This is a genomic window from Streptomyces sp. NPDC045967 (genome assembly GCF_056430495.1).
The window spans coordinates 369,250-483,502 of sequence record NZ_JBWKLE010000001.1 but is presented as its reverse complement, the minus strand read 5'-3'; the positions used below and the strand labels follow the sequence as shown (position 1 = coordinate 483,502).

Sequence of the window (114,253 nt, the reverse complement as noted above, 5' to 3'; positions counted from 1 at the left end):
GAGGTCCCTGATGCGGCTGGTCCTGCTCTCGACCCGGTGGACCGTTCCTTTGGGGGGTTCCCGCCGGTCCTCGTCTTTCCGGGCTGGGACGGTCTGTCAAGGGTGGCCGAAGGCCATCGCGCAGCGACGCGACGAAGGAGCGCCCTTGACAGGGCGGCCCGGCCCGGAGAGACAGTGGGACGGGCGGGAAACCCCCAAACCCTCTCTGATGAGCATCGAGGGGATCAGGCTGCCACCGAAGCCGAGGCCCAGCCCCCACCCCCCGCATTCACTCCGTCCTCACGCCCCGCCCCCGTAGGGTGAGCGGAGCACCAAATCGGTGCATACCGCACCAAAGGACCCCGGAGTGTCTCAGCAGAAGCCGACCGAACGCACCCACCACGCCCCTCACGACAACGCCCCCACGCCCACCCGCAGCACCACCCCCACGCCCACGCCCACTCCCACCCCCTCCCCGCCCTCCCGACGGGGAGCCGACTGGATGTTCGGCGGGGTGTACGGAACAGTGCTCGCCAGTGGGCTGCTGGCCGCGCTGCACCAGACGGGCGAGAACTACACGCCGTTCTACGACGCGAGCTGGATCCTCGTCACCGCGGTCACGGCCGGGCTCGCGCACGGGTACGCGCACCACATGAGCGCCCACCAGCGGAGCTCGGTGGGACATCGCTGGCGGCTGCTGGTCACGGCGCTGTGGCACGAGTGGCCGATGATCGTCGCCACTCTGCCCACCGTGCTGCTCCTCGTGCTGGCCGGGTTCACCGGCTGGGAGCCGTACGGCGTGACCGCCGTCGGGCTCGGCCTGAACACCGCGACGCTGTTCGCCTGGGGGTCGTTCGTGGCGATCCGGGTCGGCTACCGGCTGCGCTCCGCGCTGCTCATGGGCCTGGCCGACGCCGCGATCGGACTGGCCATCATCGTGGCCAACGCCCTGATCAAGTAGGGTCCCCTGATCAAGTGGGGCCCCTCCCCCTGATCAAGCAGGGCCCCCCGTTCCCCCAGCTCCCACCGGTTCCCGTTCCGGCCGCGCGCGCCCCCGTCACTCCTCTCACTCCTCTCACTCCTCCGGAAGCTGTCCCTCCGCCTCCGCCAGGACCTCGGTCACGCGGGCGCCGAACTCCGCGTCGCACGGGTCCGCCACCCCGGTGCGGGCGGCCGTGAGCAGGGCGTCCAGGGCACGCCCGTAGGCGCCGGGTACGTCGTTCCAGCCGGGCATGGCGTGGACGCCCTCGGTCCCGCGCAGCTCCAGGCCCACCCCGGCGGCGGCCGTCGGTGCGCCGAGGCTGAGGACGGCGGTGCTGGCGGCGCCGGAGGCGTGCCGCATGGCCAGCTGGACCACGTCGGAGGGGCCCCGGGTGGCACTGACCGAGGTGACGTCGCCGAGGATCGGGGCCAGCACGGAGAGCGTGTGCGGGCCCACGTCCCACAGCCCGCCCTTGGCCTTCCGCCAGGGCGAGGCGGCGTACGCGCTGGGCGTGCCGTCGGGCGGGAAGACGGCGCCGAGCCAGTGGGCGGCGGCGGTGAACCAGCCGGGGCGCTCGGCCTGTTCGGCGACCCAGGCCGCGGTGGGCTCGGCGAAGCGGAGGGTGAAGAAGACGACGGAGGCGACCTCGTGCCGGGTGGCGGCGTCGGCGACTGCACGGGCGTCCTCGACCGTCGTGGCGACGGGCTTGTCGAGCAGCAGGTGGCAGCCGGCGGCGGCCGCGCGCACGGCGAGCGGGGCCTGGACGTCCGGCGGCAGGGCGAAGGCCACGGCGTCGCAGTCGGCGAACAGCTCGTCGGGGTCTTCGTACACCTTCACGCCGTGTTCCCGAGCCAGTTCGGCGGCGGCCTCGGGCCGGCGGCCCCACACTCCGACGAACTCGGAGCCGGGGTGCGCCGCGAGCGCCGGGGCGTGCGTACGGTGGGCCCAGGGGCCGGTACCCATGAGCCCGACCCGCAGGCGGGGCCCGGCGGCGGCCCCCGCTCCGGCGCTCTCGGCGGGAAGCCGGACAGGGTTCTCGGCGGGGTTTCCGGCGGAGGTCACGTCAGACGAAATGCTCACCCGCCCAGTCTGCCCCACCCGGACAGGTGTACCCCCACCCAACCCGCGACCGGCCGCACACCCCCGCCGGCCTGCGGCGCACACCTCGGTAACACGGGGTTCACACACGGGCAACGGAAGGGAAATCGCGGGCGGGCACGCTGCGGTCATCACCGCAGCGACGAAGCCGCGAGATGGCAGCAGCGACCAGCAGCACCGCAGAGTCTGAGGATGGGGCCCGTGAGCTACAAGGCTGAATACATCTGGATCGACGGCACCGAGCCGACGGCGAAGCTTCGCTCCAAGACGAAGATCCTCGCCGACGGTGACGCGCTGCCGATCTGGGGCTTCGACGGATCGAGCACCAACCAGGCCGAGGGCCACGCCTCCGACCGCGTCCTGCAGCCGGTCTTCTCCTGCCCGGACCCGATCCGCGGCGGGAACAACGTCCTCGTGCTGTGCGAGGTCATGAACATCGACATGACCCCGCACGAGTCGAACACGCGCGCGCTGCTCCGTCCGGTCGCCGAGAAGTTCGCCGGGCAGGAGCCGATCTTCGGCATCGAGCAGGAGTACACCTTCTTCGACGGCACGCGTCCGCTCGGTTTCCCGGTGAACGGCTTCCCGGCCGCGCAGGGCGGCTACTACTGCGGCGTCGGCTCGGACGAGATCTTCGGCCGCGAGATCGTCGAGAAGCACCTGGACCACTGCCTGGCGGCGGGCCTGAGCATCTCCGGCATCAACGCCGAGGTCATGCCCGGCCAGTGGGAGTTCCAGGTCGGTCCGGTGGGCCCGCTGGAGGTCTCCGACCAGCTGTGGATCGCGCGCTGGCTGCTCTACCGCACCGCCGAGGACTTCAACGTGTCGGCGACGCTGAACCCGAAGCCGGTGAAGGGCGACTGGAACGGCGCGGGCGCGCACACCAACTTCTCCACGAAGGCGATGCGCGAGGACTACCGCGCGATCATCTCCGCATGCGAGGCGCTGGGTGACGGCAGCAAGCCGATGGACCACGTGAAGAACTACGGCGCCGGCATCGACGAGCGGCTGACGGGTCTGCACGAGACCGCTCCCTGGAACGAGTTCAGCTACGGCGTCTCGGACCGCGGCGCCTCGGTCCGCATCCCGTGGCAGGTGGAGAAGGACGGCAAGGGCTACATCGAGGACCGCCGTCCCAACGCGAACGTGGACCCGTACGTGGTGACCCGTCTCATCACGGACACCTGCTGCACGGGTCTGGAGAAGGACGGCCTGGTCTGAGGACCGACACTTCGAGGACTGACACTTTGACGCCGGCACTTTGACGTCCGGCACTCCGCGCACCCGCGCTCCGCGCACCCGCGCTTCGCGGCATCGCCGCCGCGGACACACGTAGTCCACCGACGCCCGTCGGGCCGCCCCTGGCCCGGCGGGCGTCGTCGTGCACCCGGAATCACGGGGCATTATGTCCGGTATCGAGGGGAGTCGCTGGAGGGAATATGGGATTCCGCTCCACGACGTGAGACGGGGCCTGCCCGCGCCCCGTGCCGTCTGCTTGAATGGGGCCATGGCCAGCCACTCGTACACCTCGTCAGGTCGCAGCGACCTCGAGCCGTTCTGGCCGTCCCGTCAGGACCACGATTTCGACCGGGTGTGTTGCCGCGCGAAGAACGCGCCGGCCCTCTAAAACCTCCGGATCGCCCTCCTGATCTGCGCCGAGGCCTTCGGTCTGCGCGGTACGACATCGACGACGTCCGTCCGTACGCACGTCTCCTGCCGACCCTGCGCGTGAAAGAGCCGACCACTCATGACCCAGATGACCCACGCCCTTCCCCGCACGCCCTCCGTGGGGTCCGTGCCCTCCGTCACCGCCGCGACCGCCGCGACCGCCGTCAACACGGCGACGGCCACGCGTCTGAGCTTCCCGCCCAGCCCGCGCCACCGGCTGCGGGCCGTGGACCGGGACGAAGTGACCAAGGTGGCCCAAGTGACTCAGGCGACCCAAGTGGCCCAAGTGGCTCAGGGGGCCCAGATGGCGCAGGTGGCGGACCTGCTCCCGCCCGGTGCCACCTGGCTGCCCGCGCCCCAGCACACGCTCCCGGCGCTGCCCGGCCGGCCGCCGATGGTCGGCTACCTGGTCCTGGTCCCGGCGGACCAGCGGCAGCCGACCGCCGCCTTCGCGCCGCAGGCCGTGCCCGGACCCGGCTCGCAGGTGGCGCCGGCGCCGTCCGCCCCGGCGGGGGACGCCCTGGTCCGCATCGACCCGACGCAGCGCACCGCCGAGGTCGACGGCCGCCTACTCGACCTGACCTACCTGGAGTTCGAGCTGCTCGCGCACCTGGTGAGGCACCCGCACCGGGTGCACAGCCGGGACCAGCTGGTGGGCACGGTGTGGGGCTACGGGCACGTCGGCGACGGCCGGACCGTGGACGTCCACGTCGCCCGCCTGCGCCGCAAGCTGGGCGCGGAGCGCCGCGGCGTGATCCAGACGGTCCGGCGGGTGGGCTACAAGTACGCGCCGTGAGTCCGCGCGCGACGGGCCCGTAGCCCCTGCGGAGTACGGGCCCGCCTCCGTGTCACCGGGCGGCGTCGGCCTTGGCGCGGCGTGCGGCGGTGAAGCCGAGCAGCAGGTCGATCGCCAGGAACACCAGCAGGCTGATGCCGAGCATCGGGACGAACCAGCCGACGACGGCGGTCGCCGCGGCCAGCGGCAGGAGCGCGGTCACCGGCAGCTTCCGCCAGGCACCGCGCGGCTGGGCGCGGCCGACGGACAGCGTGCGGTCCTTCGTCGGCCGACGGAGCCACCACATGCGGTAACCCCAGAAGACCAGGGCCATCAGCCCGACGGCGAGGGCGGCCAGGGCGATCTGGTTGGCGATCCCGAAGGTCAGGCCCATGTGGAGGTCGATGCCGAAGCGGGTCATCCGGGCGAGCACCGGATGGTCGGCGAAACGCAGCTCGTCCATGATCCGGCCGGATGCGGGATCGACGGCGACGGCGTCCAGGTGCACGGGGACCTGCCGGTCCTTCTCCTTGACCACGTAGCCGTCGCCCTCGGCGGGCAGGGTGACCTGGAGGTACTCGGTGACCCCGGCGGCCCGGGCGGCGTCCACGGCCCGGTCGATGCCGAGGTCCGCGGTCGGCGCGGGCGGGGGTGTCCCGGCGCCGTCGGGCATGGTGTGGCCCGCGTGTTCGCCGGAGCCGCCGCCGTCCGCGCCCGGGTCGAGCCGGGCGGAGACGGCCGGGGTGGCGCCGCCGAGACTGTCCTGGAGCTGCCCGATGTTCTCGCCGGCGTACTTCGACCAGGTGAGGCCGGTGGCGGAGAGGACGACGAGTCCGGCGACCGACCAGAGGCCGACGGCCCCGTGCCAGGACAGGGTCCGGCGCCGGCCGGTGGCCGTGCGGTCCGGGAGGACGAGATCGGCCCTGCGCTTGCGGCGGCGGCCGATCCAGAGGGCGAGTCCGCCGAGCGCGACCACCCAGAGCCAGCTCGCGGCGAGTTCACTGTAGTTCCGGCCGAACTCCCCGAGGTGGAGGCTGGAGTGGAACTCGCTCAGCCAGGCCCGCACCGGCAGCGCGTCGCCGACGGTGGCGAGTTGTCCGCGCACCTCGGCCGTGTAGGGGTCGACGAACACGGTGAGGGTCTCGCCCTCCGGCAACCCCTCACTCGCCATGATCACGCGGGTGGTCGCCTCGGCCTCGGGCGCGGGCCATACGGAGACGACCCGGCCCTGGGGCGCGGCGTCCCGGGCCGCCTCGACCTGGGCGCTGAGCGGCAGGGCGCTCTCGCCGACGCGGGGGACGGTCAGCTCGTCGGAGTAGATGATGTTCTCGGCCTGCCACGACGCGGCGTAGAGCAGCCCGGTGGCGGCGGCGAGGAACAGCAGCGGGGCGATCAGCAGGCCCGCGTAGAAGTGCATGCGCAGGAGCAGCGGGCGCAGTGCGGCCCAGCCGCCGGCCCGGTGCTCGGCCGGGTCGGGTATGCCGGTCGGGCGGGCGGAGTCGGCGTCCCGGTCGGGGACGTCCTGAACCTCGTCAAGAGACATGGTGGTCCTAGGGGTTGGCGAAGACATGGGGAACCGGCCCCAGGTCCCGCCGACCCGCTCAGACGCGGGCGGGGCGGCCGGGGGCCGTGGCGTACGGTGACCGGCCGGCGGGCGGCCCGCGCCGCACCACGGCGTAGGCGTGCACGGCTCCGCGAAGACCGCGGGGCCGCTCGTACGGGGGGACGGAGGAGGGCGGCGCCGGCAGGGCGGCCACCCGGGCCCGCAGGAGGGCGAGCACGCGGGACAGCGGCCGGGCCGCGTGCAGGGCGGCGGCGCCGAGGGCCCGGCCCAGCCGGAACACGGCGGCCTCGCCCCAGGCCAGCCAGGCGGCGCAGGCGAGTCCGGCGAGCACGTGCGCGGCGATCATGCCGAGGCCGGCGTGCCCGGCCAGGTCGGAACCGGCGATGTCGAACCCGGCGATGTCGAACCCGGCCGGGTCGTGCCCGGCCGTGTCGTGCCCGGCCATGCCTGCCGACGGGGGCGTGTCCGCCATGGCGGCCGCGTCCGCCGACCGGGCCGGGCCCGTCGTGACGCCCGGGGTTCCGGCGGCCGTCGCGCCCGGGTCCGGGTTCGGGCCCGGCCTGTGGTGGTGCGGGTGGTGCGTCGCGCCGGGGGCCGGGCCCGCCGTCCGGCTGCCGGAGAAGACGAGGTGCAGGACCCCTTGAACGGTGAGCACCGCGGCGGTGATCCCCGCCGGTCCCCGTCGTCGGCCGGCGGCGGCCCAGGCCAGACCGGCGGTCACCAGGAAGGCGCCCGCGAGCCGCGCGAAGGGGATGTCGGTGCCGGACATGGCTGCATGCCCCACCGCGCCCAACGCGGTGCACACCGCCGCGAACATCGCGGCCCGCGTGGCGCGCATCGGCGCGGGGTGCTGGAGCATGGCCGCACCATGCTCGCACGGGGCCCGGTGGTGTCCGCCGGAGGGCCGTGTCCGATCATGGGCGGGTGAATCCAATGCCGTGGGGAGCCGTGTACGCGGGCGGGGTCCAGCTCGGGGCGTACGCCGTGGGGCGGATGGGGCTCGAGGAGCGGGAGCGACTGCTGCGCGCATGCTCGACGAATGTCGACAATCTCGCCGCCGGACGCTGGGAGACGCTGCTGACCAGCGCGCTCGTCGTCGAGGAGCCGATGCCGCTGGCGTACGCGCTGCTGCTCGTCGCCGTCCTCGGGTACGCCGAGTACGCGTACGGCGCCTGGTGGGCGGCCGCGGTGTTCCTCTTCGGGCACGTCACGGCGACCCTCCTCGTGTACGGCGCCCTGCGCAGGACGACCGATCCGGGCACCCGGTGTGCCCTGGACGTGGGGACCAGTTACGGGTTCAACGCCGTCCTCGGCGCCCTGACCTCGGTCCTGCCGCGCGGGGCGGTCCGCACGGGCGCCCGGCTCGGGCTGCTGGCGCTGGCCGCGGCGCCGGTCGTCAAGCGGGGTCGCACCTTCACGGACGCCGGGCACCTGGCGGCCCTCGGGGTGGGCATCGGGGTGTCGCTGGCCCTCGATTGCCTTTCCGGAGCGAAGCATCAGAAAATCGCATGAACCGGACCCCGTCGTCCGACCCGTAGGACCCGCACGAGCCGCCTGACCCGCCTGACCCGCCTGACCCGCACGCGAGCACCCCGCACCCCGCGCCCGCACACCGCTGGAGCCACCACGATGACCGCCACCCCCGCCACCACCGTCGCCAACCTCCGCGACCTCGGCGGCACCCCGCTCTCCGGCGGCCGCACCGTCCGCTCCGGCCTGGTGCTGCGGGCCGGCCAGCTCGACCGGCTCGACCTCGACGCCGACCCGGTGGTGGCCGCGCTCGGGCTGCGGACGGTCATCGACTTCCGCACCGACGCCGAACGCGCCGACTACCCCGACCGGGTGCCGGCCGGAGCCCGGCTGCTGGTCGCCGACGTGCTGGCCGACAAGACGCACGAGGGCCGGGGCCGGGTGCCGGCCGCCGCCCAGCTCAAGGACCTGCTGTCCGACCCGGTCGTGGCCGAGGAGCACCTGGGCGGCGGCAAGGCGCAGGCCCTGTTCGGCGACGTCTACCGCTCCTTCGTGCGGTCGGCGTCCGCGCAGGCCGCGTACCGGCTGCTGCTCACCGAGGCCGCCGATCCCGCCGCGGGTCCCCTGCTCTTCCACTGCACGGCCGGCAAGGACCGCACCGGATGGGGGGCCACGGTCATCCTGTCGCTGCTCGGCGCGGACGACGAGACCCTGATGGCGGAGTACCTGTCGGTGAACCCGGCGGTCAAGCGGGCCTTCGCCCCGATGATCGAGGGCTTCACCGCGTCGGGCGGGGACCCGGACATCGCGCTCGCGCTGATCGGCGTCTTCCCCTCCTACCTGGAGGCCGCGATGGCCGAGGTGGAGACGCGCTACGGCTCGATGGAGAAGTACGTGCGCGAGGGGCTCGGCGTCTCCGACGAGACGGTCGAGGCGCTGCGCACCCGACTGGTCTAGGGGCGGACCACTCCCGGCCTCCCGCCCTGGCGGACCGCTCCCGGCCCCGCGGACCGCTCCCGGACGGGGCGGGCCCCTTCCACCGGCCCGCGCGAAGGCGCACCCGCGGCCGGTGACCATCCGACGATTCGCTCGTTCTGCTGAACGTGACTGCGCCGGATACCGCCACCCCTCTTCCGTCTCCCGATGTCGAGCAGGCCGAGGCCGCCATCGTCGAGCACTATCCGCGGCTGGTGCGGCTCGCCTACCTGGTGCTGCCGCCCGCCCTCGGCCGCAACCGCCGGGTGCTCACCGCCCATGCGCTGGTGCAGCGGGCGCTGCCGCGCGGTCGGCGGGACGCGGCGGCGGCCGTGCGCGGCGGGGTGCCGGGGCAGCGCGGCGGTGAGGGCGAGGCGGGGTACGCGTACGTGCGGCTGCGGGTGCTGCGCGCGGCCCTGGAGGCGGGTGTTCCGCTGACCTTCCGCGCACTGCCCCGACGGGCGCAGCTGCCGCCCGCACTGCCCCAGGTGTGGGGGCTGCGGTTGTTCCCGCGGGCCGGCGGGGCCGAGGAGCTGGCCCTGGACCAGTGGCTGGCCACGCTCGACGGGGCCGGGCGGGCCGCCTGCGTCCTGCGGGCGCTGGAGCGGCTGCCCGAGGCCGAGGTGCTGCGGGTGCTGGACGAGGCTGGGGTCGCGGATCCGGCCTCGGCGGTCGCGGAGTCCGGGGATCCGGCGCACGACGCCCTGTTCGCCTCCCCCGAGTTCGACCCGTGCGTGCTGCAGGCCCGGCCCACCGACCTGCTGCGGCGGCGCCGGCTGGTGCGTGCCGCGCTGGCCGCCGGGGCCGCGCTCGCCGTGTGCGGGGCGCTGCTGGCGCTGCCGGGCGGGGGCTGGGGGGCGGACGGGGCGGCGGCCCCGCCCTACTCCCGCAACGCCGCGGCCGAGCAGGCGCTGGATCCGGACAAGCTGCTGCGGGCCGCGCCCGGGCTGTGGCGCACGTCCTCGCGTACGGACTTCTCCGCGTGGCCGGCCCGCGGTGACCGGGCCGAGGACGCGGGGCTGCTGCGCCGGGCGTTGGCCGTTTGGGCGCGGCCCGGTTCCTCGGTGGTCGTCTCGGCGACTCCGGGGACTCCGGCGGGGCCGCCGATGGGTCCGGCGCAGCTGCTGTTCGCGGGTGTGGTGGACCAGGCGGTGGTGGTGCTGCTGTACGACGGCCTGCGGGTGGTCCGGTACGCGGAGCCGCGCGACGGGGCCACCGGCGCCGCCCTCGACTTCGCGCGGACCGACGGCGCGTCGGCGGACACCGCGACGGCCCTGGTGGTCAGCCGGGTGGACGGCAACGTCCGCTATCTGGCGGCTCCGTGGGTCACGGCCGCGGCCGTGCGGGACCTGCTCAAGCCCGGCGAGGCGGCGGTGGCGCTGAAGCCGGCTCCGGACGGGGTGACCCCGCCGGTGCCGAGCCCCGCTCCGTCGGGTGACTGCACCAGCTGGAACGCGCTCGCCCTGACCGGCGACGGCGCAACCCGGCTCGTCACCGATCTCGGTGAGCTGACTCCGGCCCGGCTGACCTCGGGTGCGCCGGGTGCCGAGCGGGATGTGACGGAGGCCGCGGAGCTGGGCGACTGGTCGCGGATCGCCTGTCTGCTGCCGTCGGTGCGCTCGCACGGGGTCCGTACGGTCAACGCCTGGACGTACGCGAAGCAGCCGTTGCCCGAGGGCGACGGGACGGCGGCCTGGCTGTGTACGCGGGCCGAGACGTGGCAGGGTGCGGCGGACCGGGTGCAGGCGCAGTTCCTGGCGCCGGGGGCGCCGCTCGCCGCGCAGGCGGCCCGGTCGGAGGGGTCGCCTGCGTGCGGGTCCCGGGAACCGCGGGTGCTGGCGGGCGTGCTGTGGAAGTCGCGTGCGGGCCAGTGGTACGTACTGGCGGCCGGGAGTGCGCAGTTCGCCTCGCTCTCGGTGTCGGGGGGCGGGGTGAGCGGGTCGGCGCAGGGCAACCGGTTGGCGGTCAAGGCGCCGGCCGGGGCGCAGGTCGATCTGTCGGGCAAGCTGACGGACGGGACGAAGGCCGGGGCGCTGCGCTGAGAGAAGTCCGCGCAGAGGGGTTCTCCTCCCCCCTACCCCTCAGTACATTGACGCCATGTCTAATACGCCGCTCGTGCCCGCCCCCGTGGCGTCGGAACACGTGGACCTGAGGCCGCGGAAGGTGTCCTTCGGCTGGGAGGACACCCCGCTCCACTGGCTGCCGAACGATCCGTTCACCGGTCACATGATCAATGTGCTGCACCTGCTGCTCCCCGCCGGGGAGCGGTGGTTCGTGCACGTCTACAAGCAGGTGCTGCCGTACATCACGGACGAGCGGCTGCGCGCGGACGTCGTCGGCTTCATCGGCCAGGAGGCGATGCACGCCGCCGCGCACGACGACGTGCTGCCCCACCTCAAGCGGCTGGGGCTCGACCCCACCCCCTACACCGCGCAGGTCGACTGGCTCTTCGAGAAGCTGCTGGGCGACCGGACCCTGCCGCCGGGCAGGGCGCGCCGCTGGTGGCTGATGGAGCGGGTCGCGATGATCGCCGCGATCGAGCACTACACGGCGTTCCTGGGCGATTGGATCCTGAACGCCGAGGAGTTGGACCGGCGCGGAGCCGACCCGATGATGCTCGACCTGCTGCGCTGGCACGGGGCGGAGGAGGTGGAGCACCGCTCGGTGGCCTTCGACCTGTTCCTGCACGTCGACGGCGGCTACCGGCGGCGGGCGCGGACCTGGGCGACCGCGTTCTCGGCGCTGGTCTTCCTGTGGCAGCGCGGCGTGCGCTTCTTCATGGAGAACGATCCGCACCTGGTGGACGGCAAGGCATCCTTCGGGCAGTTCTTCCGGGCGGGGCAGCAGGGCGTCCTGCCGTCCACCGGCGCCATGCTGAGGTCCATACCGAAGTACCTCGGCCGCACCTACCACCCCTCTCAGGAGGGCTCGACCGCCCAGGCCGTCGCCTACCTGGCCGCCTCCCCCGGCGCGAACGGCGGGGTGCGGGCATGAGGCGCGCCCTCGCGGTCACCGCCGCCGCCGGCGCGGCCTGGATGGCCCGCCGCGCCCTGAGCCGCCGCATCGCGGCCTCCCCGCTCTGGCCGCTGCCGGCACTGGAGACGCCCGTCTCGGGGTACTCGCCGCGCCGCACGCTGCCCGCGGTGATCACCTCGCGGAGCGAACCGGCCGAGGGCGTGCTCCGGCTGACGCTGGAGTCGGCGGAGCTCCCGGCCTGGACCCCGGGCGCGCACGTGGACGTCGTCCTGCCCTCGGGTCTGGTCCGTCAGTACTCCCTGTGCGGTGACCCGGCGGACGCGGGCCGGTACACCCTCGCGATCCGCCTGGTCGAGGACGGCCGGGGCGGTTCCCGCGAGGCGCACGCCCGGCTGGTGGAGGGCGCCGAGCTGGAACTGCGGCCGCCCCGCAACCGGTTCGAGCTGCTTCCCGCGCCCTCCTACGTGTTCGTCGCGGGCGGCATCGGCATCACCCCGATCCTGCCGATGCTGGGCGCGGCCACGGCGGCGGGCGCCGACTGGACCCTGCTGTACGGGGGCCGTTCGCGTGCCTCGATGCCCTTCCTGGCCGAACTGGCGGTCCACGGCGAGCGGGTCACCGTCGTACCGCAGGACGAGGCGGGCCTGCCCGACCTGTCCGCCCTCGCCGCGGTCCCGCCGGGCACGCTGGTCTACACCTGCGGTCCGGAGCCGCTGATGCGGGCCGTCACGGCGGCCGCCGCGGACCCGGCCGCGGTCCACCTGGAGCGCTTCTGCCCCTCGGCGCCCGGGCCCGCACGACCCTTCAGCGTGGAACTGCGGCGCTCGGGGCGCACGGTGGAGGTGGGCGCGGCCGAGTCCGCGCTCGCCGCGGTGCGCCGCGAGCTGCCGGACACCCCGTACTCCTGCGAGCAGGGCTTCTGCGGGACGTGTCGGCAGAAGGTCCTGGCGGGCGAGGTGGAGCACCGGGACGAGCTGCTCACCGACGGCGAGCGCGGGGACTCGATGCTGCTGTGCGTCTCGCGCGCGAAGGACGGCCACCTCGCCCTGGACCTGTGACCTGTCCGTACTAGGGTGTCCGCATGACAACCGGGGTGCGGCGCAGGATGGGTGTCGAGGAGCGGCGGCAGCAGCTGATCGGGGTCGCCCTGGAGCTGTTCAGCCACCGCTCGCCCGACGATGTGTCGATCGACGAGATCGCGGCGGCCGCGGGGATATCGCGGCCGCTGGTCTACCACTACTTCCCCGGCAAACTGAGCCTGTACGAGGCCGCGTTGCGGCGGGCGGCCGATGAGCTGGCGCAGCGGTTCGTGGAGCCGCGGGAAGGACCGCTCGGGGCCCGGCTGCTGCGGGTGATGGGGCGGTTCTTCGCGTTCGTGGACGAACACGGGCCGGGATTCTCGGCGTTGATGCGCGGCGGCCCGGCGGTCGGCAGCAGTCGGACCAACGCCATGATCGACGAGGTGCGGCAGGCCGCCTACGAGCAGATCCTCACGCACTTGGGCCTCGGTCCGCAGGAGACGCCGGCGCGGCTGGAACTGGTGGTGCGGTCCTGGGTGTCGCTGGCCGAGTCCACCGCGCTGATCTGGCTGGACGGGCGCAGGATCCCCCGGGCCGAGCTGGAGTTGCAGCTGGTGCACGACTTCGCGGCACTGGCCGCGGTGAGCGCGGCGTACGACGCGGAGATGGCGGGGATCCTCGTGCGGATCCTGGCCGGCGAGCCGGCCGACGGGCCCTTCGGGGAGCTGGTGGGGCGGCTCGCCGCACTGGTTCCTTCCGGGGTGCCGCAACAGGGTGATCTTGCTCGATAATTCCCGCGTGATCATTGACGACGACGGGATCGTGTTCCGGCGGGCCGAGGAGAAGGACGCCGGCGTGCTGGTGCGGCTCTACGACCAGGCCGCCCGCTGGATGCGCAAGCACGGGATCGAGCAGTGGAAGCCCGGCGAGAAGGACGCCGCGCACTTCCGGTCGAAGATGCGCGACGGCGAGGTGTGGCTGGCGGCCTGCGCCGACGGCCAGGTCTGCGGGGCCTACGAGCTGTGGTGGTCCGACGAGGAGGCGTGGGGGGTCCAGCCGCCCGTCGCCGGCTACGTGCACCGGTTGATGGTCGCCCGCGAGGCCGCCCCCGCCGGGGCCGGGCGCCGCATGCTCGAGCATGCCGAGCGGCGGATCGCGCGGACCGGGCGGGAGCGGGCGCGGCTTGACTGCGTCTCCACCAACCCCCGGCTGCTCGCGTACTACCGGGGTGCGGGCTACCGGGTGGTCGGGGAGTTCCCCCACAAGGAGGGGACGGACGGCAGGATCTACGGGGTGATCCTGCTGGAGAAGCGGTTGGACCGGCTCAGCGCCGTGTGAAGACCGCGACGGTGCGGGCGGGGACGGTGAACTCTCCTGCCGCCGCGTCGTACGCGGACTGCTTGACGGTGGCGTCGGAGCCGGCGGCCTGCACCGGGTGCAGGGCGTAGGCGCTGCCCGCGAGGGCCGGGACGCGCTGGGGGCGGGTGGCGGGAGTGGCGTTGAAGACGACCACGAGGTCGCCGAGGGCCATGGTGATCACTCCAGGGGTCTCCTCCCGGCCGGAGAGCGGGAAGGACAGCCGGTCCTGGACCGCCTTCGGGGTGGTGAGGGCGAAGTCCTTCTCCGTGGTGCGGATCCGCAGCAGGTCGCGGTAGGCCGCGGAGGTTCCGGTGATCTCGGCGCAGCCGGGGGCCGGGGCGGTCAGCAGGGGTTTGGCGTAGGGCCACTTGGAGGCGTTGTCGGCGGCCGGGGGCAGGCCGCGGCCGAAGCCGTTGCCGTCGCGGCAGTCCCAGTGCAGGGCGTTGAACCAGTCGCCGCTGTCGTAGGAGTTGCGGTCCAGGGACTTCGAGCGGAGCAGGTCCGTGCCGGCCTGGGAGAGGGCCGGGCCCTGGGAGAGCGCGGCCGTGGCCATGGCCAGGACCTGCATGCGGGCCTTGTCGGCCGCGCCGGTGGCCGGCGGCAGCTTGTAGGTCAGGGCGTCGGCGAGGGTCTCGTTGTCGTGGGCGTCCGCGTAGGCGAGGGCGTCGCCGGGGGCGGCCGCGTAACCGGCCGGAGCGCCGTTGTAGTCGACCTCGGAGCCCTTGACGCGGCGGCCGGAGGAGTCGGTGAAGGTGTAGGAGGCGAGGTTGCCGGACAGGCCGACCTTGATCAGGTCCTGGGCGTGCAGGAGACGGGCCTTCTGCTCGGCCGGGGTCCCGTTGGCGGGCGATCCGTTGGGTTCGGTGAACAGGCCGGAGGCGAAGCCCTGGACGCGCGGGTCCTCGTCGAAGGGGCCGCCGCCGCGGACCGCGTCGCGGGCCCGGTCGGAGAAGGTGGCGATGCCGGTGCCGGCCATGTTCTTCTGCGTGGCCTGGACGAAGCGTGCGTCGTCGGCGATCTCGCCGAAGTTCCAGCCCTCCCCGTAGAGGACGATCCTCTTGCCGTCGACCCCGTCCTTGGCGACGGTCAGCTCGTCGAGGGCCTTGCGCACGGCGAGGATGTTGGCCTTGGGGTGGTGGCCCATCAGGTCGAAGCGGAATCCGTCGACCTTGTAGTCCTTCGCCCAGGTCACGACGGAGTCGACGACGAGCCGCCCCATCATCGCGTTCTCGGGGGCCGTGTTGGCGCAGCAGGTGGACGTGGCGACGGTGCCGTCGGCCAGGAGTCGCTGGTAGTAGCCGGGGACGATGCGGTCCAGGACGGACTTGTCCGACTGGCCGGCGGCGACGGTGTGGTTGTAGACCACGTCCATCACGGTGCGCAGGCCGGCCCCGTTGAGGGACTGGACCATCCTGCGGAACTCGACCGTGCGGGCGGTTCCGTGGGGGTCGCTCGCGTAGCTGCCCTCGGGGACGGTGTAGTGCAGCGGGTCGTATCCCCAGTTGTAGGCGTCCTTGGCGGCCGCGGCCGTCACGCAGGCCTGCTGCTCCTGCGAGTCAGGGGCGTAGACCTTGAGGTCGCAGGCGGGTTCGGTGCGGTCGGCGGCCTTCTCCGGGATGGTGCCGATGTCGAAGGCCGGCAGGAGGTGGACGTAGGAGGTTCCGGCGGCGGCGAGGTCGCGCAGGTGGGTCATGCCCGCCGAGCCGGTGTCGGTGAACGCCAGGTACTGGCCCGGGTGCTTGGAGGTGCGGTCCGCGACGGAGAAGTCACGGACGTGCAGTTCCTGGATCTGGGCGGAGGTGAAGGGGACGGCTGCGGGCTTGCGCAGGTCCTTCCAGCCGGGCGGGGCGAGCCGGGGGTCGGCGAGGTCCACGGCCAGGCTGTGGGTCGAGTCGGCGGTCAGGGCCGTGGAGTAGGGGTCGGTGACGAGGTTGCGGACGACCCGGCCGGTGCTCGGCGCCCATACGGTCACGGCGTAGCGGTAGGGCTTGCCGCCCCATGAGCGTTCGCCGCGCACCGACCAGACGCCGGCGTCGTCGCGGCGCATCGGGACGGTGCGGCCGTCGAGTTCGAGGGCGACCTCCTGGGCGGTCGGGGCCCAGACGGACAGGGTGGGCCGGCCGTCCTTGAAGACCGGGCCGAGCGGGGCGTTCGTGGCGTACAGGTCGTCCAGGACCCCGGCGAGCTGCACGCCGGTGGCGGCGAGGACGGCGCCGTTCGCGGCGCGGGCACTGGCGACGAGCTGGCCGCGCAGGGCGTCCGGGACCCGGTCGCGGTCGCGCGGGTCGACGGTGAGGGCGGAATAGGCGGCCAGGTGGGGGAACTTCTGCTTCTGGGCTGCGGTGAGCTCGGTGCGGTTCAGCCGCAGCCACCGGGCCCCGCCCTCGCGCAGGATGCCGTTCTCGGCCGTGACGGCGCCGTCGCGGGAGGCGAGGAGCTGGGCGGAGGCGGCGGCCGCGGGGGCGTTCCAGGCGAGGGTGTCGCGGTCGATCCAGACGGCCTGGGCCTTGGTCAGGTCCAGGGCGGCGGCGGAGCTGGCGGGCTGCGGCAGGAGGTACTTCTGGGTGCCGCCCAGCATCCAGACCTCGTGGCCGGTGGCCTTCAGGTCCAGGGACTGGTCGGAGGGCAGGTCCTTCTCGTCGCCCTTGTGGAGGATGTAGCTCAGGCTGGTGGCGCCGGGCGCGAGCGGGACCTCGTACACCGCGCCGTAGGCGTCGGTACGGGTGGGGAGCAGCGGCTTGGACCAGTCGGTGGGGGTGGCGGCGCCGGTCCACACGTGCAGGCCCCAGCCGTCGTAGGCGCCGTCGGGGCGCTGGTAGTGCAGGACGGCCTTGGAGGTGTCCTGCGGCGGGTAGGCGGGCCGGTCGGTGCGGGCGGGTTCCTTGCCCTGCTCCAGCCAGATCTCGCCGGTCTTCGTCACGTCGATAGTGCGGTCGGCGGCGACGTCCTTGGTGCCGTCCTTGTCGATGACCAGGTAGTTGACGGAGGAGGCACCGGGCTTGAGCTTGACGTAGGCGAAGGCGCCGTACGCGTCGCGGCCGGTGAAGCCGTGCCCGGCGGGCCACGGTGTCGCCTCGCCCTCGGCGATGTCGCCCCAGGCGTAGAGCCGCCAGTCGGTGTAGTCGCCGTCGGGACGGTGGTAGTGGACGACGGCGTAGTCGCGTTGGGTGGCGGTCGGGGTCTCCTCGGGCGGTGCCTGTCCGGCGGCGGACCGGGCGAGGGCGCTCGCGGTGCGGCCGGTGGCGTCGACGGCGACGGCCTTGTAGCGCAAGGGGGTTCCGGCGGGCGCGGTGATGTGCTGGGTGACCTTGTACGGGGCGTGGTCGGCGGTGCCGAGGACCTGCCAGGGACCGTTGCCGGCCTGCGCGGCGAAGACGACCCGGTTCAGGCCGCCGCCGGTGACGTCGGCGCTGAGCTCGACGGTGCCGGTGGCGCCGGGGGCCGGGGCCTTGAGGGTCAGCGCGGGCCCGGTGGCGGGCGCGGCGAGGGGGCCGGTGGCCTGGAGGACCACCGAGCCGAAGGCGGGGACGACGACGGTGAGCTTGCCGGCCGCGGAGGCCCGCAGCAGCGCGGTGCCGCCGTACAGGGTGCGGTACTGGGCGCCGGCGGGGGCGTCGATCTGCACGGACCTGGACTCGGCCGCGTTGTTCGCGGCGACGAGGTACTCGGTGCGGGTGCGGGTGTCCGTGCGGGCGAAGGCGTAGACGGAGCCGTCGGCGAGGCGTTCGCTCTGGACGCCGTCGCGCAGGGCGGGGTGCGCCTTGGTCAGCTTCGAGAGGGCACTGATCTGCCGGTAGAGCGGGTGCCCGGGATCGTAGGCGTCGCTCGCGTGGGTGCGCGCCGTCGCGAGCTGGTCGTCGTCCAGGTAGTCGGCGACCTTGGAGGCGAAGAGCGGCTGGCGGGAGTCCTTGTCGCCGCCCGCGCCCGTGAAGCCCTGCTCGTCGCCGGAGTAGACCACCGGGTTGCCCCGGGAGAGGAACATCAGCTCGTTGGCGAGGCGGTAGCGGTCCAGCAGCTCCTGCTCCCCCGCGCCCGGCCGGTCCTGCTTCAGGAACGAGCCGAAGCGTCCCATGTCGTGGTTGCCGAGGAAGGTCACCTGCTCGTAGGCGTTGGCCTTGTCGGTGGTGTACCGGTAGTCGTCGGCGAGCACGGCGGCCAGCCGGCCGGCTCCCGCGCCCTGGGCGGCGTACGCGCGGATGGCGTCCTGGAGCGGGAAGTCGAGGGTGGAGTCGAGGCGTCCGCGCGTCACGTAGGGGGAGGTGACGGCCGTGTCGGCGGAGTAGACCTCGCCGAACATGAAGAAGTCCTCGCGGCCGCGCTTGGCGGCGTACGCGTCGAGCGCGGTGGCCCACTGGCTCCAGAAGTCCAGGTTGACGTGCTTGACGGTGTCGATCCGGAAGCCATCGATGTCGAATTCCTCGACCCACTTGCGGTAGATCTCCTCCATCCCGCTGACGACCTCGGGGCGCTCGGTCCACAGGTCGTCCAGGCCGAAGAAGTCGCCCTGCTCGGAGGACTCGCCGGCGAAGGTGGAGTCACCCCGGTTGTGGTACATCCGGGGGTCGTTGAGCCAGGCCGGGACCTTGGCGTTCTTCTTGGCGTCGGGGACGAACGGGGTCCGCGGGAAGGACTCGCCGTCGGTCTTGGGGAACTTGCGCCCGCCGTCCGCGTAGTCGGAGTCGTCGAAGGGCACCCCGTCCTTGGTGAGGTAGGGGAAGGCACCCTTCGACAGGTACCCGTAGGACGCCTCCCGGTAGTCGACGACGTCGGCGGTGTGGTTGGTGATGACGTCGAAGAAGACCTTCATCCCCTTCCCGTGCGCCTTGTCGATCAGCCGCTCCAGGTCGGCGTTGGTGCCGAAGTGCGGGTCGACCTGGGTGAAGTCGGTGATCCAGTAACCGTGGTAGCCCGCGGAGACGTCGTCGCCCTTGCCCTGCACCGGCTGGTTCTTGAAGATCGGCGCCATCCAGATGGCGGTGGTGCCCAGGCCCTTGATGTAGTCGAGGCGGTCGGTGAGCCCCTTGAGGTCGCCGCCCTGGTAGAAGCCCTTGTCGGTCGGGTCGAGTCCGGTCTCCAGGCGGGAGCCGGTCAGGCCGCCCCGGTCGTTGCGCGGGTCGCCGTTCGCGAACCGGTCCGGGAGGACGAAGTAGAACTGCTCCCGGGTCAGGTCGTGCCGGGCCGGCTGCTTGGCCAGCTTCGCGTCCGAGGGCGGGGCGGGCGCCTTGGCGTCGGCCGCCGCGGCGGGGAGGGCGGGCAGGAGCGTCACGGCCAGGGCGGCGGCGAGGACTCCTGCGGCAGGGCGTATCAAGGCGGATCTCCTTGTGTACGTGTCGCGTGGAGGAGGGCTGCCCGGCGCGCAGGTGCGGGCGGGTTCCGGGCAGCCCTGGTCTGTGGGAGGGGTGGGTCAGTTGCGCCAGGTGTCGTTCAGCGTGACCTTGCCGCTCGCGGGCACGGTGGCCGTGCGGTTGGCGCCGCTCTCCCAGGTGACGTTGCCGGAGGAGTCCTTGCGGACGTACTTGTACGCGAAGGACGTACCGGCCGGGAGGGTGACGTCGAGCTTCCAGACGGGGTAGGCGGCGGGGTCGAGCCGGAGGGCGCCGGCGGTGTTCCAGGCGCCGAGCTCGGTGCGGTCGCCGACGACGTGGATGTTCTGGCCGGGGACGGTCGTGGCGTTGACGGCGAAGGAGGCACCGGAGGCGGCCGGGGCGGGCGCGGCGGAGCAGGTGCGGGCGCCGGCGTGTAGGGCGAGGGCGGTCCCCGGGGCGACGGTGGCGCTGAACTGGCCGGCGGAGTTCACGGTCACCGCGCGTCCGCTCTGCACGTCGCAGTAGTCGCCGCCGGGCAGGGAGGTCTGGAAGGTCCGGGTCAGGGCGCCGGCCTCGTGGTTGATGGCCACGAACGCCTTGGTGCCGCGCCCGAAGGCGATCTGGTCACCGCCGTTGTCCCACCAGTTCGTGACGCCCTGACCGCGCGCCGCGTTGCGCAGGCCGACCATGGAGGAGATCTCGCGCCAGGCGTGCTGGCACTTCCAGCCGTCGGTGTAACAGGAGTTCACCGCGCCGCCGTTGGGCGGGCCGGCGTCCTTGTCGCTCCACTCGTAGCCGGAGTGCACGTCCGGGGAGCCGTAGGGCCAGGCGAGCATGAAGACGTTGGCGAGGGTGTAGGACGAGCCGTTCTTGTAGCTGAGGGTGTCGCCACCCCGCTCGGTGTCGTGGTTGTCGACGAAGACGGCGGACTTGCCGTTCGCCATGTACCCCCACGGCTCGCCGAAGTTCTTCAGGTGGGCCAGGTTCTCGTTCTGGAAGACGCGCTTGAGGTCCCGGGCGTAGCGGAACTCCTGCACGTCCCCGCTGCCGAGGTACTCGCTGGGCGACACGGCCTCGCCCGCGCCGTGGATCGCCTCCAGCTTCCAGTAGGCGCCGGGGTTGCTCAGCCGGGACTTGATGGCGGCGAGGTCGGCGGCGGGCATGTGCTTGGCGGCGTCGATCCGGAACCCGTCGACGCCCAGCGACAGCAGGTCGTTCAGGTAGCCGGCGATCCGCCCCCGTACGTAGTCCTCGCCGGTGTCCAGGTCCGCCAGCTGCACGAGCTCGCAGTTCTGGACGTTGGCCCGGTCCTGGTAGGTGGAGATGACGGCCCGGCAGTCGTCCATGTCGGATCCGGAGTAGATGCCCGGGTACCCGTACTTCGTGTACGGGCTCCCCCCGGTGCCCGTTCCGTCGCCGGCGGCCATGTGGTTGATGACGGCGTCGGCGACGACCTTCACACCGGCGCCGTGGCAGGCGTCGACCATGGCCTTGAAGGCGGCCCGGTCGCCGAGCCGCCCTGCGATCTTGTAACTGACGGGCTGGTAGGACGTCCACCACTGGGGTCCTTGGATGTGCTCCTGCGGCGGCGAGACCTGGACGTACCCGTAACCGGCGGGTCCGAGCGTGTCGGCGCAGGCCCTGGCCACGGCATCGAACCGCCACTCGAACAGGACGGCGGTGACGTCCCGGTCGCCGGGGGGCGCGGCCTGCGCCTGCGGTGCCTGCGCGGTGAGTGTGGCGGCGGCGAGGGCGGCGACGGCGGCAGCGGCCGCCAAGGTGGTGCGGGTGGGCGACATGTGGGGCCTCCTGGCGGAGAGGTGGGGATTGCACGCGACCGTATGGGCCGGAACCCGCCCCTGCAAGAGCTTGCGCAAGAGATTGCAGAATTGTTTCTGCGACGTGTCCTCCCGGGAGCGCACCGGGGAAGCACTGGGTAGGGTCCCCCTCAGCCGACAGCAGGAGGACCCGTGCCGACCGACATCGTGATCGCGCAGACCACCGTCGACAGCGAACACCGCGCGGCCGAACTGGCCCGGGGCGCGGTCGAGTCGGGCCTGGCCGCGTGCGCCCACGTCGACGCCCCGCACACGGCGGTCTACCGCTGGGAGGGGACGGTGGAGACGGCCACGGAGTGGCGCGTCTCGTTCAAGACGACCCGGTCCCGCCTGCCCGCGCTGACCGCACGGGTCACCGGGGACCACCCCTACGACGTGCCGGAGTGGATCGTCCTGGCGGTGGACTCCGCGTCGGCCGCGTACGCCGCGTGGATCGCGCGGGAGACGGAGGCGGAGTAGGCGCGGCGATCGGCGGGGCCGGGGCCGGGGCGAGGGCCGCGCGCCCGTCGGGCCCGGCCCTCACGGCACGCCGGTGCCGGGCCCGGAGGTCGTCGGGCCCGGTCGGCCGGGCCGGGGCCCGGCCGGATCACTCCGCCCGCACCTGCGCCGTCGACCCCCTCACCACCAGCTCCGGCTGGAAGACGTACTCCGTGCGCTGCACCGGGGTGCCCGCCACCGCTTCCAGGAGGGCTCCGACCGCCGCCGTCGCCATCGCGCGGACCGGCTGGCGTACGGTCGTCAGCGGCGGGTCCGTGAAGGCGATCAGCGGGGAGTCGTCGAAGCCGACCACCGACACGTCCTCCGGCACCCGCAGCCCCCGCTCGCGGGCCGCCCGTATCACGCCGAGCGCCATCGGGTCGCTCCCGCACACCACCCCCGTGCAGCCCCGGTCCAGCAGTGCGCCGCCGGCCGCGTGGCCGCCCTCGACCGTGAAGAGGGTGCGCTGGATCAGCCCCTCGGATTCCGCGGACGGGCGGGCGGCCGTGAAGCCCTGCTCCTTGCGGGCCGACGGCACGTAGCGCGTGGGCCCGATCGCCAGGCCGATCCTGCGGTGCCCGAGGTCCTCCAGGTGCCGCACGGCCATGTCCGCCGCGGCCCGGTCGTCGGGGGAGATGAACGGCGCGTTCACCTGCTCGTTGAAGCCGTTGATCAGCACGAAGGGAGTGCCGCGGGCCGCGAGGCGCTGGTAGCGCGAGGGGTCGGCGTGGGCGTCGGCGTGCAGGCCCGACAGGAAGACGATGCCGGTGACCCCGCGTTCCTCCAGCTGCTCCACCAGCTCGTCCTCGGTGGCCCCGCCCGGCGTCTGCGTGCACAGCACCGGCGTGTACCCGTGCCCGGCCAGCGCCTGCTCGATGACCTGGGCGAACGCCGGGAAGATGGGGTTGGTCAGCTCCGGTATCAGCAGCCCCACCAGTCCGTTGCTGCGCCGCTTCAGCCGCACCGGCCGCTCGTAGCCCAGCAGGTCGAGCGCGGCCAGCACCCTGTGCCGGGTGCCGGCCGCCACCCCCGACTTGCCGTTGAGCACACGGCTGACGGTCGCCTCGCTGACCTCGGCCTGCGCGGCGATGTCCGTCAGCCGCAGCGCGGACGTCACCCCTGCCACCACACCGCGGTGTCGGCGGGCAGGACGTCGGGGTCGGCGAGCGGCCCGCTGGCGAGCAGCACCGATCCCGCCGCGGGGAAGCGGACGGGCCCGTCCGTCGTGTTGACCGTGCAGACGAAGGCTCCGCGCCGGAACGCCAGGACCCCTTCGGGCGCGGCCAGCCACTGCACGGCATCGCCGGCGCCGAGGTCCGGGTGCTCGCGCCGCACCCGCAGCGCCGCCCGGTACAGCTCCAGCGTCGATTGCGGGTCGCCGGTCTGCGCCTCGACGCTCAGGCCCGCCCACTCGGCCGGCTGCGGCAGCCAGCTGCCGCCGCTGCCGAATCCGTACGGGGCGCTCTCGCCGGACCACGGGATCGGGACGCGGCAGCCGTCGCGCAGCCCGTCCTGACCGTTCGCCTTGAAGAAGGACGGGTCCTGGCGGACCTCGTCCGGCAGGTCGACGACCTCCGGCAGGCCGAGCTCCTCACCCTGGTAGACGTACGCCGACCCGGGCAGGGCCAGCATCAGCAGGGCGGCGGCCCGTGCCCGCTCCAGGCTGCCGAAGCGGGTGCGGTGGCGTACGACGTCGTGGTTGGACAGCACCCACGTCGTCGGCGCCCCGACCGGCCGCATCGAGTCGAGCGAGTCGTCGATGGCGGCGCGCAGCGCCTGCGCGTCCCAGCCGGTGTTCAGGTAGTGGAAGTTGAACGCCTGGTGCAGCTCGTCGGGGCGCAGGTACAGCGCGGTGCGGTCGGCGCTCGGCGTCCACGCCTCGGCGACGCCGATGCGGTCGCCCGCGTACTCGTCGAGGACGGTGCGCCAGGAGCGGTATATCTCGTGGACGCCGTCCTGGTCGAAGAAGGGCAGCACCTGGTTGCCGAGCAGTTTCAGCTGCTCGTCGCGGCCGAGGTCGGGCAGGCCGGGGGCCTTGACCAGGCCGTGGGCGACGTCGATGCGGAAGCCGTCGGCTCCCAGGTCGAGCCAGAAGCGCAGGATGGAGCGGAACTCGTCCTGGACGGCGGGGTGGTCCCAGTTGAAGTCGGGCTGCTCGGGCGCGAACAGGTGCAGGTACCACTCGCCGTCGGCGACGCGGGTCCAGGCGGGGCCGCCGAAGATGGACTCCCAGTCGTTGGGCGGCTCGGCGCCGTCCGCTCCCCGTCCCGGGCGGAAGTGGAAGCGTTCGCGCAGCGGGGTGCCCGGGCCTTCGCGCAGCGCCTGCTTGAACCATTCGTGCTGGTCGGAGCAGTGGTTGGGGACGAGGTCGACGATGATGCGCAGGCCCAGTGCGTGGGCCTCGCGGATGACGGCGTCGGCGTCGTGCAGGGTGCCGAACATGGGGTCGATGGCCCGGTAGTCGGCGACGTCGTAGCCGGCGTCGGCCTGCGGGGAGGCGTAGAAGGGGCTCAGCCAGACGGCGTCGACCCCGAGGTCCCGGAGGTAGGGCAGGCGGCTGCGGATGCCTTCGAGGTCGCCCATGCCGTCCCCGTTGGAGTCGGCGAAGCTGCGCGGGTAGACCTGGTAGATCACCGCTTCTCTCCACCAGCCGGGCCGGGTGCCGGTGGAGGTGGGAAGTGCGTCGGCGAGGTGCTGGGTCATGTCGTCCTTGAAGAGATCGGGCCGGGGGTGAGAGGGGGCGGGCGCGGGTGGGAGGGGGTGTCTTCCGGGTCAGGCCGCCCGGCATGACCCGGAAGACACTCCCCTAGCCCTTGGTGGCGCCTGCCGTCATCCCGGCGACGAGGTGACGCTGGGCGAAGACGAAGAAGATCGCAGCCGGGATGGCGATGAGGACCGAGGCGGCGCTCATCGCACCCCAGTTGGAGGTGTACTGGGTGACGAAGGTCTGCAGGCCGCCGGCCAGGGTGAGGTTCTCCTCGCCGACCATGAAGGCGGAGGCGTAGGCGACTTCGCCCCAGGCGGTGATGAAGGCGTAGAACCCGGTGACGGCGAGGCCGGGCTTGGCGAGCGGCAGGATCAGCCGCCAGAAGGTGCCGAAGGGGTTGAGCCCGTCGACGCGGCCGGATTCGTCGATCTCCACCGGGATGGTGTCGAAGAAGCCCTTCATCATCCAGGCGCAGAACGGCACGGCGATGGTGAGGTAGGTGATGATCAGGCCGACCGGCTGGTTGAGCAGGCCGAGGTCGCCCATCAGGTTGTAGAGCGGGACGATGAGGATGGCCATCGGGAACATCTGGGTGATGAGCAGGGTCCACATCAGCGGCTTCATGCCGGGGAACTTGAAGCGGCTGACCGCGTATCCGGTGGTGGCGGCGATGAACACACCGAGGACGGTGGTGACGCCGGCGACCAGGACGGAGTTGAGGAACCAGTCGAGGAAGTGGCTCGACTCCAGCAGGTAGGTGTAGTTGGCGAGCGTCGGTTCCTTGACGAAGTCCGTGGTGATCGCGTGCTGCGCGGGCTTGAGCGAGGTCAGCAGGATCCACAGCACCGGGAAGACGGCGATGACGGAGGCGGCGACGAGCGTCGCGTGCAGGCCGACGGAGGCGAGCGGGGAGCGGCTGCCCCGGGTACGCGTGCTGGTCATGGTCACCACACCTCTCCCTGCTTGCGCAGCGAGCGCCGGTAGACCAGCGCGAAGATCATGAGCAGCAGGAGGATCAGCACGCCCCACGTCGCGGAGACCGCGAAGTCGCGGGGGCTGGTGATGAACGCCTCCCGGAACGCCTGGGTGACCAGGATCTCGGTGGAGTCGCCCGGTCCGCCCCGGGTGAGCAGGAAGATCACCGGGAACATGTTGAAGGTCCAGATGGTGGAGAGCAGGATCACCGTCATGCTCACGGCGCGCAGTCCCGGCAGGGTGATGTGGCGGAAGCGCTGCCAGGGGCTCGCGCCGTCCATCTCGGCGGCCTCGTACAACTCGCCCGGGATCGACTGCAGGCCGCCGAGGAGGGCGACCATCATGAAGGGGACGCCCAGCCAGACGTTGACGGCGATGACGGAGAACTTGGCCCAGGTGGGGTCGTCGAGCCACGGCACGGCGGCGATGCCGCCGCCGTCGAGCACCTTGTTGAGGATGCCGTTGTCGCGGTTGAAGAGGAACCGCCAGGCGAAGACGGAGACGAAGCCGGGCACGGCCCAGGGCAGGATGAGCGCCATCCGGTAGGCGGCGCGGCCCCGGAACTGCCGGTTGAGCATATGTGCGAGGGTCAGGCCGAGCACGAACGTGATGGACACGCACGCGACCGTCCAGGCCACCGTCCACACCAGCCGCTGCAGGAACACCGGGTCGCCGAGGACGGCCGCGTAGTTGTCGAGCCCGATGAACTCATACGTGGCGTCGATGTGGCGGGCGCCGATGTCACGGGCGACGTTGCGCTCGTTGGCGTCGGTCAGCGACAGGTAGACGCCGCGCACGAGCGGCCACCCGATGATCACGCCGAGGACGAGCACCACCGGGGCGATCATGGTCCAGGCGTACCAGTGGGTGGAGAGGGCGCGCCTCAGTCCACCCGTGTTCCCGCTGTCAGTCCTGCGGCTCCGGCCGCGGGCGGCGTCGTCGTTCCCGACTCCGTCACCCGCGGCCTTCACCACAGACTGGCTGGTGTGAGCAGCCATCTCGTCGTTACTTCCAACCCTTGAGGATCTTGCGGAACTCGACACCGGCCGCCTTGGCGGCGTCCTCGGGGCTCGACGCCCCGGTGATCGCCTTGGTGTACTCGACCTTCAGCGGCTCGAAGAGGGAGCCGTTCTCCGGAATCCAGGCGCGCTCGACGGCCTTGTCCACGGCCGGCTTGAAGAACTGCACCATCTCGCTGCTCTTCACGTCGGGCTGCTCGTAGGCGGCGGTGCGGGTGGGGAGCAGGCTGAGCTCCTTGGCCGACTGCACCTGGACCTCCTGCGAGGTCATGTACTCGACGAACGCGTGGGCCGCGTCGCGGTTCTTCGAACCGGCGTAGACGCCGAGGTCGTGGCCGCCCTGCGGGGCGCCCGCCTTGACCGAGCCGGCCGGGACGGCGGCGACGCCGAGGTTGGCCTTGTCCTTGAACTGGTCGCCGGCGTAGGTGTCGGCGACGGCCCACGGACCGTTGATCATCATGGCGGCCTCGCCGGACTTGAAGGCCGTCTGCATGTTGGTCCAGCCGTCGGTGGCGTTGGTGACCGCCGCGCCCGAGGTGACCAGGTCGCGGGCGGTCTTGAAGGCCTTGACGCCGGCCGCGTTGTCGACCGTGACCGTCTTGTTCTTCGCGTCGACCAGGTCGCCGCCCTCGCCGTAGATCAGCGGGAGGAACCAGTAGGAGTCGTCGCCGCGCAGGTAGAGGCCGGCCTTGCCGCTCTTGGCCTTGACGGCGGCGGCGGCCGTCTTCAGCTCCTCGAGCGTCTTGGGGGGCTGGACGCCGGCGTCGGCGAGCATCTTCTTGTTGTAGAAGAGGCCGAGGGTGTCGATGACCTGCGGCACGGCGTAGGTCTTGCCCTCGAACTTGCCGCTGGCCGCGGCCTGCGGGAGGAACTCCGCGTCGATCTTCTTCGCCGTCTCGGCCGGGACCTCGTCGAGGTAACCCAGCGAGGCGAAGTCGGCGACCCAGCCGACGTCGGCGCGGATCACGTCGGGGGCGTCGGAACCGCTGCTGAAGGCGTTCTTGACCTTGTTCTGCGCGTCGCCGTACGGGACGTTGACGTACTTGACGGTCACCTTCGGGTGCTTCGCGGTGAACGCCTCGGCGATCTTCTGGAAGCTGGCCTTCTCGGCGTCGTTCGACGTGTCCCACCAGGTGACGGTGCCGGACAGTTCGCCACCGGCCTTGGTCTCGCCGCTGTCGTCCTTGGTGTCACCACCGCAAGCCGTCGCCGCGAGCGCCAGGGCCGCGACCAGCGCGGTGGCCGCTATGCCACGCCGCATATGAACTCCTTCGATGATCCCGGACGCGCCCTCGCGGTCCCGAGTTGCCAGGAACGTAACAAGGCTGAAAGGAGACCGAAAGGGCTTGCGGCAATTTTCTGCAAGACGCGCTGATCGTTACATCCGTGTGTCCGTACGGTTGCCGCAGCTTGCTGTTCGTTCCCGCCGCCTTGGCCCTCGCAGGCCCGCAACCACGGGGCGTGTGCTTGCGTTGACCCCGATATGACCCAAGAGTCGACGGCCGTCCAGCTTGCAAACGCTTCCAGCAACACCGCCGCGGGCACCCGCTGGTGGCGTGATGCCGTCATCTACCAGGTGTACGTGCGCTCCTTCGCCGACAGCGACGGCGACGGCGTCGGGGACCTGAGGGGGGTGCGCGAGCGGCTGCCGCACCTGGCGCGGCTGGGGGTCGACGCCCTGTGGCTCACCCCCTTCTACGTCTCGCCGCAGGCCGACGGCGGCTACGACGTGGCCGACTACCGGGCCGTCGACCCCCTCTTCGGGGACCTCTCCGACGCCGGCGACCTCGTGCGGGCCGCCCACGCGCTCGGCCTGCGGGTGATCGTGGACGTGGTGCCGAACCACACCTCCGAGCGGCACGCCTGGTTCCGTGCCGCCCGCGCCGGCGATCCGGTGGCCCGGGCGCGCTACCACTTCCACCCCGGCCGCGGGCCCGGCGGCGCCGAGCCGCCGAACGACTGGGAGTCCGTCTTCGGCGGCCCCGCCTGGACCCGGGTCGAGGACGGCTCCTGGTACCTGCACCTCTTCGCCCCCGAGCAGCCCGACCTGGACTGGGGCCATCCCGAGGTCGCCGCCGAGTTCGCCTCGGTGCTGCGCTTCTGGCTGGACCTCGGCGTCGACGGCTTCCGCGTGGACGTGGCCCACGGCATGGTCAAGGCCTCCGGCCTGCCCGACATCGGCCGCGGCGCGCAGGCCACCCTCATCGGCACCGAGCCGCTGCCCTTCTTCGACCAGGACGGCGTCCACGAGATCCACCGCTCCTGGCGCCGGCTCCTCGATTCCTACCCGGGCGAGCGCATCGGGGTCGCCGAGGCATGGGCGCCGACCTCCGAGCGCCTGGCCCGCTACGTCCGCCCCGACGAGCTGCACCAGGCCTTCAACTTCCGCTTCCTGACCTGCCCGTGGAACGCGGCGGCGCTGCGGACAGTCGTCGACGAGTCCCTGGCCGCCACCGCCTCCGTCGGGGCGCCCACCACCTGGGTGCTGTCCAACCACGACGTCGTACGCCACCGCACCCGCTGCGGCAGCCTGGAGCGGGCGCGGGCCGCCGCCCTGCTCATGCTGGCCCTGCCCGGGTCCGCGTACCTCTACCAGGGCGAGGAGCTCGGCCTGCCGGAGGTCGCCGACCTCCCCGCCCAGGTCCGCCGGGACCCCGCCTTCCTGCGCACCGCGGGCCAGGACGGGTTGCGCGACGGCTGCCGGGTACCGCTGCCCTGGTCCGGCTCCCGGCCCCCGTACGGCTTCGGGCCGGCCGGCGCCTGGCTGCCTCAGCCCGCGAGCTGGGCCGGCCTGAGCGTCGCCGCCCAGACCGGCGACCCGCACTCCACCCTGGAGCTCTACCGCGCCGCCCTGGAACTGCGCCGGGCCCTGCCCGGTCTCGGCTCCCCGGACGCCGGCCCGCTGTCCTGGCAGCCCGCCCCCGAGGGCGTCCTCCTCTTCACCCGGCCCGGCTTCGCCTGCACCCTCAACACCCGGCCCGAAGCGGTGGAACTGCCCGCGCCCGGACGTCCCGTGCTGTCCAGCTCGCCCGTCGAGACGGACGGGCGCACGGTGGCCCTGCCGGCGGACTCGTGCACGTGGTGGGCAATCTGAACGTGCGACCGGTACAGTCCAATCCCGTGACCGCACGGCTAGCCGACATCGCAGCCCAGGCGGGGGTCAGCGAAGCCACAGTCAGCCGCGTGCTCAACGGCAAGCCCGGTGTGGCCGCGGGCACCCGTGAGTCCGTACTGGCCGCGCTCGACGTGCTCGGCTACGAGCGGCCCGTACGGCTGCGCCAGCGCAGCGCGGGCCTCGTCGGGCTGATAACCCCCGAGCTGGACAACCCCATCTTCCCGGCGCTCGCCCAGGTCATCGGCCAGGCGCTGACCCGCCAGGGGTACACGCCCGTCCTGGCCACCCAGACGCCCGGCGGGTCCACCGAGGACGAGCTGACCGAGATGCTCGTCGACCGCGGGGTCTCCGGCATCATCTTCGTCTCCGGCCTGCACGCCGACACCACCGCCGACATGGGCCGCTACGACCAACTGCGCGGCCAGGGCGTGCCGTACGTCCTCATCAACGGCTTCTCCGACAAGGTGCAGGCGCCCTTCGTCTCCCCCGACGACCGTGCGGCGATGCAGCTCGCGGTCACCCACCTCACGGCGCTCGGGCACACCCGGATCGGGCTCGCGGTCGGACCCAAGCGGTTCGTACCCGTGGTCCGCAAGATCGAGGGCTTCCGGCTCGGCATGCGGGAGCGGCTCGGGCTCGACGAGGCCGAGACCGAGGAGCTGATCCAGCATTCCCTGTACACGCTGGAGGGCGGCCAGGCGGCCGCGACCGCGCTGATCTCCCGGGGCTGCACAGCGGTGGTGTGCGCGAGCGACATGATGGCGCTCGGTGCGATCCGCGCCGCCCGGCAGCGCGGACTGCGGGTGCCGCAGGACGTGTCGGTCGTCGGCTTCGACGACTCCCCGCTCATAGCGTTCACCGATCCGCCGCTCACCACCATCCGGCAGCCGGTGCAGGCCATGGGCCAGGCGGCCGTCAGGACCCTGCTGGAGGAGATCGGCGGTACGCCGGCCCCGCACAGCGAGTTCGTCTTCCTGCCCGAGCTGGTGGTCCGGGGCTCCACGGCCTCCGGCCCCGGGCAGGCCCGGGCCCGGCGTCGTCCCTAGGGCGGAGAGCAGGCGCCGAAGACCGTCCCGAGGGATGATCGGAGGCGAGATCGCATCTGGCAGACTCTCTCCCCATGGGTGAAGCGAGCGTGAAGACACTGGAAACCAGGACGGACGTCTCGTCACCCCCCGTGACCGAGAGTGAGGTCCGGACGGGGCCCGAACGCTCCCTCCTGACCCGGTTGCGCAGCCCCCGCCGCCCGCGGATCTGGTTCGAGATCCTGCTGATCGCGGTCAGCTACTGGACGTACTCGCTGATCCGCAACGCGGTCCCGGAGCAGAAGGCCGCCGCGCTCGCCAACGCCGACTGGATCTGGAGCGCCGAGCGGAGCCTCGGCATCGCCGTGGAGCAGACGATCAACCACGGGGTGAACTCCGTGACGTGGCTTGTCGTGGGCATGAACTACTACTACGCCACGCTCCACTTCATCGTGACCATCGGCGTGCTGGTGTGGATCTACCGTTTCCATCCCGGGCGCTACGCCGCCACCCGGCTCGTCCTGTTCGCCACCACCGGCGTCGCGCTGGTCGGCTACTACCTGTACCCGCTCGCGCCGCCCCGGCTGATGAACGGGCAGGACTTCATCGACACCGTGCTGGTCCACCACACGTGGGGCTCCATGGCCTCCGGGAACCTCAAGCAGATGTCGAACCAGTACGCGGCGATGCCGTCCATGCACATAGGGTGGTCGCTCTGGTGCGGGCTGACGATCTTCGCGGTCGCCTCCGCCCCCTGGGCCCGCATCCTGGGCCTGCTCTACCCGGCGGCGACCCTCGTGGTGATCGTGGCCACCGCCAACCACTTCTGGCTCGACGCCGTGGGCGGCCTGCTCTGCCTGGCCTTCGGCTACACCGCCTCGCGGGCCTGGTTCGGCTCGCTCCCGCACCGGCTGCCGCGCCACCCCCAGTACGCGGGTCCGCACCCGGCGACGGCCGCGCTGAACCGCTTCCGGCGCTGACGCCCCTCCCGGCGGGCGGAGCCGCGCGGCGGGCGGGGCTACGCAATGGGTCCGGCCGGGGCTACGCGCCGTAGAACAGCTCGTCCACCACCGCGCGGGCGCGCCGCGTGATGCGGCGGTAGTCGTCCAGCATCTCGCCGACCGTGCCCTCCGCGTAGCCGAGGTAGCGCCCCACCGCCCCCAGTTCGCGGGCCTCGGAGGGGAAGGTGTCCCCGGCGCGGCCGCGCACCAGCATCACCGCGTTGCGGACCCGGGTCGCGAGCACCCATGCCTCGTCCAGGATCTGCGCCTCCTCGGTCGGGATCAGCCCGGCGGCGTGGGCCGCCGCCAGGGCTTCGCGGGTGCGGGTGGTGCGCAGGCCCGGCTCGGCCCAGGCGTGCCGCATCTGCATCAGCTGGACGGTCCACTCGACGTCGCTGAGCCCGCCGCGGCCGAGCTTGGTGTGCAGGGTCGGGTCGGCGCCGCGCGGCATCCGCTCCGACTCCATCCGCGCCTTCAGCCGGCGGATCTCCCGTGCGGCGTCCTCGCCGATGCCCTCTACCGGGTAGCGCAGCGGGTCGACCAGGTCGATGAAGCGCCGGCCGAGGTCGGGGTCGCCCGCGACCGGCTCGGCCCGCAGCAGGGCCTGGCTCTCCCAGGTCAGGGACCAGCGCCGGTAGTAGGCGGCGTACGAGGCCAGGGTCCGCACCAGCGGACCGGAGCGGCCCTCGGGGCGCAGGTCGGCGTCGATGAGCAGCGGCGGATCGGCGGTGGGCAGCTGCAGGAGGCGGCGCATCTCGGCGACCACGCTCTGCGCGGCCTTTGCGGCCTCCTGTTCGCCGACGCCCTCGCGGGGCTCGTGGACGAACAGGACGTCAGCGTCGGAGCCGTAGCCCAGTTCGTGGCCGCCGAAGCGGCCGACTCCGATGACGGCGAACCGGGTGGGAAGGGTGCTGCCCCACTGGGAGCCGACGGCCGCGCGCAGGGCCCCGGCGATGGTGGCGGCGGTGAGGTCGGAGACGGCCGCCCCGACCCGGTCCACGAGGGCTCCGTGGTCCTCCTCGGCCGGGCTGTCCTCCGTACCGTAGGAGCCGATGATGTCGGCCGCGGCGGTACGGAACAGCTCGCGACGGCGGACCCCGCGGGCGGCGGCGACGCCCGCCTCGGGGGTGTCGGCCCGGCCGACGGCGGCGAGGACCTCCTGCTCCAGGGCCTCCGGGCTGCGGGGCTGGAGGCCCTCGGGGTCGCCGAGCAGGGCGACGGCCTCGGGGGCGCGCAGCAGCAGGTCGGGGGCGAGGCGGCCGGCGGACAGGACGCGGGCGAGGTTCTCCGCGGCGGCTCCCTCGTCGCGGAGCAGCCGCAGGTACCAGGGCGTCTTGCCGAGGGCGTCGGAGACCTTGCGGAAGCCGAGCAGCCCGGCGTCCGGGTCGGCGGAGTCGGCGAACCAGCCGAGCATGACCGGCAGCAGGGTGCGCTGGATGGCGGCCTTGCGGGTGACTCCCGAGGCGAGGGCCTCCAGGTGGCGCAGGGCCGCGGCCGGGTCGGCGTAACCGAGGGCTTCGAGGCGCTGGCCGGCGGCGCGCGTGGAGAGCCGGGCCTCGCCGGGGGCGAGCTGGGCGACGGCGTCGAGGAGGGGGCGGTAGAAGAGCTTCTCGTGCAGGCGGCGCACCACGGAGGCGTGGCGCCGCCAGGTCTTGTGGAGTTCGGCGACGGGTTCGGTACGCAGGCCCATGGAGCGGCCCAGGCGCCGCAGGTCCTGCTCGTCCTCCGGGACAAGGTGGGTGCGGCGCAGCCGGTAGAGCTGGATGCGGTGCTCCATGGTGCGCAGGAAGCGGTACGCGTCGTTCAGCTGGGCGGCGTCGGTGCGGCCGACGTAGCCGCCGGCGGCGAGGGCGTGCAGGGCGTCGAGCGTGGTGCCGGAGTGCAGGGTGTGGTCGGTGCGGCCGTGCACGAGCTGGAGCAGCTGGACGGCGAACTCCACGTCGCGCAGGCCGCCGGGGCCGAGCTTGAGCTCGCGCTCGACCTGGGCGGCGGGGATGTTGTCCACGACGCGGCGGCGCATCTTCTGGACGTCGGCGACGAAGTTCTCGCGCTCGGCGGCCTGCCAGACCAGGGGGCTTATGGCCTCGATGTACTGCGCGCCGAGGTCGGGGTCGCCGGCGACGGCCCGGGCCTTGAGCAGGGCCTGGAACTCCCAGGTCTTGGCCCACCGCTGGTAGTAGGCGAGGTGGGAGGCGAGGGTCCGCACGAGCGGACCGTTCCTGCCCTCGGGGCGGAGGTTGGCGTCGACGGGCCAGATGGTGCCCTCGACGGTGGTCTCGGAGCAGATCCGCATCAGGTGGGAGGCCAGGCGGGTGGCGGCCTGGAGGCCCTTGCCCTCGTCGGTTCCGGCGGCGGCCTCGCCGACGAAGATGACGTCGACGTCGGAGACGTAGTTGAGCTCGTTGCCGCCGCACTTGCCCATCGCGATGACGGCGAGCCGGCACTGGGCGGCGTCCTCGGGGGCGGCGGCACCGGCGATGCGCAGGGCCGCGCGGAGGGTGGCGGTGGCGAGGTCGGCGAGTTCGGCGGCGGTCTGGGCGACGTCCGTCGTGCCGCAGACGTCGCGGGCGGCGATGGAGAGCAGGCAGCGGCGGTAGGCGACGCGCAGGGCGACGGGGTCGTGGGCGTCGGCGAGGCCGCGCTCGAAGTCGGGCAGCCCGGGGTGCAGGTCGGCGGCCTCGTAGGTGACCAGGGCGTGCCAGTCGCGGGGGTGGCGGGCGAGGTGGTCGCCGAGGGCCTCGGAGGCGCCGAGCACACCGAGGAGCCGGTCGCGCAGCGGCTTGGCGCTGACCAGGGTGTCGAGGAGCCGGGGCAGTTCCTCGGGCGGCTGCGCCTCGGCGAGGCGGACGAGTCCGAGGAGGGCGAGGTCGGGGTCTGCGGTGGCACCGAGGGCGTCGAGGAGGACGGGGTCGGCGCGCACGGAGGCCAGCGCGTCGGCGTCGAGGAGCCGGGCGGCGGTGGACGGATCGGTGAATCCGCTGCGGAGCAGCCGGCTGAAGGTGCTGCTCCTACGTCCCGGGACCGTCATCCCGCCGCCTCCCGCGGTCGTCTGCCAGTTGCGTTCGCGTACCTGCGGCTGAGCCTATAGGTGCCCCGGCCCGCGAAGGGGGACCGGCCTGGGGGGCGGCGCGGGGGCCTGCCGGGGGCCGGGGCTCGGGACGGGCCGCGACGACGTCCGGGCGGAGGCCGGGGCCGACTCGGGGGTGGCGGCCGGTTGGGGATCGGCAAGGGCCTTCGGTGGTGGTGGCGTCGGGTGGGGCCGGGGGCCGGTGCGGGGTGGCGTTCTTCACACGGGATCGGCTGGGGATCGGCGCACCCGGCCGGGGTTTCGGACGGGGTTTCGGACGGGCCACGCCGCCGGCGCCGCCGGGGGCGGGGTGGCCGTATGCCGACGTCGGGCGCCACGGGGGCGTCCGTACGCGGGCGTCCGGACGGCTCGGTCATCGTCCCGAGGGCGATGTGCGGGACCGCGCGGGAGCGTCCGTGCGGGGCGGGGGGGCTGTGTTCTTCCCGACGCCGTACCGGTCCCGGTGGGCGCCGGGTTGCGTGGCCTGGGCACGTACGATGAGGACGATTATCGGATGATCCCAAGACTTATGGCGTGATGGGGCCCGCTCCCCGCTGACCGGCCGCGAGGAGCCCCATGTCCGACGGACGCCCCTACGCCGCTTCCCCCTGGCCGGATCCCCAGCCGAGCCTGCCACCGCAGCACCCCGCCCCGCAGACCGGAGCCCGGCTCGACGGCCGCGCGACCGAGGCCCCGCAGCCGGTGGCGTGGCACTCCGACGGCCCGACCGAAGCCCCGCAGGCAGGTGCCTGGCAGCACGGGACCCGGTTCCCGCACCAGGCCGATCTGCACAACCACCCCACCGAGCACCCGAAGGCGGGTGCGTGGCAGCACGGCGCCCCATTCCCGCACCAGGCCGACCGGCACAACCACCCCACCGACCCGCAGGCAAGCGCCCGGCGACACGACCACCGCCCCGCCCCGCCGCCAGACGCCCGGCAGTACGGCACCCGCATCCCCGAACCGCAGGCCCACCCGCACGACGACCACCCCGGCGCGCCGCAGGCAACGCCACGGCGTGGCCCGCAGCTTCCGCAGGCGCGGGCACGGCACGACGGCCACGCCGCCGAGGCCCCGCGGGCGGCGGTGGACGCGCCCGCGCCGGTCGAGGTGCCGCGCGGCAGCCGCAAGGCCGCGCGCCTGGCCCGCGACGCCGCGCGGACCGGCGCCCGCGGTCGGCGGCGCCGCACCGCACCCTCCGACGCCCCGGAGACCGCAGCGCCTCCCGCCGAGGCCCCCGGTGTCGCCGGTTCCCCCGCCGGATCCCAAGCCCGGCATCGGGCCGACATCCGGGCGCTCCCTACACCGGAGGACCACGCACCCGCCGACACCCGTACCCCCGCCACCGCGCAGGCGAGGCGGTGGGCCAGGTTCGTCACCGTGGTGGCCTTCTGCGCGGCCTCCGCCGCCGGCAGCATGCTCGTGCTGCGCGGCAACGACGCACTCGACCGCCTCGCCTCCCCCGCGGCCCCCGACAGCAGGGCCACCGCCCCCGCGGCCCCCGCGGACGCGCCCGATCCCGGCCGGGTGCTGCAGATCGTCGCCCACCCGGACGACGACCTGTACTTCATGAATCCCGACCTGCGCTATTCCATATCCGCCGGCCTCCCCGTCACCTCGGTCTACCTCACCTCCGGCGAAGCCGACGGCGTCAACGCCGGCTCCGCCAAGCAGGCCGTCGCCGCCCCCGACAAACCCGCCTACGCCGAGGCCCGCCAGAACGGCATCCGCGCCGCCTACGCCAAGATGGCCACCGGCGACCGCGGCAGCGCCTGGAAGCGCACGGTCGTGCCCACCAAGGGCGGCGGCCACGCCGAGGTCGACGTCCTGGTCGCCAAGCCGCAGGTCAACCTGGTCTGGCTGCAACTGCGCGAGGCCGGCAACGTCTACACCGACGTCCCCGACAGCCTGCACGGCCTGTGGGACGGCAAGGTCCCCCGCCTGGAGTCGATGCTCGCCTCCGGGACCCCGGTCAAGCAGCGGTTCGCGTACACGAAGGACCAGGTCGTCCAGACCCTGGTCGGCATCCTGGAGCAGTACAAGCCGACCACGATCCGCTCCCAGGACCCGACCCCGGGCCGGCACCCCGGCACCAAGCGGTACACCGACCACCAGGACCACTTCTACGGCGCCCGCTTCGTGCAGCTCGCCACCGCCGCGTACGCCGAAACCGTCAAGGACCGCCCGCACTTCGCGGTGCAGAACTACCTCGGCTACTTCAACGGCTCCCTCCCCAGTGCGCTGGACCCGGACGAGGCCAAGGAGAAGCTGGACATCCTCGGCACCTACGCCTGGCTCGACCAGCAGAACCACTGCGGCAGCGACGCCGGCTGCGGCGACCTCAAGGTCGCCGACCACCCGGCGGGCAACCGCTGGTCGGACTCCATCAACTACGCCCGCGGCACCAGCACCTCCTGGCTGGTCTCGGACGAGGAGCACGGGCTGTGGGCGTTCAAGGTGCTCGACGGCCAGGTCGCCCTCTGGCACCGGCCGGGCCTCATCGGCCGCTGGAGCGGCCCGACGCTGCTGCCCGGCACCGGCATGGACCCGGGCGTGTCCACCGTCACCCTGCCGGACGGCCGGATAGCGGCCTTCGCCACCCGCACGTCCTTCGGCACCGCGCCCGCCGACTACCGCCGCGAGGTGGTCTACGCGCTCCAGGCGGCCCCCGGCTCCGAGCAGTTCGGCGCATGGCAGTCGCTGGGCACTCCCGAGACCGCGGACGAGAACTGGACCTCCGACATCAGCGCCCCCGCCGTCTCGGTCGACGGCACCGGCCGGCTGGCGGCGTACGTCCGCGACGGCGCCTACACCCTGCGGGGCCGGGTGCGGCAGGCGGACGGCAGCTGGGGCCCGTGGGAGCAGTACGGCGGCTCCGACCTGCACGGCACCCCGGCCACCGGCACCGACGGCGCCGGACGCCGGATGGTGTTCTCGGCCACGTCCACGTCGGTGGTGGGCTGGGTGCAGCCGAAGCCGGGCGAACCGCTGGGGCCGGTCACCGCCACCGGGCTGCCCGAGACCACGCTCCCGCTCACCGCGGAGGGCCGCGAGGGCGGGGTGCGGCTGTGGTTCCGCAAGCCGGGCTCCGGCAACGTCCGTACCGCCCTCATGACGGGTGACGGCGGACTGAAGGTGAACAATCTCACCGACCTCGGCGGCCTCAAGGGCTTCGGCTCGGTGACGGCGAGCGGGCACGTGCTGGCGGGCCGCGCGGCGGGCGGGCAACTGGGGGCGGAAGTCGGCCGGGGCCGTCCGTGGGAGCGGTCACCGCTGATGTTCGTCGGCGGCCCGTCCTCGACGACGACCGGGAAGAACCTGGTCAGCCTGGCCGTGGTGGGGCTGGACGCGCGGCTGTACGTGACCTCATCGGCCGACGCGCCGGACGCGTACCTGGCGCCGTGGCAGCCGGTCGGCCCGCGCAACACGGGGCCGTAGCGCCCCCGCTCCTCCGCGCACCCATACGGACATAAGCCGCAAGATGCATAAAACCTATCGATTCAGCCGTTAACCCCACAGACCCGTAGGCCCGTTGCTCCACGGAGCGGACGAACTTCATCCACATCTCGGGCACATATCCGGACCTACCTCTTCACAGGGCACAATCACCTCCGGTCGTTTCCGGAAAGCAGCAGTCATCGCCGTAACCGGTGAACCAAGTCCGCCGGAATGGCCTCTCTCTGACTGCTCAGCGGTTTTCCGCCCGGACGATCGACCCCTAGGCGTGCCCGATGCCCATGACCCGACGCCGCTTCGCGGCCCTGCTCGGCGTACTGACCGCCGGCTCCACCGGTGTGCTCGCGTTCGCCTCCGGCCAGCAGACGTCGGCCGGGGCCGCCGAGGACAAGAACGCCGTCGCCGCGCTGCCCGCGAGCGTGACCGCCGGATCGGTCGTCCAGGTCGTCGCTCACCCCGACGACGACCTGTTCTTCATGAACCCCGACCTCAGCCGCTCGCTGCTGTCCGGGATCCCCGTCACCACCGCCTACCTCACCTCCGGCGAGGCCGACGGCCGCAACGAGGCGCGCGGCGCGGGCGTCCGGGACCCGGAGCAGCCCGCCGACCGCACGCACTACGCGGAGGCCCGGCAGAACGGCATACGCTCCGCCTACGCGCAGATGGCCACCGGCGACCGGACCAGCGCCTGGAAGCGCACCGTCATACCCACCGCGGGCGGCGGCCAGGCCGAGCTCGACATCCTCGTCGCCAAGCCGCAGGTCAACCTGGTGTGGTTCCAGCTCCGCGAGGCCCGCAGCACCGCCGCGGACAACCCCGACAGCCTGCGCGGCCTGTGGAACGGGCGCGTACCGGCGCTTGGCGCCCAGCTGGCCTCCGGCACCCCGGTCAAGCAGCAGTTCACGTACACGAAGGACCAGCTCATACAGGCGATAGCAGGGGTCCTGGCCCGCTACCGGCCGACGACGATACGGATGCAGGACCCGACACCGGGCCGGTACGGCGAGACCGGCCGCTTCACCGACCACCAGGACCACATGTACGGGGCGCGGTTCGTGCAGGCCGCCTCGGCCGCCTACGCCGCCCAGTACACCGACCGCCCGCGGTTCTCCGTCCAGAGCTACCTCGGCTACCACAACAGCACCCTCCCGCACGCGCTGGACCCGCAGACCGCCGAGGTGAAGACCGGCTACCTGCGGACGTACGCCTGGCAGGACCACCAGGACTACTGCGGCTCCCCCTCGGGCTGCGGGGACCGCAAGGTCGCGGGCAACCCCACCGGGCGCAACTGGGCCCAGTCGCTGCGCTACACCCGCGCCGACCACGCCTCCTGGCTGGTCGAGGGCACGCCCGGCCGGCTGTGGGCCTTCGCCACGCTGGACGGCCAGACCGCGTACTGGACGCGCGACCCGGGCGGCGCGTGGAGCGGCCCCTCCCTCCTCCCGGGCACGGGCATCGACCCGGGCGCGACCACCGCCCGCCTGCCGGACGGGCGGATCGCGGTCCTCGCCACCCGTACCGCCTTCGGCACGGCGCGGCCCGCGGACTACCGGCGCGAGGTCGTGTACGCCGTCCAGGCCGCGCCCGACGGGCCGTTCGGGCCGTGGCGCTCGCTCGGCACCCCCGAGCACTCCGACGAGGACGGCACCTCGTCCATCAGCGCGCCGGCCGCCGCCGTGGACGCGGACGGCCGGCTCACCGTCTACCTCCGCGACGCGCGGCGCACGCTGCGCGCCACCGTCCAGCAGCCCGACGGCAGCTTCTCCGCCTGGCGGCGGCTGGGCGGCGAGGACCTGCAGGGCGACCCGGTGGCGGCGGTCGACTCGGCCGGGCGCCGCCACGTCTACGCCACCACCACGACGTCGGTCCTGGCCTGGACCGAGGCAACGCCCGGCGCCGGGCTCGCCGGGCCGCAGCCGACGGGTCTGCCCGCCACCACGGTGCCCCTCTCGGCCGCCCCGGACGGCGCGGGCGTCCGGCTGTACTTCCGCCGCCCGGACTCCGGCGTCGTGCGCTCCGCCCTGGTCACCGCGGGGCCGGGCCGGCCGCAGGTCTCCAGCGTCACCGAGGCGGGCGGGCGGGCCGGGTACGGCGCGGTCGGCGTCGCGGGCCGGCACGTCGTGGGCCGTGCGGACAACGGCACGATCGGCACGACGGGCCTGGGCGGCCCGCCCGCGTGGACGGACTCCGGGCTGCTGTACGCGGGCGCGCCTGCGGCCGTTACCGAAGCGTCGGGCACGACCATGGCGGTGGTGGGCCTGGACGCACACCTCCACACGACGACACCGCCCGCACCCCCCACCCGCCCCCTCTGGCACCGCGCGGTCCGCTGACCCGGCGCGGTGACGGCCGGCATGGCTGGGGGCCGCTGAGACCCGGGCGGCTCCCGCCGACCGACGCCCCCACTGACCGCTAGGTGGTGGGTATCGGGAATCCCTGGAACCCGTCCTCCGTCTGGTAGACCAGAGCGATCTGCTGGGCGGCGAGCAGGTCCCTCACGTCAGGGGTCGGCGCACTCGGCAGGAGCACCGCAACCCGGAGCTTTTCGACGTTGTGGAGGTGTCGCCTGTAGTCCGCCAACTGTCCGATTGCCATCCGCACGTTGGTGCGGGTCGCCTGTCCCTTCGCCTCGTACAAGACGTGGTCGGTCTCGTCGTAGACATCCGGCGTGAGAGCGCCCGGCTCCCCCTCGATGGTGATCTGGAAGCTCTTGAAGGAGTGACCAGCCTGCTCCAAGTGGGACTCGAAGGCCTTCACGAGCTGTCCTTCACGGCGACGCATCGTGCGCGTACCGCCAGTGATGTTCGCGGTGGTCTCCGGCGTGCTGTGTTGCTCGGTCTTCTTTTCGTTCGTGCCGGATTGGGCCGGCAGCTTCGCGAGCTTCTGCTCCAAAGACACCTCGAGGACGGTCGTCTGTGCTGCTGGTTTCATCGCATCCTGCTCCAGCAGGAACAACTCCGCACCCTCAGCGGGCCGCAGCCTGAACACGATGATGCGGCGCAGCGTGCCGTCCCCCACCGGGCTCCAACGCACCTCGTAGGGCTCGATCGGATCGAGCACCACCCGCCCGATGTAACGCTGCCGCACTTCCTTCTTGCCGGGTACGCGGCTGTCCGCAACGAACAGGTGCACCTCTTGCCCGTTCGTCGCCGTCTCGAGCAGCGACTTGTTACCGCGGACGAACTCCTGATCCCCCTCCGCACCAGCCCCGGTGTACAGGTAAAGGGTTCCGAACTCGTCGTCTTCGGCCTGCCCGTCGAAGGTGTAGCCGAACTTCTCACCCACGGCCGGATCGGAGTACACGAACACCATGTTCGACTTCTTGGCCGGGACGATTCCCCCGCTGTAGATCGAACCACCGTAGGCCTGGGCGACCTTCTCGCGCGTCGTGATCAGGCCCGGAACAAGATCAAGAGTCGTCATGCGGTGAAGATATACACCGTCACCGACAGCCCGGCTTCGGCCCGCAGGCGGTCCGGGGTGAGCGGGACGGCTTCGGGCCGGCGGTGCTCGACCGCCGGCCCGAAGGGTCAGGACGGTGCGACAGTGGTCCTGAGCTGCGGCTACAGCACCGGGAGGTTCTTGCGGAGTTCGAAGGCCGTGACCTCCGAGCGGTATTCCTCCCACTCCTGCTTCTTGTTGCGCAGCGCGCAGGATCTCACTGACCTATGCCCGGACCAGGGATCACTCTCGACGCCCTGCGGAGGAGCAGAGATCGAGTGGTCATCAGTGGTCGCCATGAGTAGCCATGGGCAAGCCTTCGACGGCCCACAGACGGCCCGGCAGGGCCCGGCGGCTGGCCGTCACGGCGAAGGGCAGGAAGGACCACCAGCCGCGCTGGTAACCGTCCGAGGCGGCTGCCGCTCCACGTGGCTGGTTGTCGCTTGTCGCTTGTCGTCCCCGCGGCGGGCCCACTTCGGCCCTGCGGTGCTCCTGAAGGGCCGTCTGACTACGGGGCGACAAGCGACAAGACAAGCGACAACCCCGCGGGCAGGACTCGGCGCCCTGGTCCACGTTTCACCGTCTACCCCGGGCGTGAAGGCACGACAACCGTTAGGGGCGGACTTTGTTGAGCATCGGAGAATCCGGTCGAGGAGTGGCGGACATCAGCATCGCCCGGCGGAGAGGGGACAAGGTCGAGACCTTCCTGGACTGCCTACGGCACGCCAAACTCGGTGACGGCACGGCCGGGATCCATGGCACCCTGCCGGAGGCTGTGGCCCGCGAGATGCTCGTTCAAGGCTGTACGCGAGACGCCCTGGTTCCAGGAGGCCCTTGCGGTCGAAATGATCACGCGTCTGGTGGCCGAGGGGACCGGCGGTGGTGACTTCAAGGTCAAGCCGCCGGCGAAGCAGACTCGGAAGCAGAGCGGCTCTACTACTGGTTAGTGGGGACCCCAGTAGAAGCGCCTGTTCAAGGACATGATGCTCGCCGCACAATGGAGGCCGGAGCTGGTGCTGCTTGACCCGGGCCGCTCACGGCAGCTGCCGAATCCTTCCCCGGGGTTTCAACTCAGCTGGTCGCGAACGAGATCAAGGAATGCCTGTCGGCTCGGACGGATGTGTGCCCAGACCTTCTCATCCTGTGGCTCTCCCGGGTCTTCGGGACCCTTCCTGATCACCTCCTGTACTGCCCACGCGAGGCTATGTGCCGCTTCGCTGACCTCAGACGTGCACAGCACGTGGATCGTCTTCTGCATCACCCACACCCTGTCAAGGACCTGCCCTGCCCGGGCCTGCCACTGCTCGTCAGCCAGGTTGTGGTGATGCCGATCCACCGCGACTCGTTCAGCTTCCTGCACCGCAGACAGAAATTCGATGAGGTGGGTGAGACGCTCGTTGCGGCGCGCCTCGGCAAGTTCACGAACACTGCGGCGCGCCTCGCCGCGTTCCAAGGCGCGTCCTGCCGAGCGCTGGGCCAGCATCGACATGAACCCGCCGAGCAGGACGCCGATGAGCGGCGCAAGCATTGTCCACACAACGTCCGATTATGACACCGATGGCATGAGCATGGCTCGGGGTTCGGCGATCTCGGGCCGGACCGGGACACGCAGACGGCCAGCTCGACCTGGAACAACACGGCGGCCGGACCTCAGCAATGTGGCACAACCACAAGACCGGACAGCCAATCACACGGTCCCTGAGGACGGCCACGTGGGAGGGCGGGGCCTTCCAAGGAGGTGAGTGGTTGGGTGGCCTCTTCCCTCGGCTGCCAGCGGGCGACGGCAGGGGATGTAACCGGTAACCGCGTCCGATGTCTCTGACCGCTTCGCGCGAGCATGGGATGCACGCGCTGCGGCACTTCTACGCCTCGGTGCTGCTGGACGCCGGCGAGAACATCGAGGCGCTCAGCACCTACCTCGGGCACGGCGACCCGGGCTTCACGCTCCGCTCCGGACGTACACGCACCTGATGCCGAGTAGCGAGGGGCGGACCCGCAAGGCCGTGGACGGGATCTGCGAAGCCTCGGATTCTGCGGCGGACGGCCCACAGACGGCCCGGGGCGAGTGAGACGGCTCAGGACCAGCGGCCGAGTGCCGCTGGCCCTGAGTGTGGTTCTGACCCGAAAGGCCGTCTGACCTGCGGCTACAGCACCGGGAGGTTCTTGCGGAGTTCGAAGGCCGTGACCTCCGAGCGGTATTCCTCCCATTCCTGCTTCTTGTTGCGCAGGAAGAAGTCGAAGACGTGTTCGCCGAGGGTTTCGGCGACCAGTTCGCTGCGTTCCATCAGGGAGATGGCCTCGCCCAGGTTCTGCGGGAGGGGTTCGATGCCCATGGCGCGGCGTTCGGCGTCGGAGAGGGCCCAGACGTCGTCGTCGGCGCCGGCCGGGAGTTCGTAGCCCTCCTCGATGCCCTTCAGGCCGGCGGCCAGGAGGACGGCGTAGGTGAGGTAGGGGTTGGCGCCCGAGTCGATCGAGCGGACCTCGACGCGGGCGGAGCCCGTCTTGCCCGGCTTGTACATCGGGACGCGGATCAGGGCCGAGCGGTTGTTGTGGCCCCAGCAGATGTACGACGGGGCCTCACCGCCCGAGCCGGCCGTGCGGGAGGAGCCGCCCCAGATGCGCTTGTAGGAGTTGACCCACTGGTTGGTGACCGCCGCCGTCTCCGCCGCGTGGCGCAGCAGGCCGGCGATGAAGGAGCGGCCGACCTTCGAGAGCTGGTACTCGGCGCCCGACTCGTAGAAGGCGTTGCGGTCGCCCTCGAAGAGGGAGAGGTGGGTGTGCATGCCCGAACCCGGGTACTCCGAGAAGGGCTTCGGCATGAAGGTGGCCTGGACGCCCTGTTCCAGGGCGACCTGCTTCATCACGAGGCGGAACGTCATGATGTTGTCGGCCGTGGAGAGGGCGTCGGCGTAGCGCAGGTCGATCTCCTGCTGGCCCGGGGCGCCCTCGTGGTGGCTGAACTCGACCGAGATGCCCATCGATTCGAGCATGGTGATCGCCTGGCGGCGGAAGTCCATGCCCACGTTCTGCGGGGTGTGGTCGAAATAGCCGGAGTTGTCGGCCGGGACCGGACGGCTGCCGTCCAGCGGCTTGTCCTTCAGCAGGAAGAACTCGATCTCGGGGTGGGTGTAGAAGGTGAAGCCCAGGTCCGAGGTCTTGGCCAGGATGCGCTTGAGGACATAGCGCGGGTCCGCGAAGGACGGGGAGCCGTCCGGCATCAGGATGTCGCAGAACATCCGGGCGGTCCCGGGTGCCTCGGCGCGCCACGGCAGTATCTGGAAAGTGCTCGGGTCCGGCTTGGCGATCATGTCGGACTCGTAGACCCTCGCGAAGCCCTCGATCGCGGAGCCGTCGAAGCCGATCCCCTCGTCGAAGGCCTGCTCCAGCTCCGCGGGGGCGACCGCGACGGACTTGAGGAAGCCCAGTACGTCGGTGAACCACAGGCGCACGAAGCGGATGTCGCGCTCCTCGAGCGTCCGGAGGACGAATTCCTGCTGCTTGTCCATGCTTTCATCCTCGCAGTTCAGACGGCCTGTGCACCACTACCACCGGGGCCGGGGCACAGTCGGGCCGACCCAGTATCGCCAGTGGTGGTTTCCGCCACATTACGCACCCGGCACAGGTCGCGGCACCCCCGCACTGACCATGGACCCGTCATGAGCATTACCATCTGCGCCCATGGGGGGCCGGGAGCACACGCGCGGGGGGCGTCGTACACGCCGCGGCCTTCCACGCGCCGTCCTGCCCGCCGCCTTCGGCTTCTTCGCCGGCGGGCTCGCCTGCGTGGTCCTCGGGGTGCTGCTCCTGTGCGCCCGGCCCGGTGAGCCCCCCGCCCCGGCCGACGGGCGCCCCCCGGGCCACGGGCCCGCGCAGGCCGTCTGCGTGTCGCCGTACGACCCGCCCGGCTGCTCGGCCCTCGCGCACGTGCCGCCGGGGCTGCTGCCCGTTCCGCCTCCCGCCGTGGTCCTGGCCGGCGGCGACGCGCCGCCCGTCGCCGCGGCCGGCGGACCGGGCCGGATCCGGGCGCCCCTCGCGCTCGCGCGCGGTCCCGACCTGCATGCGCTCCAGGTGCTGCGGACCTGACCGGTCCGGTTTCGCGTCCGTCCACCCCCCTCTGAAGAAGGAACCAGGGCACCATGGCCAGCAAGTCCGGAAAGTCCACAGACCAGCACTCCCGCCAGGCGCGCATAGCCGAGATGCGCCGGGCCGAAAAGGCGCGCGACCGGCGCAACAAGGCCATCGCGATCACGACCTCGACGGTCGTCGTCGTCGGCCTGGTCGGTTTCGGCGCCTGGGTGCTGATCGACCAGAAGCAGGACGAGCAGCGCGCGAAGGACGCCATCGCACAGGCCCGCAAGACGCCTGTCGACGGCGAGCAGACCTGGGATGCGAAGAACCTCGGCCGCAACCACGTCGAGACCCCGGTGACGTACGAGATGAACCCGCCGGTCGGCGGCGACCACCACCCCCGCTGGATGAACTGCAACGGCGACGTCTACAAGAGCCCGGTTCCGCAGGTGAACGCCGTGCACTCACTGGAGCACGGCGCGGTCTGGGTGACGTACAACGACAAGGCCGCCCAGAGCGAGGTGGACAAGCTCGCCGCGACGGTGGGCAGGACGCCGTACACGCTGATGAGCCCGGTCAAGGAGCAGGCCGGCGCGATCATGCTGAGCGCGTGGGGCAAGCAGCTGACGGTGGACAAGGCGGACGACCCGCGCGTCGCGCAGTTCTTCACCAAGTACGTGCAGGGCCCGCAGACCCCGGAGCCCGGCGCGGCCTGCACCAACGGCGTGGCCGGCCAGTGAGCCGGCCGGTGACGGGGCCGGCGACGCAGTCCGCGACCGGGCCGGTCGCGGAGCCGTCCGGCGGGGCCCCCGCCGCCCGCCGCACTCCCCGTACGTACTGGGTCGCCGGATCGGCCGTGCTGCTGGCGCTGCTCTTCGCCGCGGCGGCGACCGTCACCGCCGCGTCCGGGGACAGCGGCGCGGCCGGGATGGCGGCCCGCACACCCGCGCTGCACTCGCCGGACGCGGGCTTCGCGCGGGACATGGCGGTGCACCACCAGCAGGCGGTGGAGATGTCGTTCATCGTGCGCGACCGCACCCAGGACGAGGCGGTGCGCAGCCTCGCCTACGACATCGCCAACACCCAGGCCAACCAGCGGGGCATGCTCCTGGGCTGGCTGGACCTGTGGGGGCTGCCGAAGGTGGTGGCGGACGAGCCGCCCATGTCCTGGATGGCTTCCGGGACCGGCGGGCACACCGGCGGCGGCGGTGGGCACACGGGCCACGGCGGCGGGCACACCGCCGCGCCCGGCGCACTGATGCCCGGCATGGCCACCAAGGAGGAGCTCGCCCGGCTCCAGGCGGCCTCCGGGCGGGACGCCGAGGTGCTCTACCTGCAGCTGATGACCGACCACCACGTGGGCGGTGTCGCGATGGCCGAGGGCTGCGCCCGGCAGTGCGGGACCCCGGTCGAGCGGGAGCTGGCGCAGGGCATGGTCGACGCCCAGCGCTCGGAGCTCACCCTGATGGCGGACATGCTCGGGCGGCGCGGGGCTGCGCCGCGCGGGTGACGGGGTACGCCCGTACGGTGGTGGGAGGCGCCTCCCCGCCGTGCGGGCGTGCACGTCCCGTCGCACTCCCCTTCGCGATCCCCCCTCCCCCACCGGCCCGGGGGCGCCGCGGCGGGCGCGTCCGCGCCTCACCGCACGACGGCGCTCAGGAGGTTGACGCGATGACCACCGCCGGAGAGATCATGCACGCCGGGGCCCAGTGGATCCCCGCGGGCGAGACCCTGGACCGGGCCGCACAGCTGATGGCCCGCCTGGGCGTGGGCGCGCTGCCCATCAGCGACGAGACGGAGCGGCTGTGCGGCATCCTGACCGACCGCGACATCGTGGTCGGTTGCGTGGCCAAGGGCCACGACCCGGCGCAGATGACGGCCGGTGACATGGCCCAAGGGACGCCGCGCTGGATCGACGCGAACGCCGACGTCTCCGAAGTGCTGGAGGAGATGCAGAGCCACCAGATCAAGCGGCTGCCGGTGATCCGCGACAAGAAGCTCGTCGGCATGATCAGCGAGGCCGACCTCGCGAAGCACCTCACGGAGGACCAGATCGCCGGCTGGGCGGAGGCGGTCTACGCCCGCTCCTGATCCGGGGCGGCGTCCAGGACCGCCCGGGCCACCTGGTCCGGGCGGTCCAGCATGACCAGGTGCCCGGCGGGTTCGGCCACCTCGAAGCGCGCCCCGATCGCGTCGGCCAGCGCCTCCTGCCGGGCCAGCCAGCGCCGGGCGCCGCGCCTCCCGGAACCGTCGTGGCCGGCCAGGACGGTGGCCGGCGCGGTCAGCGGACACCGCGCGCGCAGCTCCAGGACCTCGGCGGCCGTGTCCGGGTAGCGGGCGTTCTCCAGCAGGGCACCGCGCCAGACGCGGCCGGTGCGGTAGCAGCGGCGTACGAGGTCCCGCGCGGCCGGGTCGCCGCCGCCGGTCCGCGAGGCCCGTACGGCCGCCCGCCGGGCCGCGGGTCCCAGCGCGGCGGGCAGTCCGGCGGCGCTCGCGGCCCGGCCGAGCGCGCGGGCGGCCGCGGTCCGCAAGGCCGCGGGCAGCACCGCGCGGGGCGCCTCCTCCACGCTGGAGTCGAGGAGCACCAGGGCGGCGGTGCGCTCCGGGTGCAGCCGGGCGAAGGCCTCGGCGTGGAATCCGGCGATCGAGTGCCCGACCACGGTGACGGGGGCGGTGAGGTGGAGCGCGTCCAGCAGTCCGGCGATCCGGTGGGCCTCCCCGGAGGCGGTCGCCGGGTCCGCGGCGGGGCCGCTGAGGCCGTGCCCGGGGCGGTCGAACCGGACGACGGTGCGGCCGCGGCCCACGAGCAGCGCGGCGACCGCGTCCCAGTCGAACCAGGCCATGGCGAGCCCGGCGCTGAGCACCACCACCGGTCCCCGGCCCTCCACCACGACGTGCAGCGGGACCCCGTCGGCGCCCGCCCGCACGAACCGGCCGGTGCCGCGAGTGTCCGGGCTCCGCCTCCCCGTCCCCTTCTCCGTCGTGATCCCGCTCCCCGTCGCGGTGCCCTCCCGCGGGTCCCGCGCGCTCACGTACGGCGCTCCCGGTGGACGGAGTACGCCAGCAGGCCCAGCCACAGGGCCACCAACAGCACCTGCAGGCGCTGCCCGGCGCCCAGCGCCCAGGTCCCGCGCCCGGCCGTGTACAGGGCGATGGCGGACAGAGTCCAGGCCGTGGCGAGGAGTTCGAGGGCGACGAGCGCGGGGCCATAACGGGCGAGCGGGGCGAAGAAGCCGTAGCGGCGGGCGGCGACGGTGAGGGCCAGGATTCCGACCAGGGCGCCGGTCATGGCCAGGCTGCTGCTGACGGCGTGGGCCTGGTGGGTGGCCGGGACCAGCCCGGCGGTCTCCCGCGCCGCGCACTCCGGATCCGCGGTGGGCGCGCAGCTCAGCGGCAGCCAAGCGTCCGCGGCGGTGGCCGCGCCGAACAGGGTGACCCCGGCCCAGCCGGCCATCGTCCACGCGCCGCGGGATTCCGCGTGCCGCGCGAGCCGGAGCAGCGCGAGCAGCCCGCCGAGGAAGACGAGCAGTCCGGCGGTGAAGTCGGTGGCCCGGAACAGGCCGCCGAGCGGCCGGTCCTGGGCCGCCAACTCGCTCACGTACGCCTCGATGGGGTTGAGCCCGGTGGACAGGACGACTTCGAGCACCCAGGCGGTGTAGGCGGCGGCGCCCAGCCCGATGAGGACGGCGACGGGTACGGCGGTCCGAGGCGGGCGCGGGGGGAGGCCATGTGTGGACATAGTGGGACTGATCCTAGGCAAAACGTGGCGTCGCTCCTCGGCGCGGGTACCTGCCCCGGGTAACGTCCCCGCCGGACGTGCAGTTCCCGGCGGGCCCGCCGCGCCGCTCGGGGGTGCGGCGACCCCGGCCCGTGAGGTGCCCGACGCCTCCCTTCCCTCCCGCCGCGCCGTGCTCGGCGCCGGCGCCGCCCTCGCCCCGGCCGGTGCCGGTCCGGGACTGCTCGCCGCCTGCGCCCGCCCCCGGGACCGGACTCCGGCCACGGCCGCGACGGTTCGACGCACCACGGCTCGCCGCACCACGGCTCCGCGCACCACGGCTCCGCCCCGACGGCCCGGCCGGACACGTCGACCCGGCCGGGCCGGATGTCAAGGCCGCCGAAGCCGCCCGCAAGGCCACCGGGCCGGTCACCGAGGTCAGGCTCACCGCGACCGCCACCCCGCTCGACCGCGGCGGCGGGCACACCGTCCGCTCCTGGGCGTACGGGGACCGCGGCGAGGTGCGGTGCCGGGCGGTCACGGGCCGGGCGCGACGTCGACGACGGGGCCCGGGGCGCCCCCGGACCTGCGGAAAACCCGTCGGGGCCGGGGCGGCGGCATGGCACCCTTGCGGAGATCAGGACAGCCGCGAAAAAAGGACGCCTCCGCCGGTATGAGCACCCCGCCGAACCCGCCCACCCCTGCGCCCGGTCCGCCGACGGAGCCGGCCGGCACCCCGATACCCGAGGCGGCCCCCGCCCCGGAGCCGCTCCCGCAGGCCCCGGCGCCCGAGCCGCCGGTGTCCCTCGACAAGCCGACGCCCGTCGACAAGCCCCTGTCGCTGGACAAGCCGCTCGCCAAGCCGTTGTCGCTCGACAAGCCCCGGGCCGCCGCCCAGAACCCGCAGGCCGCGCCGCCGGCGGCCGAGCAGCCCGCCACGTCCACGCAGCCTCCGGCGCCGCCGGAGCAGCCGCTGGAGCAGCCGACGCCGGCGGGCTCCCCGGCGGCCGAGCAGCAGCAGCCCGCCCTCCCGTCGCCTCCGCAGCCCGGCCCGGCGCCCGAGCCCAACCCGTTCGCCCCGCCCTCCCCCGCGGCCGAGCCCCACCCGTTCGCCCCGCCCCACCCGTTCGCACCGCCCGCCCCGGACGGGCCCGGCGGGTTCGGCCAGGGCGCCCCCGGCGCCCCCGGCGGGTTCGGCGGGTTCGGCCCCGGCGGCCCGCACGGACCCGGCCCCGGCGGCCCCTGGGCCCCGCCCGGTGCCGGCTTCCCCGGGACCCCGTACCCCGGCTATCCGCAGGGCCCGCCGGCCACCAACGGGCTGGCCGTGGCCGCTCTGGTCGTCGGCATCGTCGGCATCCTCGTCGCGCTCGTCCCCTTCTTCTTCTGGGCCGGGGCGATCCTGGCCGCGACCGCCCTGGGCCTCGGCATCGGCGCGCTCGTCCGTGCCTCCAAGGGCGCCCCGCGCAAGGCGATGGCCGTCACCGGGACGGTCCTCGGCGTGGTCGGCCTGGGCGCCGCCGTCGCCGGCGTGTTCCTCTCCGCCTACGTCGTCGACAAGGCCGTCGACCGGGCCGGGCGCGACATCGGCCGGCAGGACCGCGAGCTGATCCCCTACCCCGACTCCTCGCCCAAGCCGATGACCCCGCCCTCGCCCTCCCAGGTGCCCGGCCTGACCAGCGCGCTGCCGTTCGGGGAGACCTTCAGTTACGACAACGGGGTGAAGGTGACCCTTTCGGCGCCCAAGAAGTACGCGCCCAAGGGCATCCTCGCCCGCGAGCGGGTGAAGAACGCGATCCAGATCACGGTGACCATCACCAACGGCTCGACCGAACCGCACGAGGTGATCTACGCGGTGCCCAACGTCCGCGACGACAAGGGCATGACCGCCGAGCTGGTCTTCGACAGCGGCGGCTCCGGCGGCGGCGTCCCGAAGATGATCAGGGGGTCGATCCTCCCGGGCGAGTCCGCCAGCGGGGTGGTGGCGTACGAGGTGCCCGAGGGCACGGCCGCCATCAGCGCGGACATCTCCGCGGGGACCCTGCTCGACGACGTGCAGTACGCCGGCCCGGTGACCTGACCGGGCCGCCGAAAACGGGAACGGGGCCGCGCCCAGGACATCGCGTCAGAAAGACGATTAGACTGGGCGGGTGCCTCAACTACGCCTCGCCCTGAATCAGATCGACGCGCACGTCGGCGACATCGCGGCCAACGCCGACTCGGTCGTCCACTGGACCCGCCACTGCGCCGAACAGGGCGCCCACCTGGTGGCGTTCCCCGAGATGATGCTGACCGGGTACCCCGTGGAGGACCTCGCCCTGCGCGAGTCCTTCGTGGAGGCCTCCCGCGCCGGCCTGCGCGCGCTCGCCGCGAGGCTGGCGGAGGAGGGGTTCGGCGACCTGCCGGTCGTCGTCGGCTACCTCGACCGCAGCGACGGGGCGGCGCCCCGGCTGGGCCGCCCGGCCGGCTCCCCGCAGAACGCGGCCGCCGTCCTGCACGGCGGCGAGGTCGTGCTGCGGTTCGCCAAGCACCACCTCCCCAACTACGGCGTCTTCGACGAGTTCCGGTACTTCGTGCCGGGCGACACCCAGCCCGTCGTCCGGGTCCGCGGCGTGGACGTGGCCCTGGCCATCTGCGAGGACCTGTGGCAGGAGGGCGGCCGGGTCCCGGCCACCCGGTCCGCCGGGGCCGGGCTGCTGATCTCGGTCAACGCCTCCCCCTACGAGCGCAACAAGGACGACCTGCGCCTGGAGCTGGTCCGCAAGCGGGCCAGGGAGGCCGGCTGCGCCCTGGCCTACGTGGCGATGATGGGCGGCCAGGACGACCTGGTCTTCGACGGGGACTCCATCGTCGTCGGCGCCGACGGCGAGGTCGTCGCCCGCGCCCCGCAGTTCTCCGAGGGCTGCGTGCTGGTGGACCTCGACCTGCCGGCGGCGCAGCCCGGCGCGCCCGACGGGGTGGTCGACGACGGGCTGCGCATCGACCGGGTGATCCTGTCCGAGGAGCCGGTCGAGGCGTACGAGCCGGTCGTCCCCGGCGGGTACGCCGACCGCCTCGACGACGACGAGGAGGTCTACGACGCGCTGGTGGTGGGCTTGCGCGCGTACGTCCGGAAGAATGGCTTCCGCTCCGTCCTGGTCGGGCTCTCCGGCGGTATCGACTCCGCGCTGGTCGCGGCCGTCGCCTGCGACGCCGTCGGCGCGCAGAACGTCCACGGCCTCTCCATGCCGTCGAAGTACTCCTCGGAGCACTCCCGCGGCGACGCGGCCGAGCTGGCCGAGCGGACGGGCCTGCACCTGCGCACCGTGCCGATCGAGCCGATGTTCGACGCGTACATGGCCGCGCTCGATCTCACTGGTCTGGCTGAGGAGAACCTCCAGTCCCGGCTGCGCGGCACGATGCTGATGGCGGTCTCCAACCAGGAGGGCCACCTCGTGCTGGCCCCGGGCAACAAGTCGGAGCTGGCCGTCGGCTACTCCACGCTGTACGGCGACTCGGTGGGCGCCTACGGGCCGATCAAGGACGTGTACAAGTCGGACGTCTTCCGGCTGGCCCGCTACCGCAACCGGGCCGCGGCCGAGCGCGGCGAGATCCCGCCGATCCCGGAGAACTCGATCTCGAAACCGCCGAGCGCCGAGCTGCGCCCGGGCCAGGTGGACACCGACTCGCTGCCGGACTATCCGGTGCTGGACGCGATCCTGGCCCTCTACGTGGACCGGGACAAGGGCCTGGAGGAGATCGTCGCGGCGGGCTTCGACCGGGAGCTGGTCGCGAAGACGCTGCGGATGGTGGACACGGCGGAGTACAAGCGCCGCCAGTACCCGCCGGGTACGAAGATCTCCGCGAAGGGCTTCGGCAAGGACCGCCGGCTGCCCCTCACCAACGGCTGGCGCGAGCAGGCGTAGCCGGAGGCCGGCCGGGGGCTGCTTCGCCGGTTACTTCACCGTCAGCCGGGCGGCGACCGGCAGGTGGTCGCTGCCGGTGCGCGGGAGGGTCCAGGATGCCTCCGGGGTGATGCCGCGGACCATGATCTGGTCGATGCGGGCCATCGGGAACGGGGCGGGCCAGCTGAAGCCGAAACCGTCGCCCGCGGCGCCCTGCGTGGAGCGCATCTGCGAGGTGACCTCGGACAGGGCGCGGTCGTTCATGGTGCCGTTGAGGTCGCCGAGCAGGACGACCCTCTTCAGCGGTTCGGCGGCGAGCGCGGCGCCCAGCGCGTCCGCGCTGTCGTCCCGCTGGTTGGCGGTGAAGCCCGCGTTCAGCTTCACCCGGACCGAGGGCAGGTGGGCGACGAAGACGGCCACCTGCCCGTGCTCGGTGTCCACGGTGGCGCGCATGGCCCGGGTCCAGCCCATCTTGATGTCCACGGGGCTGCTGGCGGTCAGCGGGTACTTGCTCCACACGCCGACCGTGCCCTCGACCGAGTGGTACTTGTACGTGCCCGCCAGTGCCTTCTCGTAGACCGGGACGACGCTGCCCTTGAGCTCGGTCAGCGCCAGCACGTCGGCCCCGGACTTCGCCACGGACTCGGCGGTCCCCCGCGGGTCGGCGTTGTCGGCGTCCACGTTGTGCGTGGCGACGGCCAGGTTGCCGCCCGGACCGGACTTGCCGGTGACCAGGCCGCCGAAGAGGTTCGTCCAGACCACGGCCGTCAGCAGGACGGCGATGAGCGCGCTCGCCGACCGGCGGAGGAGGGCGGCGGCCAGCAGCACCGGCACGGCAGCGCCCAGCCAGGGGAGGAAGGTCTCGGTGAGGCTGCCGAGGTTGCCCACGTCGTTGGGCAGCTGCGCGTGGAAGATCATGACCAGCGAGATCAGGACGGAGAGCGCGGCGAGCACCAGTCCGCGCCGCCAGATCCCCCGGTCGCCCCGCAGTTCGGCCAGCCGGCGCCGGAAGCGGGATGCGGAGGGCTCGGGCTCCGAACCGCCGTTCCCCTTTTCCGTCATGTACGCCTGTGCCATGCCGCTGCCCTCACTGCCGTGCTCGCGCTCCGTCCCCGCCCCTTGACCCTAGGCGATGCACGGAGCCTTCCGTATCTTCCCCACGACCGCCTGTCGCGGTCGTCCGTTCCGGAGGACGAACGCACGTGCGCCAGGGGTTCCGCTTGTCACGAAACGCGCACATTGGCTCGAGCGGGACTAGGCCGCGCCCGGCCCGGCGCCGCGGCCACTTCCGCCACGGGCCACCCGGGTGCGACCATGGGGGGTGAGTCCGGGGACGCCGTGAGGGCGCCTCGAGATGACACAAGGAGCAGTTGCAATGACGCATGCCGTTTCGCCTGCCCGCGAACCCGCGCCCGCGGCCGCAGCCACGTCGGGTTCCACCACCCTGTACGGGGGCTCGGGCACCCGGCGCATCACCATCCGCGACCTGAACCTCGCCAAGGAACGCGGCGAGAAGTGGCCCATGCTCACCGCCTACGACGCGATGACCGCGTCCGTGTTCGACGGGGCCGGCATCCCGGTGATCCTGGTCGGCGACTCCATGGGCAACTGCCACCTCGGCTACGACACCACCGTCCCGGTCACGATGGACCAGATGACCATGCTGTCGGCGGCCGTCGTCCGGGGCACGAGCCGCGCCCTGGTCATCGGCGACATGCCGTTCGGCTCCTACCAGGAAGGCGCCGTGCAGGCGCTGCGCAGCGCCACCCGCCTGGTCAAGGAGGCCGGCGTGGGAGCGGTCAAGCTGGAGGGCGGCGAGCGGTCGCTGGCCCAGACCGAGCTGATCGTGCAGGCCGGCATCCCGGTCATGTCCCACCTGGGCCTGACCCCGCAGTCCGTCAACGCCATGGGCTACCGGGTGCAGGGCCGCACCGACGAGGCCGCGCACCAGCTGCTGCGCGACGCCAAGGCCGCGCAGGACGCGGGAGCCTTCGCCGTGGTGCTGGAGCTGGTCCCCGCCGAGCTGGCCGCCGAGGTCACCCGGTCCCTGCACATCCCGACGGTCGGCATCGGCGCGGGCGCGGAGTGCGACGCGCAGGTGCTGGTGTGGACCGACATGATGGGTCTGACCGGCGGGAAGATGCCGAAGTTCGTCAAGCAGTACGCGAACCTGCGCCAGACCATGAGCGACGCGGCGAGGGCCTTCGCCGAGGACGTGGTGGGCGGAACGTTCCCGCAGGCGGAGCACGCCTTCCACTGAGCGGGATGCTCCCCCCTCCCTGACCCGCAGCCGGCCGACGGGCGCCCGTCGGCCGGCTGTCGGCCGTCTGTCGGCCGGCTGTCGGTGCTTTGTCAGTGGCGGCTGGTCCCATGGGGGTCATGACGCGAAACGACAAGAACCCCAACGCCGTGGAAGTACGGGGGCTGGTCAAGCACTACGGCGAGACCAAGGCCCTGGACGGGGTCGACCTGGACGTCCGCGAGGGCACCGTCCTCGGGGTCCTGGGTCCCAACGGCGCCGGCAAGACCACCCTGGTCCGCTGCCTGTCCACCCTGATCGTCCCGGACGCCGGGACCGCGACCGTCGCCGGCTTCGACGTGGTCCGCCAGCCGCGGCAGCTGCGCCGCACCATCGGCCTGACCGGTCAGTACGCCTCGGTCGACGAGAAGCTCTCCGGCTGGGAGAACCTCTACATGATCGGGCGGCTGCTCGACCTGTCCCGCAAGGACGCCCGGTCCCGCGCCGACGAGATGCTGGAGCGGTTCTCCCTGACCGAGGCCGCGAAGAAGGCCGCCATGAACTACTCCGGCGGCATGCGCCGCCGGCTGGACCTGGCGGCCTCCCTGATCGGCAACCCGGCCGTGCTCTACCTGGACGAGCCGACCACCGGGCTGGACCCCCGCACCCGCAACGAGGTCTGGGACGAGGTGCAGCGGCTGGTCGCCGAGGGGGCCACGGTCCTGCTCACCACCCAGTACATGGAGGAGGCCGAGCAGCTCGCCAGCGAGCTGACGGTCATCGACCGCGGCAAGGTCATCGCCAACGGCAAGGTCGACGAGCTGAAGGCCCGCGTCGGCGGCCGCACGCTGCGGCTGCGCCCCGTGGACCCGGCCGACCTGCCGGGCATGGCCCGCTCCCTGGCCGAGGCCGGGCTCGACGGCGTGGCCGGCTCGCAGGCCGTGCCGGACGAGGGCGTCCTGCTGGTGCCCATCCTCAGCGACGAGCAGCTGACCGCGGTGGTCGGCCTGCTGGCCGCCCGCGGGTACGCGATCGCGGATCTCGGCACCTACCTGCCCAGCCTGGACGAGGTGTTCCTGTCGATCACCGGCCAGAAGCCCACCGAGCTGACCGAGCTGACCGAGGAGGTCGCGGCATGAGCACCGCAACCACGACGAAGCCCGCCGACCGCGCGGCCGCCCCGGCCGCGGCCGCCGGAGCGCACGGCGAGGGCCGCATCGGCCTGCGCGCCAACCTGCGGCACATCGGCGCCCTGGTGCGCCGCAACGCCCTGCAGATCAAGCAGGACCCCGAGTCGATGTTCGACGTCCTGTTCATGCCGATCATCTTCACGCTGCTGTTCGTCTTCGTCTTCGGCGGCGCGATCTCCGGCAAGGGCAACCAGGCGGACTACGTCAACTACGTGGTGCCGGGCCTCATGGCCATGATGGGCATGAACATCGCCATGGCCGTCGGCACGGGCGTCAACGACGACTTCAAGAAGGGCGTGATGGACCGCTTCCGGTCCATGCCGATCGCCCGCTCGTCCGTCCTCCTCGCCAAGATCGTGGTCGAGCTCGGCCGGATGATGGTGGCCATCACCATCCTGCTCGGCGTGGGCTTCATCCTCGGCCTGTCCATCAAGTCCTCGGTGCTGGACCTGTTCCTGGCCATCGGCCTGTCCGCCGTCTTCGGCGCCTCGCTGATGTGGATCTTCATTCTGCTCGGTCTCACCATGAAGACCGCGCAGGCCGTCCAGGGCATGGCGATGCTGGTCCTGATGCCGCTCCAGTTCGGCAGCTCGATCTTCGCCCCGCCGTCCACGATGCCGGGCTGGCTGCAGGCCTTCACGGACTACAACCCGCTGTCCAACCTGGCCGACGCGGCCCGCGCCCTGATCAACGGGACTCCGGTCGGCGACTCGGTGTGGATGACCCTGGCGTGGTCGGTGGCCATCACGGCCGTCACCATGCCGCTCGCGGTGCGCAAGTTCCGCCAGAAGACCTGACCCGCGGACCGGTCCGTTCGGATCGCGTCCCGGGCGGGCCCCGGCCGGAGGCCGGGTCAGACGAGGGCGGTGGCCTCCTCCAGGGTGAGGCCGCCGCCTTCGGCGTACGCCGCCCCGTACCCCTCCTCGCCCAGGGCCGCCCGCGCCAGCTCCTCCGTGCGGGCGGCGTCCTCGCGTTCCGTGCTGACGGGGAAGTGCCCCGGCGGCAGCAGCGCCCGGTAGGCGCCGAGCAGCCGGACGGCGTCGTACGTCCGGCGCGGGCCGCCGAGCGAGGCCAGGGAGCGCGCCGCGGTCACCAGGTAGACCGCCGGCATCTGCGGGGCCACCATCCGGGCGAGCGGGTCCTGCACGCTGTCCATCGCCTGGCGCAGCAGGTCGAGCGCCTCCTCGTACGCCTCCTCCTGGTTCGACAGCCAGGCCAGGGTGCCGAGCAGGAAGCCGTCGAAGATGGCGAACGCGCCGAAGGCGAACTCCTCCCGCAGCCTCAGGAGCTGCGCGCGGGCCTGCGGGATCCGGCCGGTGCGGCCCAGGATGCCGGCCAGGAACATCCGGGCGGCCGGCATGGCCTCGTTGCCGTGACTCTGCACCGTGGCGACGATCTCGGTGAGGATCTCCTCGGCCTCCTCCATCCGCCCGGCCTCACTGAGCGTCCCGGCCATCCGCACCCGCAGGACCGTCACCTGCGCCTTGGCGCCCAGGCGTTCGGCGTACGCGATGGCCTCGCGGAAGTCCCGGGCGGCCGCCGCGTACGATCCGCGCTTCTCCAGGGACTCGGCGCGGGCGGAGAGCGCCTCGGCGCAGCCCCAGGCGTCGCCGAGCTCGCGGAACAGGGCCAGGCTCTCGTCGGCGTCGCGGGAGGCGTCGCCGGCCCAGTCGGCCCGGTTGGCGAGGATGTTGGCCCGCAGCTGGAGGGCGGAGGCCAGCTCCCAGCGGTAGCCGAGCTCACGGGCGGTCTCGACGGTCGCGTCGACGACCCGCTGGAGCCGGCCGGGATCGCCCGCGATCATCACGGCGTAGACCCACAGGGAGGCGGGGGTCCGGCAGGTCTGCGGCAGCCCCGGGCGGTAGGCGGCGATCACCCCGTCGACCTGGGCGCGCACCTCGGGGCTGTTCCAGCTGCCCTTGGTCTGGTCGCGGGAGGCCAGCCGGACCAGGTGGACGGCGCGCCATGCCTCGGCGCGCACTTCGCCGCTGTAGGGCGGGGGCGCGTCGACGAGCTGCTCGTACACGGGCTCCGCCGGGACCACGGGCGCCGCGAACGGGTCGGGGCCGAGGGCGCAGGCCGCCTCGGACCAGTGCCGGGACTCGGTGCGCAGGTCGTGCATGTGCCAGTACCAGCCCAGCGCGTGGACCAGGCACAGGACTTCGTCGGCGTCGCGGGCGGCGACGGCCCGGCGCAGGGCCGTACGGACGTTCTCGTACTCGGTGGCGAGCCGGTCGGCGGCGGCCCGCTGGCCGTGGCCGCGCAGCAGCGGCTCGCTGGTACGGGCCAGTTCGCGGTAGTGCACCAGGTGGCGGCGCTCGGTGTCCGCACGGTCCCGGCCCGCCTCGGCGAGGCGCTCGGCGGCGTACTCGCCGACCGTCTCCAGCAGGCGGTAGCGCATGCCGGAGCCGTCGGTGCCGGGGGCGGCCACGACGAGGGACTTGTCGACCAGGGAGCCGAGGGTCTCGGCGACGTCGTCCACCCCGCCGGCGCAGACCGTCTCGGCGGCGGCGAGGTCGCAGCCGCCCGCGAAGACGGACAGCCGGCGCAGCACGGTGCGTTCGGGCTCCTCCAGCAGCTCCCAGGACCAGTCCACGACGGCGCGCAGGGTCTGCTGCCGGGGCAGCAGGGTGCGGCTGCCGCTGGTCAGGAGCCGGAAGCGGTCGTCGAGGCGGTCGGCGATCTGGCGGGGGGTGAGCAGCCGCAGGCGGGCCGCGGCCAGTTCGATGGCGAGCGGCAGCCCGTCGAGGCGGCGGCAGATCTCGGCGCAGGCCGCCGGGTCCTCGGTCACGGTGAAACCGGCGCGGGCGGCGGCCCCGCGGTCGGCGAGGAGCCGCAGCGCGACCGGGTCGGGCAGCGGCTCCACCGGGCGCAGCGTCTCCCCCGGGACCCCGAGGGGTTCGCGGCTGGTGGCGAGGATCCGCACGCCGGGGCAGTGCGTGAGCAGCCGCTCGGCGAGCACCGCGGCCGCCTCCACGACGTGCTCGCAGTTGTCGAGCAGCAGCAGGAGCCGCCGCCGTGCGCAGTGTTCGGCGAGGCGGTCGAGGGGGTCGTCGCCGGTGCGGTCGGTCAGGGCGCGCAGCTCTTCGGCGGCGGCCCCGCGCAGTTTGGTCTCCCGCGCCCCGAGCGCGGCGAGGACGGCCTCGGCGACGTCCTCCGGATCGTCCACGGGGGCCAGCTCGACGAACCACACCCCGTCGGGCCAGCCGTCCGGTTCCTGTGCCTCGGCGGCCTCCTGGGAGAGCCGGGTCTTGCCCGCCCCGCCGGGCCCGAGCAGGGTGACGAGCCGGGCGCGGGCGAGGTCGGCGCCGATGACGCGGATGTCGTCCTCGCGCCCGACGAAGGTAGTGAGCCGGGCCCGCAGGTTGCCCTGCGCGGGCTGCCGGGAGGGTGGCTCGGTGTGCGGGGCGGGCGGCTCGGCCTGCCGACCGGGCGGCGGCGCCGGGGCGGCAGCCGCCCGGGCCGCCTCGCCGGGGTGCTGGGGCAGGGCCGGCTGCCTGCCCGGGCCCGGGGTGCCGAGGGCGGCGGGCGCGGTCTCGGGGAGGGGGTTCAGGAGCTCGGCGTGCAGGGCGCGCAGGGCCGGGCCGGGGTCCGTGCCGAGCCGGGCGGCCAGCTCGCGGCGTACGGAGTCGTAGGCATGGAGGGCCTCCGCCGGGCGGTGGGCGTCGCGCAGGGCCCGGATCCGCAGGGCCTGCAGGGGCTCGTCGAGCGGCCGGCGCGCGCACAGCGCGGTCAGCTCCGGCAGTGCCTGCTCCGCCCCGCCCAGGGCCAGGGCCGCGCCGAGCCGGCCCCGGCGCGCGTCCATCCGTACGGCCTCCCAGCGCGCGGACTCCGCGGCCGGGTCGGGCAGGTCGACCAGGGCGGGGCCGCGCCACAGCGCGAGCGCCTCCTCGTACAGGGCCGCGGCCTTGGCCGGGTCCCCGCTGTCCAGGGCCTCGGCCCCGGACCGGGCCAGCCGCTCGAAGCGGTACAGGTCGACGTCCTCGCCGTCGGCGGCCAGCAGGTAGCCGCCCTCGGCGGAGCGCACGGTCTCGTGGCCCAGCGCCCGCCGCAGCCTCGCGACCAGCGCCTGGAGGGCGGCCGGGGCGTCGGCCGGTTCGTCGCTGTCCCACACCTCGGCGACCAGCAGGTGCGCCGGAACCGCCCGGCCGGGCCGCAGGGCGAGCGCGGTCAGGAGCGCCCGCAGGCGCGCTCCGCCGACGGCGACGGGGCTCCCGTCGTCGCGCGTGGCCTGGGTCGTACCGAGAATCGCGTAACGCACCGGCCCATTGTCCCCGTAGCGGCGTCCGACCCCGACCGCATTTCTGCGCGGCGGTCGGGATAGGTTGCGCGGCATGGGTCACCAGGGCAGCCGCGGCGAGCGGCGGATCAGTTCCGTGTTCCTCGGCATCGCGGCCGTCATGGCCGTCACCGGCTGGGCCGTGTGGACGGGGTACTCGACGAGCACCGGGCTCGCCGTGTTCCTCTTCGTGACCTCGGCGTGGGTGGTCTCCCTCTGCCTGCACGAGTACGCGCACGCCCGCACCGCCCTGCACGGCGGCGACCTCTCGGTGGGTGCCAAGGGCTACCTGACGCTGAACCCGCTGAAGTACACGCACGCGCTGCTCAGCATCGTCCTGCCGGTGCTCTTCGTGATCCTGGGCGGCCTGGGCCTGCCCGGTGGCGCGGTGTACATCGAGCGCGACCGCATCCGGGGGCGCTGGAAGCACAGCCTCATCTCGGCGGCGGGTCCGCTGGCCAACGTGGTCTTCGCGGTGGTGTGCACCGCACCGTTCTGGCTGGACGCCCTGGACGGCGTCCCGCTCGCCTTCCGCTACGCGCTGGCCTTCCTGGCCCTGCTCCAGGTCTCGGCGGCGATCTTGAACTTCCTGCCGGTGCCGGGCCTCGACGGCTACGGGGTGATCGAGCCCTGGCTCTCCCACCGGATCCGCCGCGAACTGGCGCCGCTGGCGCCGTTCGGCCTGATCGCGGTGTTCGCGCTGCTGTGGATCCCCGAGGTCAACGCCTTCTTCTTCGACGTGGTGCGCGGCATCCTGACCGGCCTCGGCGCGTCGGACCTGGAGACGTACTGCGGCCACGACCTCTACCGCTTCTGGCAGGAGCCCGAGGGCCTGTGCGAGGTCCCCGGGAACTAGGAGGCGACCCGGGAGGCGCGCGCCTTGTCGGCCTTCGCCTTGCGGACGTAGTACCAGGCCATGTTGGACGTGAGACCGGCGAGCAGCACCCAGACGATCCCGATGAAGCTGCCCTCCACGAAGGCGACGACGGCCGCGGCCACGGCGAGGACGCAGACGACAACGGCGAAGACGGCAAGGCGGGGCATGGGAAGAGCTCCTCGAAAACACAGAACGGGGGCCGAGCCCCTCCAGTGTCCCCCATGCCCCGCAGTGTTCCCGTAAGGAGGACCGGGGCCCGCCGGCCCGCGGGGCCGTGGGGCCGCGGGGCCGTGGGGCCGCGGGGCCGCGGGGCCGCGGGGCCGCGGGGCCGCGGGGCCGCGGGGCCGCGGGGCCGCGGGGTCAGACGTCCGTGATGCGGAGGCCCGCGTGGGCCTTGTAGCGGCGGTTCGCCGAGATGAGGTTGGCCACCAGGGACTCGACCTGGTGGGCGTTGCGCAGGCGGCCCGCGAAGACGCCGCGCATGCCCGGGATGCGGGCGGCGAGGGCCTGGACGAGGTCGGTGTCGGCGCGGGATTCGCCGAGGACCATCACGTCGGTGTCGATCTCGTCGACCGACTCGTCCTGGAGCAGGACCGCCGACAGGTGGTGGAAGGCCGCGGTGACACGGGAGTCGGGGAGCAGGGCGGCGGCCTGCTGGGCGGCGCTGCCCTCCTCGACCCGCAGCGCGTAGGCGCCCTGCTTGTCGAAGCCGAGCGGGTTGACGCAGTCCACGACGAGCTTGCCCGCCAGGTCCTCGCGGAGTGCTTCGAGGGTCTTGGCGTGGCCCTCCCACGGCACCGCGATGATCACGATGTCGCTGCGTCGCGCGCACTCCGCGTTCTCCGCGCCCTCCACACCGAGGCCCAGTTCCCCGGCGGCGGCGTGCGCGCGGTCGGCGGCGCGGGAGCCGATGATCACCTTCTGGCCGGCCCGGGCGAGCCGGTAGGCCAGGCCGCGGCCCTGGTCGCCGGTGCCGCCGAGGACGCCGACGACGAGGCCGGAGACGTCCGGGAGGTCCCACGGGTCCTTGGCGGGCGCCTTGGCCGGGGGCTGCTGCGTGCTGTCTGTGGAGGTCATGGGGGCGAGAGTACTGCCGAGTACCGCAGAGGAGGAGACGAGGGACCGGGGCGGGCGAAAGGGAGGGAAGTGGTCGCCGATGTCCGGTTCATGCGGCAGGATGCCGCCATGGACGCCGTGAGAGTGGCGCTGCTGCGCGAGGTTCTCGCCGGTACGCAGTGGCCCGGCGCCGCGCGCCGCTTCGCCGGCTCGCTGCGGCGCTGCGTCGTGCCGGCCGGCGGGAACCTGCTGCTCGTGGGGACCGAGCGGTACGAGCCCTGGCACCTGGCGGCGCACCTGGTGGACGAGGCCGCCTGGTCGGGGCAGCCGGAGCTGGCGCCCACCCTCGTACGCCACCGGGTGCTGCCCGGTCAGCCGCCGCACCTGTCGGTGGGGCTGGGCAGGCTGGAGGCGGCCCGGCGCGGGCACACGCTGCTGGTGGTGGCTCCCGGGGAGCCGGGCGGGGGGCTGCTGGAGCGGGTCCACGACGCCCGGCGCGCGGGGGCGACCGTACTGTCCCTCGACGGCGGTGATCCGGAACTGGGCACGCTCGCCCACGACGCGCTGTCGGTGCCGGAGGGTTCCGCCGAGCTGGACCTGGACACCGTGCAGCACCTGGTCAGCGCGGCGGCCGGGGAGAACGGCCTGCCGGTGCAGCGCGGGTCGCGCCGGTTCCGGGACCGGTTGGCGCGGCTGGCCGACCAGCTGACCGCGCCGCCGCCCAGCCGCTGGTAGCCGCCGTCAGGTCGCCGTGCCGCCCGCGCCGCCCCCGTCCTGCCGGGACGCGTCGTTCCACTTGGGGTCGTTCTGCCATTCGAGGTTGCGTTCCTGCGCCGTCTCCATGGCGTGGGCGGCCTCCTCCCGGCTGCCGTACGGACCGAAGCGGTCCTTGGCCGGGCAGTCGGGGCCTCCCTCGACCTTCTGGTGTACCAGGCAGTAGTACCACTCGCCCGGTTTGCCCACCTGACGCTTCTTGAACAGGGCCATCGCTGTCGGGCTCCTCTCGATACCGCCGCTTGCGCTCCTACGCCGCCATGCTGCCCCATCCCCGCTGGATACACTCGCTTGCATGTCTGGCCAGTCGCTGCTCGTACCAGGCGAGCTCTCCCCCGTCCGTTCCGTTCCCGGAAACATCCGCCGTCCCGAGTACGTGGGCAAGCCCGCCCCGACCCCCTACACCGGACCGGAGGTGCAGTCGGCCGAGACCATCGAGGCCATGCGCATCGCCGGCCGGATCGCCGCCCGGGCGATGGAGGAGGCCGCCAAGCTGATCGCGCCGGGGGTGACCACCGACGAGCTGGACCGGGTCGCGCACGCGTACATGTGCGACCACGGCGCCTACCCGTCGACGCTGGGCTACCGGGGCTTCCCCAAGTCGCTGTGCTCGTCGGTGAACGAGGTCATCTGCCACGGGATCCCGGACTCCACCGTGCTGCGCGACGGCGACATCGTGAACCTCGACGTGACCGCCTACATCGGCGGGGTCCACGGCGACAACAACGCCACGTACCTGTGCGGCGAGGTGGACGAGGAGTCGCGGCTGCTGGTGGAGCGCACCCGGGAGGCACTGAACCGGGCCATCAAGGCCGTCAAGCCGGGCCGCCAGATCAACATCATCGGCCGGGTCATCGAGTCGTATGCGAAGCGCTTCGGCTACGGCGTGGTCCGGGACTTCACCGGCCACGGCATCAATGCGTCGTTCCACTCCGGCCTGATCATCCCGCACTACGACAGCCCGCACGCGACCACCGTGATCGAGCCCGGGATGACCTTCACCATCGAGCCGATGCTGACCCTGGGCACCCACGAGTACGACATGTGGGAGGACGGCTGGACCGTCGTGACCAAGGACCGCAAGCGGACCGCGCAGTTCGAGCACACGCTGGTCGTCACGGACGACGGGGCGGAGATCCTGACGCTCCCGTAGGGGCACCCGCGTTTTACCGACAAAGCGTCGGGAAGCCATTGACTTCAGGCTCCCGAGTAGGAAGATCAGACGTGGTGGCCCTGCCGCCACGTCTGATTCCTCTTCCTGGAGGTCCGTCTTGGACGCCTTCTCTACGGTCATTCGCGTCGCCTCGCACGAACAGCACACCGAAGCGGAGACGTCGACCTTCATGAGCGACCTGCTCGGCGGCCGGCTCGGTGTGGATGCCTACACGCGCTACACCGAGCAGCTGTGGTTCGTCTACCGGGCCCTGGAGGACGCGGCCGCGGCCCTGCGGGACGACCCCGTCGCCGGTCCCTTCATCCGGCCGGAGCTGCTGCGGGTCGCCGCGATCGAGCGCGACCTCGCGCACCTGCTGGGTCCGCAGTGGCGGAGCAGCGTGGTGGCGCTGCCCGCGACCGAGGCCTACGCCGCCCGGGTGGCCCGGTGCGCGGCCGAGTGGCCCGGCGGCTACGTCGCCCACCACTACACCCGCTACCTGGGCGACCTCTCCGGCGGCCAGATCATCCGGGACAAGGCGGAGCGCACCTGGGGCTTCGAGCGCAAGGGCGACGGCGTGCGCTTCTACGTCTTCGCCGACATCGCGAACCCCGCCGCCTTCAAGCGGACCTACCGCGAGTTGCTGGACGCCATCGCGGTGGACGATCTGGAGAAGCAGCGCATCGTCGACGAGTGCAAGCGCGCCTTCGACTACAACGGCGCGGTCTTCCGCGAGCTCGGCGAGGAGTTCCGGCTCAGCGCGTAGCGCGCGCCGGGAGGGCCGGCCCCTGCACACGCGCGGGGCCGGCCCTGCCCGCACGTCCGGGGCCGGCCCGCGAGCCCGCCCGGGTCCGCCCTCAGCCGCGGGAGGCGGGCGGCGGTGCCTGCCGGGCGAAGCGGACACGGCCGCCGATCTCCACGGTGCCGTCGGGGTTGGGCGCGGTGAGGATCTGCGAGCCCCCGCCCTGCGTGATGTTCAGGGCGCGGTTGAGCTGGGCCGTAAGCAGGATCGCCGCCGAGCCGGTGGCCTCGTCCTCCGCGATCACCCCGTCGGGGCGGCGCGGGAAGCCGCGGGCGCGCACCCGTCCGGCGGTCTCGTCCTCCCAGGCCCACGCGTACAGCCAGCCCTCGCCCGGGGGCGGGGCGGGCAGGGCCTCGACCTCGGCGGCCGACCCGTACTGCTCGGTGCGCTTGCCCTCGACCCACTCGGGGCGGGCCGTGATCCAGGTGAACTCGCCGTCGTCGCGGGCCCCCACGGGCCCGGCCGGCGGCCGGAGCTCCTCGATGTCCAGCAGCCAGGCGAGCCCGACCAGCGGGTGCCCGGCGAAGGACATCCGCGTGCCGGGCGTGCGGATGTCGACGATCCCGCGCTCGGGATCGTCGACGAACACCGTCTCGCTGTAGCCGAGTCCGGCGGCCAGGGCCTGCCGCGACGCGTCGTCGGGGCAGACCCGGCCGTCCCGTACGACACCGAGCAGGTTGCCGTGCCGGCCGTCGCCCGCACAGAACACCCGCAGCACGTCGAGTTGATCGTTCACGCGGGCATTCAAGCACGGCCCGGCACCCGGCCGTGTGCCGCCGGGCGAGGAGGCACGGGCCCCGCCGGCGGTCTACGGGGGGCTTCGTCCCGATCCGGCGCAGCCTGGTCAAGGGCGATGTCCTCAGCGCATACATCCAGCACGTGGGTTCGGCCGTCTTCGCCGTCCCGCCGGGCGTCCGCGACAAGGACGACTGGTGCTGTTCTTCGCCGGGCGGGCCCGCCCGGCGGCCGCGGCGCCGCAGGTGCCCGACGCCCAGGACGCCACCGCCGGCTGACCGCCGCCCGCCCGCGCTCAGGCGATCCGGACCGCCTCGCCGCCCACCCGGACCCGCGGGTCGCCGGCGCGCAGCTCCACCGTGAGCACGCCCGGCCGTCCGAGGTCCGCGCCCTGGTGCAGGGTGAGCACGGCGTCCTGCGGGACCAGTCCGAGCTCGCGGGCGTACGCGCCGAAGGCGGCCGCGGCGGCGCCCGTCGCCGGGTCCTCGACCACCCCGCCGACCGGGAAGGGGTTCCGTACGTGGAACTCCGCCGGGCCCGCCCGCCACACCAGCTGCACGGTGGTCAGGTCCAGGCGCCGCATCAGCGCCTCCAGCCGGGCGAAGTCGTAGGCGAGGTCCGCGAGCCGGGCCCGGGTGCCGGCGCCGAGCACCAGATGGCGGGCTCCGGCGTAGGCGATCCGGGGCGGGAACGCCGGGTCCAGGTCGGCCTGCGGCCAGTCCAGTGCGGCCAGCGCCTCGGCGAGGTCGGCCGCGCCGATCTCCTCGGTGTGCGGCTCCACGCTGGTCAGCGTGGCCCGCAGGTGCCCCTCCCGGGAGGTGACGGACACCGGGACCGTTCCCGCCCGTGTCGCCAGCAGCAGCTCACCGGGGCCGATCCGCTCCCCCAGCGCCACGGCGGTGGCGACGGTGGCGTGCCCGCAGAAGGGCACCTCCGCCTTCGGGCTGAAGTAGCGCACCGTGAACGCCCGGCCCGGCTCCCGCTCGAGCCCCTCGGGCGGGGCGGTCAGGAAGGCCGTCTCGCTGTAACCGAGCCCGGCGGCGAGGGCGAGCATCTCCGAGTCGTCCAGTCCGGCCGCGTCGAGCACGACACCGGCGGGGTTGCCGCCCTCCGGGTCGCCGGAGAAGGCCGTGTAGCGGAGTACCTCAGTCGTCGTCATGATCGCCTCAACTGCCGTGCCGGGGCGGGCATTCCCGGCGGCCGGGACGCGGGCTCAGCCCCGCCCGATGTAGGGCATTGCCGTCGCCATCACCGTCGCGAACTGCACGTTCGCCTCCAGCGGGAGTTCCGCCATGTGGCGTACCGTGCGCGCCACGTCGGCGGCGTCCATCACCGGCTCGACGGCCAGCTGCCCGTTGGCCTGCAGGATCCCGGACCGCATCCGCTCGGTCATCTCGGTGGCCGCGTTGCCGATGTCGATCTGCCCGCAGGCGATCCGGTACGGGCGGCCGTCCAGCGACAGGGACTTGGTCAGACCGGTCATCGCGTGCTTGGTCGCGGTGTAGGCGACGGAGTTCGGGCGCGGCACGTGCGCCGAGATCGAGCCGTTGTTGATGATGCGGCCGCCCTGCGGGTCCTGCTCCTTCATCTGCCGGAAGGCGGCCTGTGCGCACAGGAACGAACCGGTCAGGTTGACGTCGACCACCGAGCGCCAGGCCGCGTAGGAGAGGTCCTCCAGCGGGACGCCGCCGGGACCGAAGGTGCCCGCGTTGTTGAAGAGGAGGTCCAGGCGCCCGTAGCGCTCGCGCACCGCCCCGAACAGCGCAGCCACCTCGTCCGGATCGCTGACGTCCGTACGGACGCAGAGCACGTCCGCGCCGGCTCCGGCCGCCTCGGCCGTCTCCTGGAGCGGCTCGGCCCGGCGGCCCGCCAGCGCCACGGACCAGCCGGCCGCGGCCAGGACCAGGGCCACGGAGCGGCCGATGCCCGACCCGGCCCCCGTCACTACAGCGATCTTCGTCGTGGGTTCGTCCATGGGGCCGCAGAGTACGTCACACGGCGCCCCGCCCCCCGGACGTTCCGATTGCTGAGAGCATGGGCCGGTCAGGGGTGCATGAAGCAGACAAGCAGACTGGAGTTCCGCATGTCGGAGAGAGGCCCCGTGACGGCCCGCACGCAGGGACCGTCACCCGAATCGCCCTCCGCGCCCGCCACCGCCGCACCCCTGAAGGCCGCACGCCGCACGAGCCTGCTGGTCACCTTCATCCTCGGCGGGCTCACCGCCCTGCCGCCGCTGTCCATGGACATGTACCTCCCGGCTCTGCCGGAGGTCACCACCGCCCTGCACAGCCCCGCCGCCACCATCCAGCTCACCCTCACCGCCTGCCTCGCCGGCATGGCCCTGGGCCAGCTCGTCATCGGCCCGATGAGCGACAAGTGGGGCCGCCGGCGGCCGCTGCTCGCCGGCATGGTCGTGTACGTCCTGGCCACCGCGATCTGCGCCCTCGCCCCGAGTGCCGAGCTCCTGATCGCCTTCCGCCTGCTCCAGGGCCTGGCCGGCGCGGCCGCGATCGTCATCGCCCGGGCCGTCGTACGCGACCTCTACGACGGGGTCGAGATGGCCCGGTTCTTCTCCAACCTCATGCTGATATCGGGCACCGCCCCGATCGTCGCCCCGCTCATCGGCGGCCAGGTGCTGCGCTTCGCCGACTGGCGGGGCGTCTTCCTCGTCCTCACCGCCGTCGGCCTCGTCCTCACCCTGATGGTGTGGCGCGGCCTCGGCGAGACCCTGCCGCCCGAGCGGCGCCACACGGGCGGCGTCGGCGCGGCCCTGCGGACCATGCGGGGCCTCCTCGGCGACCGCGTCTTCACCGGCTACACGCTCGCCGGCGGCTTCGCCTTCGCGGTGCTGTTCTCCTACATCGCCGCCTCCCCCTTCGTGGTGCAGGAGATCTACGGTGCGTCGCCCCAGGCCTTCAGCCTGCTGTTCGGCGTCAACTCCTGCGGGCTGATCGCCGTCGGCCAGATCAACGGCAAGCTGCTGGTCGGCCGGGTCGACATGGACAAGACCCTGACCGTCGGCCTCGCCGTCATCACGGCCTCCTCGGTGGCCCTGCTGCTCATGGCGACCGGAGTGTTCGGCAGGGCCGGGCTGCTCCCGATCTCCGCCGCGCTGTTCGTGCTGATGTCGGCGATGGGCCTGGTGCTGCCCAACACCAACGCGCAGGCGCTGATGCGCACCCCGCACGCCGCCGGTTCGGCGTCCGCGCTGATCGGCACCTCCTCCTTCCTGGTCGGCGCGGTCGCCTCGCCGCTGGTCGGGATCGCGGGCGAGGGCACGGCGGTGCCGATGGCCGTGGTGCAGCTGACCTGCTCCCTGCTGGCGGTGGCCTGCTTCGCCGCCCTGTGCCGCCCCTGGCGCAGCCGTGAGACCGCCGCGCCCGGGGCGCCGTAAACTTCGCAGGTGAACGCCTCCGCCCCCACCACAGCCGACACCCTGCGCAGCGCGCTCGGCGGGCTGCTCGACGGACTGCCGCCCAAGCAGGCCGCGGCCGCCGTCGAGCGGCTCATCGCCAGTTACCGGGGGCAGACCCCCACCGACGCGCCGGTGCTGCGCGACCGGTCCGACGTGGCGGCGTACGCGGCCTACCGGATGCCCGCCACCTTCGAGGCCGTCCGGGCCGCCCTGCGCGGCCTCGCCGGGGCGGTCCCGCGGTGGGCGCCGGACTCGCACGTGGACGTGGGCGGCGGCACGGGCGCCGCGACCTGGGCGGTGGACGCCACCTGGGACGGGCCGCGGGACACCACGGTGCTGGACTGGGCCGAGCCGGCGCTGACCCTGGGCCGTGAGCTGGCGGCGGCCTCCACCTCGCCGGCGCTGCGCGGCGCGGCCTGGCGGCGGGCCGTCATCGGCGCCGGGCTGACGCTGCCCGAGGCCGACCTGGTGACGGTCTCGTACGTGCTGGGCGAGCTGACCCCGCAGGCCCGCACGGCCGTCGTCGCCGAGGCGGCGCGGGCCGGCCGGGCCGTGGTGCTGGTCGAGCCGGGCACGCCGGAGGGCTACCTGCGCATCCGCGAGGCCCGCGACCAGCTGCTCGCGGCGGGGCTGCGGATCGCCGCGCCCTGCCCGCACGACGGGACCTGCCCGATCGCGGTCGGGCAGGACTGGTGCCACTTCTCGGCGCGGGTCAGCCGGTCCTCACTGCACCGGAAGGTCAAGGGCGGCTCCCTCGCCTACGAGGACGAGAAGTTCGCCTACGTCGCGGCGACCCGCTTCCCGGCGGAGCCGGCCGCCTCGCGGATCACCCGCAGGCCGCAGATCCGCAAGGGGCTCGTCCAGCTCGACCTGTGCGGTCCCGAGGGGGAGGGCCTGACCCGGGCCACCGTGACCAAGCGCCACGGTGACCTCTACAAGGCGGCGCGGGACGCCGACTGGGGCCAGACCTGGCCTCCGCCCGCTTCCGAGGGCCAGCCGGCCCCCTAGGCCCTGTCGTCGAAGTCCCGCCTGGCCCGACGCCCGGCACCGCACCTCGCCGCGTTGTCGCGGCGCCCGAGTACGTCCAGTACACGGCCGCCCCTCCGCCTTGCGATGCACGGCACCGGACGCCGCGGGCCTGACCGGCGCTCCTTCGACGCCAGGACCTAGGGCCTCAGCTCCTGGGTGCAGCACTTCACGCTGCCGCCGCCCTTGAGCAGCTCGCCCAGGTCCATCGGGACCGGCTCGAACCCCCGGTCCCGCAGCGGGTCCAGCAGCCCGGTCGCCGCCTGCGGGAGCAGCACGTGCCGGCCGTCGGAGACCGCGTTCATGCCCAGCGCCGCCGCGTCCTCCTCCCCGGCGAGCAGCGCGTCGGGGAACAGGCGCCTGAGCACGGCCTGACTGCCCGGCGAGAACGCGGCCGGGTGGTACATGACCTCGTCGCCGTCGAGGACGCACAGGGCGGTGTCGAGGTGGTAGTACCGCGGGTCCACCAGGTCCAGGCCGATGACGGGACGGCCGAAGAACTCCTGCGCCTCGTCGTGCGAGAGCGGGCTGGAGCGGAAGCCCCGGCCGGCCAGGAGGTAGCTGGCGGTGACGGCGAAGTCGCCCTCGCCCTCGTTGACGTGGGACGGCTCGTGGACGTCCCGGTATCCGTGCCGGCGGAACCACTCGAGGTGGATCTCGGCCTCGGCGGCCCGCTCCGGGTGGGCGAACCGGGCTCCGAGCACGCGGCCGTCGACGACGACCGCCCCGTTGGCCGCGAAGACCATGTCGGGGAGCCCGGGGTGCGGTTCGAGGGTCTCGACGGTGTGCCCGAGGGAGAGGTAGCGGTCCCTCAGGTCCTCCCACTGGGCGAGGGCGAGCGGCAGGTCCACCGGTTTCGTGGGGTCCATCCACGGGTTGATGGAGTAGGTGACCTTGAAGTGCACGGGTGGGCACATCAGATAGCGCCGGGGTGTGGCGTCTCTGCGCAAAGAAAGCTCCTCACGACTTACGGCGGGTGTGGAGAGAATCGTCTCGCCTTACGCCGGGCACCGCAGTGAACTGATTGGGTGGTTTAACGGACAAGAGGAAGACGAGACGTCTCGGTTGATAGTTTCAGGACATGACCAGGACCCCTGACGCCAGCCGCCGCAGCGACCGCTCCCGGCGGGCCATCCTCGACGCCGCGCTCGCGCTGGTCGGGGAGGTCGGCTACAACAAGCTGACCATCGAGGCGATCGCCGCCCGGGCCGGGGTCGGCAAGCAGACCATCTACCGCTGGTGGCCCTCCAAGGCCGCCGTCCTGCTCGACGCCTCCCTCGCCCTGGCCGGGACGGCGGAGGAGGACGCCGCGTGGACCGGCTTCCCCGACACCGGGGACCTCGCCGCGGACCTGAAGCACGTCCTGCGGGCCACGGTGGACGAGCTGTGCGACGAGGCCTACGAGGCGCCCGCGCGCGCCCTCACCGCGGCCGGGGCGACCGACCCCGAGCTCGCGGCCCGTTTCCGCGAGCGGCTGCTCGAACCGCAGCTCGCCCTGTACGAGGCGCGGTTGCGGACGGCGCGCGAGGCCGGCCTGCTGGCCCCGGACACCGATCTGCGGCTGACGGTGGAGATGCTGCTGGGCCCGCTCACCTACCGCTGGCTGCTGCGCACGCAGCCGCTCACGCACGCCTTCGCCGACGCGCTGGTGGACCGGGTGCTGGGCGGGGTGGCCAACGTCACCACCCAGCGACCGGAGGCCGAAATGGCTTGATCCTGCCGGTATGCGGGGGTCGCCGGTCACCCGTTCCCAACCCCCCGGTCCCCGAGACCGGTCACCCGGGGCGCAGGATGGTGGGACCATGTGGAGGTCCGCCGGGAATACGGTGAGGTGAGGGGATAGATGGGGTCTGAGTCCGGCCGCGTCACGCGCGGCCAGCAGAGCAGGATTTCCCAGTGGCTGCGCCGGCGCCCGAAACCGGCCGCCGACGACCCCGGACCGGAGCGCGAGGCGCTCCTCCTGGCCGTCGCCGCCGCCGGTCTGCCGCTCGCACCCGCCGCCCATCCCGTCGGCTACCGGTGCTCGTGCGACCGGATCGGCTGTCCGACGCCCGCGCGCCACCCGCTGTCCTTCGCCTGGCAGACCCAGTCGACGACCGACCGCGCGCAGGTCGAACGCTGGGCCCGCGAGCAGCCGCAGGCGAACTTCGTCACCGCGACCGGCATGGTCCACGACGTGCTCGACGTCCCGCTGGAGGCCGGCGCCGCCGCGCTCGCCCGGCTGCTCGGGGCCGGCATCGAGGTCGGCCCGGTCGCCGAGTCCGGCGGGGCCGGGGAGCAGGGCAGGATGCTCTTCTTCACCGCCACCCGCGGTACCCCCGAGGACGAGGACGAGTGGTGGCCCTGCGAACTGGACTGCCATCCCGAGACCATGGACGAGCACCCGGGCCTGCGGTGGCACTGCCGGGGCAGCTACGTCCTGGTCCCCCCGGCGGCCCTGCCGGGCGACCTCGCGGTGACCTGGGTGCGCGGCATGGAGCACCCGCTGCCGGACCCGCTCACCCTGCTGGAGACGCTGACCGACGCCTGCGCCGCCTACGCGGGCAGCGCCAACCTGACCCCGACCGCGGTGGCCTGGCCCCTGGGCCAGTAGGCCGGGGGCCGGGCAGCGGTGGCGGCGGGCCGGTCAGTGGTGGATCTGGGTGACCACCACGTCCAGGGACCACGGCTTCGCCGGCTTCGCGGGGGCTTGCGCCTCGACCACGTAGCCCAGGTCGCGCAGGGCCCCGACGAGTTCGGCCGGTGTGGCGGGGACGGCTCCCGCGAGCAGCAGGTCCCGCACCAGCCTGCCTTTCGTCGCCTTGTTGAAGTGGCTCACCACCGACCGCTTCTCCACCCCGTCCACCATCTGCGCGTGCAGCACCCGCACGGTGGCCGTCCGGCCCGCGACCTCGCCCTTCGGCTTCCACGCGGAGGCGTACGCGGCCGACCGCAGGTCGAGCACCAGCCCCTGCCCTGCCACGGCCGGCAGCACCTGCGCCATCGGCTCCCGCCAGTACGCCCCGAGCGCCCCGCACCCCGGCAGCTTCACGCCCATCGAGCAGCGGTACGAGGGGATCCGGTCGGTGATCCGCACGGCGCCCCACAGGCCCGAGAACACCAGCAGCGCCTCCTCGGCCAGCGCCCGCGCCGGCGGGGTCAGGTCCGCCAGCCCCAGCGCGTCGTACAGCACGCCGGTGTAGACCTCCCCGGCCGGCCGGGCCGGGGAGGTCTGCAGCTCCGCGTTCTTCGCGACCTCGCCGCGCAGGCCCTCGCTCAGGCCCAGCACCTCGCGGGCCTTCGTCTCGTCGGCCGCGCACAGCTCGACCAGTTCGTCCAGGACCGCCGCACGGGCCCCGGCCAGGCCGGGCAGCGACAGCGACCGCGGCTCCAGTGGTGCACCGGAGCCGCCGACGGCCTTTCCTTCGGACGGCGGCAGCAGCACGAGCACGGTGGATCTCCTTCGGTACGGCACGGCGCGGGGGTGCGGCCCCCGAGCCAGGGTAGACGGCCCGTGGGCCCCGCCCGGACCGCCGGACCGGCGGCCGCCGGTGCGGGCGGGGCCCGTCCCCGACCGCGCAGATCGCCCGGCCAGGCCCTAGGCTCGGTCCCATGCCACGCCGCCACATGCACCTGACCGGCGCGGACGGGGCCGCCCTGACGGCTGCCCTGCGCGCACTGCGGACGAAGCCGGGCGTGCCGGGGGAGTTCCCGCCCGAGGTGCTCGCCGAGGCCGAACGGGCCGCCCGGGACCCCCTCCTGCCCGACGCCGATGCCACCGACCTGCCCTTCTTCACCGTCGACCCGCCGGGCTCCCGCGACCTCGACCAGGCCATGCACCTCGCGAGACGGCCCGCCGGCGGCTACCGCGTCCACTACGCCATCGCGGACGTGGCGGCCTTCGTCACCCCGGGCGGGGCGCTCGACGCGGAGGCCCACCGCCGCGTCACCACCCTCTACTTCCCCGACGGCAGGGTCCCGCTGCACCCGCCCCTGCTCTCGGAGGGCGCGGCCAGCCTGCTGCCCGACCAGACCCGCCCCGCACTGCTCTGGCGGCTCGACCTCGACGCCGAGGGCCGGGTGGAGACCACCGACGTCCGCCGCGCCCTCGTACGCAGCCGCGCCCGGCTGGACTACGACGGCGTCCAGAAGGCCGTCGACACCGGCACGGCCGAGGAACCCCTCGCCCTGCTCCGGGACATCGGCCGGCTCCGCGAGGCCCTCGAGGTGGAACGCGGCGGGATCTCCCTGAACGTGCCCGAGCAGGAGATCGTCGCCCGCGGCGACGCCTACACCCTCGCCTACCGGGCCCCGCACCCCGCCGACGGCTGGAACGCCCAGATCTCCCTCATGACCGGCATCGCCGCCGCCGACCTCATGCTGGCCGCCGGGACCGGCATCCTGCGGACCCTCCCCCGCGCGCCCGACGGCGCCGTCGGCAGGCTCCGGCGGACGGCGAAGGCCCTGCGGATCGACTGGCCCCACCACGTCCCCTACGCCGAACTCGTGCGCTCCCTCGATCCGCACCGCCCGGCCCACGCCGCCTTCCTCCAGGAGTGCACGACCCTGCTGCGCGGCGCGGGCTACACGGTGTTCACCGGCGGCCGGATCCCGGACCCGGCGGTCCACGCGGCGGTCGCGGCCCCCTACGCCCACTGCACCGCCCCGCTGCGCCGGCTCGTCGACCGCTACAGCGGGGAGCTGTGCCTGGCGGCGGTGGCCGGGGCCGAGCCCCCGCGGTGGGCGGTGGAGGCGCTGGACGCGCTGCCCGAGGAGATGGCGCACGGCGCACGGCTGGCGAACACCGCCGAGCGGGAGTGCGTGGACCTCGTCGAGGCCGCCCTGCTCAAGGACCGCGTCGGGGAGACCTTCGAGGCGACGGTGATCGACGTCAAGGACCGTGAGCCGCTGGAGGGAACGGTCCACCTGCGGGAGCCGGCGGTGGTCGGCCGCGTGGTGTCCGCCGTGCGGGAACTGCCCCTGGGCGAGCGGATCCCGGTCCGCCTGGTGGCGGCCGACCCGGGCACCGCGAAGGTCCTGTTCGCCCCGGCGTGAGGGGGCTACGCGGGCTGCCGCAGTGCGCTGACCAGCGCGCGCGGGTCGTCCGCGTGGAAGCGGATGGTCCGCGCCTCGGCCCGGGCGCCGAGCGGGCGGGTGAAGGGCAGCGGCCGGGTCAGCTCCAGAGTCACCGTGGTCTGGCTGCCGACGATCAGGTCCAGCACCCCGTCCCCGGAGAGCGTGACCAGCCGGCCCTGCGGATAGCGCCGGTCGACGCGGGCCGAGGCCACCGCGTCCGGCGGGACGACGAGGTCGAACAGGGCCCCGTACCGGATCCGCAGCGAGCCGTCGGCCCGGGCCACGTGCGGTCGGGTGACGCAGGCGGCGTGCAGGGCGAGCACGGTCAGCATCCCGTACACGTCGAGGACGAGCACCGCCCGGTGGACGGCTGGCCAGGGGATCAGCACGGCCAGGGCGGCCGTCTCGACCGCCGACACGAAGAGCAACCCGTACATCAGGGCGGTCTGCGGGCCGGTGTACCCGGCGGCCACGTCCCCGGCCCGTACCCCGTGCCTGCGGCGCAGCGCCCACCGGCCGAGCGAGGCGGTGGAGCGCAGCTCGTGCCGCAGCAACCGCCGCACCTGGACGGGGACGACGGCGTGCACGGCCTCCCGCCGGGCCTCCCGGGGCCCGGCGCCCCGGGCGCGGGCGGCGGCGTACAGCGAGCGCAGCAGCCAGACCTCCAGCAGGAGCACGCCGAGCACCACCACCTCGGACGCCATCACGGCCCACTGCGGCAGCCGTACCCCGGCCCCCAGGCAGCAGACCAGCGCCAGCTCTCCCGGTACGACCACCGCGGCCGCCATCCGGGCCCCCCGCACCGCCCCCGTCATCCCCGCCCCCGTCATCCCCGGCCCCTCTCCATGAACGCCTCCATCACCCGGCGGACGACTTCCGCCTGCGCGGGCGGGAACTCGGCGAGCAGTGCCTCCTTGAAACCGGGTACGACCGCGCCCTCGGCCGGGACCGCGGCGAACACCTCGTCGGGGACGACCGCGACCAGCTCCGCCGCCAGGCCCGCGATCCGCGGATCGTCCGGGGCGGCGCCGGCGAGCGCGTCCAGCCTTTCGTACAGGGCGAGCAGCGCGGGATCGGCCGCCAGCGGTCCGAGGGCCGCGTAAAGCTCCTCGCCACCGGAGCCCGGGGTGTCGAGCAGCGTGAGGTGCTCGCGGTCCAGGGCGGCGGACGGCGAAGCGGTGGGCGGCGCCTCGGCGAGCAGCGCGGCCAGCGCCGGCGAGAGCGGCCCGGCCTCCCCGGGCGGGGCGGCCGACAGCGCCGCGAGCCGCTGGCGCCGCTCGCCGATCTCGGCCTCCTGGCGGGCGAGGTCCGCGTCGAGCTCGGCGAGTACGTCGGCCAGGGTGCGCCCGGCGTCGTCCGCGAGGATCTCGCGCACCTCCTCCAGGCCGAGCCCGAGCTCGGTGAGCCGGCGCACGCGGGCCAGCAGGACGGCGTCGCGGACACCGTAGGCCCGGTATCCGTTGGGGCGCCGCTCCGGTTCCGGGAGCAGCCCGACCTGGTGGTAGTGCCGGATCGCCCGGGTGGTGAGCCCGACGAGCGCGGCGATCTCTCCGATCCGCATGCCCCCCAGTAGAGACCCTGCCGCTGCGTCAAGGTCAAGCCGCGGTGCCACAGCCGGTAACATGGTCGCCACGGCAGACGAGTCGGCCGGGCGGCCGCGTCGGGATCCTCGGATCCCGCCGAGGAACGTCCGGGCTCCACAGGGCAGGGTGGTGGGTAACGCCCACCCGGGGTGACCCGCGGGACAGTGCCACAGAAAACAGACCGCCGGGGGCTTCGGTTCCCGGTAAGGGTGAAACGGTGGTGTAAGAGACCACCAGCGCCTGGGGTGACCCAGGCGGCTAGGTAAACCCCACCCGGAGCAAGGTCAAGAGGATCCGTCCCCGGACGGGTCTGCGCGAACGCTCGAGGGCTGCCCGCCCGAGTTCGCGGGTAGACCGCACGAGGCCGGCGGCAACGCCGGTCCTAGATGGATGGCCGTCTCCCCGGCGACCGCGAGGTCCCCGGGCGACAGAACCCGGCGTACAGGCCGACTCGTCTGCCACCTCCTCCCCCCGCCGGACCCCGACGGGGCCCGCACGCCCGCGCGCCCTCCCGGCAGGACCGGCCCCGTTCGCGGAACCGAACGGGGCCCGCCCCGATGCGGCTCACGCCGGCATTCCCTCCTGGAGGAACGCGACGCGTCGACCATGCCGCCCGGCAGCCACCACGTTCCGCTGGCGCCTCCCTGGCCGGGGCCGTACCGGAGCAGGAGCATACGGTCCTGGTCGTCCAGCAGCATGACGCACGACGCCACCAGGGCGTGCGGTTGCGTCTTCACCCATTCCGCGCGGGGGATCCAGCCGGTCCGCTCGTGCGAGGGCTGGGCGGTGGGGTGCCGGGTCGTCTTGTCAGGTCGGTCGTGTCGTCCAACGAGGAGGCGGGACCGGTGATGTGGTCGTCGAGGCCCTCGATCAGATCCCCGGGCCGGTACCAGGAGCGCATCTCCTCCTGGTCGAACTCGGCCGCCTGCGGCCGGGTCGCGCGGCGGGCCGGGGTCACGGCGAACGGCACGTCGAGGTAGGACGAACCCGCGCAGATTGTCCTGCCCCACGGTCGCGACACCGCGCCCGTGGCGGGCGCGCAGGCCCGGGCGACGCTCTACTTCCCCGAGCCCGACGGGCCGCGCAGGAGGATCAGCGTCGGGGTGGGTGCGCGCTCGGCAGCCACGGGCGCCCTTCGCGTCGGGGTGCCCCGCGCACGGACACCGCCGCCCGGCCGGGGCTACCGGTCGGGCGGCGGTGGCGCGTCAGCGCAGGTGGGACGTGTCGTTCAGGAGGCGGACCGAGGCGTTGCCGTCCTTGTAGTACGCGACCGCCGACAGGGAAGCCGCCGACAGTTCCATGCGGAACAGGGATTCCGGCGGGGCGCCCAGGGCGAGGCGGACCAGGATCTTGACCGGCGTCACGTGCGTGACCAGCAGCACCGTGCGGCCCGCGTGCTCGGCCAGCAGCCGGTCGCGGGTCGCCGAGATCCGCCGGGTGGCGGCCGTGAAGCTCTCGCCGCCGCCCGTGGGGGCCGCCCGCGGGGAGTCCAGCCACGCCTTGAGGTCGGCCGGGAACCGCTCCTGCACCTCGGCGAAGGTCAGCCCCTCCCAGGCTCCGAAGTCCACTTCGCGCAGGCCCTCTTCGACCGTCACCGTCAGACCGAGGCGGTCGGCGACGGCCTGGGCGGTCTCGCGGCAGCGGCGCAGCGGGGAGCTGACGACCCTCTGCACGGTGCCGCGCGCGGCCAGCGCCTCGGCCACCGCGGACGCCTGGCGCCGTCCGGCCGGGGACAGTTCGGGGTCGCTGCCCCCACTGCCGGAGAAGCGCTTCTGCGGGGTGAGGGCGGTCTCCCCGTGGCGCAGCAGCACGAAGGTGGCGGGCGCGCCCAGGTCGGGGCCCCAGCCGGGCGCTGCGGTGGCGGGGCGGAGCAGATCGGCTCCGGCCGCGGCCTCACCGGAGACGGCGGTGGCCTCACCCGCGACCCCCGCCGGGGCGGGAATCAGCCGCGGCTCGGCGAACAGCGTGTCGAGGCCGGCCGGTTCGGCGGACGCCGCGACGCGGGCGGCACGCGCGTCCGCGTCCTCGGCCGCGTCCTCGGCCGCGCCCGCGGAGCCCCCGCGGACGGACTCCGCCGCGGCCGCCGGCGCACCGGCCCGGGCCCCGCCGGTGGCGAGCGCGGCCCGCACCGCGGCCGCGCCCCTGGCCGCGTCCCCGGGGGGCCCGGCGGGGGCGACGGCACGGTGGTCCAGGGCGGCGGAGGACGCCGACGGCTCCCACTGCCTGCCGCGCTTGCCCGCGTCCATCGCCTCGTTGGCGAGCCGGTCCGCGTGCTTGTTGCGCTCGCGCGGGATCCACTCGTAGGTCACCTGGGCGCGCGGCAGGATCGTCGCGGCCTCGGCGGCGAGCGGCTTCATGTCCGGGTGCTTGATCTTCCAGCGGCCGGACATCTGCTCCACGACCAGCTTGGAGTCCATCCGGACCAGGACCTGCGCGTCGGACGCCAGTTCGCGGGCGGCGCGGAGCCCGGCGATCAGGCCCTTGTACTCCGCCACGTTGTTCGTCGCGACGCCGATGTACTCGGCGCGCTCGGCCAGCGTCTCCCCCGACGCCGGGTCGAGGACGACCGCGCCGTAGCCGGCGGGCCCCGGGTTGCCCCGGGAGCCACCGTCCGCCTCCACGACAAACCGGGGCATCAGATGCCCGAGTCGGCCGTACGGACCAGGATGCGGCCGCAGTTGTCGTGACGCACGACCTGGTCGCGGGCCGCGGCCTTGATCTCGTTGACCTCGGCCATGTCGAGCTCCAGGCGGCAGCCCTCGCAGCGGCGCTGGTAGAGGCGCGCGGCGCCGACCCCGCCCTGCTTGACGCGGATCTTCTCGTACAGGGCCATCAGGTCGGCCGGCATGGACGCGACGATGACCTCGCGGTCCTTGGTGGCCTTGGCGGCCTCGGCGTCGAGCGCGCCGGCGGCCGCGTCGCGGCGGGCGGTGGCGTCGGTCAGCTTCGCCTCCAGCGAGGAGACGCTGCCCGTGAGTGCGGTGACCCGCGCCTGCGCGGCCTCCAGGCGCTCCATGACCTCCAGGACCACGTCCTCCAGGTCACCCTGCCGCTTGGCGAGGGAGACGACCTCGCTCTGCAGGTTGGCCAGGTCCCGGGCCGAGACGCCCACGCCGGAGTCCAGGCGCTGCTGGTCGCGGGCGGCGCGCTGGCGCACCTGGTCCACGTCCTGCTCCGCCTTGGTCTGCTCACGGGCGGCGTCGCTGGCCTGGGTCTGCGCGGCGACGAGCAGGTCCCGCTGCTGGCTGAGGTCCTTGGTCAGCGAGTCGACCTCGGCGTGCTCGGGCAGCGAGTTGCGCTTGTGGGCGAGCTGAGACAGCCGCACGTCCAGGGCCTGGACGTCGAGAAGTCGGATCTGGTCGGCGGGCTCGGCGTTCAGTTGGGGGCTCCAGGGAGAGAAGGGTGTGTGACGGACGGCGCGTGCGCCGTCCACGGGTCGGTGACCGTGCGCGAGACGTGGGTGCGCAGACCCCAGCCGTGGCGCTCGGAGATCGCGTCGAGCTGGGCCGCGGCCTGCTCGCACCAGGGCCACTCGGTCGCCCAGTGGGCGGCGTCGACGAGGGCGAGCGGGCTCTGCTCGCGGGCCTCGGAGACCGGGTGGTGGCGCAGGTCGGCCGTCAGGAAGGCGTCCACGCCGGCGGCGCGGACCTGCTCGAAGAGGCTGTCGCCGGAGCCGCCGCTGACGGCGACGCGGCGGATCAGGGCGTCGGGGTCGCCGGCGACGCGGATGCCCTGGGCGGTCTGCGGCAGCCAGGCCGCGGCGCGGGCCGCGAACTCGCGGAGCGTCTCGGGCTGGTCCAGCTCGCAGATCCGGCCGAGGCCGCGGCGGCCGGCGGGGTCGGTGGGGTCGGGCACGAGCGGGCCGGTGATCCGCAGGTCCAGGGCGCCCGCGAGGGCGTCGGAGACCCCGGGGTCGGCGGTGTCGGCGTTGGTGTGGGCGACGTGCAGCGCGATGTCATTCTTGATCAGCGTGTGCACGACGCGGCCCTTGAAGGTGCCGGCCTCGACGGTGGTGGTGCCGCGCAGGTAGAGCGGGTGGTGGGTGACGATCAGGTCGGCGCCGAGCCGCACGGCTTCGTCGGCGATCTCCTGGACCGGGTCCACGGCGAAGAGCACCCGGGTGACCTGGGCTTCGGGGTCGCCGCAGACGGTACCGACGGCGTCCCACTGCTCGGCCCGCGAGGGGGGCCACAGAGCGTCCAGCGCGGCGATGACTTCAGAGAGACGGGGCACGGGGCCAAGGCTACCGTCCGTGGCGCCCGCCCCACGGCCCGCCCGCTCGCGGGCCGTCCCCCGCCCCCACCGCCGACCCCGCCCGCCACGCCCCGCCCGTCCGCGACTCCCGCCGCAGCGAGCACATGCGCCGCCGTCACTCGCCGGGAACGGACCGGCGGCCACCCGTACGTGTGAAGCGGACTTGGACCTGTTGTTCGGCAGGAAGTGCGAAAACTAGCTTCCTCACCGGAGGTGAAGCACGGATGACTGTCTGTGCCATCGGAACGACGAGCACGGCCCCGTTCACGATCGCCGCGGACGGCACGTACGCCGCCCGGCTCGCCGGGGACGGCGAAGCGCTCTACGCCGAGCGCTGGACCCTGGCCGGGCCCGAGCCCTACGCGGTGCCGCTGCCCCTCGCACAGCCCGAGGAGGCCGACAGCGAGGTCCTGCCGCTGGCCGACGGGCGGGTACTGATCCACCGCCGGGTCGCGGAGCGGCACGCCTTCGCGCTGCTCTACCCGACGGGAGCCGCGGCGGGCCCGCGCACCGGCGAGCTCCAGCTGGGCGGGGTGGAGCGGGAGGACGGCGTACGGGTCCGCCTGCTGCCGCCGTCCCCGGACGGCCGGGGCGCCTTCGCGCTGGCCGCGGGCGCCGGCGGGACCACGGTCTGGCAGGTCGCCGGGGGTCCCTTCGGGCCGCGGCGGGTGGCCGTGGTCCCGGGCCGCTGCTCCGGCGGGGTCTGGCTGGACCGGACGGGCCGGCTGCTGGCCCTGGACCGCGAGCTGGACGGCGCCGTGAAGGCCGTGGCCGTGGACCTGGCGCGCGGCGGCGAGGTGTTCCCGCTGCTGCAGATCACCGAGGACAGCGAGGACCGGCTGCTGCTGGCCGACCCGGACAGCGGGCTGCTGCTGATCCGCTCCGACGCCCCGGGCGAACCGCGCCTGGGCTGGGGAGTGCTGGGCAGCGCCCTGCCGGTCCGCTTCCCGGAGTGCCTGCGCGGGGGCGGCACGACCCCGTTCGCGCTCCAACCGGGCCAGGCGCTGATGCCGGAGACCTGCGGGGTCGCCTTGCGGATCGGTCCGTCCGGGGAGGACGGCATCGGCCTGTGGCGCCCCGCCGACCGGCACCTCTTCCGGGTCGCGGCGCCCCGCGGCTGGCTGGGCGGTACGGGGCTGTGGAGCCCGCGGGGCCGCCTGCACCTGCCGTACGCGACCCCGGAGGTGCCCTGCGGGATCGCCGGGTTGAGCATGCCGCCGAGCCCTCCCCCGCCGGCCCGCCCCGAACCCGCACCGGCCGCCGCGCCCCGCCCCGTACCCCTTCAGCAGGCGCCGCTCAACCGTGCTTGAGGCCCAGCACCTCGGCCGCCGCGAAGGTCTCGTTCGCGGGGCGGGAGTCGAAGTGCGGGGTCAGGACCCCGTCGAGTTCCTCGAAGGAGAACGCCTCCTTGGCCGTGTCGAACTTGGCGGCCACCCTGGGGCGTTCCATGACGGCCACGATCCCGCCGTGAACGACGAACAGCTGCCCGTTGGCCCGGGCCGCGGCGGGTGAGGCCAGGTAGCCGACGAGCGGGGAGACGTGCTCGGGGGCGAGGGCGTCCAGCTTGCCCTCCTCCGGGACCTGGAACCCGGCGAAGACGTCCTCGGTCATCCGGGTGCGGGCGCGCGGGCAGATGGCGTTGGCCGTCACCCCGTACTTCGCGAGGGCCAGGGCGGTGGAGGTGGTCAGGCCCACGATGCCGCCCTTGGCCGCCGCGTAGTTCGGCTGTCCGGCCGAGCCGCCGAGGAACGCCTCGGAGGAGGTGTTGACGATCCGGCCGTAGACGGGGCCGCCCGCCGCCTTCGACCGTTCCCGCCAGTGCGCCGCCGCGAAGCGGGTGGTGTTGAAGTGGCCTTTGAGGTGGACCCGGATCACCGGGTCCCATTCCGCCTCCGACATGGAGAAGACCATCCGGTCGCGCAGGATGCCCGCGTTGTTGACCAGGATGTCGAGCTTGCCGAAGCTAGCGACGGCCAGTTCGACCAGCTCGCGGGCCTGCTCGAAGTCGGCCACGTCGCCCAGGTGGGCGACGGCCCGCCCGCCCGCGTCCCGGATCTCGGCGGCCACCTCCTGCGCCGGGGTGGCCGACGCCTCCCCCGAGCCGTCCCGGCCGGGCTGCCCGAAGTCGTTGACGACCACGCTCGCGCCGAGCCGCGCGAGTTCGACCGCCTCGGCCCGGCCGAGCCCGCGCCCGGCGCCGGTGACGATGGCGCTGAGCCCCTCAAGTGGCAGTGACATCCCTACGGTTCCCCTCGGGGTCGGTGGAACGGGTCAGAGTTCGATGCAGGTGCGCAGGGCCACGCCGGTGCGCATCTGGTCCAGGGCGTCGTTGATCTCGGCGAGCTGTACGCGGTGCGTGATCAGGCCGGCCAGGTCGACCCGGCCGGACCGCCACAGCGCGATGGTCCGCTCGTAGGACCGCAGCACGTCGCCGCCGCCGTACATGGACGGGAGGATCTTCTTCTCGTCGAAGAAGAGGGAGAACATGTCGATCTGGAAGGTGTCGTCCATGGCGCCCGCGCCGACGATGACGACGCTGCCGCCGCGCCGGGTCATCTTGTACGCGGTCTGCGCGGTGGCGGACTTGCCCACGACCTCTAAGACGTAGTCGAAGCCCTCGCCGCCGGTGATCCGGTTCCTGGCGTCCTCGAAGGCGTCGGGCGCGACCGCCTCGGTGGCCCCGAAGCGCACGGCGGCCGCGCGCCGCGACTCCACCGGGTCGACGGCGATGATCTGGGCCGCGCCCTGGACCTTGGCGCCCTGGATGACGGATATGCCGACGCCGCCGCAGCCGATGACGGCGACCGAGGAGCCGGCCTCCACCTTGGCGGTGTTGATGGCCGCGCCGAGGCCGGTGGTGACCCCGCAGCCGATGAGCGCGGCGATGTCGAAGGGCACGTCGTCGGGGATCGGCACGGCGCACGCGGCGTCGACGACGAGCTCCTCGGCGAAGGTGCCGGTGGCGGCGAAGCCGAAGACGTCGCCGCCCGCCCGCTTGAAGTTGGGGGTGCCCGCGTTGACCAGGCCGGCCAGGCACAGGTGGCCCTGGCCGCGCTTGCAGGACGGGCAGTGGCCGCACGGCGGCAGCCAGCAGACGAGGACCCGGTCGCCGATCGCGTGGCCGGTGACGCCGTCCCCGACGTCGCAGATCACCCCCGAGCCCTCGTGGCCGGGGATGAAGGGGGCGGGCTGCGGCAGGACGCCGTTCATCGCGGAGAGGTCGGAGTGGCACAGGCCGGTGGCCTTGATCCGGATCTTGACCTTGCCCGGGCCGAGGCCCACGGTCTCCATGTCGTCGACGACTTCGAGCTTGTCCTGGCCGATCTCGCTCTGCAGTGCTGCGCGCACGGTGCGGCTCCTTGGGGTGCTTGCGGTCGCGGGGCTAGGAGTGTTCGACGACGGTGTCGGCGAGGACCGGCGCGTCGTCCCGGTCGGCGGCGCCCACGGACACCAGGACGCGGCCGGGCTCCCGCCACATCCGGATGCGCAGGGTCTCGCCGGGGAAGACGATTCCGGCGAAGCGCGTGCGGTAGGAGCGGACCCGGGCCACGTCGGAGCCGAGGACCGTGTCGACCACCGCCTTGAGGGTCATCCCGTACGAGCACAGGCCGTGCAGGATCGGCCGGTCGAAGCCGGCCGTCTTGGCGAAGTCGGGGTCGGCGTGCAGCGGGTTCCAGTCGCCGGAGAGCCGGTAGAGCAGGGCCTGGTCCTCGCGGATCGTGCGTTCCTCGATCCGGTCCGGTGCGCGGTCGGGCAGCTCCTCGCGGACGGAGGGCCCGCGCTCGCCGCCGAACCCGCCCTCGCCGCGTACAAAGATCTGGGCGTCGCTGGTCCACAGCGGCCCGTCGGCGTCCGCGACCTCGGAGCGCAGCACGATGACCGCGGCCTTGCCCTTGTCGTAAACGGCGACGACCCGGGAGCGGGAGGTGGCGCGGCCCTTGACGGGGATCGGCCGGTGCAGCTCGACGGCCTGGCCGCCGTGCAGGACGTTCGCGAGGTCGACCTCGATGCCGGGCTGGCCGAGACCGCCGAGCATGGCCATCCCGGCGCCGGCGACGGTCGCGAAGCTGGGCAGGACGTGGAGGCGGGACTCCAGGGTGTAGCGCAGCTCGTCGGGGTCGGTGGCCCCGCGCTGCCCGTTGAGGGACGTACCGGCGCCGAGGCCGAGGTGGTAGAGCTGGATGTCCTTGTGGTCCCAGCCGATGTCCCCCTGGCGGGGTTCTGCGGCGAGGGCCTTGGCGGCGTCGATCGGCATGGGGATGCTGCTCCCTGTCGTGGAAACGGGGGCCTGGGAAGACCTCGGCGCGACCGTCCGCACCGTCGGCCGCACCGAGGTCGTGTGCGGGCCGGCCCGTGGCGTGTTCTAGAACGCGTTCTAGGACCGGTGAAGGAATGTATAACGCACGCCCCAGCAGTTGGGAAGACTCCTGACTTCGCGTCAGATAGGCTGCGCCGGTGGACGAAATGCCCGTTGAGCACCGCCCTGTCCGATCCCTACGGGTCCTGCTGCACCCGCCGAACCCGGCCCTCGCCCTCCAGCTCGGCCTGCGGCCCGACATCGAGGTCGTCCGGGACCTCACGGCCCGCCCGATGGTGGCCCTGGTGGAGGACACCGACGCCGTGGCCGCGTTGCTGGCGGACGATCCGGAGTGCCGGGTCCTGGTGCTGGCCGGCTGGGCCCGGCCGGGGCTGCGGGACGCGGCCCTCGCGGCGGGCGCGGCGGGACTGGTCCTGCGCGACGGCCCCGTCGAGGAGCTGGCGGAGGCGCTGCGCCGCGCCGCGCAGGGCGAGACGGTGATCGACCCGGCGCTCGGCGGACCCTGATCCCCCGAGCCGCGGCACTCCGGAGGGCGGCCCGCCGGGGGCCGCCCTCCGGGGTGCGGAGCGTCAGGCCGCCGCGGGGGTGAAGGGGAACATCGCGTCCGCCCCGGGCCGCACGATGCCGTAGCTGCTCTCCGGCACCTCGTTCCAGGCGCCGGGCAGGTCCCCGAGCGGCTCGGACACGATCAGCCGCGTCTCGTCGGACACCTCCCGCAGGAACGCCATGTCCGGGTGGAGCCTGCGCAGCGCCTCGACCTTGCTGCTGTAGAAGAGCGACCGGGACGTGTGCTCGGTCGAGTAGCGGAAGGCCCAGACGCTGGTGCCGTCGGTGACGGCGAGGGTCATCTGGAGCGGGAACTCCACGCCGTGGGCGCGGCCCGCCCGCTCCACCACTCCCGCCATCGCGGCGACGGCCGCCGGCGGGTCGTCCTCCAGGCCGAAGGTGAGGGCCAGGTAGAACATCACCTCGGAGTCGGTCGTGCCCTCGATCTCGCCGAACAGGAGGGGGTCGACGAGCAGGCACAGCTCCCGGCGCATCAGGTGGAACCCGCTGATCGACCCGTTGTGCATGAACATCCAGCGTCCGTGCCGGAAGGGGTGCGAGTTCGTCTGCTGCACGGCCGTGCCGGTCGACGCCCGGATGTGCGCGAAGAACAGCGGGGAGCGGACGTGGTCCGCGATCTCCCGCAGGTTGCGGTTGTTCCACGCCGGGCCGATGTCCCGCAGCACGGCCGGGGTGTCTGTCTCCTCCGTCTCCGTGTACCACCCGACCCCGAAGCCGTCACCGTTCGTCGTCTCCACACCGAGCTTGGAGTGCAGGCTCTGGTCGATCAGCGAGTGGGCGGGTTTGTACAGGATGGTGTCGAGCAACATCGGCGTTCCGGAATACGCGAGCCATCGGCACATGCGGCCTCACCTGTCGTCCCCTGGTACCTCGGACCCCTGGAACCTCGGCCCCCGGGGCCCCGACGCGGCCCGTCCGCCGCGAACGGGCAGGCCCGGCGCGGGCGCGGCCCGGCCCTCCCATTCTCGGCTCCTTCCCCGGGCCGCGCCACGCGAGGCGGGCCGGGTGCCTACCGCCGCAGCAGGGTCACCACCGCGGCGCCGCCCAGCCCGATGTTGTGGGCCAGGCCCACGCCCGCGCCGGGGACCTGCCGGGGCCCGGCCTCCCCGCGCAGCTGCCACACCAGCTCCGCCGCCTGCGCCAAGCCCGTCGCGCCCAGCGGGTGGCCCTTGGAGATCAGGCCGCCCGAGGGGTTGACGACCCAGCGTCCGCCGTAGGTGGTGGCGCCGCTCTCCACGAGCTTGCCGGAGGCTCCGTCCTCGCACATGCCCAGCGCCTCGTACGTGAGCAGTTCGTTGACCGAGAAGCAGTCGTGCAGCTCGATCACGTCGACGTCCTCGATGCCGAGCCCCGAGGTCTCGTACACCTGCCGGGCCGCGGCGGCCGTCATCGGCTTGCCGACGACGTCGATGCACGAGCCGCCGAAGCTGGCCCCGGTGTCGGTGGTCATCGCCTGCGCCGCGATCTCCACCGCCTTGCCGTGCAGGCCGTGCCGGACGACGAAGCGCTCCGACACCACCAGGGCCGCCGCCGCTCCGTCCGAGGTCGGCGAGCACTGGAGCTTGGTCAGGGGCGCGTGGATCTCCTTCGCCGCCAGGACCTCCTCGACCGAGTACACGTCCTGGAACTGCGCGTTCGGGTTGTTCGCCGAGTGCCGGTGGTTCTTCGCGCCGACCGCCGCCAGCTGCGCGGGGGTGGTCCCGTAGCGCTCCATGTGCTCGCGCGCCGCGTTGCCGAAGATCTGCGCGGTGGGCGGCGACATCTCGAATCCGTGCGCCGCCGCCATGATCCCGTAGTGTCGGGCCACCGGCGAGGTGGCGAAATCGCCCCCGTCGGCGCCGCCCCCCAGGGCCCCGCGCTTCATCTTCTCGAAGCCCAGCGCCAGCACGCAGTCGCTCAGCCCACCCTCCACGAACTGCCGCGCCATCATCAGCGCCGTCGAGCCCGTCGCGCAGTTGTTGTTCACGTTGTAGACCGGGATTCCGCTCAGGCCCAGCTCGTACACCGCCCGCTGGCCGGCCGTGGACGCCTGGAAGCAGTAGCCCACCGCCGCCTGCTCCACGAGTCCGTAGTCCACCCCCGCGTCCGCGAGCGCCGCGGACCCCGCCTCCCCGGCCATGTCCCAGTACTGCCGGTCCCGCGACTCCGGCTTCTCGAACCTCGTCATGCCGACGCCCACGATGTACGACTTCATGCCCGACAACTCCTAGTCCCTGGGAAGGCCGAGGATCCGCTCGGCGACGACGTTGAGCTGGACCTGCGTGGTGCCCCCGGCGATGGTCAGGCAGCGGGACATGAGCATCCCGTGCACCGCCCGCTCCCCCGCCCCCTCGCGCACCGCGCCCGCCGGGCCGAGCAGTTCGAGCGCCAGTTCCGCGGTCCGCTGCTGGTGCGGGGTCTGCACGAGTTTGCGTACGGAGGCGCCCGCGCCCGGCTCCAGCCCCGACACCTGCTGCAGCGTGGTGCGCAGCCCGATGCAGGCCAGTGCGTGCGCCTCGGCGGCGAGCACTCCGATCCGGGCCCGGCAGGCGCCGTCGAGCTCGCCCGAGCGGGCGAGCAGCGCCTCCAGGCCGACGCCGAAGGCCATCTGGTCGGCCATGTGGACCCGTTCGTTGCCGAGGGTGTTGCGGGCGACCTTCCACCCCTCGTCGGCCGCCCCGACCAGCGCGTCCGCCGGGAGCTCGACGTCGTCGAAGTACACCTCGTTGAAGAGGGCCTCGCCCGTGATCTCCTTCAGCGGCCGGACGTCGATGCCGGGCGTGCGCTTCATGTCGACGACGAAGTAGCCGAGCCCCTTGTGCTTGGGCGCGTCCGGGTCGGTGCGGGCCAGCAGGATCCCGTAGTCGGCGGTGTGCGCGGAACTCGTCCACACCTTCTGCCCGTTGACCTTCCAGGAGCCGTCCCCACCGCGTTCGGCCCGCGTGCGCAGCGAGGCCAGGTCGGATCCCGCCCCCGGCTCGGAGAAGAGCTGGCACCAGGTCATGTCCCCGCGCAGCGTCGGCAGGACGTAGGCCGCGCGCTGCTCCTCGGTCCCGTAGGCGAGCAGCGAGGGCACCACCCAGGTGGCGATGCCGAGGTCGGCGACCTCGACCCCGGCCGCGCGCAGCTCCTGCTGCACGACGAGCTGCTCGACCGGGCCCGCGCCCAGGCCGTACGGCGGCGGCAGGTGCGGGGCCGCGTAGCCGGTGGGGGCCAGGGTCCGCCGGGCGGCCGCCGGGTCGAGGCCGCGCGCGTCCTCGATGGCGGCCCGGGCCCGCGCCCGGTGGGCCTCGGCCTCCTCGGGCAGCCGCAGCCGCAGCTCCCGCCGGGCACCCGCCGCCGCGAGCCGCACGGCCCGCAGGCGGTGGCCGTCGCCCGGCCCGAGGAGCTGGCGGGCGACCAGGGCCCGGCGCAGGAAGATGTGGGCGTCGTGCTCCCAGGTGAAGCCGATCCCGCCGAGCACCTGGATGCAGTCCTTGGCGCAGGAGTAGGCGGCGTCCAGGGCGGTCCCGGCGGCCAGCGCCGCGACGAGCGAGCGCACCGGGGCCGGCTCGTCCGCCGCCCGGGCCGCGTCCCAGGCCAGCGCCGTGGCCTGCTCCAACCGGACCAGCATGTCGGCGCACAGGTGCTTGACGCCCTGGAACCGGCCGATGGGCCGGCCGAACTGCTCGCGCACCGTGGCGTGGTCGGCGGCCGTGCGCAGGGCCCAGGCCGCGGTCCCGCAGGCGTCGGCGGCGAAGAGCGTGCAGGCCAGGTCCCGCACCAGGGCCGCGTCGAGCTCCAGCACCCGGCCGGGCGGGACGGTGACGGCGCGCGCGTGCACCTCGGCGGTGGGCCGGGTGGGGTCGGCGCTCTCGTGCGTACGGATGTCCAGCGCGGCGGCGTCCACGGCGAACCAGCGGGTGCCGTGCGCGGCCTCGGCCGCGAGCAGCACGAGATCGGCCTCGCCGGCGCCGAGCACCGGGGGCGCGGCGCCGTCGAGCAGGTAGCCGCCGCCCTCCACGGCGACGGCGGTCACGCCGCCGGGCCCCAGGGCGACCGCGCCGACCCGTCCGTCGAGCGGTTCGGCCCCGGCCCGGTCCAGCAGGACGGAGGCCAGCGCGCTCGGCAGGTACGCCCCCGGCAGCGCCGCCCGGGCGGCCTCCTCGACGACGACCGCCAGGTCGAGCAGGGTCCCGCCCTCCAGGTGCGGCTCCAGCAGCCCCTGCTCGCGCATCGCGTCCCAGTAGGCGGGCCGCACGCCCGTCCGCGGCGGACCGTCGAGGAGCTTGCGCACCTCCCCCGGCGGTACGGTTCGCGCCACCCAGCCGCGCACGGCCTCGGCCAACTCCCGGTGCTCGCCAGTGATTCCGATGCCCATGAACAGGCAGGCTAGAACACGTTCCAATCTGACGGAAGGTCAGAACAAGAACGTGTTCTCACGGTGCGGCGGGGGCTCGGGCCCGACGCCCTCAGGCGGACAGCGACCCGACGAAGGTCCGGAAGGCGGCCGCCCCGACGGTGAAGGCGGGGCCGGCGGGGTCCTTGGAGTCCCGGACGGCCACACGGCAGGGCTGGGCGGAGACTTCCACGCAGTCGCCACCCGTGTCACCGCTGTAGGAGGACTTACGCCAAGTGGCGCCGTTGAGGGGGGCGCACTCGACGCAGTCACCACCGGTCGTTCCGCTGTACGACGACTTACGCCATTGCACGCTCGACAGGATCAGGCCGTTCCCCATAGCGTTCCTCCATTACGCGAGCGATCAGCGCGGCCGAGCGCTCCGGAGGGAGAGCTGCGGCTTGCAGGCGAGCGTAGCCGACCGAGCGTTCCTTGATCAGAGACGCGTTGGCCGTCATGTGCCCTTGTCCGTAGCCCTCTTGGTAGAACAAGTCCGGGTCGTCGGCAAAGCGCAGGAGGTTGAACGAACCCAGCATTCCGGTGTGTTGTCCACCCGCGAAGGGCAGCACTTGAACCTGCACCCACGGTCGTTCCAGAAAGGTCAACAGGTGGGCGAGTTGGTTTCGCATGACGCCACGTCCACCGACCTCCTGATGCAACGCCGCCTCGGCAAGCACCACCCACAACGCAGGCGGCTGCTCACGCTCAAGGATGCGCTGCCTCTCCATACGGGCCGCCAGCAACTCCTCGACTTTTGCAGGACGGTCCACACCCAGCAGCGCCCGCGCATAGGCTTCGGTCTGCAACAGCCCGTAGACCAGCTGAGCCTGGTACGTCGAGATGTAGGCGGCCTTCGCCTCCATCTCCGCGTACGCCTGGAACCAACTCGGCAGTTGACTCCTCAGCACCAGCCCCACCAGCCGCGAGAACACCCCGCCCGTGCCCAACGCCGCGTCGACCCGTTCCGAGAAGTCCCGCGTGGGGACCTTCCTCGCCGTCTCGATCTGGCCGATCAGCGAGGCCGTGCAGAAGATGATGTCGCCCAGTTGCTGCTGCTTGAGCCGCGCGTCCTCCCTCAGGCGGCGCAGTTCCGCGCCGTAGTAGTCCAGCGGCGAGGCGCTGGGGTCCAGATCGCGGATGTTGACCACGAGGCGGTCCCCCTCAAGTTCACACGGTGCGGCGTTCGTTTCAGCCCGTAGCCGAGCGTAACCACGCCACCGCAGCCTGGTGACATGAATCACGCAACTGACGCCCCCGCGGCGGACCTTGGCGGCAGCTACCGGATGGGCTTCACCGTCGGTGAGCACTCGGCCCGGCACATGCGCAGGATCCTGCGGGCCTTCCTGGGCCGCTGGGGCCTGGCCGCACTGGCCGACGACGCCGAGTTGGCGCTGACCGAGCTGGTCGCGAACGTCGTACGGCACGTGCCGGGCCGCCGGTGCACCGTGCTGATCCTGCGCCGGCCGGAAGGGCTGCGGGTCGAGGTGGCCGACGCCGACCCCCGCACACCGCACCCGGTGCACGGCGGCGACGACCTCGCCGAGGGCGGCAGGGGGCTGCTCCTGCTCGAGGCGGTCACCGACCGCTGGGGTACGGCGCCGCAGGGAGCCGGCAAGACGGTGTGGTTCGAGTGCGACGCGAAACACCCGTGCCGCGTACAACCATGACCCGGCGCGGCCGGTCTACCCAGCGATCTCCCCGCTGAAGCCGAAGGACCCTCCATGCGACCGACGTTGCGCACCGCCCTCGCCGCCCTCACCGTGGCCGCCGCGGCCGGTGGCGGCCTGGTCCTGCCCGCCGGGGCAGCGGCGGCGGCTCCGGTTCCGGCGGGCGCCCCGAAGGCCGACTTCAACGGCGACGGCTTCACGGACGTCGTCGTCGGCACGCCCTACGCGCACGTGGGCGGGGTGAAGGGGGCGGGCCAGGCGGTCGTGCTGTACGGGTCCGCCGCCGGAGTCACGGCGGACGGCCGGCAGCTCCTGGCCCAGGGCGCGCACGGCATACCCGACGGCCCGGAGGCGTACGACGGCTTCGGCGGCGTCTCCGCGGCCGGCGACTTCGACGGCGACGGCTTCTGCGACCTGGCCGTGACGGCGCACGGGGAGAACGACCACACCGGCCTGCTCACGGTCGTGTGGGGCTCCAGACGGGGCCTCGGCGGCGGCGTCACGCTCGACGATCCCGACCGGCTCGCCGGTCCCACCATGCAGAACCGGCGCACCTGGGGCGCGAAGCTGGCCGTCGGTGACTTCGACGGCAACGGCCGCGACGAGCTCGTGGTGGCCGCCTCCTCCCACGCGACCGCGGACAGCACGCTCTACACCTTCGGGAACATCGACAGGACCGGCGCGCAGGGCCCGCCCGTCGAGACCCGGCTGGGCTTCCGCCTCTCGCCGTACCCGGAGGGCATCGAGAGCGGAGACGTCAACGGCGACGGCCGCGACGACCTGGTACTGGCCGGTGCGGGGTCCGGCCCGAACCACTACGTGCCCGGCGGTCCCACGGGCCTGCTCCCGGGTGCCGCGCAGGTCCTCGCGTCCGGCGACGAGCAGGCCGTGGGGGACGTCGACGGCGACGGGTACGGCGATGTGGTCGTCGGTGACAGGTCGGGCGGCAAGGGCGGCCGGATCCTCGTCGCCTACGGCTCGGCCGCCGGACCGTCCCTGACGCCGGTCGTCGTGCACCAGGACACCCCCGGAGTGCCCGGCGCGAGCGAGCCGGGCGACGGCTTCGGGGTGTCGGTCGCGTTGGGTGACGTCGACGGCGACGGGTACCAGGACCTGGCAGTGGGGTCCCACGGGGAGTCCCTCGGCGCCGTCGCGGTCGCCGGCGGGGTGCACGTCTTCCGAGGGTCGGCGGCCGGCCTGGTCACGGGCAGCGGCGTGCAGGCGGTCAACCGGACCTCCGCCGGGGTGCCCGGCGACGCGCGGCGGGCCGAGCAGTTCGGCATCGAGGTGGCGCTGACGGACGCGAACGCCGACGGCAGGGCCGACCTGGTGGTCGGCGCCTCCGACGCGGACGGGCTGAACAGCGGCTCCGTCACCTACCTCCCCTCCCGCGGCGCGAGGGTGGCCGCGCCCGGTGCCCGGCTGGTGCTGCCCGGCCAGGCCGGCCTGCCCGTGACCCGCGGACTCGCCTTCGGCGCCCACTTCGCCCGCTGATCCGCCGCCGAGCACCGGTGCGCGGGGCACCGGGGCCCCGGCATGGACCGCTACCGGGCGGTAGGGCACCATGGGCCGCCACAGCGATCACCACCGCCGGAGGAACCATGGCCACCCCCAAGCCGGAGACCCTCGCCGCCTTCGAGGCGGCCAAGGGCTTCATGCCCGTACGGGAGGGGCTCGCCCTGTACGAGGCGGCCGTCGCGGCCGGGGCGCTCGGGCTGCCGCTGCTGGAGGTCGGGACCTACTGCGGGCGCTCGACGATCCTGCTGGCCGACGCGGCGCGCGGGGCCGGGGTGGCGGCGATCACCGTCGACCACCACCGCGGCAGCGAGGAGCAGCAGCCGGGCTGGGAGTACCACGACCCGACGGTCGTGGACCCGGAGGTCGGACTGATGGACACCCTGCCGACCTTCCGCCGGACCCTGCACCGGGCCGGGCTGGAGGAGCACGTGATCGCGATCGTGGGCCGCTCCCCGCAGGTCGCCGCCGCCTGGGGCGGCCCCCTCGGCCTCGTCTTCATCGACGGCGGCCACACCGACGAGCACGCCACCGGCGACTACGAGGGCTGGGCCCCGCACCTGGCCGAGGGCGGGACGCTGGTCATCCACGACGTCTTCCCGGACCCGGCCGACGGCGGCCAGGCCCCGTACCGCGTCTACTTGCGCGCGCTGGCCTCGGGCGCCTTCGAGGAGGTCTCGGTGACCGACTCCCTGCGCGTCCTGCGCCGTACGTCCCACCAGGCCCGCCCGTAGGACACGCCTCCGGGCAGCGGGAGCCCGCAGGGACGTCCCCGCAGGCCGAGCGCGCACCAGGCCCAGCGACCGGGACACGTGCGCAAGCCGAGGAGACGCCCCGGAGGGGCCCCTCTCCCAGCCGCGCACCCCGACCCCGCCCCAGGGGACCACCCGTCACCAGGCCCGGCAGGCCGATCCCCTCAGCCGGACCACCCCGGACGGGGGCCAGGCAGGCCGATCCCCTCAGCCGGACCACCCCGGACGGGGCCCCGGCAGACCGATCCCGCCCGGAGGGACAAACCCCCCATAACGCCGCCGGGCCGAACGTATAAACACACCACGCCCCCAGATGGCTCACGGTCCGAAACACCCGGCGAAGCCGGGTCTAGCATCGCGGCGTGCGCAACGACGACAGCCCCCCACGCCCCGAAGCCGCCGCGCCGGCCGGGCCGGACCCCCGGCCCTGGTTGACGCGCCGCTCCACCCTCGTCATCGCGGTCGCCGCGCTGGCGCCGACCGCTCTGGCCGGCTGGGTCCTGACCCAGGTGCTGACCGGATCCGGGCCGGACGCCCGCGACGCGAAGCCGGCGGCCGCGCCGAAGGCCGCCGCGACCGCCCCGCCGTCCTCCCCGGCCGCCTCCCCCGCCCCGGCGAAGGGCCCGCTGTCCGGCCGGACCGTCGTCATCGACCCCGGCCACAACCCCGGCAACTTCGAGCACACCGACGAGATCGACCAGCAGGTCGACGTCGGCACCCACCGCAAGGAGTGCGACACCACCGGCACCACCACGAACTCCGGCTACCTCGAGGCCGAGTTCACGATGGACGTGTCCGTGCGGGCGCGGGAGATCCTGGAGGATCAGGGCGCCAAGGTGGTCCTCACCCACGAGACGGGCGACCGCGCCTGGGGCCCCTGCATCACCGAGCGCGCCCGCATCGGCAACGAGGCCGGCGCCGACGCCGTCGTCTCCGTCCACGCCGACGGGGTGTCCGCGGGCAGCCGCGGCTACCACGTCATCCTCCCGGCCGAGGTCAAGGGCGGCGCCGCCGACACCGCGGCCATCGTCGGGCCCTCGCGCCGCCTCGGCGAGCGGATCGCCGCGAACTTCGCCCGGACCACCGGCTCCTCCCCCGCCAACTACCTCGGTGGCGGCACCGGCTTGGTGGTCCGCGACGACCTCGGCGGGCTGAACCTCTCAACCCGGCCCAAGGTGTTCATCGAATGCGGCAACATGCGTGACGCCAAGGACGCGGCGCAGCTGACGAGTCCGCAATGGCGGCAGAAGGCAGCCCAGGGGATCGCCGACGGCATCGTAGGCTTCCTCGGCGGGTAGTCCCCCCGGGAGTCCCGGACCGGGGCCGCCCGCAGCCCCGCTCCGCTCGGCCGCGGGACACTCCGTACCATGGTGCCGCCCGCCCCGCTCCAGGAACGTTCTGCGACCGCGGCACCACGAGACGACCGAGACCGAGAAGGACACCTAAGACGTGAACATCCGCTCCCTCACTCGAGGCGACGGCGTGGTGATCGGAGCAGCGGTGCTGCTGTTCATCGCCTCGTTCCTCGATTTCTACTCCGCCGACGGTGGCGACTTCCCGAGCGCGTGGGACACCGACTCCTACCGTCTGGTGCTCCCCAGCGTCTTCCTGATCGGCTTCATCGCCGCCGGTCTGCTGATCGCCGGCCGCTTCCAGCCCGACACCCGCAAGGTGCTGGGCCTGCCGCTGACCGCGTGGGGCGCCGTGCTCGCGGTCTCGGCCGCCTGGTCCGCGCTGTGGGCCCTGATCACCTGCCCGAGCCAGGTCGACCTCGGCGCCGGCTCGATCATCGCCTTCCTCGCCACCCTGGCCCTGGCCGGTGTCGCCCTGTTCGCCGCGAAGGTGCCGGCGCTCGCCGGCCCCCTGATGCCGGAGCAGCGGCCCGCCGCCGTCCCGCCGTACGGCGGCCAGCCCCAGCCGGGCGCAGGGTACGGCTACCCGGGCGGTCAGCAGCAGCCGTACGGTTCGACCCCGCAGCCGGTCCCGCCGTACGGGGGCACCCCGACGCCGGCGCCCGCTCCGCAGGAGTCCGCCCCGGCGCCCGCCGCCGACTTCACCCCGTTCTGGTTCGCGGTCCCGGTCGCGCGCCCGCTCTTCGCCGAGGACGGCTCCCCGTCCCCGATCGCCGAACTGGCGCCGGGCACCTGGTACCTGGCCGTCGAGCAGCGCGGCGCGTCGACCCTGATCGCCCAGACCCAGGACGGCCGCCGCGGCGTCCTGAACGACACCTCGGGCATCCAGCGCGGCTGAGTCCCCCCGCGCCCGGCGTCTTCGTCAACGGCCCCCCGCCCTTCCGGGCGGGGGGCCGTTGCCCTACAGTCGCCGATGACCTGACGCACCGTCAGGATTCGTAGGCCGGAGGGGACCGCATGCGCCTCGGACTCGCACTCGGCTACTGGGGCCGCGGCCCCGGCCGCGACCACCTCGCCCTCGCGACCGAGGCGGAGAACCTCGGCTACCACTCGGTGTGGACCGCCGAGGCGTGGGGCTCCGACGCCTTCACCCCCCTCACCTGGATCGCCGCCCACACCTCCCGGATCCGGCTCGGCACGGCCATCGCGCAGATGGCCGCCCGCTCCCCCACCGCCACCGCCATGCACGCCCTCACCCTGGACCACCTCTCCGGCGGCCGGATGATGCTGGGCCTGGGGCTGTCCGGCCCGCAGGTCGTCGAGGGCTGGTACGGCCGCCCCTTCCCCTCCAGCCCGCTCACCGCGACCCGCGAGTACGTCGACGTGATCCGGCAGGTGCTGCGCCGCGAGGGGCCCGTCCGCCTCGAAGGCCGCTTCCACCAGCACCCGTACCGGGGGGACGACGGCACCGGCGTCGGCAAGGCGCTGCGGCCCATCACCCACCCGCTCCGCGCGGACCTGCCGCTCCTGCTGGGCGCGGAGGGGCCGAAGAACATCGCGCAGACGACCCGGATCGCGGACGGCTGGCTCCCCCTGTACTGGTCGCCGAGCCGCACGGACGTCTACCGGGCTTCGCTGGCCGACCTCCCCGACGGATTCGTGATCGCCCCGATGGCCCGGGCCAAGGTCTGCGACGACATCGCGGAGGGGCTGCTCCCGGTCAAGGCGATGCTCGGCTTCTACATCGGCGGCATGGGCCACGCGGCCCGCAACTTCCACGCCGACCTGATGGCGCGGATGGGGTACGCGGAGGAGGCCCGCCGGATCCAGGAGCTGTTCCTCGCCGGCCGCAAGGAGGAGGCGGTGCTCGCCGTGCCGGACGCGTTCGCCGACGAGATCTCGCTGGTCGGTCCGCGCGAGCGGATCGCGGAGCGGCTGGAGCTGTGGCGGGGGGGCCCGGTCACCGACCTGCTTCTGACCGCCCCCGACCCGCACACCCTGCGCGTCCTGGCGGAGCTGAACGGCCAGTAGGACCACGGAGTGCCTTTCGGATCAGGCCGGGCCCGCGGCGTCCGGCGCGTCCCCGGGGGGAGCGACCGCCGCCAGCAGCTCGCGCAGGTCCAGCGGCATCACGGCGATCTCCATCGTCCCGTCCGCGTCGTAGGCGCAGTCGACGATCCGCGAGCCGGGGTTGATGGCGAGGCCCTCCTTCACGGACGGCACCCGCACCCCGGTGGCCCGCCCGCCGGACAGGAGCACCGGCTCGCCGCGCCCCGGCACCCAGCGGGCGCCGTCCGCGCCGGGGTACACCCGGCCCGGCCGCCAGCGCCCCCGGCCCGCCGGATGCCGGGCCATGCACGGGATGCCGGGCGCCGGCCCGGCGGCCGTCCGCGCCCGATGCTTGCGCCGCAGGAGCCATCCGGCTCCCGCGGCGCCGAGGACGACCACCACGATCTCGATCACACGACCATTGAAACAGGCCGCGGGGCCCGCGCGAGCGCGCCCTGTTCGGCTATCCGCCCAGCTGGGACAGGCTCGGCACCTTGTCGGTCACGGGGGCGCCGGAGTCCTTGCCGGCATCCTTCACCCCGCCGATGACGTTGTTGAAGGCGTCGATGTCGGCGTCGCCCGCCTCGCCCTTGCGCAGCTTGCTGCCGAGGCCCTTCAGCGACTCGATGCCCGCGGTCAACGGGACCATCGCCTTCGACAGCAGCGGGTCCCCCTTGGCGTTCTCGGCGGCAGCCTTCAGCCGGTTGTACGCGAAGGCGCCCGCGAGACCCGCCTTGATGAGGGCGAAGGTGCGGCCCTTCGCGCCCTTCTTGAACGTGCCCGCCTTGTACGGCTTGATGATCCACTGGTAGGTCGCCCCCGCCGCCAGACCGGCGTTGGCGACGAAGCGCGTCTTGGCGAACTTCTGCCTCTCGGCGGACGTGCTCGGCGACGGCGTCGGAGCGGCTTCCGCATCGGCTTCGATGGCGGCCGGCAGCGCCGCCGCGAGCGCGGCCAGCTCCTCGGCCTGCGCCATCGAGACCACGTCCTGCGCCGGTGCTCCGCTGCGGCCGCCGCTGCCGCTGCCACACGCGGTTCCACCGGCCAGCAGCGCGGTGGACAGGAGCAGCGCCGTGAACACACGGCGGATCGGAATGGTGGTACGGCGTACGGCCACGGTTTCCTCCGGTGATGAGGGGTCCCGAGCAGACTCGCCCCGGCCCCCCGCCCCCGCCACCCGGGGCGGCCCGTTCGGGTTTACGCCACCCCTACGCGGCAACACGCTTGACATGAGCACTCACACGCGAGCACGTACCAGGGGAAGCAGTCAGGCAGGACGGGCCGTCGCACTGGTGGCCGACGTGCTCGCCTTCATCATCGGCCTCTGGATCCTCCTCTATCTCCTGGACGCCAACCAGGGCAACGGCCTCGTCGACTTCATCCACGACGCCGCGAGCTGGCTGGCCGCCTGGTCCTACGACCTGTTCACCTTCAGCAAGGAATGGGTCCAGGTCGTCATCGGCTACGGCATCGCCGCGGTCGCCTACCTCCTCATCGGCCACGCCGTCGCCGGGTGGCTCTACCGCCGCTGATCAAGCGCAGCAGTCGGGCTCCAGCCCGGTCGGGAGCGAGGCCCCGCCGAACACCTCGGTGGTGGCCTCGTCCCCGCCCAGGGCCGCGACGGCGAGCAGCAGCGAGCCGGCGGTCCAGGTGGTCTGCTCGACCGGCCACACCGCCGCGTCGTCGAACACGTAGCCCGTCCAGTACATGCCGTTCTCGGCCCGCAGGTGCGTGATCGAGCGCAGGATCTCCAGCGCCCGGTCCGACTCGCCCGTCGCCCACAGGGCGAGCGCCAGCTCGCAGGACTCGCCGCCCGTCACCCACGGGTTGGGCAGAACGCAGCGCACCCCCAGGTCCGCCACCACGAACTCGTCCCAGCGCTCCTCGATGCGCGCCGCGGCCTCGGGACCGGTCAGGGCCCCGCCGAGGACGGGGTAGTACCAGTCCATCGAGTAGCGGTTCTTGTCGAGGAAGCGCTCAGGGTGGCGGCGGATGGCATGACGCAGCGCGCCCGCCGCGAGCTCCCAGTCGGGCTGCGGCTCCTCGCGGTGCTCGGCGACGGCCAGCGCGCAGCGCAGCGCCTGGTGGATGGAGGAGGAGCCGGTCAGCAGGGCGTCGGTGACGGGCGTGCCGTCGGCCTCCCGCTTCCAGCCGATCTCGCCGCCGGGCTGCTGGAGGGCCAGCACCCACTCCACGGCCGCGTGGACGGTCGGCCACATCCGGTCCAGGAAGGCGTCGTCGCCGGTGGACAGGTAGTGGTGCCACACGCCGACGGCTATGTACGCGGTGAAGTTGGACTCCCGGCCGGCGTCCTGCGGCCGGGCGGTGTCCACGCCGTCCGGGCGGTCGGCGTAGGCCGCGTACCAGGATCCGTCCCCGTTCTGGTGCCGGGCCAGCCACGCGTACGCCCGCTCGGCGGCCTCGTGCTCCCCGGCCGCGTCCAGAGCCATCGCCGCCTCGGTGTGGTCCCACGGGTCGAGGTGGTGGCCGCGGAACCACGGTATGGCCCCGTCGGCGCGCTGCGCGGCGAGGATCCCCGCCACCGTCCGGGCGGCCTGCTCGGCCGTCAGCACCCCGTCCAGGACGAGGTGTTCGGTGCGCCCGGGCGAGCTCACTGGGCGCCGCCGTCGGCGAGGGCCGGCAGGTGCGGCTTGGTCGCGTACGCCACGAAGCTCTTGCCGATGACCGGGTTGAGGGCCTGCTCCGCGAGGCGGGTGAGCGCGGGCTTCTTCATGATGTCCCACACCAGGAGCTTGTGGTACGCCTTCACGGGCAGCGCCTTGTCGTTGTCGACGCCGAAGGCGCACTTGAGCCACCAGTACGGGGAGTGCAGCCCGTGCGCGTGGTGGGTGCCGTACGGCTTGAGGCCCGCGGCCTCCATCTTGCCGAGGAGCTCGTCCGCCTTGTAGATGCGGATGTGGCCGCCCTCGACCTCGTGGTAGGCGTCGGAGAGCGCCCAGCAGACCTTCTCGGGGCCGTAGCGCGGCACGGTCACGGCGATGCGCCCGCCCGGCTTGAGGACGCGGACCATCTCGGCGAGCACCCCCTTGTCATCGGGGATGTGCTCCATCACCTCGGAGATGATGACGACGTCGAAGGACTCGTCGGGGAAGGGCAGGGCCAGCGCGTCGCCCTCCATCGCGGTGGCCGTGGCGCCGGCCGGGGCCTCGCCGGCCTCCTTCATCGCGGCGAACCACTTGGCGACCTCGCGGATCTCCTCGCCGTTGCGGTCGACGGCGACCACCTGGGCGCCTCTCCGGTAGCACTCGAAGGCGTGCCGGCCTGCGCCGCAGCCCAGGTCGAGTACGCGGTCGCCTGCGGCGAGCGGGAACCGGGAGAAATCGACGGTCAGCACGGGGTCCTGCCTTCGCGGTCGCGGGGGTGGTGAGGGGGGAGCGGGGTCGGGTGGGACGTCACCGCGTACGGCGGGTGCGGGCGGCCGCCTGCTCGATGGCGGCGCGGTAGTGCGCGGCGGTGCCCTCGGCGGCCTTGGCCCAGGTGAAGCGGGTCAGGACCCGTTCACGGCCGGCGGCGCCGAGGCGGGCGCGCAACTGCGGGTCGCCCAGCAGCCGGCCGAGCGCGGCGGCGAGGGCTCCGGCGTCGCCCGGGGGCACCGCGAGGCAGGTCTCGCCGTCGGTTCCGGCGACCTCGGGGATCGCGCCGCCGGTGGTGGCGACCAGCGGGGTGCCGGTGGCCATGGCCTCGGCCGCGGGGAGCGAGAAGCCCTCGTAGAGGGAGGGCACGCAGGCGACCTGGGCACTGCGCACGAGGTCGACGAGTTCGGCGTCGGTGACGCCCTTGACGAACCGGACCGCCTCACCGAGCCCGTACGTCTCGATGGCGCGGGCGACCGGCCCCTTCTCGGCGCGCTTGCCGACCACGACGAGGTGGGCGTCGGGCTGCTCGGTGCGCAGCTTCGCCAGCGCCTCGACGAGGTGGACGAGCCCCTTGAGCGGCACGTCGGCGCTGGAGGTGGTGACGATGCGGCCGGGCACCTCGGCCACGGAGGCGTCGGGCGACCACAGGCCGGTGTCCGCGCCGATGTGCACGACGTGGATGCGCTCGTCGCGGACGCCCAGGTGCTGGGCGATCTCCTGCTTGGAGGAGCCGGAGACGGTGAGCACGGAGGGCAGCCGGCGGGCGACGCGGCCCTGCATGCGGGTGAAGCCGTACCAGCGGCGCACGGAGAGCCGCTTCTTGCGGTCCGCGGCGGCGTCGAGGTCGAGCCGGCGGTCCACGGTGATGGGGTGGTGGATGGTGGTGACCAGCGGCGCGCCGAGGTCGCCCAGCAGCCCGTACCCCAGGGTCTGGTTGTCGTGGATGACGTCGAACTCGCCGGCGCGGGCGGCGAGGTGGCGCCGGGCCCGCAGGGAGAACGTCAGCGGCTCGGGGAATCCGCCGGTCCACATGGTGGCGACCTCGACGGCGTCGATCCAGTCCCGGTACTCGTCGCGCTTCGGGGTACGGAAGGGGTCGGGGCTGCGGTAGAGGTCCAGGCTCGGCAGCTCGGTGAGGGTGGCGCCGGTGTCGAGGACGGGGTAGGGCTGCGCGCCGATGACCTCGACGCGGTGTCCCAGCTTCACGAGCTCGCGCGAGAGGTGGCGGACGTAGACGCCCTGGCCGCCGCAGAACGGGTTCCCCTTGTAGGTGAGGAGTGCGATGCGCAACGGGCGGTCGCCGTCGGTGGCGGAACCCGCGAAAGGGCTCGTCACCATGGCCTCAGCGGTCACTCTCGGCCCCCTTCTCCCTGCAACTTTCGCCGGAGCGTAACCGCTCGCATAATGTAGAACAAGTTTCAGACTTGATCCGTCGAAGACCATTGAATCTACCGGCCGGAAACTACACCGTAAGAGGCGGAGCAGGTGATTCGCGCCACGGCTGCGGCGCCTGCCATGCTGGCTCCGATCGGCCCCGGAATCAGCTCGCGCAACGACACGGAACGGGACAACGCGACACATGACAGCGGAAGTGAAGGCCGTCACCACACCGGCGTCGCCTCCCCTGACGGAGCGCCAGGAGGCGCGCCGCCGCCGGATCCTGCACGCCAGCGCCCAGCTGGCCAGCCGGGGCGGCTTCGACGCGGTCCAGATGCGCGAGGTCGCGGAGTCCTCCAGCGTGGCGCTGGGCACCCTCTACCGCTACTTCCCCTCCAAGGTGCACCTGCTGGTCGCCACCATGCAGGACCAGCTCCAGCACATGCACACCACGCTGCGCAAGCGCCCGCCGGCCGGCGAGGACCCGGCGGCGCGGGTCGCGGAGACCCTGATGCGGGCCTTCCGCGCCCTGCAGCGCGAACCGCACCTGGCCGACGCCATGGTCAGGGCCCTGACCTTCGCGGACCGCAGCGTGAGCCCCGAGGTCGACACGGTCTCCCGGCTGACCACGGCGATCATCCTGGACGCGATGGGCCTGGACGCCCCGCCGACGGCGGAGCAGCTCTCGGCGGTCCGCGTCATCGAGCACACCTGGCACTCGGCCCTGATCACCTGGCTCTCGGGCCGCGCCTCGATCGCCCAGGTCAAGATCGACATCGAAACGGTCTGCCGCCTCATCGACCTGACGACCCCGCCCCCCACCCCCGAAAAGTCCTGAACCCGCCCGTCGCGGGGCGGCTCCGGCCCTGCGCTAGGCGACGGGCTTGCGCGACGGCTCCGCCTGCGGGGCCATCAGGCGCCGCAGCGCCCGGGTGAGGGGGCGCTCCACCACGCGGTGCAGCAGCCAGGAGAGCAGCACCATGGCCGCGGTCACCCCGATCAGGGTCGGCCAGGCGCCCCACTGCTCGTTCCACCGCCAGATCACGCGCACCCCCAGCGACTGGTGCACAAGGTAGAGCGGGTAGGAGATCGCCCCGGCGACCGGCAGCCAGCGCCACTGGATCCGGTCCAGCTTCCCCAGCGCGATCAGGCCCATCACCAGATACATGACGGTGATCGCGGCGAGGCAGACCTTCCAGTTGATGCCGTGCCCCTCCCACGCCATGACCGCCGGCAGGCGATGCTGCATCAGCAGCCAGGACAGGGCAAGAAGGCCCAGGGTCTCGGCCTCGAACCGGCCGGCGCGGCGGACCAGGTAGAAGACGATCCCGGCGATGAAGAAGGGCGCCCACAGAGGTACGAGGAGCTGCTCCAGCAACGGGATACCCGACGCGGGAGCCAGGACCGATCCCAGGGCCCAGATCCAGCAGAAGGTGGCGATCCGTCGGTAGCTCGTGCCCAGCAGGACCACCAAGGAGAAGATCAGGTAGAAGCGCAGCTCGACCCAGAGCGTCCAGTAGACGGTGTCCACGTGGCTTACGCCGAGGGGCTCGTGCAGCATCGTGAGGTTCGTGAGCATCTGGCCGACGGTGACCTTGGGCTCGCCGGGCGTCTGCGGGCCCAGGCGTCCGGCCAACGTGGAAAGCACGACCGCCGCCCAGTACAACGGGAACAGGCGCAGAATCCGGCTCTGCCAGAACTGCTGCAGCGACTTGCCCCAGCCGGACATGCAGATGACGAACCCGCTGATCATGAAGAAGAAGACCACGCCCAGCCAGCCGAACCCGGCTATCCGGTGCAGCGCGGGAAACAGCTCGACCGCGGTGCCCTGCCAGGGAACCGTCCCCGAGCCGGCCAGGTAGTGGAACAGCACCACCGACAAGGCCGCGAGCAGCCGCATACCGTCCAACACGGCGATCCGCGGCGCCCGCCCGGCCCGGCCGCGCCTCGACCACCTCCTCCGGTGACGGGCCGGGTCGGGGGCTGCCTGCGGTACCCCGGGAGCGGGGACGGGGACACGGTCCTCGCCGAGGACGAGCCTGTCGGACATGACACCTCTGACATTCCTGCGGTGTCCGCGACACCGGTACGTTCGGCGCTATACCCCGACGATCGTATCGATGCTGTATGCATGCTCTGCGCACCCACGGCTATGCGGGGAACCCGACAAGCCTGCTGCTCGAGGCATTCCACGAGCCGTACACGACGATGAGCCTCCTGGACGATGGATTCTCGGCAAAAATCGCCCCTCGGTACGTACGACCGTCACGGCGTCGGCTGGCCCTCACCACCACTGGCCGCGGGGACCGCCCTGCTGAGCCACCTAAGCGCTGCGCGGCTCCTCGCCCCCCGCACGGACCGGTTGTATGAGGCACTTAAGATCAACTTTGTTTCACCACGCTTGTGCGGTGGTGAAGGGGAAAGGACCGTCCGGGGGATCTGCCGACTGGCTGCATGGGTCATTTTGCGGCACAGGCGCACTGTGACCGGAGCACCGCTCCCCTATGCCCACGCACGAGCGAGGCCACATCAAGCTAGGGGGAACCGCCGTATGCGACGGCGAACAACAAACACATCTGGAGCCTCAGGCTCCGCTCCACGGTCGGGGATGGCGATAAGAGCGCTTCGCGGTTTCTGCGGGGTCGTTCTGCCCGTGGCACTGACCGCAGGCATGCTGGGGGCATGGCCGGCGGCTGCCGCCGACGAAGGGCCGCCACCTGCCTCTGGCAGGCGGCTCGCCGTCGAATACTGGCAGTCCGGTGGTCCGGGACTCAAGGAGGCGGCCGAGCTCGCCCTCACCGGCACCGACGAGGACATCAGGAAATTCCTCGCCGAGGCGCCCGAGATCCGGTACGACGATGACTACGTCTATGCCAGCCGGGTGTTCAACACGGGTGGCCCTGAGGTGCGGGCCGCCACCAAGCAGGCGCTGCGCGGCACTCGCAGCGAGCTGAACATTTTCCTCATCAACGGCTGGCAGCAGCCGCTGGCGAACGACCGCGAGGTCGAGGCGTCGACGGTCATCAACTTCGGTGGACCGAGCGTCAAGGAAGCGGGCAAGGCCGCACTCAAGGCCGGTCCGGACGCGGTCGCGAAGTTCTTGGAGAAGGGCCAGTACAACGCGCGGGAGATCGACAACGAGGTCGAGCTCTCGAAGCTGATCAACTCCGGCGGCCCGAACATGAAGCTCGCGGGCAAGAACGCCTTGCGGGGTTCGGCTGACGACATCGCGGAGTTCTTGGAGGTGGGGCAGTACGTCGCCCGTAACCGAGATCAGGAGCACGCCACCGTCGCTCAGCTGGTGGAGCAGGCCAAGCAGGCCGGCACCCAGACCGAAGCGGCGACGAAGAAAGCCGAGGCGGCCTCCGCCAAGGCCGTCGCCGCCGCCGACCAGGCCAAGGCAGCCGCCGCGAAGGCCGCCAAGGAGATGGCCGAGGCTGGCAACGACGCCAAGCGCGCCGCCTACAAGTCCCAGCAGGCGGCCGAATCGGCGCGGCAGGCCGCGGCTGCGTCGCAGCAGGCCATCACGGCTGCCAATGCGGCCAACCGTGCCGCGCGTACGGCCGCAATCGCAGCGGCGCAGACCGCGAATGCCGCCGCCGCTGCGTCCGATGCCGCCAATGACGCCTACAATGCGGCCATCGCGGCAGCCAGTGACGCGACCAAGGCCGAGGCCGCCAAGCAGGCCGCCGCCATCGCACGCAATGTCACGTTCCTGACGCGTGCTTCGGCCGATGCCGCAAACGTGGCGGGTATCGCCTCGCTGGCCGCGGGGGTCGCCGGTGACGCCGCGCGTGACGCAGGCAACCACGCTGACAGTGCCGCGGGCTCCGCCGAGGAGGCCAACCGCCAGGCTGAGGCCGCCGGCGTCTACTCGGCCGAGTCCCGTGCGGCCGCCGCCGAGGCCCGCCGCTACGCCACCGTCGCGAAGCGCGCCGCGAACAACGCCGCCGCGCTCGCGCGGCGTGCGGCCCAGCAGGCCTTCGACGCACGCGACGCGGCACGTTCCGCCGCGAACCACGCGGAGAAGGCGGCCGCGGCCGCCGAGTTGGCCGCAAAGTACGCAGGTGAGGCGACACAGGCCGCTGCGGACTCCCGCAAGTGGGCCGAGGACGCGAGGCTAGCCTCAGCGGAAGCGACCAAGGCCGTGAACACGGCCAAGCAGGTCCACCAGGTCGCTCTCGACGTCGAGAAGGAAGAGCTCGCCACCCGCAGCGATGCCGCTCTGGAACGGGCCCGTTCAGAGAAAGAGCAAACCCAGGGCCTGATCTCTGCCAGCGCGACCATCGCCCGTGACGCCCGCGCACTGGACGCCACCGCTCAGGCGCTTGCCGTCGAGGCGACCAAGCCGGGCGTTGACGTCGCGGCCACCGCCGCCAAGGGCCGCAAGCTTGCCCTGGACGCCCTCAACCTGCGCGGTGCCTGGCACGGGCAGGCAGCCGCCACCGCCCTCGGTGGCACGGACACCGAGGTCCTGGAGTACCTCCGCAACGGTTGGAAGAAGGCCGGCCTGGAGGAGGCCCGCGACCGAGTCCTGCAGCTCAGTGTGAACAGCCCGCACCCCTCTATCCGAGCGGGTGCCATCGCAGCACTCAAGGGCACCCCCCAGCAGATCGCCGACTTCTACACCACCGGCCAGTACGCGGTGGGCGCGGACGACCTCGCGGTCGCCGTCTCCAAGGTGAACAACGACGGCGGCGACAGCGTCAAGAAGGACGCCAAGATCGCCCTGGCCGACGGCTCCGGCAAGGCGCTCGCGACCTTCCTTGAGGTGGGCCAGTACTCCGCCCGCCTCAGCGACGAGGAAGTCATCGCCTCAGCCCTCGTCAACAAGAAGGACGCAGCGGACGGCACCGAGACCAATGCCGAGGTGCGCAACGCCGCCAAGGCCGCTCTGGCCGGCACCCCGCAGAAGCTGCACGAATTTATCGTCTCCGGCCAGTACGTGGCCGCTCGCAAGGATGATCTGACCGACCACCACCGGGCGCAGATCGGCCGGATGCTGGCCGAGGGCGAGATCATCGCCGCCAATGCCCAGGCCAGCCGCTGGCGTGCCGCCGAGGCGGCCGAGCGGGCCAACAAAGCCGAAATCGAAGCGAACAAGGCCGCCGGCGAGGCGCAGAAGTCCGCCGACCTCGCCAATGTCCACGCCGTTGACGCCCAGAAGTCCGCCGCCGCGGCCACGAAGAGCGCCGACCAGGCCAAGGCATCAGCCGCCACAGCTCGCACGGCGGCGAACAACGCCGAGCGCGACGCCGACGCCGCCGAGGCCTCCGCCGCCCAGGCCGCATTCTCCGCCAGCTACGCCCGCGAATCCGCCCGCCAAGCCGACGCCTCCGCGGCACGTGCCCGCGAGTCGGCCACCGCGGCCGGCAAGAGCAAGCAAGAGGCCGAGACCGCCGCCTCCCAGGCTTGGGCCAACGTCCAGCAAAAGCGCGAGGCGGAGATCGCCGAAGCCAAGCGCATCGCCGAGGAGCAGCGGAAGCAGCAGGCCGAGGCAGAGAAGAACAAGAAGAAGCCCTGCATCATCCCGTTCAACCGCGACCACCTCCCGCCGTGCGCGCTGAATCAGGACAAGTACGAGCTCGTCCACAGCAAGCCCAACCTCGAACTCGCCAAGATTATCGGCACGGGCATCTGGGAGATCTCCGGCGGCGCCGACGTCGAGAAGTGCATCAAGGAACCCACCTGGGGCGGCTGCATCATGGCTGGCGCAGGTCTCCTGCCCGTCGGTAAGATCAAGCTCGCTGGCAAGGCCTGGGACGGCATAGACAACCTGGCCAAGCGCTCGCGACTGGATGAACTGCCGCCTTGCCTGGTGCCGACGCCGAAGCACAGCTTCCCGGCGGGTACCCGCGTACTGATGGGCGACCGGACCACCCGTCCGATCGAGCAGCTTGCCGAGGGCGACCAGGTCCTGGCCACCGACCCAGAGACCGGCATTACCGGCTCGCGCCGCGTCGACGCGACGATCTACACTCCGGACGACCGCGAGTTCACCGACATCACTCTCGACCAGGAACACGGCGGCGGCTCGCTCACTACGACCGAGCACCACCCCTTCTGGTCCGAGAGCGACAAGACGTGGAAGAACGCCGCCGACCTCACCCCCGCGGACACCCTCCGCACCCCGGACGGCAACACCGCGCAGATCAGCACTGTCCGCCGCTGGACCGGCCTGGCCCCGGCCTACGACCTCACGGTCAATGATCTCCACACGTATTATGTACTGGCCGGCAATGCTCCCGTCCTCGTCCACAACACGACTGGCAACTGCGGTGACCTCGGCGATGCTTGGAAACCCGCGAAGACCACGACGATCTGCGGTAGCACTGGCTGCGAGGACGTCGCACGGAAGATTCAAAGCCAGATCGGCGGCACACGCCACAGGATCACTGATGCCTCGGGTGGGCCCTCACTCGGCAAATACCGAGGTCAAGACACGATGTGGTCTCATCACGATGTAGTTATCAGAGACGGACGAGTGTACGACGGCTGGACGGATCGATATGGCGAACCCTTCGACGTCTACCGAAGCCGTTTCGAGTACGGTGATTACCTGCGATTCGACCCCTTGGACTGAGTGAGGATCATGGAGTATCGACAACTGTTTGCCGACGTCCGGAGACGCCCTGGCAGCTATGGATTGAGCGGCTCCTTTCCGGAAGCCGTGGCATTCATCAACGGGTGCGATGCTGGAAATTCATGGGGCCTACTCATCGGCTTCCGCGAATGGCTCGCCCTCAAAGCGGACACTGAGGCGAACCTGGCGTGGCCCTTTCTCGTCTTGAAGATCGCAAAAGCTTCGGACGGGGGCAGGATGGAACTATCTGGCGCTGATGAGGCAAGTGCACTCGAAGTATTGTTCGAGGAATTGGACTCATTCCTGTCCGCAAGGAATGGCGCTCACGGAGCAACCGTCATCATCGCAAAGTATCTAACGGCGCACGCCTGACAACCAGAAACCCCACCGAACCTGCTCGGTGGGGTTTCTGCATGTTCAAGAAAAGCGATGTCATTCGTGCAACGGTTCGACGTTGCAAGCGGCGTCGTACGTGAGCGTAGACATGGGCCGGGAGGCCGATGCGGAAATGGTCTCGGGGCTCTTGACTGCGAGTGTCGCCGTACGGGGACGTTCTGGCAGGATGCAACCGGCGGCGGGGGCGTAGCCGACGACCGACTCCCGGCCCTGGGCAGGCTCTTCCCGGCGTGCTGGGCATAGGTGGTGAGGGCGCGGACGGAGTTGCGGTGGGCGGGTCGACGGTGCGGGAAGACCGGGTGGTGGGTGGGCGGGAGGTCTTACGACTCCACCCGCGATGATCATGGCTGTCGTGGCTTGAGGGGCCAAGCCCTAAGCGTTGTCCCGTAACTCGGGACCGAGGCCGGTGAGTCACCACAGCCGCATAGGCTCGTCCGGTTTCGCCCCGACTCGCGGCCTCGATGGGATCGGGCCAAGCAGGTCGAACCGGGCGCCAGCAAGCAGTCTCCAGAGTTGCGGGACAGCCCTTAGCTGCATTGATCACGAGCGTTGTTGACAGGCGGGGTCTTGATCACGGCGAAGACCTCCGGTGTGGTGGAGGTGTCTAGGCTCCACACCACACACAGAGGTCTTCGTGTCCGTTCCGGCCGTCCGGTCGCGCACGCCGCGGCCGAGATGGGCATCTCCCGGCCCACCCACTACAAATGGGTCCGGCGTTGGAAAACCGAGGGCGATGCGGGCCTGGCCGACCGCTCGAGCCTTCCAGGCACAACCCCGTACCGGAGAGCGGCGGCGGAAGAGCGGGTCTGTGACCTGCAGCGGACCCGCAAGCTCGGGCTCACCCGGATCGGCTCGATCGTGGGACTGCCCGCATCCACCGTCCACCGGATCCTGACCCGCTACCTGCTCAACCGGCTGGCCTGGCTCGACCGTCCGGCCGGCACCGTGATCCGGCGCTACGAACGCGACCAGCCCGGCTACTGAGTTTGAACTCGTGAAGTCGTAGGGGCTGACGACTCGTCGCCCGTGCGGTATCACCGAAGGCATGCGGATCCACGAGGGGGCGGGCTGACCGCCGAACGGAACAGTTCCGCGAGGAGTTGCGGCTCACGGCGGGCGAGAGGTTTTCCCAAGGGGAGGCGAGCTCCGCGATCACGAAGGACCTGCGGGTCAGCGTCCGGTCGGTGCAGCGGTGGCGGCAGATGTGGGACGAGGGCGGTCCGCGGGCTCTGCAGTCGCATGGGCCAGCCTCGCTTCCGAGGCTAAGCCAGAAGCAGTTCACGCAGCTGGAGGCGGAGCTGGCCAAGGGGCCGGCCGCGCATGGCTGGGAAGACCAGCGTTGGACGCCGACGCGGGTCAAGACGGTGATCGGCCGACGCTTCCACCTGACCTACACGGTCCCGGGCGTGCGCAAGCTCCTGCTGCGTAATGGCTGGTCCTGCCAGGCTCCGGCCCGACGGGCCATGGAACGGGACGACGACCCGGTCGCGGGGTGGGTCAAGGAGGTGTGGCCGTGCGCGGAAGACTCGCAGCGGCCCGTGGAGCCTGGCTCGTCTTCGAGGACGAAGCCGGTTTCTCCATGACGCCGCCGCAAGCGAAAACCTGGTCACAGCGCGGCCGGACCCCGGTCGTGCGGGTCCGGGGCCGTTCCCGCAGGCGAGTGTCGATCGCCGCGCTGACCTGCTACAAGCCCGGCCACCGGTCCCGGCTGATCTACCGGCCGCGCCGGGACGACGGCCGGCGCGACGGCCGCAAGAGTTTCTCCTGGCGCGACTACCGCGACCTGCTGATCGCCGCACATCAGCAGCTCGGCGGCCCCATCGTGCTCATCTGGGACAACCTCAACGTCCACAAAGCCGCTGATCTGCGGGAATGGGCGGAAGCCCGGGACTGGCTGACCATCTACTACCTGCCGCCCTACGCGCCCGACCTCAACCCCGTCGACGGGATCTGGTCCCTCCTGCGACGCGGCTGGCTCTCCAATGTTGCTTTCAGCACTCCCGAACACCTCGTCCAGCGCATCCGACACGGCCTACGGCACATCCGTACCGCAGCCACCTCATAGACGGCTACCTCGCCGAGACCGGCCTGGCCGTCAGATGCGCCTGACCAACAGCACGACATCACGAGTTCAACCTCAGTCACTCATCCACGTGGACGCGAAGAAGCTCGGCCGGATCGCCGACGGCGGTGGCCACAAGGTACTGGGCCGCCAAGGCCGCTGTTGGTTTCATGACTACGTCCACTCCGCCGTCGACGACCACTCCCGCCTGGCTTACAACGATATCCGCCCCGACGAAACGGTCGCGACCTGCGGGGGGGCTGCCTCACCCGCGCGGCCGCCTTCTTCCACAGCCAGGACATCGACCGCGCCGAGCGGGTCCTGACGGACAACGCGTGGGCTTACCGCAAGGGTCTCGCATGGAAAGCAGTACTGGCCGGCCTCGGCGCGAACGGCAAACTGACCCGCCCCTACCGGCCACAGACGAACGGCAAGGTCGAACGCTTCAACCACACACTCCTCGAGGAATGGGGCTACCTTCGGCCCTACACCATAAACAACGAGCGGACAGCAGCCCTGGCAGACATCCTCCACACCTACAACCATCACCGCTGCCACACCGCACTGGGCGGACACCCACCCATCAGCCGAGTCAACAACCCTGCAGGGCAATACACGCTGGCTCGTGACTGATCGTGGTTACCGGAGAAAGGGACGCCAAGGCCGCAGGGCGGTGAGCAGTTCGTCGTTGGTCGGACGCGTGCACTGGCAACCGGCTGACGCGCGTTGCTGTGTGCGAGCACCGAGGTGATGATGGACAAAGAGTCGCTAGCAGAATGGCTTGAGGCAGTTGTCCTACTTGGCAGCACCAGACAACAGCTGGCGACAGAGGCGCAACAGGACGCCCAGATGATCTTGCCTGTGTTTTACTGCTGTAAACGGGGGGACCGTTCGGCGTCTTCCCCCTGCCCTGAACCAGAAGGAAGACTGTGGCGAAAACCCCTGCCCGCAAGGCATTTCTAACCGGGCTCGTCGGCGCAAGCGCAGCCCTTACCGTGGTGACCCCCCTCGGCGTCGCCTACGCCAGTCCACATGCAGCCGCCACGGCCGCAAACGAGATGCCTGTCGCGATCGAGGACTTCACCTACCCCGACGCCGCGAAGATCCAGGCTGAGCAGAAGATCCTCCTCAAGCGGGGCGACGGTCACATCACCCTCGTGGATTGTGCTGCCGGAACCCCCGACATCCTCGTCAAGTCCCGCGCCGGCCTGAAGAACTACTGCTTCGACGTCAACGCCCCCAAGGGCTTCGTCACCCTCGAGCTCCCCAGCGCTTTCGGCATATGGACCGAGGACTTCCCCGTCAAGGCGACCATCACCACCGACGGCACCGACAAGACCATCGTGGACGCCCCGGCCAACGACTACAAGCCCTTCGGCGAAGCAGGTGACTCCGGTGCACCTTCGATCCTCGTTGAGCTCCGGGTCACTGGTGAGCCCGTCAACCCGCCTGTCCCCTCGGGCGACATGACGCTCTCCTTCACCGGCAAGCTCAGCATCGGTGACAGCAAGCGGTCGTGCACAGCGGCGTTGGTCGACCCGTACTGGGTCCTCACGGCCAAGCACTGCTTCGCCGACAATCCCGCCGACACCAGCACCGTCAGCGCCGGGGCACCCAAGGACAAGACCACCGTCACCGTGGGGCGCACCGATCTGACTACCTCCGGCGGTCACACCACCGAGATCGCCCAGCTCGTTCCGCACGCCGACCGCGACCTCGTGATGGCCCGCCTGACCAAGCCTGCCACGGCTGTCGCTCCTGTCGCACTGTCTTCTGCGGCACCCATCGCAGGCGAGACCCTCACTGCCGTCGGCTTCGGCCGCACCCGCACCGAGTGGGTCCCCTCCAAGCTCCACTCGGCAGCCTTCACTGTCGGCGCTCTCAGCCCGACCAGCTTCCCACTGACGGCCAAGGCTCCCGCCGACGCCACGATCTGCCAGGGTGATGCCGGCGGCCCCGCCGTGCGCACCGAGAACGGGAAGCCCGCCCTGGTTGGCATCACCGGCCACTCCTGGCAAGGCGGGTGCCTCGGCAGCGGCACCACCACGGCCGGCGCGTCCGACATCCGCGTTGACGGCGCTCAGAACTGGGTCAAGCAGGTCAGCTTGACCACAGCCTCCATAAAGAACGTCAGCAGCAACCGCTGCCTCTATGTCCCGTGGCAGTCGGCCGGCAATGATGCCGTCGTCAAGCAGTACGACTGCGCCCCCGAGTACGCCGACCAGCTCTGGAAGGTCGAGCCGGTCGCCGGCGGCAACTACCAGATCCGCAACGTCAACAGCAACCGCTGCATGTGGGTGCCGTGGCAGACGGCCGGCAACGATGCCGTCGTCAAGCAGTACGACTGTGACTCCAGGTACGCCGACCAGCTCTGGAAGGTCGAGCCGGTCACCGGCGGCAACTACCAGATCCGCAACGTCAACAGCAACCGCTGCATGTGGGTGCCGTGGCAGACGGCCGGCAACGATGCCGTCGTCAAGCAGTACG

General features: G+C 72.8%; 92 protein-coding genes, 1 other RNA gene and 5 pseudogenes. 52 read left to right on the top strand and 46 right to left on the bottom strand.

Annotated features, from left to right (window positions below; genetic code table 11):
- The first annotated feature begins 346 nt into the window (after positions 1-346).
- Entirely contained in the window at positions 347-940 is a 594-nt protein-coding gene (locus AC07FY_RS02365; RefSeq protein ID WP_478999290.1) for a hypothetical protein, read from the top strand.
- A 114-nt stretch (positions 941-1,054) separates the two neighbouring features.
- Here the strand turns inward: AC07FY_RS02365 and AC07FY_RS02360 are convergent, their stop codons facing one another.
- Positions 1,055-1,939 carry a Gfo/Idh/MocA family protein gene (locus tag AC07FY_RS02360; protein ID WP_478999851.1) on the bottom strand — a complete coding sequence of 295 codons (885 nt, stop codon included), beginning with the start codon at positions 1,937-1,939 and terminating at the stop codon, positions 1,055-1,057.
- A gap of 321 nt (positions 1,940-2,260) precedes the next feature.
- On the opposite strand from AC07FY_RS02360, the gene glnII reads away from it, so the two are divergent.
- Together glnII and AC07FY_RS02350 are read left to right on the top strand one after the other, a co-directional pair.
- Complete coding sequence (glnII, locus tag AC07FY_RS02355) at positions 2,261-3,280, top strand: glutamine synthetase (protein WP_478999288.1); 1,020 nt, start codon at positions 2,261-2,263, stop codon at positions 3,278-3,280.
- A 526-nt stretch (positions 3,281-3,806) separates the two neighbouring features.
- On the top strand, positions 3,807-4,523 hold the full coding sequence (locus AC07FY_RS02350; protein ID WP_478999286.1) for a winged helix-turn-helix domain-containing protein: 717 nt from the start codon (positions 3,807-3,809) through the stop codon (positions 4,521-4,523).
- 52 nt (positions 4,524-4,575) lie between these two features.
- Here the strand turns inward: AC07FY_RS02350 and AC07FY_RS02345 are convergent, their stop codons facing one another.
- Together AC07FY_RS02345 and AC07FY_RS02340 are read right to left on the bottom strand one after the other, a co-directional pair.
- A complete protein-coding gene (locus AC07FY_RS02345) occupies positions 4,576-6,045 on the bottom strand; it encodes a PepSY-associated TM helix domain-containing protein (protein ID WP_478999284.1) in 1,470 nt (489 codons plus the stop codon).
- Between the two features lie 58 nt (positions 6,046-6,103).
- Positions 6,104-6,925 carry a hypothetical protein gene (locus tag AC07FY_RS02340; protein WP_478999282.1) on the bottom strand — a complete coding sequence of 274 codons (822 nt, stop codon included), beginning with the start codon at positions 6,923-6,925 and terminating at the stop codon, positions 6,104-6,106.
- A gap of 74 nt (positions 6,926-6,999) precedes the next feature.
- On the opposite strand from AC07FY_RS02340, the gene AC07FY_RS02335 reads away from it, so the two are divergent.
- The 7 genes from AC07FY_RS02335 (at position 7,000) to AC07FY_RS02305 (ending at position 13,844) form a co-directional block, all read left to right on the top strand.
- Complete coding sequence (locus AC07FY_RS02335) at positions 7,000-7,578, top strand: rhomboid-like protein (RefSeq protein ID WP_478999848.1); 579 nt, start codon at positions 7,000-7,002, stop codon at positions 7,576-7,578.
- 117 nt (positions 7,579-7,695) lie between these two features.
- Entirely contained in the window at positions 7,696-8,493 is a 798-nt protein-coding gene (locus AC07FY_RS02330; protein ID WP_478999280.1) for a tyrosine-protein phosphatase, read from the top strand.
- Between the two features lie 137 nt (positions 8,494-8,630).
- Positions 8,631-10,553, top strand: a complete 1,923-nt coding sequence (locus tag AC07FY_RS02325) for a hypothetical protein (RefSeq protein ID WP_478999845.1) — start codon at positions 8,631-8,633, stop codon at positions 10,551-10,553.
- A gap of 55 nt (positions 10,554-10,608) precedes the next feature.
- Positions 10,609-11,505 (top strand): metal-dependent hydrolase, encoded by an 897-nt coding sequence (locus tag AC07FY_RS02320; protein WP_478999278.1) that lies wholly within the window; start codon positions 10,609-10,611, stop codon positions 11,503-11,505.
- Positions 11,502-12,545: a PDR/VanB family oxidoreductase gene (locus tag AC07FY_RS02315; protein ID WP_478999276.1), complete on the top strand. Its 1,044-nt coding sequence runs from the start codon at positions 11,502-11,504 to the stop codon at positions 12,543-12,545. Before AC07FY_RS02320 ends, AC07FY_RS02315 begins: the two co-directional genes overlap by 4 nt.
- 23 nt (positions 12,546-12,568) lie before the next feature.
- The gene (locus AC07FY_RS02310; protein ID WP_478999274.1) at positions 12,569-13,297 is read left to right on the top strand and encodes a TetR/AcrR family transcriptional regulator; all 729 of its coding nucleotides are present in this window, start codon (positions 12,569-12,571) and stop codon (positions 13,295-13,297) included.
- A gap of 10 nt (positions 13,298-13,307) precedes the next feature.
- Positions 13,308-13,844: an N-acetyltransferase family protein gene (locus AC07FY_RS02305; RefSeq protein ID WP_478999842.1), complete on the top strand. Its 537-nt coding sequence runs from the start codon at positions 13,308-13,310 to the stop codon at positions 13,842-13,844.
- On the opposite strand, the gene pulA is transcribed toward AC07FY_RS02305, so the two are convergent.
- Both pulA and AC07FY_RS02295 read right to left on the bottom strand, forming a co-directional pair.
- Positions 13,831-19,173, bottom strand: coding sequence for a pullulanase-type alpha-1,6-glucosidase (pulA, locus tag AC07FY_RS02300; protein ID WP_478999272.1), 5,343 nt, complete (start codon positions 19,171-19,173; stop codon positions 13,831-13,833). The two genes, AC07FY_RS02305 and pulA, sit on opposite strands and share 14 nt — an antisense overlap.
- A gap of 96 nt (positions 19,174-19,269) precedes the next feature.
- Complete coding sequence (locus AC07FY_RS02295) at positions 19,270-20,970, bottom strand: carbohydrate-binding module family 20 domain-containing protein (RefSeq protein ID WP_478999270.1); 1,701 nt, start codon at positions 20,968-20,970, stop codon at positions 19,270-19,272.
- Between the two features lie 171 nt (positions 20,971-21,141).
- On the opposite strand from AC07FY_RS02295, the gene cutA reads away from it, so the two are divergent.
- Positions 21,142-21,468: a divalent-cation tolerance protein CutA gene (gene cutA, locus AC07FY_RS02290; RefSeq protein ID WP_478999268.1), complete on the top strand. Its 327-nt coding sequence runs from the start codon at positions 21,142-21,144 to the stop codon at positions 21,466-21,468.
- Positions 21,469-21,595: 127 nt separating this feature from the next.
- On the opposite strand, the gene AC07FY_RS02285 is transcribed toward cutA, so the two are convergent.
- The 5 genes from AC07FY_RS02285 to AC07FY_RS02265 all read right to left on the bottom strand — a co-directional run bounded on the left by AC07FY_RS02285 (position 21,596) and on the right by AC07FY_RS02265 (position 27,448).
- A complete protein-coding gene (locus tag AC07FY_RS02285; protein ID WP_478999266.1) occupies positions 21,596-22,615 on the bottom strand; it encodes a LacI family DNA-binding transcriptional regulator in 1,020 nt (339 codons plus the stop codon).
- Positions 22,600-24,189 (bottom strand): glycoside hydrolase family 13 protein, encoded by a 1,590-nt coding sequence (locus tag AC07FY_RS02280; protein WP_478999264.1) that lies wholly within the window; start codon positions 24,187-24,189, stop codon positions 22,600-22,602. Before AC07FY_RS02280 ends, AC07FY_RS02285 begins: the two co-directional genes overlap by 16 nt.
- Before the next feature lie 103 nt (positions 24,190-24,292).
- A complete protein-coding gene (locus tag AC07FY_RS02275; protein WP_478999262.1) occupies positions 24,293-25,135 on the bottom strand; it encodes a sugar ABC transporter permease in 843 nt (280 codons plus the stop codon).
- A 2-nt stretch (positions 25,136-25,137) separates the two neighbouring features.
- The gene (locus tag AC07FY_RS02270) at positions 25,138-26,166 is read right to left on the bottom strand and encodes a carbohydrate ABC transporter permease (RefSeq protein ID WP_478999260.1); all 1,029 of its coding nucleotides are present in this window, start codon (positions 26,164-26,166) and stop codon (positions 25,138-25,140) included.
- A 7-nt stretch (positions 26,167-26,173) separates the two neighbouring features.
- Positions 26,174-27,448: an extracellular solute-binding protein gene (locus AC07FY_RS02265; RefSeq protein ID WP_478999258.1), complete on the bottom strand. Its 1,275-nt coding sequence runs from the start codon at positions 27,446-27,448 to the stop codon at positions 26,174-26,176.
- Between the two features lie 222 nt (positions 27,449-27,670).
- Between AC07FY_RS02265 and AC07FY_RS02260 the strand changes: the two genes are divergently transcribed.
- The 3 genes from AC07FY_RS02260 (at position 27,671) to AC07FY_RS02250 (ending at position 31,307) form a co-directional block, all read left to right on the top strand.
- Entirely contained in the window at positions 27,671-29,281 is a 1,611-nt protein-coding gene (locus AC07FY_RS02260; RefSeq protein WP_478999256.1) for a glycoside hydrolase family 13 protein, read from the top strand.
- 26 nt (positions 29,282-29,307) lie between these two features.
- Positions 29,308-30,348, top strand: coding sequence for a LacI family DNA-binding transcriptional regulator (locus AC07FY_RS02255; protein ID WP_478999254.1), 1,041 nt, complete (start codon positions 29,308-29,310; stop codon positions 30,346-30,348).
- Between the two features lie 74 nt (positions 30,349-30,422).
- Positions 30,423-31,307 carry a phosphatase PAP2 family protein gene (locus AC07FY_RS02250; RefSeq protein WP_478999252.1) on the top strand — a complete coding sequence of 295 codons (885 nt, stop codon included), beginning with the start codon at positions 30,423-30,425 and terminating at the stop codon, positions 31,305-31,307.
- Between the two features lie 61 nt (positions 31,308-31,368).
- Here the strand turns inward: AC07FY_RS02250 and AC07FY_RS02245 are convergent, their stop codons facing one another.
- A complete protein-coding gene (locus tag AC07FY_RS02245) occupies positions 31,369-34,356 on the bottom strand; it encodes a bifunctional [glutamine synthetase] adenylyltransferase/[glutamine synthetase]-adenylyl-L-tyrosine phosphorylase (protein ID WP_478999250.1) in 2,988 nt (995 codons plus the stop codon).
- A gap of 615 nt (positions 34,357-34,971) precedes the next feature.
- On the opposite strand from AC07FY_RS02245, the gene AC07FY_RS02240 reads away from it, so the two are divergent.
- Entirely contained in the window at positions 34,972-37,833 is a 2,862-nt protein-coding gene (locus tag AC07FY_RS02240) for a PIG-L family deacetylase (RefSeq protein ID WP_478999248.1), read from the top strand.
- 293 nt (positions 37,834-38,126) lie between these two features.
- Positions 38,127-40,184 carry a PIG-L family deacetylase gene (locus AC07FY_RS02235; protein ID WP_478999246.1) on the top strand — a complete coding sequence of 686 codons (2,058 nt, stop codon included), beginning with the start codon at positions 38,127-38,129 and terminating at the stop codon, positions 40,182-40,184.
- A 79-nt stretch (positions 40,185-40,263) separates the two neighbouring features.
- On the opposite strand, the gene AC07FY_RS02230 is transcribed toward AC07FY_RS02235, so the two are convergent.
- The 3 genes and pseudogenes from AC07FY_RS02230 to AC07FY_RS02220 form a co-directional block, all read right to left on the bottom strand.
- The gene (locus tag AC07FY_RS02230; RefSeq protein WP_478999244.1) at positions 40,264-41,274 is read right to left on the bottom strand and encodes an SRA domain-containing endonuclease; all 1,011 of its coding nucleotides are present in this window, start codon (positions 41,272-41,274) and stop codon (positions 40,264-40,266) included.
- 140 nt (positions 41,275-41,414) lie between these two features.
- A pseudogene (locus AC07FY_RS02225) lies at positions 41,415-41,498 on the bottom strand (glutamine synthetase); the annotation flags it as partial.
- Positions 41,499-42,358: 860 nt separating this feature from the next.
- Positions 42,359-42,829, bottom strand: a complete 471-nt coding sequence (locus AC07FY_RS02220; protein ID WP_478999242.1) for a hypothetical protein — start codon at positions 42,827-42,829, stop codon at positions 42,359-42,361.
- 287 nt (positions 42,830-43,116) lie between these two features.
- On the opposite strand from AC07FY_RS02220, the pseudogene AC07FY_RS02215 reads away from it, so the two are divergent.
- Positions 43,117-43,361, top strand: a pseudogene (locus AC07FY_RS02215) (tyrosine-type recombinase/integrase); the annotation flags it as partial.
- A 75-nt stretch (positions 43,362-43,436) separates the two neighbouring features.
- On the opposite strand, the gene AC07FY_RS02210 reads toward AC07FY_RS02215, so the two are convergent.
- Complete coding sequence (locus tag AC07FY_RS02210; protein WP_478999240.1) at positions 43,437-44,798, bottom strand: glutamine synthetase family protein; 1,362 nt, start codon at positions 44,796-44,798, stop codon at positions 43,437-43,439.
- 172 nt (positions 44,799-44,970) lie between these two features.
- On the opposite strand from AC07FY_RS02210, the gene AC07FY_RS02205 reads away from it, so the two are divergent.
- The 4 genes from AC07FY_RS02205 (at position 44,971) to AC07FY_RS02190 (ending at position 47,451) form a co-directional block, all read left to right on the top strand.
- Positions 44,971-45,375, top strand: coding sequence for a hypothetical protein (locus AC07FY_RS02205; protein WP_478999238.1), 405 nt, complete (start codon positions 44,971-44,973; stop codon positions 45,373-45,375).
- Between the two features lie 53 nt (positions 45,376-45,428).
- A complete protein-coding gene (locus AC07FY_RS02200) occupies positions 45,429-46,100 on the top strand; it encodes a DUF3105 domain-containing protein (RefSeq protein WP_478999237.1) in 672 nt (223 codons plus the stop codon).
- An 8-nt stretch (positions 46,101-46,108) separates the two neighbouring features.
- Complete coding sequence (locus tag AC07FY_RS02195; RefSeq protein WP_478999235.1) at positions 46,109-46,870, top strand: DUF305 domain-containing protein; 762 nt, start codon at positions 46,109-46,111, stop codon at positions 46,868-46,870.
- Positions 46,871-47,031: 161 nt separating this feature from the next.
- Positions 47,032-47,451: a CBS domain-containing protein gene (locus AC07FY_RS02190; RefSeq protein WP_478999234.1), complete on the top strand. Its 420-nt coding sequence runs from the start codon at positions 47,032-47,034 to the stop codon at positions 47,449-47,451.
- Here the strand turns inward: AC07FY_RS02190 and AC07FY_RS02185 are convergent.
- The gene (locus AC07FY_RS02185) at positions 47,436-48,287 is read right to left on the bottom strand and encodes an alpha/beta fold hydrolase (protein WP_478999839.1); all 852 of its coding nucleotides are present in this window, start codon (positions 48,285-48,287) and stop codon (positions 47,436-47,438) included. The two genes, AC07FY_RS02190 and AC07FY_RS02185, sit on opposite strands and share 16 nt — an antisense overlap.
- Positions 48,288-48,388: 101 nt before the next feature.
- A complete protein-coding gene (locus AC07FY_RS02180) occupies positions 48,389-49,099 on the bottom strand; it encodes a DUF998 domain-containing protein (protein ID WP_478999232.1) in 711 nt (236 codons plus the stop codon).
- A gap of 649 nt (positions 49,100-49,748) precedes the next feature.
- Here AC07FY_RS02180 and AC07FY_RS02175 point away from each other — a divergent pair.
- Positions 49,749-51,152 carry a DUF4190 domain-containing protein gene (locus tag AC07FY_RS02175; RefSeq protein ID WP_478999230.1) on the top strand — a complete coding sequence of 468 codons (1,404 nt, stop codon included), beginning with the start codon at positions 49,749-49,751 and terminating at the stop codon, positions 51,150-51,152.
- A 70-nt stretch (positions 51,153-51,222) separates the two neighbouring features.
- Positions 51,223-52,977 (top strand): NAD+ synthase, encoded by a 1,755-nt coding sequence (locus tag AC07FY_RS02170; protein ID WP_478999228.1) that lies wholly within the window; start codon positions 51,223-51,225, stop codon positions 52,975-52,977.
- Positions 52,978-53,007: 30 nt separating this feature from the next.
- Here the strand turns inward: AC07FY_RS02170 and AC07FY_RS02165 are convergent, their stop codons facing one another.
- Positions 53,008-54,033 carry an endonuclease/exonuclease/phosphatase family protein gene (locus AC07FY_RS02165; protein ID WP_478999226.1) on the bottom strand — a complete coding sequence of 342 codons (1,026 nt, stop codon included), beginning with the start codon at positions 54,031-54,033 and terminating at the stop codon, positions 53,008-53,010.
- A 298-nt stretch (positions 54,034-54,331) separates the two neighbouring features.
- Here AC07FY_RS02165 and panB point away from each other — a divergent pair, with 298 nt between their 5' ends.
- The 3 genes from panB to AC07FY_RS02150 all read left to right on the top strand — a co-directional run bounded on the left by panB (position 54,332) and on the right by AC07FY_RS02150 (position 57,182).
- Positions 54,332-55,216 carry a 3-methyl-2-oxobutanoate hydroxymethyltransferase gene (gene panB, locus AC07FY_RS02160; protein ID WP_478999224.1) on the top strand — a complete coding sequence of 295 codons (885 nt, stop codon included), beginning with the start codon at positions 54,332-54,334 and terminating at the stop codon, positions 55,214-55,216.
- Positions 55,217-55,335: 119 nt separating this feature from the next.
- Entirely contained in the window at positions 55,336-56,334 is a 999-nt protein-coding gene (locus AC07FY_RS02155) for an ATP-binding cassette domain-containing protein (RefSeq protein WP_478999222.1), read from the top strand.
- Positions 56,331-57,182, top strand: a complete 852-nt coding sequence (locus tag AC07FY_RS02150; RefSeq protein WP_478999220.1) for an ABC transporter permease — start codon at positions 56,331-56,333, stop codon at positions 57,180-57,182. The genes AC07FY_RS02155 and AC07FY_RS02150 overlap by 4 nt, the downstream gene beginning before the upstream one ends.
- Positions 57,183-57,238: 56 nt before the next feature.
- Here the strand turns inward: AC07FY_RS02150 and AC07FY_RS02145 are convergent, their stop codons facing one another.
- Positions 57,239-60,646: an AfsR/SARP family transcriptional regulator gene (locus AC07FY_RS02145; RefSeq protein WP_478999218.1), complete on the bottom strand. Its 3,408-nt coding sequence runs from the start codon at positions 60,644-60,646 to the stop codon at positions 57,239-57,241.
- A 73-nt stretch (positions 60,647-60,719) separates the two neighbouring features.
- On the opposite strand from AC07FY_RS02145, the gene AC07FY_RS02140 reads away from it, so the two are divergent.
- Positions 60,720-61,520, top strand: coding sequence for a site-2 protease family protein (locus AC07FY_RS02140; protein WP_478999216.1), 801 nt, complete (start codon positions 60,720-60,722; stop codon positions 61,518-61,520).
- Here the strand turns inward: AC07FY_RS02140 and AC07FY_RS02135 are convergent.
- Positions 61,517-61,708: a hypothetical protein gene (locus AC07FY_RS02135; RefSeq protein WP_478999214.1), complete on the bottom strand. Its 192-nt coding sequence runs from the start codon at positions 61,706-61,708 to the stop codon at positions 61,517-61,519. The two genes, AC07FY_RS02140 and AC07FY_RS02135, sit on opposite strands and share 4 nt — an antisense overlap.
- 193 nt (positions 61,709-61,901) lie before the next feature.
- Positions 61,902-62,618 carry an NADPH-dependent F420 reductase gene (gene npdG / locus AC07FY_RS02130; protein ID WP_478999212.1) on the bottom strand — a complete coding sequence of 239 codons (717 nt, stop codon included), beginning with the start codon at positions 62,616-62,618 and terminating at the stop codon, positions 61,902-61,904.
- 108 nt (positions 62,619-62,726) lie between these two features.
- Between npdG and AC07FY_RS02125 the strand changes: the two genes are divergently transcribed.
- Complete coding sequence (locus tag AC07FY_RS02125) at positions 62,727-63,332, top strand: hypothetical protein (RefSeq protein ID WP_478999210.1); 606 nt, start codon at positions 62,727-62,729, stop codon at positions 63,330-63,332.
- A 6-nt stretch (positions 63,333-63,338) separates the two neighbouring features.
- On the opposite strand, the gene AC07FY_RS02120 is transcribed toward AC07FY_RS02125, so the two are convergent.
- Complete coding sequence (locus tag AC07FY_RS02120) at positions 63,339-63,584, bottom strand: hypothetical protein (protein WP_478999208.1); 246 nt, start codon at positions 63,582-63,584, stop codon at positions 63,339-63,341.
- 82 nt (positions 63,585-63,666) lie between these two features.
- On the opposite strand from AC07FY_RS02120, the gene map reads away from it, so the two are divergent.
- Together map and AC07FY_RS02110 are read left to right on the top strand one after the other, a co-directional pair.
- Positions 63,667-64,524: a type I methionyl aminopeptidase gene (map, locus tag AC07FY_RS02115; RefSeq protein ID WP_478999206.1), complete on the top strand. Its 858-nt coding sequence runs from the start codon at positions 63,667-63,669 to the stop codon at positions 64,522-64,524.
- A 118-nt stretch (positions 64,525-64,642) separates the two neighbouring features.
- The gene (locus AC07FY_RS02110; RefSeq protein WP_478999204.1) at positions 64,643-65,290 is read left to right on the top strand and encodes a biliverdin-producing heme oxygenase; all 648 of its coding nucleotides are present in this window, start codon (positions 64,643-64,645) and stop codon (positions 65,288-65,290) included.
- 91 nt (positions 65,291-65,381) lie between these two features.
- Here AC07FY_RS02110 and AC07FY_RS02105 read toward each other — a convergent pair whose 3' ends face one another.
- The 3 genes from AC07FY_RS02105 to AC07FY_RS02095 all read right to left on the bottom strand — a co-directional run bounded on the left by AC07FY_RS02105 (position 65,382) and on the right by AC07FY_RS02095 (position 68,036).
- Complete coding sequence (locus AC07FY_RS02105) at positions 65,382-66,062, bottom strand: PhzF family phenazine biosynthesis protein (protein ID WP_478999202.1); 681 nt, start codon at positions 66,060-66,062, stop codon at positions 65,382-65,384.
- 294 nt (positions 66,063-66,356) lie between these two features.
- On the bottom strand, positions 66,357-67,220 hold the full coding sequence (locus tag AC07FY_RS02100; RefSeq protein ID WP_478999200.1) for a PhzF family phenazine biosynthesis protein: 864 nt from the start codon (positions 67,218-67,220) through the stop codon (positions 66,357-66,359).
- A gap of 54 nt (positions 67,221-67,274) precedes the next feature.
- On the bottom strand, positions 67,275-68,036 hold the full coding sequence (locus tag AC07FY_RS02095; protein WP_478999198.1) for an SDR family oxidoreductase: 762 nt from the start codon (positions 68,034-68,036) through the stop codon (positions 67,275-67,277).
- A 108-nt stretch (positions 68,037-68,144) separates the two neighbouring features.
- Between AC07FY_RS02095 and AC07FY_RS02090 the strand changes: the two genes are divergently transcribed.
- Together AC07FY_RS02090 and AC07FY_RS02085 are read left to right on the top strand one after the other, a co-directional pair.
- The gene (locus AC07FY_RS02090; protein WP_478999196.1) at positions 68,145-69,455 is read left to right on the top strand and encodes a multidrug effflux MFS transporter; all 1,311 of its coding nucleotides are present in this window, start codon (positions 68,145-68,147) and stop codon (positions 69,453-69,455) included.
- A gap of 9 nt (positions 69,456-69,464) precedes the next feature.
- The gene (locus tag AC07FY_RS02085; RefSeq protein WP_478999194.1) at positions 69,465-70,484 is read left to right on the top strand and encodes a small ribosomal subunit Rsm22 family protein; all 1,020 of its coding nucleotides are present in this window, start codon (positions 69,465-69,467) and stop codon (positions 70,482-70,484) included.
- 158 nt (positions 70,485-70,642) lie between these two features.
- Here the strand turns inward: AC07FY_RS02085 and ddaH are convergent, their stop codons facing one another.
- Complete coding sequence (ddaH, locus tag AC07FY_RS02080; RefSeq protein ID WP_478999836.1) at positions 70,643-71,491, bottom strand: dimethylargininase; 849 nt, start codon at positions 71,489-71,491, stop codon at positions 70,643-70,645.
- 92 nt (positions 71,492-71,583) lie between these two features.
- Between ddaH and AC07FY_RS02075 the strand changes: the two genes are divergently transcribed.
- Positions 71,584-72,216 carry a TetR/AcrR family transcriptional regulator gene (locus AC07FY_RS02075; RefSeq protein WP_478999192.1) on the top strand — a complete coding sequence of 211 codons (633 nt, stop codon included), beginning with the start codon at positions 71,584-71,586 and terminating at the stop codon, positions 72,214-72,216.
- Positions 72,217-72,345: 129 nt separating this feature from the next.
- Complete coding sequence (locus AC07FY_RS02070) at positions 72,346-73,095, top strand: bifunctional DNA primase/polymerase (RefSeq protein WP_478999190.1); 750 nt, start codon at positions 72,346-72,348, stop codon at positions 73,093-73,095.
- 33 nt (positions 73,096-73,128) lie between these two features.
- Here the strand turns inward: AC07FY_RS02070 and yaaA are convergent, their stop codons facing one another.
- Positions 73,129-73,932 carry a peroxide stress protein YaaA gene (gene yaaA / locus AC07FY_RS02065; protein WP_478999188.1) on the bottom strand — a complete coding sequence of 268 codons (804 nt, stop codon included), beginning with the start codon at positions 73,930-73,932 and terminating at the stop codon, positions 73,129-73,131.
- Between the two features lie 161 nt (positions 73,933-74,093).
- Here yaaA and AC07FY_RS02060 point away from each other — a divergent pair, with 161 nt between their 5' ends.
- Positions 74,094-75,536 carry an RNB domain-containing ribonuclease gene (locus AC07FY_RS02060; RefSeq protein ID WP_478999186.1) on the top strand — a complete coding sequence of 481 codons (1,443 nt, stop codon included), beginning with the start codon at positions 74,094-74,096 and terminating at the stop codon, positions 75,534-75,536.
- Positions 75,537-75,541: 5 nt separating this feature from the next.
- Here AC07FY_RS02060 and AC07FY_RS02055 read toward each other — a convergent pair whose 3' ends face one another.
- Complete coding sequence (locus AC07FY_RS02055) at positions 75,542-76,387, bottom strand: hypothetical protein (protein ID WP_478999184.1); 846 nt, start codon at positions 76,385-76,387, stop codon at positions 75,542-75,544.
- Positions 76,384-77,118, bottom strand: coding sequence for a MerR family transcriptional regulator (locus AC07FY_RS02050; RefSeq protein WP_478999182.1), 735 nt, complete (start codon positions 77,116-77,118; stop codon positions 76,384-76,386). Before AC07FY_RS02050 ends, AC07FY_RS02055 begins: the two co-directional genes overlap by 4 nt.
- Positions 77,119-77,196: 78 nt before the next feature.
- Between AC07FY_RS02050 and rnpB the strand changes: the two genes are divergently transcribed.
- Positions 77,197-77,598: RNase P RNA component class A (gene rnpB / locus AC07FY_RS02045), an RNA gene on the top strand.
- Positions 77,599-78,345: 747 nt separating this feature from the next.
- On the opposite strand, the gene AC07FY_RS02040 is transcribed toward rnpB, so the two are convergent.
- From AC07FY_RS02040 to AC07FY_RS02030, 3 genes are read right to left on the bottom strand one after another with little or no spacing between them, the layout of a single operon-like run.
- On the bottom strand, positions 78,346-79,776 hold the full coding sequence (locus AC07FY_RS02040) for a bifunctional RNase H/acid phosphatase (RefSeq protein ID WP_478999180.1): 1,431 nt from the start codon (positions 79,774-79,776) through the stop codon (positions 78,346-78,348).
- Positions 79,776-80,519, bottom strand: a complete 744-nt coding sequence (locus AC07FY_RS02035; RefSeq protein WP_478999833.1) for a zinc ribbon domain-containing protein — start codon at positions 80,517-80,519, stop codon at positions 79,776-79,778. The genes AC07FY_RS02040 and AC07FY_RS02035 overlap by 1 nt, the downstream gene beginning before the upstream one ends.
- Positions 80,516-81,373 carry a Nif3-like dinuclear metal center hexameric protein gene (locus AC07FY_RS02030; RefSeq protein WP_478999178.1) on the bottom strand — a complete coding sequence of 286 codons (858 nt, stop codon included), beginning with the start codon at positions 81,371-81,373 and terminating at the stop codon, positions 80,516-80,518. The genes AC07FY_RS02035 and AC07FY_RS02030 overlap by 4 nt, the downstream gene beginning before the upstream one ends.
- A gap of 245 nt (positions 81,374-81,618) precedes the next feature.
- Between AC07FY_RS02030 and AC07FY_RS02025 the strand changes: the two genes are divergently transcribed.
- Entirely contained in the window at positions 81,619-82,704 is a 1,086-nt protein-coding gene (locus tag AC07FY_RS02025) for a hypothetical protein (RefSeq protein ID WP_478999176.1), read from the top strand.
- Here AC07FY_RS02025 and AC07FY_RS02020 read toward each other — a convergent pair.
- The 3 genes from AC07FY_RS02020 to AC07FY_RS02010 are packed head-to-tail and all read right to left on the bottom strand — an operon-like array spanning position 82,691 to position 85,649.
- Positions 82,691-83,632 carry a 3-oxoacyl-ACP reductase gene (locus AC07FY_RS02020; RefSeq protein WP_478999174.1) on the bottom strand — a complete coding sequence of 314 codons (942 nt, stop codon included), beginning with the start codon at positions 83,630-83,632 and terminating at the stop codon, positions 82,691-82,693. The two genes, AC07FY_RS02025 and AC07FY_RS02020, sit on opposite strands and share 14 nt — an antisense overlap.
- Positions 83,633-83,665: 33 nt before the next feature.
- Entirely contained in the window at positions 83,666-84,742 is a 1,077-nt protein-coding gene (locus tag AC07FY_RS02015) for a Zn-dependent alcohol dehydrogenase (RefSeq protein ID WP_478999173.1), read from the bottom strand.
- A gap of 34 nt (positions 84,743-84,776) precedes the next feature.
- Positions 84,777-85,649: a MaoC/PaaZ C-terminal domain-containing protein gene (locus AC07FY_RS02010; protein ID WP_478999171.1), complete on the bottom strand. Its 873-nt coding sequence runs from the start codon at positions 85,647-85,649 to the stop codon at positions 84,777-84,779.
- A 209-nt stretch (positions 85,650-85,858) separates the two neighbouring features.
- Here AC07FY_RS02010 and AC07FY_RS02005 point away from each other — a divergent pair, with 209 nt between their 5' ends.
- Positions 85,859-86,218, top strand: a complete 360-nt coding sequence (locus tag AC07FY_RS02005) for a response regulator (protein WP_478999830.1) — start codon at positions 85,859-85,861, stop codon at positions 86,216-86,218.
- A gap of 63 nt (positions 86,219-86,281) precedes the next feature.
- Here the strand turns inward: AC07FY_RS02005 and AC07FY_RS02000 are convergent, their stop codons facing one another.
- From AC07FY_RS02000 to AC07FY_RS01980, 5 genes are all read right to left on the bottom strand, one after another.
- The gene (locus tag AC07FY_RS02000) at positions 86,282-87,121 is read right to left on the bottom strand and encodes a class II glutamine amidotransferase (RefSeq protein ID WP_478999169.1); all 840 of its coding nucleotides are present in this window, start codon (positions 87,119-87,121) and stop codon (positions 86,282-86,284) included.
- Positions 87,122-87,288: 167 nt separating this feature from the next.
- Entirely contained in the window at positions 87,289-88,473 is a 1,185-nt protein-coding gene (locus AC07FY_RS01995) for a lipid-transfer protein (protein ID WP_478999167.1), read from the bottom strand.
- Positions 88,474-88,485: 12 nt separating this feature from the next.
- Positions 88,486-90,618: an acyl-CoA dehydrogenase gene (locus tag AC07FY_RS01990; protein ID WP_478999165.1), complete on the bottom strand. Its 2,133-nt coding sequence runs from the start codon at positions 90,616-90,618 to the stop codon at positions 88,486-88,488.
- Positions 90,619-90,709: 91 nt separating this feature from the next.
- The gene (locus tag AC07FY_RS01985) at positions 90,710-90,976 is read right to left on the bottom strand and encodes a DUF397 domain-containing protein (protein WP_478999164.1); all 267 of its coding nucleotides are present in this window, start codon (positions 90,974-90,976) and stop codon (positions 90,710-90,712) included.
- Positions 90,936-91,784, bottom strand: coding sequence for a helix-turn-helix domain-containing protein (locus AC07FY_RS01980; RefSeq protein WP_478999162.1), 849 nt, complete (start codon positions 91,782-91,784; stop codon positions 90,936-90,938). The genes AC07FY_RS01985 and AC07FY_RS01980 overlap by 41 nt, the downstream gene beginning before the upstream one ends.
- Before the next feature lie 84 nt (positions 91,785-91,868).
- Here AC07FY_RS01980 and AC07FY_RS01975 point away from each other — a divergent pair, with 84 nt between their 5' ends.
- The 6 genes from AC07FY_RS01975 (at position 91,869) to AC07FY_RS01950 (ending at position 97,953) form a co-directional block, all read left to right on the top strand.
- Positions 91,869-92,303, top strand: coding sequence for an ATP-binding protein (locus tag AC07FY_RS01975; protein WP_478999160.1), 435 nt, complete (start codon positions 91,869-91,871; stop codon positions 92,301-92,303).
- 54 nt (positions 92,304-92,357) lie between these two features.
- Entirely contained in the window at positions 92,358-93,797 is a 1,440-nt protein-coding gene (locus tag AC07FY_RS01970) for an FG-GAP and VCBS repeat-containing protein (protein ID WP_478999158.1), read from the top strand.
- Positions 93,798-93,904: 107 nt separating this feature from the next.
- Positions 93,905-94,552, top strand: a complete 648-nt coding sequence (locus tag AC07FY_RS01965; protein ID WP_478999156.1) for a class I SAM-dependent methyltransferase — start codon at positions 93,905-93,907, stop codon at positions 94,550-94,552.
- Between the two features lie 380 nt (positions 94,553-94,932).
- Positions 94,933-95,868 carry an N-acetylmuramoyl-L-alanine amidase gene (locus AC07FY_RS01960; RefSeq protein WP_478999155.1) on the top strand — a complete coding sequence of 312 codons (936 nt, stop codon included), beginning with the start codon at positions 94,933-94,935 and terminating at the stop codon, positions 95,866-95,868.
- 151 nt (positions 95,869-96,019) lie between these two features.
- Entirely contained in the window at positions 96,020-96,820 is an 801-nt protein-coding gene (locus AC07FY_RS01955) for a DUF5336 domain-containing protein (RefSeq protein WP_478999153.1), read from the top strand.
- Between the two features lie 119 nt (positions 96,821-96,939).
- Positions 96,940-97,953 carry an LLM class F420-dependent oxidoreductase gene (locus tag AC07FY_RS01950; protein ID WP_478999151.1) on the top strand — a complete coding sequence of 338 codons (1,014 nt, stop codon included), beginning with the start codon at positions 96,940-96,942 and terminating at the stop codon, positions 97,951-97,953.
- Between the two features lie 21 nt (positions 97,954-97,974).
- Here the strand turns inward: AC07FY_RS01950 and AC07FY_RS01945 are convergent, their stop codons facing one another.
- Positions 97,975-98,385 (bottom strand): hypothetical protein, encoded by a 411-nt coding sequence (locus AC07FY_RS01945; RefSeq protein ID WP_478999149.1) that lies wholly within the window; start codon positions 98,383-98,385, stop codon positions 97,975-97,977.
- Between the two features lie 49 nt (positions 98,386-98,434).
- Complete coding sequence (locus AC07FY_RS01940; protein WP_478999147.1) at positions 98,435-99,088, bottom strand: hypothetical protein; 654 nt, start codon at positions 99,086-99,088, stop codon at positions 98,435-98,437.
- Between the two features lie 112 nt (positions 99,089-99,200).
- On the opposite strand from AC07FY_RS01940, the gene AC07FY_RS01935 reads away from it, so the two are divergent.
- Positions 99,201-99,503 (top strand): hypothetical protein, encoded by a 303-nt coding sequence (locus AC07FY_RS01935; protein ID WP_478999145.1) that lies wholly within the window; start codon positions 99,201-99,203, stop codon positions 99,501-99,503.
- Here AC07FY_RS01935 and AC07FY_RS01930 read toward each other — a convergent pair whose 3' ends face one another.
- Genes AC07FY_RS01930 through AC07FY_RS01920 form a run of 3 tightly spaced genes read right to left on the bottom strand, consistent with a single transcriptional unit; the run spans position 99,504 to position 102,701 of the window.
- Entirely contained in the window at positions 99,504-100,586 is a 1,083-nt protein-coding gene (locus AC07FY_RS01930) for a prenyltransferase/squalene oxidase repeat-containing protein (RefSeq protein ID WP_478999143.1), read from the bottom strand.
- A complete protein-coding gene (locus AC07FY_RS01925; protein ID WP_478999141.1) occupies positions 100,583-101,326 on the bottom strand; it encodes a class I SAM-dependent methyltransferase in 744 nt (247 codons plus the stop codon). The genes AC07FY_RS01930 and AC07FY_RS01925 overlap by 4 nt, the downstream gene beginning before the upstream one ends.
- 58 nt (positions 101,327-101,384) lie before the next feature.
- Positions 101,385-102,701 (bottom strand): glycosyltransferase family 4 protein, encoded by a 1,317-nt coding sequence (locus AC07FY_RS01920; protein ID WP_478999139.1) that lies wholly within the window; start codon positions 102,699-102,701, stop codon positions 101,385-101,387.
- 226 nt (positions 102,702-102,927) lie between these two features.
- Between AC07FY_RS01920 and AC07FY_RS01915 the strand changes: the two genes are divergently transcribed.
- Positions 102,928-103,563, top strand: coding sequence for a TetR family transcriptional regulator (locus tag AC07FY_RS01915; protein WP_478999138.1), 636 nt, complete (start codon positions 102,928-102,930; stop codon positions 103,561-103,563).
- Positions 103,564-103,596: 33 nt separating this feature from the next.
- Here the strand turns inward: AC07FY_RS01915 and AC07FY_RS01910 are convergent, their stop codons facing one another.
- Entirely contained in the window at positions 103,597-104,775 is a 1,179-nt protein-coding gene (locus AC07FY_RS01910) for an acyltransferase family protein (RefSeq protein WP_478999136.1), read from the bottom strand.
- A 603-nt stretch (positions 104,776-105,378) separates the two neighbouring features.
- Between AC07FY_RS01910 and AC07FY_RS01905 the strand changes: the two genes are divergently transcribed.
- From AC07FY_RS01905 to AC07FY_RS01880, 6 genes and pseudogenes are all read left to right on the top strand, one after another.
- A complete protein-coding gene (locus AC07FY_RS01905) occupies positions 105,379-109,308 on the top strand; it encodes a polymorphic toxin-type HINT domain-containing protein (RefSeq protein WP_478999135.1) in 3,930 nt (1,309 codons plus the stop codon).
- Positions 109,309-109,317: 9 nt separating this feature from the next.
- Positions 109,318-109,680, top strand: coding sequence for a hypothetical protein (locus tag AC07FY_RS01900; RefSeq protein WP_478999134.1), 363 nt, complete (start codon positions 109,318-109,320; stop codon positions 109,678-109,680).
- Between the two features lie 615 nt (positions 109,681-110,295).
- Positions 110,296-110,682: pseudogene (locus AC07FY_RS01895) on the top strand (helix-turn-helix domain-containing protein); the annotation flags it as partial.
- 48 nt (positions 110,683-110,730) lie between these two features.
- A pseudogene (locus AC07FY_RS01890) lies at positions 110,731-111,813 on the top strand (IS630 family transposase).
- Positions 111,771-112,399: pseudogene (locus AC07FY_RS01885) on the top strand (integrase core domain-containing protein); the annotation flags it as partial. The pseudogenes AC07FY_RS01890 and AC07FY_RS01885, both read left to right, overlap by 43 nt.
- 296 nt (positions 112,400-112,695) lie before the next feature.
- Positions 112,696-114,253 (top strand): RICIN domain-containing protein (locus tag AC07FY_RS01880; RefSeq protein WP_478999133.1); only part of this gene is annotated, 1,558 nt, incomplete at its 3' end.

What these genes read in the sequence shown, in the direction of transcription:
- AC07FY_RS01965 (WP_478999156.1), top strand. Translation starts at nt 93,905, where the DNA reads ATGGCCACCCCCAAGCCGGAGACCCTCGCCGCCTTCGAGGCGGCCAAG.
- AC07FY_RS02245 (WP_478999250.1), bottom strand. Translation starts at nt 34,356, where the DNA reads ATGACGGTCCCGGGACGTAGGAGCAGCACCTTCAGCCGGCTGCTCCGC.
- AC07FY_RS02010 (WP_478999171.1), bottom strand. Translation starts at nt 85,649, where the DNA reads ATGCCGATCGACGCCGCCAAGGCCCTCGCCGCAGAACCCCGCCAGGGG.
- AC07FY_RS01995 (WP_478999167.1), bottom strand. Translation starts at nt 88,473, where the DNA reads ATGAAGTCGTACATCGTGGGCGTCGGCATGACGAGGTTCGAGAAGCCG.
- AC07FY_RS02155 (WP_478999222.1), top strand. Translation starts at nt 55,336, where the DNA reads ATGACGCGAAACGACAAGAACCCCAACGCCGTGGAAGTACGGGGGCTG.
- AC07FY_RS02150 (WP_478999220.1), top strand. Translation starts at nt 56,331, where the DNA reads ATGAGCACCGCAACCACGACGAAGCCCGCCGACCGCGCGGCCGCCCCG.
- AC07FY_RS02350 (WP_478999286.1), top strand. Translation starts at nt 3,807, where the DNA reads ATGACCCAGATGACCCACGCCCTTCCCCGCACGCCCTCCGTGGGGTCC.
- AC07FY_RS01985 (WP_478999164.1), bottom strand. Translation starts at nt 90,976, where the DNA reads ATGGGGAACGGCCTGATCCTGTCGAGCGTGCAATGGCGTAAGTCGTCG.
- AC07FY_RS02265 (WP_478999258.1), bottom strand. Translation starts at nt 27,448, where the DNA reads ATGCGGCGTGGCATAGCGGCCACCGCGCTGGTCGCGGCCCTGGCGCTC.
- AC07FY_RS02125 (WP_478999210.1), top strand. Translation starts at nt 62,727, where the DNA reads ATGGACGCCGTGAGAGTGGCGCTGCTGCGCGAGGTTCTCGCCGGTACG.
- AC07FY_RS02270 (WP_478999260.1), bottom strand. Translation starts at nt 26,166, where the DNA reads ATGGCTGCTCACACCAGCCAGTCTGTGGTGAAGGCCGCGGGTGACGGA.
- AC07FY_RS02320 (WP_478999278.1), top strand. Translation starts at nt 10,609, where the DNA reads ATGTCTAATACGCCGCTCGTGCCCGCCCCCGTGGCGTCGGAACACGTG.
- AC07FY_RS02175 (WP_478999230.1), top strand. Translation starts at nt 49,749, where the DNA reads ATGAGCACCCCGCCGAACCCGCCCACCCCTGCGCCCGGTCCGCCGACG.
- panB (WP_478999224.1), top strand. Translation starts at nt 54,332, where the DNA reads ATGACGCATGCCGTTTCGCCTGCCCGCGAACCCGCGCCCGCGGCCGCA.
- AC07FY_RS02315 (WP_478999276.1), top strand. Translation starts at nt 11,502, where the DNA reads ATGAGGCGCGCCCTCGCGGTCACCGCCGCCGCCGGCGCGGCCTGGATG.
- AC07FY_RS02205 (WP_478999238.1), top strand. Translation starts at nt 44,971, where the DNA reads ATGGGGGGCCGGGAGCACACGCGCGGGGGGCGTCGTACACGCCGCGGC.
- AC07FY_RS02275 (WP_478999262.1), bottom strand. Translation starts at nt 25,135, where the DNA reads ATGACCAGCACGCGTACCCGGGGCAGCCGCTCCCCGCTCGCCTCCGTC.
- AC07FY_RS02340 (WP_478999282.1), bottom strand. Translation starts at nt 6,925, where the DNA reads ATGCTCCAGCACCCCGCGCCGATGCGCGCCACGCGGGCCGCGATGTTC.
- AC07FY_RS02025 (WP_478999176.1), top strand. Translation starts at nt 81,619, where the DNA reads ATGACTGTCTGTGCCATCGGAACGACGAGCACGGCCCCGTTCACGATC.
- AC07FY_RS02040 (WP_478999180.1), bottom strand. Translation starts at nt 79,776, where the DNA reads ATGCCCCGGTTTGTCGTGGAGGCGGACGGTGGCTCCCGGGGCAACCCG.
- AC07FY_RS02295 (WP_478999270.1), bottom strand. Translation starts at nt 20,970, where the DNA reads ATGTCGCCCACCCGCACCACCTTGGCGGCCGCTGCCGCCGTCGCCGCC.
- AC07FY_RS02020 (WP_478999174.1), bottom strand. Translation starts at nt 83,632, where the DNA reads ATGTCACTGCCACTTGAGGGGCTCAGCGCCATCGTCACCGGCGCCGGG.
- AC07FY_RS02345 (WP_478999284.1), bottom strand. Translation starts at nt 6,045, where the DNA reads ATGTCTCTTGACGAGGTTCAGGACGTCCCCGACCGGGACGCCGACTCC.
- AC07FY_RS02310 (WP_478999274.1), top strand. Translation starts at nt 12,569, where the DNA reads ATGACAACCGGGGTGCGGCGCAGGATGGGTGTCGAGGAGCGGCGGCAG.
- AC07FY_RS02120 (WP_478999208.1), bottom strand. Translation starts at nt 63,584, where the DNA reads ATGGCCCTGTTCAAGAAGCGTCAGGTGGGCAAACCGGGCGAGTGGTAC.
- AC07FY_RS01910 (WP_478999136.1), bottom strand. Translation starts at nt 104,775, where the DNA reads ATGTCCGACAGGCTCGTCCTCGGCGAGGACCGTGTCCCCGTCCCCGCT.
- AC07FY_RS02140 (WP_478999216.1), top strand. Translation starts at nt 60,720, where the DNA reads ATGGGTCACCAGGGCAGCCGCGGCGAGCGGCGGATCAGTTCCGTGTTC.
- AC07FY_RS02050 (WP_478999182.1), bottom strand. Translation starts at nt 77,118, where the DNA reads ATGCGGATCGGAGAGATCGCCGCGCTCGTCGGGCTCACCACCCGGGCG.
- AC07FY_RS02210 (WP_478999240.1), bottom strand. Translation starts at nt 44,798, where the DNA reads ATGGACAAGCAGCAGGAATTCGTCCTCCGGACGCTCGAGGAGCGCGAC.
- AC07FY_RS02280 (WP_478999264.1), bottom strand. Translation starts at nt 24,189, where the DNA reads ATGACCCAGCACCTCGCCGACGCACTTCCCACCTCCACCGGCACCCGG.
- AC07FY_RS01970 (WP_478999158.1), top strand. Translation starts at nt 92,358, where the DNA reads ATGCGACCGACGTTGCGCACCGCCCTCGCCGCCCTCACCGTGGCCGCC.
- AC07FY_RS02335 (WP_478999848.1), top strand. Translation starts at nt 7,000, where the DNA reads ATGCCGTGGGGAGCCGTGTACGCGGGCGGGGTCCAGCTCGGGGCGTAC.
- AC07FY_RS02240 (WP_478999248.1), top strand. Translation starts at nt 34,972, where the DNA reads ATGTCCGACGGACGCCCCTACGCCGCTTCCCCCTGGCCGGATCCCCAG.
- AC07FY_RS02165 (WP_478999226.1), bottom strand. Translation starts at nt 54,033, where the DNA reads ATGGCACAGGCGTACATGACGGAAAAGGGGAACGGCGGTTCGGAGCCC.
- AC07FY_RS02190 (WP_478999234.1), top strand. Translation starts at nt 47,032, where the DNA reads ATGACCACCGCCGGAGAGATCATGCACGCCGGGGCCCAGTGGATCCCC.
- AC07FY_RS02095 (WP_478999198.1), bottom strand. Translation starts at nt 68,036, where the DNA reads ATGGACGAACCCACGACGAAGATCGCTGTAGTGACGGGGGCCGGGTCG.
- AC07FY_RS01935 (WP_478999145.1), top strand. Translation starts at nt 99,201, where the DNA reads ATGAGCACTCACACGCGAGCACGTACCAGGGGAAGCAGTCAGGCAGGA.
- AC07FY_RS02250 (WP_478999252.1), top strand. Translation starts at nt 30,423, where the DNA reads ATGGGTGAAGCGAGCGTGAAGACACTGGAAACCAGGACGGACGTCTCG.
- AC07FY_RS02005 (WP_478999830.1), top strand. Translation starts at nt 85,859, where the DNA reads ATGCCCGTTGAGCACCGCCCTGTCCGATCCCTACGGGTCCTGCTGCAC.
- AC07FY_RS02230 (WP_478999244.1), bottom strand. Translation starts at nt 41,274, where the DNA reads ATGACGACTCTTGATCTTGTTCCGGGCCTGATCACGACGCGCGAGAAG.
- AC07FY_RS01915 (WP_478999138.1), top strand. Translation starts at nt 102,928, where the DNA reads ATGACAGCGGAAGTGAAGGCCGTCACCACACCGGCGTCGCCTCCCCTG.
- AC07FY_RS01900 (WP_478999134.1), top strand. Translation starts at nt 109,318, where the DNA reads ATGGAGTATCGACAACTGTTTGCCGACGTCCGGAGACGCCCTGGCAGC.
- npdG (WP_478999212.1), bottom strand. Translation starts at nt 62,618, where the DNA reads ATGACCTCCACAGACAGCACGCAGCAGCCCCCGGCCAAGGCGCCCGCC.
- AC07FY_RS02075 (WP_478999192.1), top strand. Translation starts at nt 71,584, where the DNA reads ATGACCAGGACCCCTGACGCCAGCCGCCGCAGCGACCGCTCCCGGCGG.
- AC07FY_RS02055 (WP_478999184.1), bottom strand. Translation starts at nt 76,387, where the DNA reads ATGACGGGGGCGGGGATGACGGGGGCGGTGCGGGGGGCCCGGATGGCG.
- AC07FY_RS02090 (WP_478999196.1), top strand. Translation starts at nt 68,145, where the DNA reads ATGTCGGAGAGAGGCCCCGTGACGGCCCGCACGCAGGGACCGTCACCC.
- AC07FY_RS02200 (WP_478999237.1), top strand. Translation starts at nt 45,429, where the DNA reads ATGGCCAGCAAGTCCGGAAAGTCCACAGACCAGCACTCCCGCCAGGCG.
- AC07FY_RS02000 (WP_478999169.1), bottom strand. Translation starts at nt 87,121, where the DNA reads ATGTGCCGATGGCTCGCGTATTCCGGAACGCCGATGTTGCTCGACACC.
- AC07FY_RS02180 (WP_478999232.1), bottom strand. Translation starts at nt 49,099, where the DNA reads ATGTCCACACATGGCCTCCCCCCGCGCCCGCCTCGGACCGCCGTACCC.
- AC07FY_RS02070 (WP_478999190.1), top strand. Translation starts at nt 72,346, where the DNA reads ATGGGGTCTGAGTCCGGCCGCGTCACGCGCGGCCAGCAGAGCAGGATT.
- AC07FY_RS02100 (WP_478999200.1), bottom strand. Translation starts at nt 67,220, where the DNA reads ATGACGACGACTGAGGTACTCCGCTACACGGCCTTCTCCGGCGACCCG.
- map (WP_478999206.1), top strand. Translation starts at nt 63,667, where the DNA reads ATGTCTGGCCAGTCGCTGCTCGTACCAGGCGAGCTCTCCCCCGTCCGT.
- AC07FY_RS01990 (WP_478999165.1), bottom strand. Translation starts at nt 90,618, where the DNA reads ATGGGCATCGGAATCACTGGCGAGCACCGGGAGTTGGCCGAGGCCGTG.
- AC07FY_RS02260 (WP_478999256.1), top strand. Translation starts at nt 27,671, where the DNA reads ATGACCCAAGAGTCGACGGCCGTCCAGCTTGCAAACGCTTCCAGCAAC.
- AC07FY_RS02235 (WP_478999246.1), top strand. Translation starts at nt 38,127, where the DNA reads ATGCCCATGACCCGACGCCGCTTCGCGGCCCTGCTCGGCGTACTGACC.
- AC07FY_RS02330 (WP_478999280.1), top strand. Translation starts at nt 7,696, where the DNA reads ATGACCGCCACCCCCGCCACCACCGTCGCCAACCTCCGCGACCTCGGC.
- AC07FY_RS01950 (WP_478999151.1), top strand. Translation starts at nt 96,940, where the DNA reads ATGCGCCTCGGACTCGCACTCGGCTACTGGGGCCGCGGCCCCGGCCGC.
- AC07FY_RS02060 (WP_478999186.1), top strand. Translation starts at nt 74,094, where the DNA reads ATGCCACGCCGCCACATGCACCTGACCGGCGCGGACGGGGCCGCCCTG.
- AC07FY_RS02135 (WP_478999214.1), bottom strand. Translation starts at nt 61,708, where the DNA reads ATGCCCCGCCTTGCCGTCTTCGCCGTTGTCGTCTGCGTCCTCGCCGTG.
- AC07FY_RS01975 (WP_478999160.1), top strand. Translation starts at nt 91,869, where the DNA reads ATGAATCACGCAACTGACGCCCCCGCGGCGGACCTTGGCGGCAGCTAC.